The 115,343-nt window shown below is 71.3% G+C and carries 95 protein-coding genes, 2 tRNA genes and 1 riboswitch (2 of these 98 cut by a window edge); of the genes, 27 read left to right on the top strand and 70 right to left on the bottom strand.

From position 1 onward, the window contains the following. Positions 1-988, bottom strand: the 5' portion of a protein-coding gene (locus O5O46_RS14450) for an acyl-CoA dehydrogenase (protein WP_269855791.1). Its footprint begins 170 nt before the window's first position; the window shows 988 of its 1,158 coding nt (coding positions 1-988); it begins with the start codon at positions 986-988; its stop codon lies beyond the left edge, outside the window. A gap of 200 nt (positions 989-1,188) precedes the next feature. On the opposite strand from O5O46_RS14450, the gene O5O46_RS14445 reads away from it, so the two are divergent. Beyond that, entirely contained in the window at positions 1,189-2,529 is a 1,341-nt protein-coding gene (locus tag O5O46_RS14445; RefSeq protein WP_269855790.1) for a UDP-glucose dehydrogenase family protein, read from the top strand. Between the two features lie 220 nt (positions 2,530-2,749). Here the strand turns inward: O5O46_RS14445 and kdpB are convergent, their stop codons facing one another. The 4 genes from kdpB to O5O46_RS14425 all read right to left on the bottom strand — a co-directional run bounded on the left by kdpB (position 2,750) and on the right by O5O46_RS14425 (position 7,955). Then, positions 2,750-4,879 carry a potassium-transporting ATPase subunit KdpB gene (gene kdpB, locus O5O46_RS14440; protein ID WP_269855789.1) on the bottom strand — a complete coding sequence of 710 codons (2,130 nt, stop codon included), beginning with the start codon at positions 4,877-4,879 and terminating at the stop codon, positions 2,750-2,752. Positions 4,880-5,068: 189 nt separating this feature from the next. Beyond that, entirely contained in the window at positions 5,069-6,259 is a 1,191-nt protein-coding gene (locus tag O5O46_RS14435; protein WP_269855848.1) for a dipeptidase, read from the bottom strand. Between the two features lie 8 nt (positions 6,260-6,267). Then, positions 6,268-6,792 carry a 5-(carboxyamino)imidazole ribonucleotide mutase gene (purE, locus tag O5O46_RS14430; protein ID WP_269855788.1) on the bottom strand — a complete coding sequence of 175 codons (525 nt, stop codon included), beginning with the start codon at positions 6,790-6,792 and terminating at the stop codon, positions 6,268-6,270. After that, complete coding sequence (locus O5O46_RS14425; RefSeq protein WP_333482377.1) at positions 6,789-7,955, bottom strand: 5-(carboxyamino)imidazole ribonucleotide synthase; 1,167 nt, start codon at positions 7,953-7,955, stop codon at positions 6,789-6,791. Before O5O46_RS14425 ends, purE begins: the two co-directional genes overlap by 4 nt. Before the next feature lie 448 nt (positions 7,956-8,403). On the opposite strand from O5O46_RS14425, the gene O5O46_RS14420 reads away from it, so the two are divergent. Beyond that, positions 8,404-8,910, top strand: a complete 507-nt coding sequence (locus tag O5O46_RS14420) for a GtrA family protein (RefSeq protein ID WP_269855786.1) — start codon at positions 8,404-8,406, stop codon at positions 8,908-8,910. Between the two features lie 16 nt (positions 8,911-8,926). On the opposite strand, the gene O5O46_RS14415 is transcribed toward O5O46_RS14420, so the two are convergent. Further along, positions 8,927-10,228, bottom strand: coding sequence for an ATP-binding protein (locus tag O5O46_RS14415; protein ID WP_269855785.1), 1,302 nt, complete (start codon positions 10,226-10,228; stop codon positions 8,927-8,929). Positions 10,229-10,253: 25 nt separating this feature from the next. After that, complete coding sequence (locus O5O46_RS14410) at positions 10,254-10,925, bottom strand: response regulator transcription factor (RefSeq protein WP_269855784.1); 672 nt, start codon at positions 10,923-10,925, stop codon at positions 10,254-10,256. 456 nt (positions 10,926-11,381) lie between these two features. Here O5O46_RS14410 and O5O46_RS14405 point away from each other — a divergent pair, with 456 nt between their 5' ends. Then, on the top strand, positions 11,382-12,887 hold the full coding sequence (locus tag O5O46_RS14405) for a peptide MFS transporter (RefSeq protein WP_269855783.1): 1,506 nt from the start codon (positions 11,382-11,384) through the stop codon (positions 12,885-12,887). A gap of 62 nt (positions 12,888-12,949) precedes the next feature. Here the strand turns inward: O5O46_RS14405 and O5O46_RS14400 are convergent, their stop codons facing one another. The 5 genes from O5O46_RS14400 to O5O46_RS14380 all read right to left on the bottom strand — a co-directional run bounded on the left by O5O46_RS14400 (position 12,950) and on the right by O5O46_RS14380 (position 17,851). Next, positions 12,950-14,368 carry a hypothetical protein gene (locus tag O5O46_RS14400; protein ID WP_269855782.1) on the bottom strand — a complete coding sequence of 473 codons (1,419 nt, stop codon included), beginning with the start codon at positions 14,366-14,368 and terminating at the stop codon, positions 12,950-12,952. Further along, positions 14,365-15,402, bottom strand: a complete 1,038-nt coding sequence (locus tag O5O46_RS14395) for a neocarzinostatin apoprotein domain-containing protein (RefSeq protein ID WP_269855781.1) — start codon at positions 15,400-15,402, stop codon at positions 14,365-14,367. Before O5O46_RS14395 ends, O5O46_RS14400 begins: the two co-directional genes overlap by 4 nt. Next, entirely contained in the window at positions 15,399-16,322 is a 924-nt protein-coding gene (locus O5O46_RS14390) for a hypothetical protein (protein WP_269855780.1), read from the bottom strand. Before O5O46_RS14390 ends, O5O46_RS14395 begins: the two co-directional genes overlap by 4 nt. 28 nt (positions 16,323-16,350) lie before the next feature. Continuing rightward, a complete protein-coding gene (locus tag O5O46_RS14385) occupies positions 16,351-17,064 on the bottom strand; it encodes an LPXTG cell wall anchor domain-containing protein (protein ID WP_269855779.1) in 714 nt (237 codons plus the stop codon). A 133-nt stretch (positions 17,065-17,197) separates the two neighbouring features. Next, the gene (locus tag O5O46_RS14380; protein WP_269855778.1) at positions 17,198-17,851 is read right to left on the bottom strand and encodes a TetR/AcrR family transcriptional regulator; all 654 of its coding nucleotides are present in this window, start codon (positions 17,849-17,851) and stop codon (positions 17,198-17,200) included. Positions 17,852-17,927: 76 nt separating this feature from the next. Here O5O46_RS14380 and O5O46_RS14375 point away from each other — a divergent pair, with 76 nt between their 5' ends. Next, entirely contained in the window at positions 17,928-18,539 is a 612-nt protein-coding gene (locus tag O5O46_RS14375; protein ID WP_269855777.1) for a DUF6230 family protein, read from the top strand. After that, complete coding sequence (locus O5O46_RS14370) at positions 18,536-19,522, top strand: DUF6114 domain-containing protein (protein ID WP_443072536.1); 987 nt, start codon at positions 18,536-18,538, stop codon at positions 19,520-19,522. The genes O5O46_RS14375 and O5O46_RS14370 overlap by 4 nt, the downstream gene beginning before the upstream one ends. On the opposite strand, the gene O5O46_RS14365 is transcribed toward O5O46_RS14370, so the two are convergent. Next, positions 19,519-20,019: an ATP-binding protein gene (locus tag O5O46_RS14365; RefSeq protein WP_269855776.1), complete on the bottom strand. Its 501-nt coding sequence runs from the start codon at positions 20,017-20,019 to the stop codon at positions 19,519-19,521. The genes O5O46_RS14370 and O5O46_RS14365 overlap by 4 nt on opposite strands. A 138-nt stretch (positions 20,020-20,157) precedes the next feature. Next, positions 20,158-20,526 (bottom strand): STAS domain-containing protein, encoded by a 369-nt coding sequence (locus O5O46_RS14360; RefSeq protein ID WP_269855775.1) that lies wholly within the window; start codon positions 20,524-20,526, stop codon positions 20,158-20,160. A gap of 265 nt (positions 20,527-20,791) precedes the next feature. On the opposite strand from O5O46_RS14360, the gene O5O46_RS14355 reads away from it, so the two are divergent. Next, positions 20,792-21,715 (top strand): RNA polymerase sigma factor SigF, encoded by a 924-nt coding sequence (locus tag O5O46_RS14355; protein ID WP_269855846.1) that lies wholly within the window; start codon positions 20,792-20,794, stop codon positions 21,713-21,715. A 107-nt stretch (positions 21,716-21,822) separates the two neighbouring features. Here O5O46_RS14355 and hutI read toward each other — a convergent pair whose 3' ends face one another. From hutI to hutU, 4 genes are all read right to left on the bottom strand, one after another. Then, positions 21,823-23,022, bottom strand: coding sequence for an imidazolonepropionase (hutI, locus tag O5O46_RS14350; protein ID WP_443072529.1), 1,200 nt, complete (start codon positions 23,020-23,022; stop codon positions 21,823-21,825). Then, entirely contained in the window at positions 23,019-24,428 is a 1,410-nt protein-coding gene (locus O5O46_RS14345; RefSeq protein ID WP_443072527.1) for a formimidoylglutamate deiminase, read from the bottom strand. The genes hutI and O5O46_RS14345 overlap by 4 nt, the downstream gene beginning before the upstream one ends. Then, positions 24,419-25,618 carry an allantoate amidohydrolase gene (locus O5O46_RS14340; RefSeq protein WP_269855774.1) on the bottom strand — a complete coding sequence of 400 codons (1,200 nt, stop codon included), beginning with the start codon at positions 25,616-25,618 and terminating at the stop codon, positions 24,419-24,421. Before O5O46_RS14340 ends, O5O46_RS14345 begins: the two co-directional genes overlap by 10 nt. Before the next feature lie 125 nt (positions 25,619-25,743). Beyond that, the gene (gene hutU / locus O5O46_RS14335; protein WP_269855773.1) at positions 25,744-27,423 is read right to left on the bottom strand and encodes a urocanate hydratase; all 1,680 of its coding nucleotides are present in this window, start codon (positions 27,421-27,423) and stop codon (positions 25,744-25,746) included. A gap of 149 nt (positions 27,424-27,572) precedes the next feature. On the opposite strand from hutU, the gene O5O46_RS14330 reads away from it, so the two are divergent. Beyond that, positions 27,573-28,925 (top strand): diaminopimelate decarboxylase, encoded by a 1,353-nt coding sequence (locus O5O46_RS14330; protein ID WP_269855772.1) that lies wholly within the window; start codon positions 27,573-27,575, stop codon positions 28,923-28,925. Here O5O46_RS14330 and O5O46_RS14325 read toward each other — a convergent pair. Together O5O46_RS14325 and O5O46_RS14320 are read right to left on the bottom strand one after the other, a co-directional pair. Continuing rightward, entirely contained in the window at positions 28,909-29,487 is a 579-nt protein-coding gene (locus tag O5O46_RS14325) for a hypothetical protein (RefSeq protein ID WP_269855771.1), read from the bottom strand. The two genes, O5O46_RS14330 and O5O46_RS14325, sit on opposite strands and share 17 nt — an antisense overlap. Before the next feature lie 87 nt (positions 29,488-29,574). Then, a complete protein-coding gene (locus tag O5O46_RS14320) occupies positions 29,575-30,417 on the bottom strand; it encodes a MurR/RpiR family transcriptional regulator (RefSeq protein ID WP_269855770.1) in 843 nt (280 codons plus the stop codon). Positions 30,418-30,507: 90 nt separating this feature from the next. On the opposite strand from O5O46_RS14320, the gene O5O46_RS14315 reads away from it, so the two are divergent. Beyond that, positions 30,508-31,953, top strand: coding sequence for a purine-cytosine permease family protein (locus O5O46_RS14315; protein WP_269855769.1), 1,446 nt, complete (start codon positions 30,508-30,510; stop codon positions 31,951-31,953). A gap of 6 nt (positions 31,954-31,959) precedes the next feature. Here O5O46_RS14315 and O5O46_RS14310 read toward each other — a convergent pair whose 3' ends face one another. After that, entirely contained in the window at positions 31,960-32,574 is a 615-nt protein-coding gene (locus tag O5O46_RS14310) for a 50S ribosomal protein L25/general stress protein Ctc (protein WP_269855768.1), read from the bottom strand. Positions 32,575-32,794: 220 nt separating this feature from the next. On the opposite strand from O5O46_RS14310, the gene O5O46_RS14305 reads away from it, so the two are divergent. Then, positions 32,795-33,202 carry a DUF6299 family protein gene (locus O5O46_RS14305; RefSeq protein WP_269855767.1) on the top strand — a complete coding sequence of 136 codons (408 nt, stop codon included), beginning with the start codon at positions 32,795-32,797 and terminating at the stop codon, positions 33,200-33,202. Positions 33,203-33,256: 54 nt separating this feature from the next. On the opposite strand, the gene O5O46_RS14300 is transcribed toward O5O46_RS14305, so the two are convergent. Then, complete coding sequence (locus O5O46_RS14300) at positions 33,257-35,395, bottom strand: MMPL family transporter (RefSeq protein ID WP_269855766.1); 2,139 nt, start codon at positions 35,393-35,395, stop codon at positions 33,257-33,259. A 172-nt stretch (positions 35,396-35,567) separates the two neighbouring features. Then, positions 35,568-36,965, bottom strand: a complete 1,398-nt coding sequence (locus O5O46_RS14295; RefSeq protein WP_269855765.1) for an acyl-CoA synthetase — start codon at positions 36,963-36,965, stop codon at positions 35,568-35,570. 124 nt (positions 36,966-37,089) lie between these two features. On the opposite strand from O5O46_RS14295, the gene O5O46_RS14290 reads away from it, so the two are divergent. Further along, positions 37,090-37,512 carry a hypothetical protein gene (locus O5O46_RS14290; protein WP_269855764.1) on the top strand — a complete coding sequence of 141 codons (423 nt, stop codon included), beginning with the start codon at positions 37,090-37,092 and terminating at the stop codon, positions 37,510-37,512. A gap of 441 nt (positions 37,513-37,953) precedes the next feature. Here O5O46_RS14290 and O5O46_RS14285 read toward each other — a convergent pair whose 3' ends face one another. Further along, positions 37,954-39,339, bottom strand: a complete 1,386-nt coding sequence (locus tag O5O46_RS14285; protein WP_269855763.1) for a cystathionine beta-synthase — start codon at positions 39,337-39,339, stop codon at positions 37,954-37,956. Between the two features lie 120 nt (positions 39,340-39,459). On the opposite strand from O5O46_RS14285, the gene O5O46_RS14280 reads away from it, so the two are divergent. The 3 genes from O5O46_RS14280 to O5O46_RS14270 all read left to right on the top strand — a co-directional run bounded on the left by O5O46_RS14280 (position 39,460) and on the right by O5O46_RS14270 (position 42,867). Further along, entirely contained in the window at positions 39,460-40,473 is a 1,014-nt protein-coding gene (locus O5O46_RS14280) for an SGNH/GDSL hydrolase family protein (RefSeq protein ID WP_269855762.1), read from the top strand. A gap of 156 nt (positions 40,474-40,629) precedes the next feature. Further along, a complete protein-coding gene (locus tag O5O46_RS14275) occupies positions 40,630-41,850 on the top strand; it encodes an acetyl-CoA C-acetyltransferase (RefSeq protein WP_269855761.1) in 1,221 nt (406 codons plus the stop codon). Between the two features lie 273 nt (positions 41,851-42,123). After that, positions 42,124-42,867 (top strand): hypothetical protein, encoded by a 744-nt coding sequence (locus O5O46_RS14270; RefSeq protein WP_269855843.1) that lies wholly within the window; start codon positions 42,124-42,126, stop codon positions 42,865-42,867. Between the two features lie 13 nt (positions 42,868-42,880). Here O5O46_RS14270 and O5O46_RS14265 read toward each other — a convergent pair whose 3' ends face one another. Beyond that, positions 42,881-43,195 (bottom strand): hypothetical protein, encoded by a 315-nt coding sequence (locus O5O46_RS14265; RefSeq protein ID WP_269855760.1) that lies wholly within the window; start codon positions 43,193-43,195, stop codon positions 42,881-42,883. 107 nt (positions 43,196-43,302) lie between these two features. Here O5O46_RS14265 and O5O46_RS14260 point away from each other — a divergent pair, with 107 nt between their 5' ends. Further along, on the top strand, positions 43,303-43,536 hold the full coding sequence (locus tag O5O46_RS14260; protein WP_269855759.1) for a DUF4287 domain-containing protein: 234 nt from the start codon (positions 43,303-43,305) through the stop codon (positions 43,534-43,536). 109 nt (positions 43,537-43,645) lie between these two features. On the opposite strand, the gene O5O46_RS14255 is transcribed toward O5O46_RS14260, so the two are convergent. Continuing rightward, positions 43,646-44,488, bottom strand: a complete 843-nt coding sequence (locus O5O46_RS14255; RefSeq protein WP_269855758.1) for a Bax inhibitor-1/YccA family protein — start codon at positions 44,486-44,488, stop codon at positions 43,646-43,648. Positions 44,489-44,669: 181 nt separating this feature from the next. After that, positions 44,670-44,751: transfer RNA gene (locus O5O46_RS14250), tRNA-Leu, on the bottom strand. A gap of 440 nt (positions 44,752-45,191) precedes the next feature. Between O5O46_RS14250 and O5O46_RS14245 the strand changes: the two genes are divergently transcribed. Both O5O46_RS14245 and O5O46_RS14240 read left to right on the top strand, forming a co-directional pair. Next, positions 45,192-46,007, top strand: a complete 816-nt coding sequence (locus O5O46_RS14245; RefSeq protein ID WP_269855757.1) for an ABC transporter ATP-binding protein — start codon at positions 45,192-45,194, stop codon at positions 46,005-46,007. 59 nt (positions 46,008-46,066) lie between these two features. Then, positions 46,067-48,613, top strand: a complete 2,547-nt coding sequence (locus tag O5O46_RS14240) for an ABC transporter permease (RefSeq protein WP_269855756.1) — start codon at positions 46,067-46,069, stop codon at positions 48,611-48,613. A gap of 239 nt (positions 48,614-48,852) precedes the next feature. Here the strand turns inward: O5O46_RS14240 and O5O46_RS14235 are convergent, their stop codons facing one another. From O5O46_RS14235 to O5O46_RS14145, 19 genes are all read right to left on the bottom strand, one after another. Further along, positions 48,853-50,169 carry an SAM-dependent methyltransferase gene (locus tag O5O46_RS14235; protein ID WP_269855755.1) on the bottom strand — a complete coding sequence of 439 codons (1,317 nt, stop codon included), beginning with the start codon at positions 50,167-50,169 and terminating at the stop codon, positions 48,853-48,855. Between the two features lie 202 nt (positions 50,170-50,371). Then, positions 50,372-51,745 carry an NAD(P)/FAD-dependent oxidoreductase gene (locus O5O46_RS14230; RefSeq protein WP_269855754.1) on the bottom strand — a complete coding sequence of 458 codons (1,374 nt, stop codon included), beginning with the start codon at positions 51,743-51,745 and terminating at the stop codon, positions 50,372-50,374. Positions 51,746-52,119: 374 nt separating this feature from the next. Then, positions 52,120-53,061, bottom strand: coding sequence for a Ppx/GppA phosphatase family protein (locus O5O46_RS14225; RefSeq protein ID WP_269855753.1), 942 nt, complete (start codon positions 53,059-53,061; stop codon positions 52,120-52,122). Then, positions 53,058-53,606: a DUF501 domain-containing protein gene (locus tag O5O46_RS14220; protein WP_269855752.1), complete on the bottom strand. Its 549-nt coding sequence runs from the start codon at positions 53,604-53,606 to the stop codon at positions 53,058-53,060. The genes O5O46_RS14225 and O5O46_RS14220 overlap by 4 nt, the downstream gene beginning before the upstream one ends. A 64-nt stretch (positions 53,607-53,670) precedes the next feature. Then, positions 53,671-54,141 carry an FtsB family cell division protein gene (locus tag O5O46_RS14215; protein ID WP_269855842.1) on the bottom strand — a complete coding sequence of 157 codons (471 nt, stop codon included), beginning with the start codon at positions 54,139-54,141 and terminating at the stop codon, positions 53,671-53,673. A 173-nt stretch (positions 54,142-54,314) separates the two neighbouring features. Beyond that, complete coding sequence (eno, locus tag O5O46_RS14210) at positions 54,315-55,595, bottom strand: phosphopyruvate hydratase (protein WP_269855751.1); 1,281 nt, start codon at positions 55,593-55,595, stop codon at positions 54,315-54,317. A 226-nt stretch (positions 55,596-55,821) separates the two neighbouring features. Continuing rightward, on the bottom strand, positions 55,822-56,517 hold the full coding sequence (locus tag O5O46_RS14205; RefSeq protein ID WP_269855750.1) for a LysM peptidoglycan-binding domain-containing protein: 696 nt from the start codon (positions 56,515-56,517) through the stop codon (positions 55,822-55,824). Positions 56,518-56,519: 2 nt separating this feature from the next. Then, positions 56,520-56,684: riboswitch (cyclic di-AMP (ydaO/yuaA leader) on the bottom strand. 231 nt (positions 56,685-56,915) lie between these two features. Then, positions 56,916-57,983, bottom strand: a complete 1,068-nt coding sequence (locus O5O46_RS14200; protein ID WP_269855749.1) for a LysM peptidoglycan-binding domain-containing protein — start codon at positions 57,981-57,983, stop codon at positions 56,916-56,918. Between the two features lie 137 nt (positions 57,984-58,120). Further along, positions 58,121-59,377: a cytochrome P450 family protein gene (locus tag O5O46_RS14195; protein ID WP_269855748.1), complete on the bottom strand. Its 1,257-nt coding sequence runs from the start codon at positions 59,375-59,377 to the stop codon at positions 58,121-58,123. Positions 59,378-59,400: 23 nt separating this feature from the next. Beyond that, positions 59,401-60,087: an endonuclease V gene (locus O5O46_RS14190; RefSeq protein WP_269855747.1), complete on the bottom strand. Its 687-nt coding sequence runs from the start codon at positions 60,085-60,087 to the stop codon at positions 59,401-59,403. Between the two features lie 42 nt (positions 60,088-60,129). Beyond that, the gene (locus tag O5O46_RS14185; RefSeq protein ID WP_269855746.1) at positions 60,130-60,492 is read right to left on the bottom strand and encodes a DUF6479 family protein; all 363 of its coding nucleotides are present in this window, start codon (positions 60,490-60,492) and stop codon (positions 60,130-60,132) included. A 29-nt stretch (positions 60,493-60,521) separates the two neighbouring features. After that, positions 60,522-61,505, bottom strand: a complete 984-nt coding sequence (locus O5O46_RS14180; RefSeq protein WP_269855745.1) for a nucleoside triphosphate pyrophosphohydrolase — start codon at positions 61,503-61,505, stop codon at positions 60,522-60,524. Positions 61,506-61,620: 115 nt separating this feature from the next. Beyond that, positions 61,621-62,262 carry a SurA N-terminal domain-containing protein gene (locus O5O46_RS14175; RefSeq protein WP_269855744.1) on the bottom strand — a complete coding sequence of 214 codons (642 nt, stop codon included), beginning with the start codon at positions 62,260-62,262 and terminating at the stop codon, positions 61,621-61,623. A 130-nt stretch (positions 62,263-62,392) separates the two neighbouring features. Beyond that, positions 62,393-65,929: a transcription-repair coupling factor gene (mfd, locus tag O5O46_RS14170; protein ID WP_269855743.1), complete on the bottom strand. Its 3,537-nt coding sequence runs from the start codon at positions 65,927-65,929 to the stop codon at positions 62,393-62,395. 572 nt (positions 65,930-66,501) lie between these two features. Beyond that, a complete protein-coding gene (locus O5O46_RS14165) occupies positions 66,502-69,078 on the bottom strand; it encodes an ABC transporter permease (RefSeq protein ID WP_269855742.1) in 2,577 nt (858 codons plus the stop codon). Further along, the gene (locus O5O46_RS14160) at positions 69,075-69,899 is read right to left on the bottom strand and encodes an ABC transporter ATP-binding protein (protein WP_269855741.1); all 825 of its coding nucleotides are present in this window, start codon (positions 69,897-69,899) and stop codon (positions 69,075-69,077) included. The genes O5O46_RS14165 and O5O46_RS14160 overlap by 4 nt, the downstream gene beginning before the upstream one ends. Before the next feature lie 301 nt (positions 69,900-70,200). After that, positions 70,201-71,106 carry a hypothetical protein gene (locus O5O46_RS14155; protein ID WP_269855740.1) on the bottom strand — a complete coding sequence of 302 codons (906 nt, stop codon included), beginning with the start codon at positions 71,104-71,106 and terminating at the stop codon, positions 70,201-70,203. Between the two features lie 260 nt (positions 71,107-71,366). Beyond that, positions 71,367-73,841 (bottom strand): SUKH-4 family immunity protein, encoded by a 2,475-nt coding sequence (locus O5O46_RS14150; protein WP_269855739.1) that lies wholly within the window; start codon positions 73,839-73,841, stop codon positions 71,367-71,369. A 9-nt stretch (positions 73,842-73,850) separates the two neighbouring features. Further along, positions 73,851-74,921 carry an SMI1/KNR4 family protein gene (locus O5O46_RS14145; RefSeq protein WP_269855738.1) on the bottom strand — a complete coding sequence of 357 codons (1,071 nt, stop codon included), beginning with the start codon at positions 74,919-74,921 and terminating at the stop codon, positions 73,851-73,853. 350 nt (positions 74,922-75,271) lie between these two features. Between O5O46_RS14145 and O5O46_RS14140 the strand changes: the two genes are divergently transcribed. Continuing rightward, positions 75,272-75,769 carry a YwqJ-related putative deaminase gene (locus O5O46_RS14140; RefSeq protein WP_269855737.1) on the top strand — a complete coding sequence of 166 codons (498 nt, stop codon included), beginning with the start codon at positions 75,272-75,274 and terminating at the stop codon, positions 75,767-75,769. 8 nt (positions 75,770-75,777) lie between these two features. Beyond that, positions 75,778-76,278: an SUKH-3 domain-containing protein gene (locus O5O46_RS14135; RefSeq protein ID WP_269855736.1), complete on the top strand. Its 501-nt coding sequence runs from the start codon at positions 75,778-75,780 to the stop codon at positions 76,276-76,278. Between the two features lie 257 nt (positions 76,279-76,535). Here the strand turns inward: O5O46_RS14135 and O5O46_RS14130 are convergent, their stop codons facing one another. After that, complete coding sequence (locus O5O46_RS14130) at positions 76,536-77,837, bottom strand: sensor histidine kinase (protein ID WP_269855735.1); 1,302 nt, start codon at positions 77,835-77,837, stop codon at positions 76,536-76,538. A 252-nt stretch (positions 77,838-78,089) separates the two neighbouring features. Here O5O46_RS14130 and ppc point away from each other — a divergent pair, with 252 nt between their 5' ends. Further along, positions 78,090-80,834, top strand: a complete 2,745-nt coding sequence (gene ppc, locus O5O46_RS14125) for a phosphoenolpyruvate carboxylase (RefSeq protein ID WP_269855734.1) — start codon at positions 78,090-78,092, stop codon at positions 80,832-80,834. A 44-nt stretch (positions 80,835-80,878) separates the two neighbouring features. Here ppc and pth read toward each other — a convergent pair whose 3' ends face one another. The 6 genes from pth to O5O46_RS14095 form a co-directional block, all read right to left on the bottom strand. After that, positions 80,879-81,466, bottom strand: a complete 588-nt coding sequence (gene pth / locus O5O46_RS14120; protein ID WP_269855733.1) for an aminoacyl-tRNA hydrolase — start codon at positions 81,464-81,466, stop codon at positions 80,879-80,881. A gap of 85 nt (positions 81,467-81,551) precedes the next feature. Continuing rightward, a complete protein-coding gene (locus O5O46_RS14115) occupies positions 81,552-82,136 on the bottom strand; it encodes a 50S ribosomal protein L25/general stress protein Ctc (RefSeq protein WP_269855732.1) in 585 nt (194 codons plus the stop codon). Between the two features lie 187 nt (positions 82,137-82,323). Further along, positions 82,324-83,301, bottom strand: a complete 978-nt coding sequence (locus O5O46_RS14110; protein WP_269855841.1) for a ribose-phosphate diphosphokinase — start codon at positions 83,299-83,301, stop codon at positions 82,324-82,326. Between the two features lie 131 nt (positions 83,302-83,432). Next, positions 83,433-84,887, bottom strand: a complete 1,455-nt coding sequence (gene glmU, locus O5O46_RS14105; protein WP_269855731.1) for a bifunctional UDP-N-acetylglucosamine diphosphorylase/glucosamine-1-phosphate N-acetyltransferase GlmU — start codon at positions 84,885-84,887, stop codon at positions 83,433-83,435. Between the two features lie 114 nt (positions 84,888-85,001). Beyond that, a tRNA-Gln gene (locus tag O5O46_RS14100) sits at positions 85,002-85,073 on the bottom strand. A gap of 29 nt (positions 85,074-85,102) precedes the next feature. Beyond that, a complete protein-coding gene (locus O5O46_RS14095; RefSeq protein ID WP_269855730.1) occupies positions 85,103-85,783 on the bottom strand; it encodes a hypothetical protein in 681 nt (226 codons plus the stop codon). A 273-nt stretch (positions 85,784-86,056) separates the two neighbouring features. On the opposite strand from O5O46_RS14095, the gene O5O46_RS14090 reads away from it, so the two are divergent. Together O5O46_RS14090 and O5O46_RS14085 are read left to right on the top strand one after the other, a co-directional pair. After that, complete coding sequence (locus O5O46_RS14090) at positions 86,057-87,040, top strand: acyl-CoA desaturase (RefSeq protein ID WP_269855729.1); 984 nt, start codon at positions 86,057-86,059, stop codon at positions 87,038-87,040. A 95-nt stretch (positions 87,041-87,135) separates the two neighbouring features. Further along, positions 87,136-87,738 carry a TetR family transcriptional regulator gene (locus O5O46_RS14085; protein ID WP_391858394.1) on the top strand — a complete coding sequence of 201 codons (603 nt, stop codon included), beginning with the start codon at positions 87,136-87,138 and terminating at the stop codon, positions 87,736-87,738. 39 nt (positions 87,739-87,777) lie between these two features. On the opposite strand, the gene O5O46_RS14080 is transcribed toward O5O46_RS14085, so the two are convergent. Then, positions 87,778-88,587, bottom strand: a complete 810-nt coding sequence (locus O5O46_RS14080) for a trans-aconitate 2-methyltransferase (RefSeq protein WP_269855728.1) — start codon at positions 88,585-88,587, stop codon at positions 87,778-87,780. 141 nt (positions 88,588-88,728) lie between these two features. On the opposite strand from O5O46_RS14080, the gene O5O46_RS14075 reads away from it, so the two are divergent. Further along, complete coding sequence (locus O5O46_RS14075) at positions 88,729-89,226, top strand: MarR family winged helix-turn-helix transcriptional regulator (protein ID WP_269855727.1); 498 nt, start codon at positions 88,729-88,731, stop codon at positions 89,224-89,226. A gap of 56 nt (positions 89,227-89,282) precedes the next feature. Here the strand turns inward: O5O46_RS14075 and O5O46_RS14070 are convergent, their stop codons facing one another. From O5O46_RS14070 to galT, 4 genes are all read right to left on the bottom strand, one after another. After that, positions 89,283-90,155, bottom strand: coding sequence for a response regulator transcription factor (locus O5O46_RS14070; RefSeq protein WP_269855726.1), 873 nt, complete (start codon positions 90,153-90,155; stop codon positions 89,283-89,285). A 525-nt stretch (positions 90,156-90,680) separates the two neighbouring features. Continuing rightward, positions 90,681-91,823, bottom strand: a complete 1,143-nt coding sequence (galK, locus tag O5O46_RS14065; RefSeq protein ID WP_269855725.1) for a galactokinase — start codon at positions 91,821-91,823, stop codon at positions 90,681-90,683. Continuing rightward, positions 91,820-92,806 (bottom strand): UDP-glucose 4-epimerase GalE, encoded by a 987-nt coding sequence (gene galE, locus O5O46_RS14060; RefSeq protein ID WP_269855724.1) that lies wholly within the window; start codon positions 92,804-92,806, stop codon positions 91,820-91,822. Before galE ends, galK begins: the two co-directional genes overlap by 4 nt. Then, complete coding sequence (galT, locus tag O5O46_RS14055) at positions 92,803-93,939, bottom strand: galactose-1-phosphate uridylyltransferase (RefSeq protein ID WP_269855723.1); 1,137 nt, start codon at positions 93,937-93,939, stop codon at positions 92,803-92,805. The genes galE and galT overlap by 4 nt, the downstream gene beginning before the upstream one ends. A gap of 235 nt (positions 93,940-94,174) precedes the next feature. Between galT and O5O46_RS14050 the strand changes: the two genes are divergently transcribed. Together O5O46_RS14050 and O5O46_RS14045 are read left to right on the top strand one after the other, a co-directional pair. Next, positions 94,175-95,863, top strand: coding sequence for a sodium:solute symporter family protein (locus O5O46_RS14050; RefSeq protein ID WP_269855722.1), 1,689 nt, complete (start codon positions 94,175-94,177; stop codon positions 95,861-95,863). An 18-nt stretch (positions 95,864-95,881) separates the two neighbouring features. Further along, positions 95,882-96,166: a hypothetical protein gene (locus tag O5O46_RS14045; protein WP_269855721.1), complete on the top strand. Its 285-nt coding sequence runs from the start codon at positions 95,882-95,884 to the stop codon at positions 96,164-96,166. Between the two features lie 144 nt (positions 96,167-96,310). On the opposite strand, the gene O5O46_RS14040 is transcribed toward O5O46_RS14045, so the two are convergent. The 9 genes from O5O46_RS14040 to rsmI form a co-directional block, all read right to left on the bottom strand. Beyond that, on the bottom strand, positions 96,311-96,979 hold the full coding sequence (locus tag O5O46_RS14040) for a response regulator transcription factor (RefSeq protein ID WP_269855720.1): 669 nt from the start codon (positions 96,977-96,979) through the stop codon (positions 96,311-96,313). Positions 96,980-97,311: 332 nt separating this feature from the next. Continuing rightward, positions 97,312-99,141, bottom strand: a complete 1,830-nt coding sequence (locus tag O5O46_RS14035) for an outer membrane protein assembly factor BamB family protein (RefSeq protein WP_269855719.1) — start codon at positions 99,139-99,141, stop codon at positions 97,312-97,314. Positions 99,142-99,312: 171 nt separating this feature from the next. Next, on the bottom strand, positions 99,313-101,115 hold the full coding sequence (locus O5O46_RS14030) for an ABC-F family ATP-binding cassette domain-containing protein (RefSeq protein WP_269855718.1): 1,803 nt from the start codon (positions 101,113-101,115) through the stop codon (positions 99,313-99,315). Positions 101,116-101,217: 102 nt separating this feature from the next. Further along, positions 101,218-102,141, bottom strand: a complete 924-nt coding sequence (locus O5O46_RS14025; RefSeq protein WP_269855717.1) for a 4-(cytidine 5'-diphospho)-2-C-methyl-D-erythritol kinase — start codon at positions 102,139-102,141, stop codon at positions 101,218-101,220. Then, on the bottom strand, positions 102,138-103,034 hold the full coding sequence (gene rsmA, locus O5O46_RS14020; RefSeq protein ID WP_269855716.1) for a 16S rRNA (adenine(1518)-N(6)/adenine(1519)-N(6))-dimethyltransferase RsmA: 897 nt from the start codon (positions 103,032-103,034) through the stop codon (positions 102,138-102,140). Before rsmA ends, O5O46_RS14025 begins: the two co-directional genes overlap by 4 nt. Positions 103,035-103,063: 29 nt before the next feature. Then, entirely contained in the window at positions 103,064-104,407 is a 1,344-nt protein-coding gene (locus O5O46_RS14015) for a resuscitation-promoting factor (protein WP_269855715.1), read from the bottom strand. A 118-nt stretch (positions 104,408-104,525) separates the two neighbouring features. Further along, on the bottom strand, positions 104,526-105,422 hold the full coding sequence (locus O5O46_RS14010) for a TatD family hydrolase (RefSeq protein WP_269855714.1): 897 nt from the start codon (positions 105,420-105,422) through the stop codon (positions 104,526-104,528). Between the two features lie 57 nt (positions 105,423-105,479). Then, positions 105,480-105,956: a hypothetical protein gene (locus O5O46_RS14005; protein ID WP_269855713.1), complete on the bottom strand. Its 477-nt coding sequence runs from the start codon at positions 105,954-105,956 to the stop codon at positions 105,480-105,482. A gap of 211 nt (positions 105,957-106,167) precedes the next feature. After that, positions 106,168-107,013 (bottom strand): 16S rRNA (cytidine(1402)-2'-O)-methyltransferase, encoded by an 846-nt coding sequence (gene rsmI, locus O5O46_RS14000; RefSeq protein WP_269855712.1) that lies wholly within the window; start codon positions 107,011-107,013, stop codon positions 106,168-106,170. 82 nt (positions 107,014-107,095) lie between these two features. Here rsmI and O5O46_RS13995 point away from each other — a divergent pair, with 82 nt between their 5' ends. Together O5O46_RS13995 and O5O46_RS13990 are read left to right on the top strand one after the other, a co-directional pair. Then, on the top strand, positions 107,096-108,805 hold the full coding sequence (locus O5O46_RS13995) for a dolichyl-phosphate-mannose--protein mannosyltransferase (protein ID WP_269855711.1): 1,710 nt from the start codon (positions 107,096-107,098) through the stop codon (positions 108,803-108,805). 175 nt (positions 108,806-108,980) lie between these two features. Beyond that, positions 108,981-110,603 carry a penicillin-binding transpeptidase domain-containing protein gene (locus O5O46_RS13990; protein ID WP_269855710.1) on the top strand — a complete coding sequence of 541 codons (1,623 nt, stop codon included), beginning with the start codon at positions 108,981-108,983 and terminating at the stop codon, positions 110,601-110,603. A 114-nt stretch (positions 110,604-110,717) separates the two neighbouring features. Here the strand turns inward: O5O46_RS13990 and O5O46_RS35330 are convergent, their stop codons facing one another. The 3 genes from O5O46_RS35330 to O5O46_RS13980 are packed head-to-tail and all read right to left on the bottom strand — an operon-like array spanning position 110,718 to position 112,266. Then, positions 110,718-110,885: a hypothetical protein gene (locus tag O5O46_RS35330; RefSeq protein ID WP_333482372.1), complete on the bottom strand. Its 168-nt coding sequence runs from the start codon at positions 110,883-110,885 to the stop codon at positions 110,718-110,720. A 26-nt stretch (positions 110,886-110,911) separates the two neighbouring features. Continuing rightward, a complete protein-coding gene (locus O5O46_RS35325; protein WP_333482371.1) occupies positions 110,912-111,064 on the bottom strand; it encodes an SDR family NAD(P)-dependent oxidoreductase in 153 nt (50 codons plus the stop codon). Positions 111,065-111,090: 26 nt separating this feature from the next. Next, positions 111,091-112,266: a serine hydrolase domain-containing protein gene (locus O5O46_RS13980; RefSeq protein WP_269855709.1), complete on the bottom strand. Its 1,176-nt coding sequence runs from the start codon at positions 112,264-112,266 to the stop codon at positions 111,091-111,093. Positions 112,267-112,395: 129 nt separating this feature from the next. Between O5O46_RS13980 and O5O46_RS13975 the strand changes: the two genes are divergently transcribed. Further along, positions 112,396-115,343, top strand: partial view of a S41 family peptidase gene (locus O5O46_RS13975; RefSeq protein ID WP_269855839.1) — the 5' portion only. The gene runs 604 nt beyond the window's last position; 2,948 of the gene's 3,552 nt are visible here — the first part of the coding sequence; the start codon lies at positions 112,396-112,398; the stop codon falls past the right edge of the window.

The raw sequence follows: 115,343 nt of genomic DNA, 5'->3' as shown, positions 1-115,343 counted from the left end.
CGTAGCACTTGGCGGCGGCACCGAAGAACGTCAGGTCGGCGTCGACTCGTTCGGACTTGGCTGCGGCCGCGTAGGTGAGCTGACGGGCGGCCTCCAGCTTCATCGCCATGTCGGCGAGCATGAACTGGATGCCCTGGAAGTCGGCGATCGCCTTGCCGAACTGCTTGCGCTCCTTGACGTAGCCCTTGGCGTAGTCCAGCGCGCCCTGGGCGATGCCGAGGGCCTGGGCGGCGATGGTGATGCGGGTGTGGTCGAGGGTCTTCATCGCGGTGGCGAAGCCGGTGCCCTCCGCGCCGATCATGCGGTCGGCGGGGATGCGCACGTTGTCGAGGTAGACCTCGCGGGTCGGCGAGCCCTTGATGCCGAGCTTCTTCTCGGGGGCGCCGAAGGAGACGCCCTCGTCGGACTTCTCGACCACGAAGGCACTGATGCCCTTGGAGCGCTGCTCCGGGTCGGTGACGGCCATCACCGTGTAGTACTCGGACACGCCCGCGTTGGTGATCCAGCGCTTGACACCGTTGAGTACGTAGTGGTCGCCGTCGCGCACCGCCTTGGTCTTCATGCCCGCGGCGTCGGAACCGGCGTCCGGCTCGGACAGGCAGTACGAGAACATCGCGTCGCCCTTGGCGAGCGGGCCCAGGTACTTCTTCTTCAGGTCCTCGGAGCCGGAGAGTATGACCGGCAGCGAGCCGAGCTTGTTGACCGCGGGGATCAGCGAGGAGGAGGCGCAGACCCGGGCGACCTCCTCGATGACCAGGACGGTGGCCAGTGCGTCGGCCCCGGCGCCGCCGTACTCCTCGGGCACGTGGACCGCGTGCAGGTCGGCGCCCGCCAACGCGTCGAGCGCCTCCTGCGGGAAGCGCGCCTGCTCGTCCACCTCGGCCGCGAACGGGGCGATCTTCGCCTCGGCGAGCGAGCGCACCGTGTCCCGGAGCATCTGGTGCTCCTCGGACAGCTGGTAGAGATCGAAATCGGTCGAACCCGCCAAGGTGTCTCACTCCCAAGATCCGCTGAGCGCCTGCTAACTACCGTTAAGTAACCTAATTCTAGAGCGGTAGGGCGTACCACGGATACGTGAGGTTGCCGACAGCGGCGGATATGCCCAGCGCAATGCCCGACTATGCTCGGCTGACGCACCCAGCGGCGCCCCAGGCGCGGCACCCAGGCGGACCCCGAAAGGCAGACCCCGTGACGCTGAAGCTCACCGTGATCGGCACCGGCTACCTGGGCGCCACCCACGCCGCCGCCATGGCGGAGCTGGGCTTCGAGGTGCTGGGGCTGGACATCGATCCGGCGAAGATCGAGGCGCTGTCGGCGGGCCGGGTGCCGATGTACGAGCCGGGTCTTGACGAGCTGCTGGCCCGGCACGTCGCGGGGATCGAGGGCGCCACCGGGCGGCTGCGGTTCACCACCTCCTGGCAGGAGGTCGCCGAGTTCGGCGATGTGCACTTCGTCTGTGTCAACACCCCGCAGAAGCACGGCGAGTACGCCTGCGACATGTCCTATGTGGACGCCGCGATCGAGTCCCTCGCCCCCCATCTGACCCGGCCCGCCCTGGTGGTCGGCAAGTCCACCGTGCCGGTGGGCAGCGCGGCCCGGCTGGCGGACCGGATCGCCGAGCTGGCCCCGGCCGGGCAGGCCGCTGAGCTGGCCTGGAACCCGGAGTTCCTGCGCGAGGGGTTCGCGGTCGAGGACACCCTGCACCCGGACCGGATCGTGGTCGGCGTGCGCTCCGAGCGGGCGGAGAAGCTGCTGCGCGAGGTCTACGCGACGCCCGTCACAGCAGGCACGCCGTTCGTCGTCACCGACTACGCGACCGCGGAGCTGGTGAAGAACGCGGCGAACTCGTTCCTGTCCACCAAGATCTCGTTCATCAACGCGATGGCCGAGGTCTGCGAGGCGGCGGGCGGCGACGTGGTCAAGCTCGCCGAGGCGATCGGCCATGACGAGCGGATCGGCCACAAGTTCCTGCGCGCCGGAATCGGCTTCGGCGGCGGCTGCCTGCCCAAGGACATCCGCGCCTTCATGGCCAGGGCCGGAGAACTCGGCGCCGACCAGGCGCTGACCTTCCTGCGCGAGGTCGACTCGATCAACATGCGGCGCCGCGGCCACATGGTGGAGCTGGCCCGCGAGGCGTGCGGCGGCGGCTTCCTGGGCAAGCGGATCGCGGTGCTGGGCGCCTCGTTCAAGCCCGACTCCGACGACGTGCGCGACTCGCCCGCGCTCAATGTGGCGGGCCAGATACACCTGCAGGGCGGCCAGGTCACCGTCTACGACCCCAAGGGCATGGACAACGCCGCCAAGCTGTTCCCGACCCTGGGCTACGCCCCCACCGCCCTGGACGCGGTCCGCGGCGCCCACGTCGTGCTGCACCTCACCGAGTGGCGCGAGTTCCGCGACCTGGACCCGGCCGCCCTCGGCGAGGCCGCCGCCGAACGCCGCATCCTGGACGGCCGCAACGCGCTGGACCCGGCGCTGTGGCGCAGCGCCGGGTGGGCCTTCCGCGCTATGGGGCGCCCGCTGGCGTGAGGGTTGCCTTTCTGGCTGGCCGACTCGGCGAGCCCGCGCCGGCATCGCCTCCACGTCATCGCCGCCCCCCGCGCGGCCATCGTCGTGCACCGTCAGCCGATCGACAGCCGGTACGGATACCGCCGCATCACCCCGTACGCCGAGAGGGCGGAGTTCCCTGGGGGCGCGCCCTTCGCGTTCGCCCCCCGATGCTCCCGGCGGACACGTAGTCCCCGCTGACTCACCCCAGACCCGGCACGAACCGGATGGCCATGTCGATCGCCTTGATGCCGAGGAACGGGAGGATCAGGCCGCCGAGGCCGTAGACGGCCAGGTTGCGGCGGAGGAGGTCGTGGGCCGAGGCGGGGGTGTAGCGGACGCCGCGCAGGGCCAGCGGGATCAGGGCGACGATGATCAGGGCGTTGAAGATGATCGCCGAGGTGATCGCGGACTGCGGGCTGTGCAGACCCATGATGTTGAGCTTGTCCAGGCCCGGATAGACGCCCGCGAACATCGCGGGGATGATCGCGAAGTACTTCGCCACGTCGTTGGTGATCGAGAAGGTCGTCAACGCGCCGCGGGTGATGAGGAGTTGCTTGCCGACCTGGACGATGTCGATCAGTTTGGTCGGGTTGGAGTCCAGGTCCACCATGTTCCCGGCCTCCTTGGCGGCCGAGGTGCCGGTGTTCATCGCCACACCGACGTCCGCCTGGGCCAGCGCGGGCGCGTCGTTGGTGCCGTCGCCGGTCATCGCGACCAGGTTGCCGCCCGCCTGCTCCCGTTTGATCAGCGCCAGCTTCTGCTCGGGTGTCGCCTCGGCCAGGAACTCGTCCACGCCCGCCTCCTGCGCGATGGCGCGGGCGGTCAGCGGGTTGTCGCCGGTGACCATGACGGTCTTGATGCCCATCCTGCGCAGTTGCGCGAACCGCTCCCGGATGCCGTCCTTGACCACGTCCTTGAGGTGGATGACGCCCAACGCCCTTGCCCCGTAGGCGTCCTCGACCGCGACCAGCAGCGGGGTGCCGCCACAGGAGGAGACGTCCTCCACCATCCGGCCGAGTCCGTCCGGCACCCGGCCGCCGCGCTGCACGACCCAGCCGGCGACGGCCGCCGCCGCCCCCTTGCGGATCATCCGCCCGTCGGCGAGGTCCACCCCGCTCATCCGGGTCTGCGCCGTGAAGGGCACGAACAGCGCCCCCGGCAGCTCCCCCTGCTGCCGCTCCCGCAGCCCGTACCGCTCCTTGGCCAGTACCACCACCGAACGGCCCTCAGGCGTCTCGTCGGCCAGTGAGGACAGTTGGGCGATGTCCGCGAGCTGCCAGTCCTCGATGCCGTCCAGCGGCAGGAACTCCGCCGCGTGCCGGTTGCCCAGCGTGATGGTGCCGGTCTTGTCCAGCAGCAACGTGGACACATCACCCGCGGCCTCGACCGCCCTGCCGGACATGGCCAGGACGTTGCGCTGCACCAGCCGGTCCATGCCCGCGATGCCGATCGCCGACAGCAGCGCGCCGATGGTGGTGGGGATCAGCGTCACCAGTAGCGCGACCAGCACGATCGTGGACTGCTCGGAGCCGGCGTACCGCCCCATCGGCTGCAGGGTGACGACGACCAGGATGAAGACGATGGTCAGCGACGCCAACAGGATGTTCAGGGCTATCTCGTTGGGCGTCTTCTGCCGCTCCGCGCCCTCGACCAGCGCGATCATCCGGTCGATGAACGTTCCGCCGGGCTTGGAGGTGATGCGCATGATGATGCGGTCGGAGAGCACCTTGGTGCCGCCGGTGACCGACGAGCGGTCCCCGCCCGCCTCCCGGATGACCGGCGCGGACTCACCGGTGATGGCGGACTCGTCGACCGAGGCGATGCCGTGGATCACCTCGCCGTCACCGGGGATGACCTCCCCGGCCTCCACCACCACGAAGTCCTGCGGCTTCAACTCCGTTGACGCGACGACCTCTTCGGGGCAGTCGTCCAGACCCACCCGCCAGCGGTGCAGCCGGCGCGCCGTGGTCTGCATGCGCGTCCTGCGCAGCGACTCGGCCTGCGCCTTGCCGCGGCCCTCGGCCACCGCCTCCGCGAGGTTGGCGAAGACCACCGTCAACCACAGCCAGACGGTGATCACACAGGCGAACACGGTGGGCGACAGCACCGCGGACAGCGCGGTGAGCGTGGCCCCCACCTCGACCACGAACAGCACCGGCGTCCTGATCATGCGCCGTGGATGCAGCTTGCGCAGCGCCTCGGGCAGGGCGGCGACCAGCTGCCTGGAATCGATCAGCCCCGCGGAGACCCGCAGCGAGCCGGCCGCGGAGTGCCTGGTGGGCTGGTGGGCATCGGAGACAACGACCTTCTCAGGCGCCAGAAAGGACATGGCGGAATCCATCGCTACGGTGACGAAGGGAAACTCCGCCCCGCGGCTGACCGCCCCGGCGCGGGCACCGGTGGGCACCGGTGCCATCCAGCCAATCGGCTGCGGGCAGCGCGCCCGGATGCTCTTGATGCGCCCTTGGCGGTGTGGCCGCGCGGATTGACACGCCCCTTACGCGACCACACCCGACAACTAGCGCATTCCGTCCAGCTGTTCGATGGTCGCGTTGGACGGGCCGCGCCTGGCCCGCTCGTCGCGGCCGACCGCCTCCGCGTCGCGCAGCACCCGTACCGCGTTGTGCCAGGTCAGCTTGGCCAGGTCGGCGTCCGACCAGCCGCGGCGCAGCAGTTCGGCGATCAGGTTGGGGTAGCCCGCGACGTCGTCCAGGCCCTTCGGCACGAAGGCGGTGCCGTCGAAGTCACCGCCGACGCCGATGTGGTCGACGCCCGCGACCTCGCGCATGTGGTCAAGGTGGTCGGCGACGGTGGCCGCGGTGGCGATCGGGCGCGGGTTGCGCTCCTCGTAGGCCCGCTGCACCTCCATGCCCCTGGGCGTGGAGTCCAGCGGGTGCAGACCGTTGGCGCGCATGTTCTCGTCGGCGCCCAGGGTCCACTCGATGGCCTCGGTGAGGATGAACTTCGGCACGAACGTGGCCATCGCCACTCCGCCGTTGCCGGGCAGCAACTCCAGTACGTCGTCCGGGATGTTGCGGGGATGGTCGCAGACCGCACGGGACGAGGAGTGCGAGAAGACCACCGGCGCCGAGGTCGCCCGCAGCGCGTCGCGCATGGTGTCGGCCGAGACATGGCTGAGGTCGACCAGCATGCCGCAGCGGTTCATCTCCCGTACCACCTCCTCGCCGAAGCGGGTGAGCCCGTTCGCCCGCGGCTCATCGGTGGCGGAGTCCGCCCACGGCACGTTGCTGTTGTGGGTCAGCGTCATGTAGCGCACCCCGAGCGCGTGGAACGCCCGTAGCGTGGCAAGGGAGTTGTTGATGGAGTGGCCGCCCTCGGCGCCCATCAACGAGGCGATCCGCCCTTCGGCCCGAGCCGCCTCCATGTCGTCCGCGGTGGTGGCCAGCCGCAGGTCCGCCGGGTAGCGCTCGGTCAACTGCCGTACGACGTCGATCTGTTCGAGGGTCGCGCTGACCGCGTCGTCGCCGGTGAGGTCGGCGCGTACGTAGACCGACCAGAACTGGGCGCCGACGCCGCCGGCGCGCAGCCGGGGTATGTCCGTGTGCAGCGAGGCGCGCTGGTCGGTGGCGATGTCGAGCCGGTCGAGGTCGTAGCGGACCTGTTCGCGCAGCGCCCACGGCAGGTCGTTGTGGCCGTCAACCACCGGGTGCGCGGCGAGGAGTTCACGCGCGCGGGCGAGGTCGTCCATCGCGCCGCTCACTTACCGAACCCGAAGGAGCCCTGGGTGCCGACCTTGGCGCGCAGCCGCTTGCCCTTCTCGGTGGCCTGGTGGTTGAGGTCCTCCTGGAAGTGCCGCATCCGCTCCAGGAGTTCCTCGTCGTGCGCGGCCAGCATCCGCACCGCGAGCAGCCCCGCGTTGCGCGCCCCGCCGACGGAGACGGTGGCCACCGGCACCCCGGCGGGCATCTGCACGATGGACAGCAGCGAGTCCATGCCGTCCAGGTACTTCAGCGGCACGGGCACGCCGATCACCGGGAGCGGGGTGACCGAGGCGAGCATGCCGGGCAGATGGGCGGCGCCGCCCGCACCCGCGATGATCGCCTTCAGGCCGCGCCCGGCCGCCCGCTCCCCGTACCCGACCATCTCGCGCGGCATGCGGTGCGCCGAGACCACGTCGACCTCGTAGGAGATCTCGAACTCTTCGAGTGCCTTGGCGGCGGCTTCCATTACGGGCCAGTCGGAGTCGGACCCCATGACGATGCCGACGAGGGGGGAGTTCATTCGGTGATCGTTCCTCGCAGGTAGTCGGCGGCGTGGCGGGCGCGCTCACGCACGTCGGCCAGGTCGTCGCCGTAGGTGTTGACGTGGCCGACCTTACGGCCCGGCTTCACGTCCTTGCCATACATGTGGATCTTGAGGCCGGGGTCCCGGGCCATGCAGTGCAGGTACGCGTGGTACATGTCGGGGTAGTCGCCGCCGAGCACGTTGGCCATGACGGTCCACCGGGCGCGCGGGCGCGGGTCGCCCAGCGGCAGGTCGAGCACGGCCCGCAGATGGTTGGCGAACTGCGAGGTGACGGCGCCGTCCTGGGTCCAGTGGCCGCTGTTGTGCGGACGCATCGCCAACTCGTTGACCAGGATCCGGCCGTCCCGGGTCTCGAACAGTTCGACCGCGAGATGGCCGACGACGCCCAGTTCCCCGGCGATGGTCAGCGCGAGCTGCTGGGCCCGCGCGGACAGTTCGGCGGACAGTTCCGGCGCGGGCGCGATCACGGTGTCGCAGACGCCGTCGACCTGGATCGACTCCACCACCGGGTAGGCGACGGCCTGGCCGTGCGGGGAGCGGACGACGTTGGCGGCGAGCTCCCGCACGAAGTCGACCTTCTCCTCGGCGAGCACCGGCACACCGGCCTTGAAGGGCTCACCCGCCTCTTCGGTGTCGTGGACGACCCAAACCCCCTTGCCGTCATATCCACCGCGCACGGTCTTCAACACGACGGGGAAGCCGCCCGCCCGTCGTCCGCCGCCATCCTCCGAGGCGCTATGCGCAGCGGCACCGGTCTCGGCGGCGAAGGCCGCCACGTCCGCCGGGTCGGCGACGATCCGGTGCCGCGGGCACGGCACCCCGATCGCGGTCAGCGCGTCCCGCATCGCCCCCTTGTCCTGGGCGCGCAACAGCGCCTCGGGCCCCGGCCGGATGACGACGCCCTCGGCCTCCAGCGCCCGCAGATGCTCGGTCGGAACGTGTTCGTGGTCGAAAGTGACCACATCACAGCCCTTGGCGAACTCCCGAAGCGTCTCAAGATCGCGATAGTCGCCGATCACCACGTCCTGGACGACCTGTGCCGCGGAGTCCTGCGGACCATCGCAGAGCAGTTTGAAACGAATGCCGAGCGGGATGCCCGCCTCGTGCGTCATACGGGCGAGCTGTCCGCCCCCGACCATGCCGACTACGGGGAATGTCACCAGGCCAGGGTATAGGCGAGGACACTCCGGATGAATCTACGCGCGTTGCGTGACGACGCGGAACGGCGATCAACCGGGCACCCGTACCACCCGACCGCCGATTGGACACCCTCGCGTTGCCGGGTTAAACGCGCCCGGGCATGCGATCATCACAAGAATGTAAGCCGAATTTAAGACGCCCACTCCGAACCCCGGTGAGCAGCGGACCGTCCAACTCATGGGAGGTCCACCTTTTACCGGCACATGGGCACAACTTGGCGGGTCCCTACCCTTGAGCGGGAACGGATACACCTCGACAGGAGGCGATCGTTCACCCTTGGTGGTTAGCATGATGCCTCGGGGGAGCAGCCGAACAGCCCAATGAAACGGCACCGGCACATCAGCACCGGCAACCGACGATCACCGACAGACAGGGTCTAGCGACATCATGAGTCGACTGAGCGCGCTGAACACTCGATTGAGGCTCCTCTACCGCGAGATCGCCAAGTTCGGCGTCGTCGGCATCGCCGGCATCGCCGTCAACCTCGTGGTGTTCAACCTGCTACGCAGCGCGACCCACCTGCAGACCGTGCGGGCCAGTGTGGTGGCGACGATCGTCGCGATCGCCTTCAACTACGTGGGCTTCCGCTACTTCACCTACCGGGACGCGGACAAGAGCGGGCGCGGCAAGGAGCTGGGCCTGTTCGTGTTCTTCAGCGCGATCGGCCTGGTGATCGAGAACGGCGTGCTGTTCGGCGCCACCTACGGCATGGGCTGGGACGGCCCGCTGGCCAACAACTTCTGGAAGTTCACCGGAATCGGTGTCGCCACCCTGTTCCGCTTCTGGTCCTACCGCACCTGGGTGTTCCGCTCGCTGCCCGCGCAGGCGGTCGAGCAGGCGGAGGCGATCCTCAGCGACGCCGAGCGGTCCCGGGTCAACGCGGGCCGCAAGTAGTCACCCCGCGTACACGTCAGCGAACCGGAGGGCCGTCCTGGTCAGGACGGCCCTCCGGCGTTTCCGTGCCGCCCTCGGCGTACTCCCCGCTCTCCCGGGCCAGGAACAGCGCGAAGACCGGCGGACGCTGCTGGAGCAGCTCCAGACGGCCGCCGTCGGCCTCCGCCAGGTCGCGGGCGACGGCGAGGCCGAGGCCGGTCGAGTTGCGGCCGCTGACGGTCCGCTCGAAGACCCGGGAGCCGAGGTCGGGCGGCACGCCCTGGCCCTCGTCGGTGACCTCGGCGACGGCCTGGTTGCCGGTGACCCGGGTGTGGATGACCACCGAGCCGGAGCCGTGCATCAGCGCGTTCTCGATCAGCGTGGCCAGCACCTGGGCGACCGCCCCCGGCGTGCCGACGGCGCGCAGCCCGCGGGTGCCCGTACTGGAGATGCTGCGGCCCTCACCGCGGTACGCCGGGCGCCACTCCTCCAGCTGCTGCTTGATCACCTCGTCCAGGTCGAAGGTGACCGCGGAGCCGGTGCGCGGGTCGCGGGAGTTGGTCAGCAGCCGCTGCACGACGTCGGTGAGCCGCTCGACCTGGCCGAGCGCGATGGTCGCCTCCTCCTTGACCGTGTCGTGGTCGTCGGTGGCGATGATCTCCTCAAGGCGCATCGACAGCGCGGTCAGCGGGGTGCGCAGCTGGTGGGAGGCGTCAGCGGCCAGCCGCCGCTCGGCGGTGAGCATCTTGGCGATCCGCTCCGCGCTGGCGTCCAGCACGTCGGCCACCCGGTCCAGCTCCGGCACCCCGTAGCGGCGGTGCCGGGGGCGCGGATCGCCGGAGCCCAGCCGCTCGGCGGTCTCGGCCAGGTCGATCAGCGGCGAGGTCAGCCGTCTGGCCTGCTGTACGGCGAGCACCACGGCCGCGGCGATGGCCAGCAGCGCCACCGCCAGGATCACCAGCAGGGTCCGGCCGATCTCCTGGCTGATCACCGAGCGGGACTCCTGGACCAGCACCGACTCGCCGTGCACCCCGGTCTGCAGTGACTGGATGACCTTGCCGTGCGGCGGCGTGCCCAGGGTGATCGGCCCCTGACCGGGGATCCTGATCACGGCGTACCGCTGGGAGGTGATCTGCCGGGTGAGCGCGGGTGGCGAGACCTTCTCCCCCGCGGCGATGCGGTTCTCCACGACACCGATCAGCTGGACGGCGTCGGACTGCACGCTCTCCTTGGCGCTGCTCTCGATCGTCCGGCTCTCCACGATCACCAACGAGATCCCGAAGACGGCGATCACGACGAGGACCACTGCGAGCGTGGAGTTGATCAGACGGCGGCGCATCGGAGCTCAGACACTTCTCGTTCTGCTAGTTCTTCTCGAAACGGAAGCCGACGCCCCGGACGGTGGAGATGTAGCGCGGATTGGCGGCATCGTCGCCGAGCTTCTTGCGCAGCCAGGAGATGTGCATGTCGAGCGTCTTGGTCGAGGACCACCACGTGGTGTCCCACACCTCGCGCATCAGCTGGTCGCGGGTGACGACCCGGCCCGCGTCCCGTACCAGTACGCGCAGCAGGTCGAACTCCTTGGCGGTGAGCGACAGTTCCTCATCGCCGATCCAGGCGCGGTGCGACTCGACGTCGATCCGCACGCCCTGGGTGGTGGGCTGGGCCTCGGCGCTGCCGCGCCGCAGCAGCGCCCGCACCCGGGCGAGCAGTTCGGCCAGCCGGAACGGCTTTGTCACGTAGTCGTCGGCACCGGCGTCCAGGCCGACCACCGTGTCCACCTCGTCGGCGCGGGCGGTGAGCACCAGAACCGGAAAGCCATGGCCCTCGGTGCGCAGCCGTCGGCACACCTCCAGGCCGTCCATGCCGGGCAGGCCCAGATCCAGAACGAGCAGGTCCACAGCGCCCTGCAGTCCGGCGTCGAGTGCCGTGGGTCCGTCTTCGCGCACCTCGACCTCGTAGCCCTCGCGGCGCAGCGCGCGCGCGAGCGGTTCCGAGATTGAAGCGTCGTCCTCGGCGAGCAGTACGCGGGTCATGGGCTGATGGTAGTCCGCGTAGCTGGCCACGGGGGCGCGCGGGCGGACGCCACCGGATCATCGATGGGGCTCGGCGCGCCGGAGAGTGGATCACACGACTCCTCGCGCCCCCTTGTGACGTATATCTCAAGACGGTGCAATAGCCGTGACTCTTGACCTACCTTGGGGCGAACGTCCGTTAGCACGACCAAGAGACTCTCGGCCGAACGACGCGCCAAGGGTCTCTTTCTGTGCGGGGGCGGCATACCGCCACCCCCACCAGTGAATGACCTGTCGGCCGGGCCCATGCCGCGAAGGCGGGGCGTGGATCCCGGCGTGCGACCGCTCTGCCGCTCCCGAACAAGGGAGCGAACCCCCCTGGACGTTGAGGGGCGGGCGGTACGCGTGCCGGTGCCGGTCACCCCCACCGGGCGTGCGTTCCCCCCAACACACGCTCTGAGCACCCAAGGAACGACCATGGCGTCCAGCCTGACGAAGGACACCGCAGCACAGGCGACCCCTGTGAACGGCGGCGGCACCTTCTTCGGCCACCCCCGCGGCCTGGCCACCCTCTTCATGACGGAGATGTGGGAGCGGTTCAGCTTCTACGGCATGCGCGCACTGCTCGTGCTCTATCTGGTCGCCCCGGCTTCCAAGGGCGGTCTGGCCTTCGCCGCCGCCACTGGTGCCGCCATCTACTCCGTCTACAACGCGACGGTGTACCTGCTCGCCATGCCAGGCGGCTGGATCGCGGACCGCCTGTGGGGCCCGCGCAAGACCGTCGCCGTGGCCGGCACCATCATCATGATCGGCCACTTCCTGCTGGCGGTGCCGGTCGAGGCCTCGTTCTTCGTGGGCCTGGTCTTCATCGCGGTCGGCTCCGGCCTGCTGAAGGCCAACATCTCCACGATGGTCGGCCACCTCTACCCGGAACGGAACGACCCGCGCCGGGACGGCGCCTTCACGATCTTCTACATGGGCATCAACCTCGGTGCCTTCGCCGCGCCGCTGGTCATCGGCACGGTCGGCCAGAGCGTCAACTGGCACCTGGGCTTCGCCCTCGCCGGTGTCGGCATGGCGCTGGGTCTCGGCCAGTTCCTGCTGGGCACCCGCCACCTGGCGGAGGAGAGCAGCCGCGTCCCGGCCCCGCTGCGGGCCGAGGAGCGCTCCGTACTGCTGAAGAAGGCCGGCATGTGGGCCGGTGCGGCGGTGCTCTTCTACGCCGTCGTGGTCGCCACCGGTTCGTTCACCATCAACTGGGCGCTGTGGCCGCTGTCGCTGGCCGGTCTGGCGCTGCCCGCGTACTACTTCGTGAAGATCCGCCGCGACAAGGAGATCACGGCGGACGAGCGGTCCAAGGTCACCGGGTACATCTGGTTCTTCATCGCCGCCGCGGTGTTCTGGATGATCTACGACCAGTCCGGTTCCACCCTGACGGTCTTCGCCAGCAACAACACGGCGTCGAAGCTGTTCGGCTTCGGCTTCCCGAGCAGCTGGTTCCAGTCGCTGAACCCGCTCTACATCATGGCGCTGGCGCCGTTCGTCGCGATGCTCTGGGTGAAGCTGAAGGACCGCAACCCCAGCACCACCGTGAAGTTCGCCCTCGGCCTGCTGGGCATCGGCATCTCGTTCGGCGTGATGATGATGGCGCAGACCGCCGCCGCGGGCGGGGCGAAGGTCACCCCGCTGTGGCTGGCCATGGTCTACCTGGTGCAGACGGTCGCGGAGCTGTGCCTCTCGCCGGTCGGCCTGTCGGTCACCACCAAGCTGGCTCCGGCCAAGTACGCGGGCCAGATGATGGGTCTGTGGTTCCTTGCCGTGACGGCCGGTGACTGCACCGCCGCGATCATCCAGCTGGTGGCGGGCAACGCGTTCCTGTCCGAGGCGTCGTTCGCGATCCAGGGCGCGGTGGCCGCGCTCGCCGGTGTGGCGGTCTTCGTCTACCGCAAGCGGATCATCGCACTGCTGGGCGACGTGCACTGAGGCACCGCTGAGCACGTGCCGAGAGGCCCCCGGGACCTGTGTCCCGGGGGCCTCTCACATGTTCACCGGCGCAGCCTGCGCCACGGGGTGAAGGCGAAGACCGCGCAGCCCAGCAGGATGACGGTGCCCGCCACCAGCGCCAGGGCGTGCAGCGCGCCGATGTCACCGGCACCGGTCGCCGCGAGGCTGCCGGAGGAACCCGAACCGGAGGCGCTCCCGGCACCGCTGGTGTCACCGGTGCCGCCGGTACCGGCCGAGGTGCCGCCGGTGCCTCCGGTGGTGCCGCCGCCACTGGTGCCGCCCGGCTGGCCGGAGGTGTCCAGGGTCAGCGAGACGCCCGGGTCCTTCGCCGGGGTGCAGGTGGTCGTGGTGCCCAGCGCGTTGACGGTCAGCACGCCCGGGGTGAGCGTGGACTTGCCGGTGGCGCCCGGCTTGTAGGTGCCGGTCAGGTCGGGGATGGCGATGGGGTCACCGGCCTTGATGGGCTGCGGATTGGTCGGTCCCGCGACCGGGACCGCGCCGTGGTCCGCGCCGCCCACCGTCACCTTCATCGACGGCTTGACGGAGTTGGCCGGGATGTCGGCCGGGCTGTTCATCACGCTCTTGCCGAAGTGCACGGTCAGGCCGTAGTCGCCGCCGCTCTTGGTGGCGTTGACCTGTACCGGGGAGACCGCGCTCTTGTTGCCGATCGGGGTCACGCACTGGTAGTCGACGTCAACAGGCTTGCCGGTGAAGGAGGTTCCGCCGCCGGAGCCTCCGGTGGTCCCGCCGCTGCTGGTTCCGCCGGAACCGCTCGTGCCGCCGCTGGTGGTACCCCCGGAACCGCTGGTTCCGCCGGTGCCGCCCGTTCCTCCGGAACCGCTCGTACCGCCACTACTGGTGCCGCCCGAAGTGCCACCGCCCGAAGTGCCGCCGCCCGCCGTGACCTTGATGGTGACGGCGGGCGGCACGGTGGCCGTCGCCTTGCACTTGGTGTCCGTGGAGATCGGCTGGCTGACGTTGATGTCGTAGTCGGCGGGGGTGAGCGTCACGTCCCCGGGCGCGGTGAGCTTGAGCTTGCCGGTCATGTCGGACAGCACCATGGGGCTGTTCTTGGGGATCGGCGGGTTGGAGCGCGGCCCCTGGACCGCCAGGGTGCCGGTCTGCGCGCCACCGACCGTCAGGTTCCCGCTCGGCTGCACGGTGTCCTTGCCGAGGTCGATGATGCCGGGGTTGTTGGACGCCGCCTGGAGCGTCTTCCACACCACGGTGACCTCGTCGCCGACGGCGGCCGTGGCCGGTGCGGTGATGTCGGCCTTGGTGGTGCCGTTGACCGGCGGCAGGCCGGAGATCGCCGGTGGTACGCACTGGGTGGCGAAGTCCGACTCGGCGGCGTGGGCCGGTCCCGCGGCCCAGACCAGGGACGCCCCGCCGAGCAGCAGCGCGGCGCAGACCGCGCCGGCGGTGCGGCTCGCGGGTGGCCGTGTTCGGGTACGTATCACGTGCTTCCCTTCGCAGTGGGGTGGTCATCCGTCGACGGTGCGGAGGGTGCGCCGCGGTCCCCCGGACGGTTGTCGGGGGCGAACCACGGAAGGCCTGCCGGGCGGTACGACGTGGCGGGCACGGGGTCCGGGTCGGTGCCGCGGCGGGTGCGGGGGCGGACCGGAGCAGGTCGCCGGGTGGCCGTCGGAGGGCGCAGACGGTCGACGACCGCCATGCCGATCCGGAACACCCCGGCCGGTACGACGACGAACAGCAGGGTCCAGAACAGCGTCACGCCCCACGGCCGCGAAACCCTCCACGGCTGCTCGACCAGCACCTTGCCGCCGTACTCCAGCGTCACCCGGTACTCGCCGTGCGCCCCGGCGGCCAGCTCCACCGGCAGGCTGACCTGCGCCTTCGCGCCGGGGTTCACGGTGCCCTGCCATCGCTGGTCCTGCCACTGCGGGGCGTAGACGCCGTGTGAGAGGCCGACCTTGAAGACCGGGTCCTTGGCCGGGTCGGAGCCCATGTTGCCCACGGTGAGCACGAGTCGGCGCTGGGCGGGGGCGCCGAACCAGGTGAGCAGGCCGCTGCTGCCGTCCAGCCGGGCGGCGAGCGCGGCCAACCGCCCGCCCCCGGTGTCCGGCGGCAGCGGCGCCACGGGGTGCCCTGCCACACTGAACGCCGCGTCGACGATGACCGGATCGCCCACCACTGTGGCGACATGCACCACACAGGGGCACGGCTTGGGCGGTTCGGCGACCGGGAGCCGCTCGCTGAAGGCGCCGGACGCGTTCGTCGTAACCGCTCTCCCGGTGGCGTTGGCACAGGAGTTGGTGCCGCCGATCGCGTTCTGGCCGCAGATCAGCATCGTCAGCAGGGAGCTGGGCCGCCACCCGGTCCCCGTCACGGTGATCGTGCCGCCCGCGCCCGCCTGTTGGGCGGAGAGCCGTACGGTCGCGCCGTCGGCGGTCGCCGGGCCGGGCGCGGCCAGCACGAGGAGCGGCAGCAGTAGCGCGAGTACGGCCGCCGCGCACCGGTTCCGCCGTGTCATGTCGTCGCTCCCGCCAGTTCCCGTGCGCCGTCGCCCTGTTGACCGCCGCCGTCGCATCCGTGCGCGCCCCGGCGGCGCATCAGGAGTGCCGCGGCGGCGCATCCGCCCGCCCCGCACACGCCGCCGAGCAGCGCCCAGGGCACGGTGGCGTAGCTGGCGGTGCCCACCGCCGTGGTGCCGCCCGCGGTGGCCGTCACCCGGATCCGGTCGCGGTCCAGTGCCGGGGGGTGCGGCCAGGGCTCGGCCAGTTGGACCCGGCGGCCGGGCGGGAGTACGGCCAGTGAGCGCGCCGGGCGGCGCAGTGTCGTGCCCAGCGGCCCGTCGGCGCGTACCGCGACGCTCGGGGTCAGCGGGGTGTTGCCGCGGTTGACCACGACGTAGCGGATCTCGGTGCCGTGCGCGGTGCGGGCCACGGTCACGTCCTCAACGCCGAGCGCGGCCAGGGCGCGGCCGGTGACCCGCAGACGCACCGGCACGATGGTGCGCCTGCCGGTGCCGTCCTCGATGACGATGGCAGCGGGATGGTCACCGGGTGGCGCGGTGCCCGGCACCGTGATGGTGAACGGTATGTCGGCGCGGGTCCTGGCCGGCACCTGGACCGAGGACGAGGCGAACCGCGTCCAGGTGCCGGAGTCGGTGCTGTCGGCGGCGTCGCGCACCGCGAAGCCGCCGTGCGCGGTGAGGCGCGCGTCGACACCGTAGAGCGTGAACCGCCCCGGCCGGTCAGAGGGGTTGGCCACCGACACGGTGTCCCGGGCGACCGTTCCCGGCCCGGTCTCCAGGTAGAAGTACGGGCGGTCGCCCGCGGGCGCCGCGGTCCATCCGCCGAGGGCGGCGCACGCCAGCAGCACGGCGATGACGGCACCGAGGCCCCGCGGCGCCGTGGCCGGGGACTCGGGAGACGGGCTGGGGGACGCCATGGGCCGCACTCCTTCCGCCGTACCAGGCCTAGCGCGGCTGGTTCCTCCGGGTCAGCCACAGCACGCCACCCGCGCCGAGCAGCAGCACGGTGCCGCCGAAGGTGCCCAGTGCGACCGCGGAGTCGTCCGGACCGGTCTGCGGCAACTGCCCGCCGGAACCCGAGCCGGAGGCGGAACCGGACGCGGAGCCCGAGCCGCCGGAACCGCCGGATCCGCCCGCCGCGGTGACATCGAGGGTGAGCGAGGGTCCCGGGTTGTTGCTCGCGGTACACGTCGTGGTGGTCCCGAGCGCCTTGATGGTGAGGGTGCCCGCGGTGAAGGTGACCTTGCCGCCGGCGTGCGGGGTGTACGTACCGGTCAGATCGTTGATCTTTATCGGCGTGTTGGCGGGGATCGGCGCGTCGTTGGGTGGCCCCGAGACGTTGACCGTGCCCGAGTCGGCCCCGCCGAGCTTGATGACGGCACTGGGGTTCATCGCGCCCTTGCCGAGTTCGATGGGGCTGGACGAGACGCCCTTCTCGAAGGACATGGTGAGCTTGTAGTCCGAGCCGCTGCGCGCGGCCTTGATGTCGATGGGCGAGACGGCGCCCTTGTTGCCGATCGGGGTCTGGCACTGGTAGTCCACGGGGACCGTCGTGGCGTACGCGGCCGGGGCGGTGCCCAGCGCGACCGCCACCACCACCGTCGCGGCCAGGGCGAGCGCTCCGCCCCGGACCGCGGTCCCGCTCGCGGCGTACGACATCGCCAACTCCCTTCGGCCGAAAAGTTACTGACGATACATCAGATTCGGGGATCCGACGGTACGCCGGGGCTCCTGCCAAGGGAAGGGGGTTCGCTCATGCCGCCGCGCCGGGATCGGGCGCCACCGCCCGGACTCAGCCGCCCGCCACCGGCGCCGGGCACCCGGGCTCGAAGTCCTCGATGGCGCGCAGCGTGTCCCCCAACATGCGCACCAGCAGCGCGCGCACCGTCTCCCGGGGCAGTTCCTGGTGGGCCAGCCAGTCGAGGGTGACGCCCTCCACCGCCGACATCCAGCCGATCAGCGCCAGCCGGGCCACCAGCGGGATCCGCCCATGTCCCCACGCCCCGTGGGCGATCGCGGTCAGGATCGCCTCCCGCACCCCGTCGCGGATGGCGTGCACCTCGGCGTCGAAGCCGACGCCTCCGGTGACGATGGTGCGGTACGCGGCCTGGTGGTGCTGGGCGTAGCGCAGATAGCCGTCGACGGTGCGGCGCACCCGCTCGGCGGGCGGCAGCCCGGTGTCGCTGTCCGCCCTGACCACCAGTTCGGCCACCGACTCCTCGATGATCGCCAGGTAGTAGCCGCGCTTGTTCTTGAAGTAGTAGTAGATCAGCCCCTTGGCCACATCGGCGTGCCGGGCGATGTCGTCCATGGACAGCGCGTCGTACGAGGTGTCCGCGAACAACCTGCGGCCGATGGCGATGAGTTCGGCGCGCCGGGCCCGGGACCGTTCGGTATCGCGGGCGGTCACGGAAGACCGCCGTCCGCACCGTTGACTATTATTCAAATTCCGCCCTACTCTCCAACTGCCGCGGGTCATCCGCAGTATGGCAGAGGGTCTTCCGACGCGACGGAGGAACCACATGGGCGCACAGCGGCACATGCCGGAAGGCTCAACGGCCTGGAGGAAGGCGGCGGTTGCCGCGTTACCCGCGGTCCTCGCGGTCGGCGCGCTCGCCGCCGGAATGGCCCAGGGGGCGCTGGCCGCCTCCTTCGCGGTCTCCGGCACCAGCTTCCAGGTCTCCTCGGGGAAGCTCACCAGTCAGGGACTGGCCAGCTTCGTGCAGACCGACCACTCCACCGACGGAAAGGGCCATCCGGTGGCCCTACTGGGCCTCGGTGACGCCACGTTGAGCGACATCTGCCAGGCGGTCGGCGTCAGGACCCCCGTCGGCACGGTGGTCTTCAAGCTCACCGCGGGCGGCGACGCGGGCGACGTCACCGCCAGCAGACTGATCATCGACGGTACGGACCTGGTGGGCGACGCCCGGTTCGGTACCGCGCAGATCGGCCGGGACGCCTCGTCGCTCGACCAGGTGCCGGGCGTCCATGGCGAACCGGGCAGGTTCGGGCTCCAGGCCGGTGACATCAGCGTCGCCGGGGTTCGGTCCCACGCCTGGTCGGCGACCGGCGGGAACTTCAGGCTCAGGGGGCTGAGGGTGAACGTCAGCCTGGGCGGCCCGAAGTGCTTCTGAACCGCCTGGCGGTGCGGCGGGCGGCGCTGCGGGAGTTGGTGGTCGGCTCGGCGCCGCCGTGGCTGGCGCGACGGCGGGCGGCGTTGCGGGGATGGCGGCGGACCCGGCCCTTCTGGGCCGGTCTGCTGCTGATCCTCGGCGGCGCGGAGATCATGGCCGTCCCGCTGGCGCCGCTGAGTGTGCTGGTGAGCCTGGGGGTCGGCGGTCTGGCGGCGATCGGGATCGGACTGGCGCTGGCGGTCGCCGGACTCTTCCTGTGGTTCACTCCGCAGGCACGGCACTATGTGAGCGTCAACGCGCTGATCCTGTCGGTGCTGTCGTTCGCGGCCACCAACCTGGGCGGGTTCGTGGTGGGGATGGCGCTCGGCATCGGCGGTAGCGCGATGGGGTTCGCATGGACCCCTCGGCCGCGCGGCCCGCTGCCGCCGGGACGTCCGCCCGGCCGTACGCTCGCGGTCGCGCTGCCGTTCGTACTGCTGGCGGGTCTGGTGACCGCGCCGGTGCCAGGTTCCGGGGAGTCATCCCGTGCGGCGTCCGCTACGCCCCGGTTCGCGGGCGTTCCGGCACCGAGCACGCCGCCGACGGTGACCACGACGCGGTTCGCGCCGGAGGGGTTCACCATCGCCGGGGTCAGCGAGGTGCTCACCGCGGCGGGGCCGCGGAAGGTGATGGTGCTGCGGATGCGCGCGGCCTCGTTGACCGACTATCGGCTCACCACCCGCGACAACGGTCCCGAACTGGCGCTCGGCGCCGACCGGTTGGACCTCACCGGCGATGTGACCCTCTACCTGACCCGGTTCAGCGGCTGCCTCGAAGGCGTGGTGTGCCTGACGTTCACCCCGGACCGGCTGCCGGTCCCGCCGATCGTCCCGCCGTTCGTCTACCTGACCCAGGTGGAGGCCGACCAGGCGCTGGTCACCTCCGACATGATCACGGCCGCGGGGCTGACGCTGCACGCCCGGGCACGGCCGACCGGGCCCTAGCCCGGCCAGGCGACCTCTGCCCAAACGGTTTTCCCGGGGTTGGCCGGATCCCGCACCACGCCCCAGTCCAGGCATAGCCGCTCCACGATGAACATCCCGTGCCCCCCGGGGCGGCCCGCCCGGTGCGGGGTGCGCGGCGCGGGGTGGCCGGAGCTGCCGTCGGACACCTCGAGCCGCAGCATCTTGGGGGCGCCGTGCAGCCGTAGCTCCTGGGGGCCGCCGCCGTGCAGACAGGCGTTGGTGACCAGTTCGGAGACGATCAGCAGGATGTCCTCGGCGCTGGCCCGCCGCTCGTCGTTGGCGGCGGGCAGCCAGCCCCAGTCGTACAGCGCCTGACGGGTGAAGTCGCGGGCGAGCGGAACGACGCCGCTGGCGTCGGCGAGCGCGAGGCTGCGCACCTGGTACCCCGGCGTACCCGTCACGGGCATGCCTGATTCGCGGACGTCGCCGTGATTGCGATCACGGTCGTCCGGCGCAAAGGGCCGGGTGGTGCTCATCAGCGCTTCACCTCACCGATGTCCGACAGTTCGAGGAGTCTCCTGCCCGACGGAACCCGGGCAACACCCCCAGATTCTCGCGAGCCGGTGTGGCGCTGGTCGCCCCTCGACACAAAGGGGCGCCCGCCACGGTTCACGTCACTCGTTCAACGCGTCGGCGAGAGTGTCATGGACAGTGAAAACAGCTTCGGCACCGGTGATCTCGAACACCCGCGCCACCACCGGACGCAGCCCGGCGAGGTGCACCCCGCCGCCCACGGCCTCGGCCTTCAGCCGGGCGCCGAGCAACACGTTCAGGCCGGTGGAGTCGCAGAACTCAAGCCGCGAACAGTCCACGACGAGCTTGCTGCACCCCTCGTCGACGCTGTTCTCCATCGGCTCCCGCAGAAGTTCAGCGGTGTGGTGATCCAGCTCACCGGCCGGGGTGAAGATCGCACAGTGTCCACGCCGCTGCACGGCGACACTGAGACGGTCTCGGCCGGCGGTCCCGACCATCCCGCGGTCCATGCGCGTTCCTCCTGGTTGCCTGTGACTGCGCCCTCGAACCTTACGCCGTCCGAGAAGCGGACGGTAGTCGGTGCCGCGCGTACAGAGGGTGATCGTCGCCGCTCGTAACAGCTGCATCAGGACTTCCCCGGAAACTTGCAAGTCGGACCCGAAAACGGGTAGGCCTGGTAAGGAGATGTCCGTACACGGCCGGTTGGAGGCGCCGCACCAGCAGTACGCCAAGCATGGCAGCGGCAGCTTTCGGCCCGGCCTGAGGGAGGAGATCATGGCACCCCAGCTCGACGCACAGACGCTTCAGGAGACGGACTACGGAGCCGCTGCGGAGCCGGAGACCGGAACCTCGGAGACGCCAGACGCGTCGACGCCACTGCCGGACCTGGAGGGACTCGCCGATCTGCCGGCGATCCCGCCGTTCGACGAGGTGGCGCCGCTGGACGCGAGGGCCCTGTCCAAGACGCTCTTCCAACGCCTGGAGACCCTGGAAGAGGGCACGCACGAGTACGCGTACGTCCGCAACACCCTGGTCGAGCTGAATCTCGCCCTGGTGAAGTTCGCGGCCTCCCGCTTCCGCTCGCGCAGCGAGCCGATGGAGGACATCGTCCAGGTCGGCACGATCGGACTGATCAAGGCGATCGACCGGTTCGAGCTGAGCCGGGGTGTGGAGTTCCCCACCTTCGCGATGCCGACGATCATCGGCGAGATCAAGCGTTTCTTCCGTGACACCAGCTGGTCGGTACGGGTGCCGCGACGGCTCCAGGAACTGCGGCTCGACCTCGCCAAGGCCGGAGACGAACTCGCCCAGCGCCTGGACCGCTCCCCCACCGTGGCGGAGCTGGCCGAACGGCTCGGCCTCAGCGAGGAAGAGGTCGTCGAGGGCATGGCGGCGAGCAACGCGTACACCGCCAGCTCGCTGGACGCCCAGCCGGAGGAGGACGACTCCGAGGCCGCGCTGTCCGACCGCATCGGCTACGAGGACCACGGCCTGGAGGGCATCGAGTACGTCGAGTCACTCAAGCCGCTGATCGCGGAACTGCCCGCCCGGGACCGCAAGATCCTCTCGCTGCGCTTCGTCGGCAATCTGACCCAGTCGGAGATCGGCGAGGAACTGGGCATCTCCCAGATGCACGTCTCGCGCCTGCTGACGCGGACGTTGTCCCGCCTCAGGCGGGGCCTGCTGATCGAGGAGTAACGCCCCCAGGCGCCCTTCCGGCGCCGTCGCGGCTCACGGTGGGTTCGGCATGGCCGGACCCACCGTTTCGCTTGCGCGCCGCCGCGGCCCGCGGGGAGGGCCCCGCCTCAGCGGACCCTGGCGCCCCCGCGCCACACCGCCGCCGCCAGCGGAACCCCCGGCCGGTAGGCCAGGTGCACATGGGAGGGGGCTTCGAGAAGCACCAGGTCCGCTCGCGCGCCGACCGCCACCCGGCCGACGTCCGTACGCCGCAGCGCCCGCGCGCCGCCCGCGGTAGCCGCACGGACCGCCTCGTCGGGTGTCATGCCCATCTCCCGTACCGCCAGCGCGATGCAGAACGGCATGGAGCTGGTGAAGGACGAGCCGGGGTTGCAGTCGGTGGACAGGGCGACGGTGGCTCCGGCGTCCAGCAGCCGCCGGGCGTCCGGGTAGCGGGACCGGGTGGAGAACTCGGCACCGGGCAGCAGCGTGGCCACGGTGTCCCCGCTGGCCAGCGCGTCCACGTCGGCGTCGGTGAGGTGCGTGCAGTGGTCGGCGGACGCCGCACCGAGTTCCACGGCGAGTTGGACGCCGGGACCGTGCCCCAGCTGGTTGGCGTGGACACGGGGGGTGAGCCCGCGCGCGGCTCCCGCGGTGAGGATCGCCCGGGCCTGGTCGCCGTCGAACGCGCCGCGCTCACAGAAGACGTCGATCCAGCGGGCGTGCGGCGCGCACGCCTCCAGCATGGGGCCGGTCACCAACTCCACGTATCCGGCCGGATCTTCGGCGTACTCGGGGGCGACGATGTGCGCCCCCAGGAACGTCACCTCGTCGGTGTGGCGGGCCGCGACGCGTAGGGCGCGGGCCTCGTCCTCGACGGTGAGCCCGTAGCCGGACTTGGTCTCGACGGTGGTCGTGCCCTGGCGCAGCGCCTCGCCCACGAAACGGGCCACGGTGGCGTCGAGTTCGGCGTCGGAGGCGGCGCGGGTGGCCGCGACGGTGGTGCGGATGCCGCCCGCGGAGTACGGGCGGCCCTCCATGCGGGCGTTGAACTCGGCGGTGCGGTCGCCCGCGAACACCAGATGGGAGTGGGAGTCCACGAAGCCCGGGAGCACCGCCCGGCCCTCGGCGTCGAGGTGGCTGTCAGTGGCGGGTGCTTTGCTGTCGGTGCCGACCCAGGCGATGCGGTCGCCGTCGATGACGACGGCCGCGCTTTCGATGATGCCCAGCGGGCCGTGGCCGAGGGAGGGGTCGTTGGTGACGAGGCTGCTGATGTTGGTGATCGCGGTCGCCATCGGTGTGGTGGTGTCCTTCGGCTGCGGGGTCATGGGGTGCGTACGGCGGCGATGGCGTCGGCCAGCGCCCCGGCGACGTCCTGGACCAGCTGGTGGTGTCCGTTGCGGACGATGTGGCGGCCCGCGACCACGGTGTGCCGCACGTCCGCGTTGGAGGCGGCGAATACGGCCATCTCGGCGCCCAGTCGCGCCGGGGTGCCCGCGGTACGGACCGAGTCCAGCGCGATCGTGGTGAGGTCGGCGAGGTAACCGGGCTCGATGCGGCCCGCGTCGGACCAGCCGAGGCAGGCGTGCCCGTCCTCGGTGGCGGCGCGCAGCAGTTCGGCCGCCGTCCAGTGGCCGCGCGCGCCAGTGCGCAGCCGCTCGTCCAGTTCCATCGCGCGGGCCTCTTCCAGCAGGTCGATGACCGCGTGGCTGTCGCTGCCCAGGCTCAACGGGCTTCCGGCGCGCTGGAGTTGGACGGCCGGGCCGATGCCGTCCGCCAGGTCCCGCTCGGTGGTGGGGCACATGCAGACTGTCGCCGAGGCGCCGCCGATCAGCCGGATGTCCTCGTCCGTCAGGTGCGTCGCGTGGACGGCGGTGGTACGCGGCCCCAACGCGCCGTGATCGGCGAGCAGTTGGGTGGGGGTGCGGCCGTGTGTCCGCAGGCACGCCTCGTTCTCCGCGGGCTGCTCGGACAGGTGCACGTGCAGCGGTGCGTGCCGCTCGTCGGCCCAGCGCACCACGGTGGCGAGCTGCTCGGCGGGCACCGCCCGCACCGAGTGGATGGCCGCGCCGACCCTGGCGTGGTCGCCGTCCGTCTTGATCGCGGCGGCGCGGGCCGCCCAGGCGTCCGCGTCGCCGTCGCTGAAACGCAGCTGGCGCGGTTCGGGGGCGGCGCCGAAACCGGAGGAGAGGTAGCAGGTGTCGAGCAGGGTGATGCGGATACCGGCGTCCGCCGCGGCGGCGATCAGCGCGTCGCCCATCGCGTTGGGCTCGCCGTAGGGGGTGCCGCCGGGCTGGTGGTGGACGTAGTGGAACTCGCCGACACAGGTGATCCCGGCCAGCGCCATCTCGGCGTAGACGGCGCGGGCGAGGTCGAAGTACCGCTCGGGGGTGAGGTTCTGGGCGACGGCGTACATCACCTCACGCCAGGTCCAGAAGGAGTCCGGCGCCCGCTCGCCGTCCCCGGCCGTTCCCTGGCCCGGCGGCCGGAGCACGGCGGCGTACTGGGCCTGGACGGTGCCGCGCAGGGCGCGGTGGAAGGCGTGCGAGTGGGCGTTGGCCAGACCGGGCAGGGTGAGCCCGGGCAGCCGTACGGCGCCCGCGGGCGGGGTCTCGACCGAGGTCCGCACGGTGGCGATCCGGCCGTCGGGGGCGGATTCGATCACCACCTCGTCCTCGACACGCCCGTCGATCCAGGCGTACTCCGCCCAGTAGGTCTGCGGCGTCAGCGACACGCCAGGCCCTCCAGTACATCGGCGAGCGCGAGCACTCCGGCGAGGCAGTCGTCCTCGGCGGCGTGCTCGGCCGGGGAGTGCGAAACCCCGGTGGGGTTCCGTACGAACAGCATGGCGGTGGGAACGGAAGCGGACAAAATACCCGCGTCGTGTCCCGCGCCGGTGGGCAGCACCGGGACCGTGCGGCCGTCGGCCGACAGCAGCCCGGCGACCTGGTCGCGCAGCGCGTGCTCGAACTCCACCACCGGGGTGAAGGACTCCCGGGTGACCCGGACCTCGACACCGTCCCGGTCACCGCGTTCGGCGGCCGCGCGCTCGATCTCCTCGACCACGGCGGCCAGCGTGCGCTCGTCGGCGGCGCGGGAGTCCAGCCAGCCACGGACCAGGGAGGGGATGGCGTTGACGCCGTTGGGTTCCACCGCGACCTTGCCGAAGGTGGCCAGGGCACCGGCCAGCCGTGCCTTCTTGCGGGCGGCCAGCACGGTGTTGGCGTATGTCAGCATCGGGTCGCGGCGGTCTTCCAGCCGGGTGGTGCCTGCGTGGTTGGCCTCGCCGCGGAAGTCGAACCGCCAGCGGCCGTGCGGCCAGATCGCGGACGCCACGCCGACCGGATCACCGCTCAGGTCGAGCGCCCGGCCCTGCTCGACGTGGAGTTCCACGAACGCGCCGATCCGGGCGAGCCGTTCGGGGTCCGGACCGATGGCCTCGGGGTCGTACCCGGCGCGCTCCATGGCCTGCGGCAGGCTGATGCCGTCCGCGTCCCGCAGCTCGGCGGCCTGGCCGGCGGTGAGCTGGCCCGCGGTCAGCCGGGAGCCGACGCAGGCGAGGCCGAACCGGGCGCCCTCCTCGTCGCCGAAGTTGACGATCGCCAGCGGGCGGGTGGGGCTGGCGCCCCGGGCCCGCAGTTCGTCGAGGGCGGCGAAGGACGACACCACGCCGAGCGGGCCGTCGAACGCGCCGCCGTCGGGCACTGAGTCCAGGTGCGAGCCGGTGACGACGGCGTCCCCGGCGGCCGGGTCGCCGAGCCAGGCCCACTGGTTGCCGTTGCGGTCCACCTCGTACGCCAGCCCGCGCGTCTCGGCCTGCGCACGGAACCATGCCCGGCAGTCGGCGTCGGCCCCCGTCCACGCGAACCGGCGGTATCCGCCCGATCCGGCGTCAAGCCCGATCGGCCGCAGGTCCCGCCACATCTCGTGGAACCCGGCAGGCGGCGGACAGTCGCTCCGCGGCGCGGAACGGGCGGGCGCGGCCGGCCCACCACCCGCACCGGGCACCGAAGTACCCGCCCCAGCGGGGCGGCCGCCGGCGCTGGAGGTCACTCGCCCTCCCGCATGGGAACGCGCACGCCGCGCTCGGCCGCGACCTCGTCCGCGATGTCGTACCCGGCGTCCACATGCCGGATCACGCCCATCCCGGGGTCGTTGGTCAGCACCCGGCGGATCTTCTCCCCCGCGAGCGCCGTGCCGTCGGCTACGGTCACCTGGCCCGCGTGGATCGAGCGGCCCATGCCGACGCCGCCGCCATGGTGGATGGAGACCCAGGAGGCGCCGGAGGCCACGTTGACCATGGCGTTGAGCAGCGGCCAGTCGGCGATCGCGTCGGAGCCGTCGAGCATCGCCTCGGTCTCCCGGTACGGGGAGGCCACCGAGCCGCAGTCGAGGTGGTCGCGGCCGATGACGATGGGCGCGGTCAGCTCGCCGCTGGCCACCATGTCGTTGAAGCGCTCACCGGCCTTGTCCCGCTCGCCGTAGCCGAGCCAGCAGATGCGGGCGGGCAGGCCCTGGAAGTGGACGCGTTCGCCCGCCATCCGGATCCAGCGGGCGAGGGAGTCGTTCTCCGGGAACAGGTCGAGGATCGCCCGGTCGGTGGCCGCGATGTCCTTGGGGTCGCCGGACAGCGCCGCCCACCGGAAGGGACCCTTGCCCTCGCAGAACAGCGGCCGAATGTACGCGGGCACGAAGCCCGGGAAGGCGAACGCCCGCTCGTACCCGGCGAGTTGGGCCTCGCCGCGGATGGAGTTGCCGTAGTCGAAGACCTCGGCGCCCGCGTCCATGAAGCCGACCATCGCCTCGACGTGCCTGGCCATGGACTCCCGCGCGCGCTGGGTGAAGTCGGCGGGCTTCTCCCGCGCGAGCTCCGCCATGTCCTCGAAGGCGACGCCCAGCGGCAGGTAGCTCAGCGGGTCGTGGGCGCTGGTCTGGTCGGTGACGATGTCGATGGGCGCGCCCATCTGCAGCATCCGCGGCAGCAGTTCGGCCGCGTTGCCGAGCAGGCCGATCGACAGCGGCCTGCGCTGGTCACGGGCCTGTGTCGCCAACTCCAGCGCGTGGTCGAGGGAGTCGGCCCGCACGTCCAGGTAGCGGTGCTCGATGCGCCGCTCGATGGCGCGCGGGTCGCAGTCGACGCAGATGGCCACGCCGCCGTTCATGGTGACGGCGAGCGGCTGGGCGCCGCCCATGCCGCCGAGCCCGGCGGTCAGGGTGATGGTTCCGGCCAGTGAACCGCCGAACCGTTTGGCCGCCACCGCCGCGAAGGTCTCGTAGGTGCCCTGGAGGATGCCCTGGGTGCCGATGTAGATCCACGATCCGGCGGTCATCTGCCCGTACATCGTCAGGCCGAGGGCCTCCAGGCGGCGGAACTCCTCCCAGTTCGCCCAGTCGCCGACCAGGTTGGAGTTGGCGATCAGCACCCGGGGCGCCCATTCGTGGGTGGTCATCACGCCCACCGGACGGCCGGACTGGACGAGCATCGTCTCGTCCTGCTTGAGCCCCTTGAGGGTGCGCACCATGGCGTCGAACGAGCGCCAGTCGCGGGCCGCCTTGCCGGTGCCGCCGTAGACGACCAGCTTGTCGGGGTGCTCCGCGACCTCGGGGTCGAGGTTGTTCTGGAGCATCCGCAGCGCGGCCTCCTGCTGCCAGCCGAGGGCACTGAGCTGGGTGCCACGCGGGGCCCGGACCGGGCGGGGGCCGGGTTCACCTACGGCCGTAGCGGACATGCGGGTCGCCTCCTCACACATCGTCGCCCGACCGGGTCTGGATCGGGTCATTCACATACTTGCCGCGTGAATAGTTCCAGTCAACAGGTGTCATGGCGGGTGTTCGCCGGTTACTGGCGAGTCGGCGCCGCCGGTGGTGGAGTGGGTCCATGGCAACTGCGGACCAGAACGCCGCCACCCCGCCGGATCCGGCCACCCGGCGGGCGCACGCCCTGCGCGCCGCCGTCGAGCAGGGAGTCCTGGGCGCGGACCTGCCGGTCGTGGGGCTGCTGGACGCCGAGGGCATCCGGGAGTCGGCCCGCGAGCTGCGGGCGGCGTTCGCCACGCCCGGGGTGACCGTCAGCCATGCCTTCGCGGTCAAGGCCGCGTCCCTGGTCCCGGTGCTGCGGCTGCTGTACGCCGAGGGCGTCGGCTGCGAGGTGGCCAGCCCCGGCGAGCTGGCGCTGGCCCGGGCGGCCGGGGTGCCAGCGCACCACATCGTGCTGGACTCCCCGGCCAAGACCGCCGCCGAACTGCGCGAGGCGCTGGCGCTGGGGGTTGCCGTCAACGCCGACAACCCGCAGGAGCTGGACCGCCTCGACGCGCTGCTCGCCGGATCCGAGACCGCGTCCCCCATCGGCCTGCGGGTCAACCCGCAGATCGGCGGTGGCCGCATCGCGGCCACCAGCACCGCCACCGACCGGTCCAAGTTCGGCCTGCCGCTGCGCGATCCAGGCGTCATGGAGTGGCTGGTGGACACCTGTGTACGGCGCCCCTGGCTGACCCGGCTGCACGCGCACACCGGCTCGCAGGGCTGCCCGCTGGAGCTGATGGCCGAGGGCGTGCGGGTCACCTACGAACTCGCCGAGCGGATCAACGCGACCGCCGGACGGCGGCAGATCGACACGCTGGACATCGGCGGCGGACTGCCGGTGAACTTCGCCTCCGACGCCACGCGGCCGACGCACCACGAGTACGCCCGGCTGCTGAGGGCCACCGTGCCCGGCCTGTTCGACGGCCGCTACGGCATCGTCACCGAGTTCGGCCGCTCGCTGCTGGCCAAGCACGGCACGATCCTGGCCCGCGTGGAGTACGCGAAGACCGCGGGCGGCCGTCGGATCGCGGTCACCCACGCGGGCGCCCAGCTCGCCACCCGTACCGTCTACGCGCCCGGCGCCTGGCCGATCCGGGTCACCGCGCTGGACGCCAAGGGCCGCCCCAAGGAGGGTGCGCCGGTCAGCCAGGACGTGGCCGGGCCGTGCTGCTTCGCGGGCGACATCGTGGCCGAGGCGCGCGAGCTGCCGCCGCTGGAGGAGGGCGATCTGGTCGCGCTGCTGGACACCGGCGCGTACTACTTCTCCACCCACTACCAGTACAACTCGCTGCCCCGGCCCGGAATCTACGGGTACGCGTGCGACGGCGACGCGGTGCGGTTCGCCACCGTACGGGCGCCGCAGACGCTCGACGAGATCGTCGCCGAGAGCGGCGGCGCCCAGCCGGAGGCGCTCAGCGCGCTGGGCTGACCACCCGTCGGGCCCCGCCTGGCCGGGCGTCTCCGGCGGCCGGGCCGGTGGTCAGGTACGCCCGTACGTCGCCGCCCGCCGGGCCGCGGCGCAGCGCCTCTTCCGGGCACGTCCACAGCAGTGCCTCGTGGGACCGCTCCCAGCGGCCCAGCCAGACCGCCTTCGCCCACAGCCCGGCGCCCACCCCGGCCAGCAGCATGCCGCCCGCCGCGGAGGCCGCCGCCGAGCTGCCGACCGCCAGCACGAACGCGAGCAGCAGCCACCAGCGGCGCGGTCGCAGCCACAGCCGCGCGGTGACCCGACGATCCTGCAGGAACGCCGACTTGGCGGCGTGTGTCGCCGCCTGCGCCAGCGCGGCGTACCGTCGGCGGCGGGCGAGGAACGCGGCGACGGCGGCGAGGAGGAACAGCGCGGCGCCGCCCAGCGCCCCGATCCGGCGCCCGGTGAGGCCCGGCACGAAGGCCCCGGCGAGCGCCGCCAGCGCCCCGAGCCACCAACACCACCGCCCGGCCGTCCGTACCATCACCGCGACCCGAGCCAGCGCATACGCCCCGCGCCCCACGACCGTCCTCCTCCGATCCGGAATCGATACTTTCCGGTCGGAGGTTACTCAGCGAACCTCAAAACAGCGTGAGGACCGAACCGGACATCAGTCGACGAACAGCCCGCGCGCCGCGGCACGCGCGTCGAACTCCTCAAGCCGGGCCTGTGCGTCCGGCAGGTCGTCGCACATCGCCTCCAGCAGCACCCGGCCCAGCATCATCGGCGCGCACGGCGTGTCGAACACCAGCCCGGTGCCGACCGCGGCGGGCAGCAGCAGATCGGTGTCCCTGGCGACCGGTGCGAACGAGCTGTCGGCGACGGTGACGACGGTCAACCCGGCCTGCTTGGCGTACTCCAGGGCGTCCACCACCTCGCGCGGGTGGCGTGGCAGCGCGAAGCACAGCAGCGCGCTCGCGCCCGCCCGCCTGGCCGCGTCGATGCGGTCGGCCAGCGCGCTGCCGCCCTCGTCCAGCACCCTCACGTCCGGGTGCACCTTGGCCGCGAAGTACCCGAAGCCGCGCGCCTGCGCCCCGGCGGCGCGCAGCCCCAGGACGAGCAGCGGCCGGGAGGCGGCCAGCAACCGCCCGGCCCGTGCCACCGGCTCGGGGTCGGCCAGCAGCGCGCGGAGCTGCCGCAGGTTCTCGATCTCGTCTTCCACGGCCTGTTGGTACTCGTTGCGGCTGTCGCTGCGCTCGGCCTGCGGCACGGGGGCGACCTCACGCAGGTGCCGTCGCAACGCCGGGTAGCCGTCGAAGCCCAGCGCCACCGCGAACCGGGTCACCGACGGCTGGCTCACCCCGGCCAGCTCGGCCACCTCCACGGAGGACAGGAACGGCGCGTCGGCGGCCCGGCGCACCAGGCAGTGCGCGATCCGCCGCTGGGTGGGCGTCAGCCGGTGCCCGTCGAACAGCCGCATCAGCCGCGCCGCTCCCCCGTCCTGCGTCGCCATCGCGCCTCCTGGCCTGCTTCCGTCGCCGCCCGACCGTACATCCGTAGCGGCAGACTAGCGCCTGCGTATTGACTCTTCATTCAGCGTGCCATGACCCTGCATGAACCCATGCAGGACGATGAGCGAGGAGCCGCCACCGTGGCCGGACTTGTCGAGCGCAGATCCATCGACGTCATCCCCGACTCCGAACGGCACGGCCGCGCGGCCGGCCAGTTCACCCTCTGGCTGGGCGCCAACCTCCAGATCACCGCGGTGGTCACCGGTGCGCTCGCGGTGGTCTTCGGGGCCGGCGCTCTGTGGGCGGTGCTCGGGCTGCTGGTCGGCAATGTGCTCGGCGGCGCGGTGATGGCCCTGCACGCCGCTCAGGGCCCACGGCTCGGGCTGCCCCAAATGATCTCCTCGCGGGCCCAGTTCGGGGTGCGCGGGGCGGTGGTGCCGCTGCTGCTGGTCGTGGTGATGTACACGGGGTTCTTCGCCAGCGGGACGGTGCTGGCGGGCCAGGCCGTCGGCAGGCTCACCCGCCTCGGCGACACGGCGGGCATCGTGGTCTTCGCCGCGGTCACCGCGGTGACCGCGGTGTGCGGCTACCGGATGGTGCACGCGCTCGGCCGGATAGCCAGCGCCGTCGGCGCGTTGGCCTTCGCCTACCTGGGCGTACGGCTTCTGGAGCGGACCGACGTCGGCGCGCTGCTGGCCCACCACACCTTCTCCGCCCCGCTGTTCCTGCTGTCCGTCTCCCTTTCCGCGTCCTGGCAGTTGGCGTTCGGCCCGTACGTGGCCGACTACTCGCGCTATCTGCCGCGACAGACCTCCGCCCGTGCCGTCTTCTGGTGGACGCTCGGCGGTACGGGGCTCGGCGCGCAGTGGTCGATGACCTTCGGCGCGCTCGCCGCGGCCGGCGCGGGCGGCGCCTTCTCCGGCCACGAGGTCGGCTATGTGGTCGGCCTCGGCGGCGGCGGGACGGTGCTGGCCGGCGCGCTGTACTTCGTGATCGCACTGGGCAAGCTCACCGTCAACGTGCTGAACACGTACGGCGGTTTCATGTCGCTGGCCACCGGCGTCAGCGGCTTCCGGGGCGACCGCACGGTCTCGCCGCGCGCCCGGACCGGGTACGTCGCGCTCGTCATGGTCGCGGGCACGGTGATCGCGCTGCTGGGCAAGGACAGCTTCCTGTCGTCCTTCGCGGACTTCCTGATCTTCCTGCTGACGTTCTTCACACCCTGGTCGGCGATCAACCTGGTCGACTTCTACTGGGTGTCGCGGGAGCGCTACGACCTGCCGGCGCTCTGCGATCCGCACGGCCGGTACGGCGGCTGGCGGTGGCGCACACTGCTGGTCTACGCGGTGGGCGTGGCGGCCCAACTCCCGTTCCTCAGCTCGTCGTTCTACACCGGCCCGCTGGTGGCCCCACTGGGCGGTGCCGACGTCTCGTGGATCGTGGGACTGGTGCTACCGGCGCTGCTGTACGGAGTGTGGACGCCGGCGGCACGGGCGGCGGGGTCGGATCTGCCGCGGGTGTCCGACCCCGCCGTGTGAGCCCGGTCAGCCCTCGGTGGGCGCGCCGCCCTCGGGCGCGGCCTCCTCTTCCTCGGCCTCCTCCTCTTCCGGGAGCTCCTCGGCCTGGGCCGCGACGATCTGCAGCAGGGCGGTGTCCCCGTCGACGGCCAGGGACGTGCCCTTGGGCAGCGGGACGTCCTTGGCGTAGATCGCGTGTCCGGCGTCCAGACCCTCGATGGAGACGGTGACCGCCTCCGGGATCCGGGTGGCCTCCGCCTCGACCGGCAGGCTGTCCAGGAGGTGCTCAAGCAGGTTGCCGCCCGGGGCCAGATCGCCCTCGGTATGGATCGGCACCTCGACGGTGACCTTCTCGCCGCGCTTGACCTCCAGCAGGTCCACGTGGACCAGGAAGCGCCGGACGGCCTCCCGCTGCACGGCCTTGGGGATGACCAGCTGGCCCTTGCCCTCGATGTCCAGGTTGATCAGCACGTTCGGGGTCTTCAACGCCATCATCAGCGCGTGACTGTCGATCAGCACGTGCTTCGGCTCGGCGCCGTGCCCGTAGACGACCGCCGGGACCTTGTTCTCCCGGCGGGCACGGCGGGCCGGGCCCTTGCCGAACTCCTTGCGCAGCTCGGCGCTCAGCCGCACCTCAGCCATGACTGCACTCCTCGCGTTCCGACGATCCGGTGGCGAGGGTATCCACCCGAACTCCCCTATACCTCACCAAACCATCGGGTGTCGCCTGAACCACCCGCTTACGTCAGCGGCACGGCGAGACCGTGCATGACGGATGCTGTTCGGCGGTGGCCAGCGGGGCGTGTGCGGCGTAAGAGTGACAATCGCGGATTCATGGCCTGTTGCCTGGTACGCCTGCTCTATGCGTATTCCTGGGGTTCTCAGTCTTGCCGCGGTTGCCGTGCTGGTGGCGTCGGTCGGGGTGGCCCGGGCCGACGACGGCAGCGGGATCAGCCTTGATCGGGTCGGGGGCGTCTCGCGGGGCGGGATGGTCTCGCTGTCCGGGACGTACCGGTGCGTCGAGGACGGGACCGTGCTGGTCGGCGCCAGCGTGGCACAGGGCGGGCGGCAGTACGGGATCGACGGGGCGGTGGCCGAGTGCGACGGGAATCCGCACCGGTGGCGGAGTGTGGGGCGGGCCGCCGTCCGGCCGGGGCGGGCGCGGGTGCGCGTCACGTTGGTCAAGCTCAGCCCGGCGGGACTGGTGCCGCTGCCGCGGTTCCTCGCCGTCGCGGACGACGACGTGCGGCTTACGCGGCAAGGGAGTTGACGCGAAGGGGCCGGGTGCGCGCGGTGCGCACCCGGCCCCTCGCCGTCGTACCGGTCAGACCAGTTCGCGGGCCTTCTCGCGGCCCGGGGCGGGCGGCTTGACCGCCGCCCGGTCGCCGTGGCCCGGCCACCAGGCCGCGTGGCCGATCAGCGCGGTGAGGCTCGGCGTGAAGAACATCGCCATGACGAAGGCGGCGACGACGATGCCGAAGGAGACCGCGAAGCCCATCTCGGACAGCATCGAGTTGCCCGCGAGCATCATCGTGGCGAAGGTCGCCGCCAGGATGAAGCCCGCCGCGGCCACGGTCGGGCCCGCGTGCCGCAGGGCCTCGCCCGCCGCCTCACGCGGCTCGCGGCCCTCGCGGGCCTCCTCGCGCAGTCGGGCGATCATCAGGATGTTGTAGTCGGTGCCGATGGCGACCACGAAGAGGTACATGATCACCGGCAGCATGAACATCAGGCCGGAGTGCCCCTGGCCCTTCTGGAAGATCAGCACCGTGGCGCCGAGGGTGGCGCCGAAGCCGAGGCCGACCGAGGCCATGAGGTACCAGGGGGCGACCACGCTGCGCAGCAGCAGACCCAGGATCACCATGATCAGCACCGCGGCGACCGGGAAGACCGTCTTGTAGTCGTGGTTGACGGCGGTGTTGATGTCCTTGTAGATCGACGACATGCCGCCGACCAGCGCCTTCGTGCCGGACGGCGCGTCCGCGTGCGCGGTGTCGCGGATGGTTCCGACGGTGCTGATCGCCCTGTCGCTGGCGGCGTCGTACTTGAGGGTGACGGTGACGTTGGCCGTCATGCCGTCCTTGCTGAGCGCGGCCAGCCGGGAGTCGGCCACACCGTCGACACCCTGGAGCTTCTTGGCGAAGCCGGGCAGCGCCGCCTTGTCCAGCGGCTTGCCGTCGGTGCTGGTCAGGAAGACGCTGGTGGGCTCGGCGGCACCGGCCGAGTAGGCGTTCTGCATCTCGGTCTGGACGACCATCGACTCCTTGGTCTTGGGCATCGAGCCCGCGGCCAGGTCGAAGGTGGCCTTGAAGCCGAACGTACCCAGCGCCAGCGCGACCATCAGCACCCCGGACACCGCGGCGACCAGGGCGGGACGTCGGCGCACCATGCCGCCGAGCGCCGCGAACCGGGCGTTCTCCGGCTCCTTCTGCCACGACTTCGACGGCCAGAAGACCTTCGGGCCGATCAGCGAGACCACCGCCGGGATCAGCGTGAGGCCCGCGACCAGCGTGGCACCGACCGCGATGGCCAGCGCCGGACCCATCTGCTTCAGGAAGCCGAGGGTGGACAGCACGAGGGCGAGGAACGCGATGATCACGGCGCCGGCCGCCGAGGCGATGGCCTCGCCGACCCGGCCGACCGCGTTGATCATCGCCTCCTTGGGTTCGTCACCCGCCCGCAGCCGTTCCCGGTAGCGGAACATCAGGAACAGGAAGTAGTCCGTACCGACACCGAACAGCACCACGATCAGGATCGACGAGATCGAGCTGTTGGCCTGGAGGTTGAACAGCTTGGTGGCGTAGGCGATCAGCCCGTTGGCGACGGAGGAGACCAGGCCGATCAGCACCAGCGGCAGCACCGCCAGGATCGGCGCCCGGAAGATGATCAGCAGGGTGACGAGAATGATCACGAAGGTGCCGATCCCGACCAGCGCCTGACCCCGCTGGGAGGAGTCCTGCTGGTCCAGGGCCTGCGCGGCGGAACCGCCGACCTTCACGTCCAGATGGGTACCCGAGGCCAGTTCCTTGGCGTCCGCGCGCAGCGTCTTCGCCGCGTCGGCCTGCTTGGGCTGGCCGGCGTTCTTGCTGTCCATCTGGACCAGCGCCAGGTCGTACTTGCCGTCCTTCGACGGAGGCCCGGGGATGACCTTCTGTACCTGGTCGATGCCCTTGGCGGCCAGCTGGCCGGTGACCCGCTGGGCGTCCTTGAGGTCGGCGGGGGCCAGTTTCTGGCCGTCGGTACGGCTGTAGAGCACGATCGCGGAGGGAGTGAAGGCGCTGGGGAACGCCTTCGACTGGAGGTCCGCGGCCTGGATGGACTCGTAGCTCTTGGGGAGGAAGCTACTTTCGTCGCTGTTGGAGGGAAGACTCGGTGCGGTGGCGACGATCGCGACGGCGGCTATGACCCACGCCACGATCGTCCATATCGGATGGCGGACGACTGCTCGTCCTATGCGGTGGAACATGCGGTGCTGTCTCCCATGGCAGGAAAAATCACCGCCACCCTTTGGAGCGGGACCCGGGTAGGGGCGACCCGGCCGTCACGCACTGACCGGCCGGTAGGTAGTTGGGCTAGTGCATCGTAAGAAGCTTATTTGGCCTCTGCAAATCCGTTTCTCCAACCCCCGCCAACTCCCCTCAGAACGGGGGCAGTAGCTTCTTCTGCGGCTTCCCCATCGCATTACGCGGTAGCGCGTCCAGAAAGCGGATTGCGCGCGGCCGTTTGTGAACGGAGAGATGTCGGGCGACGAAATCGATCAACTCGCGTTCGTCCACCCCTTCGGCGACCACATAGGCCACGATCTGCTGACCGAGGTCGTCGTGCGGTACGCCGACCACCGCCGCCTCCCGTACCGCGGGATGGTCCAGCAGCGCGTTCTCCACCTCGCCCGCGCCGATGCGGTAGCCGCCCGACTTGATCAGGTCGGTGGACGCCCGGCCCACGATCCGGTGCATGCCGTCCGGCTCCACCACCGCCATGTCACCGGTACGGAACCAGCCGTCCGCCGTCAGCGCGGCGGCTGTCGCCTCGGGGCGGCCCAGATAGCCCGCGAACAGCGTCGGCCCGCCGACCTGGAGCTCACCGACCGTGGCTCCGTCGTACGGGACCGGGGCCCCGTCCTCGCCCACCAGCCGGGTGGTCACGCCCGCCACCGGCAGTCCCACCGAGCCCGGCCGCCGCTCGCCGTCCGCCCGGGTGCTGACGGTGATCAGCGTCTCGGTCATCCCGTACCGCTCCACAGGGCGCTGGCCGGTCAGCGCCGCCAGGTCCCGGAACACCGGGGCGGGCAGCGGCGCACTGCCGGAGACCAGCAGCCGGGCCGCCGCCAGTTCCTTCGCGGCCGACGGCTCCCGTACCACCCGCGACCAGACCGTCGGCACACCGAAGTACAGCGTGCCGCCAGCAGCCGCGTAGGCGGCCGGGGTCGGGCGCCCGGTGTGCACCAGGCGGCTGCCGGTGCGCAGCGCGCCGAGCACGCCCAGCACCAGGCCGTGCACATGGAACAGCGGCAGCCCGTGCACCAGCGTGTCCTCGGCCGTCCACGCCCAGGCCGCGGCCAGCGCGTCCAGGTCGGCGGCGATCGCCTGGCGGGAGACCAGCACGCCCTTGGGCGCGCCCGTCGTCCCCGACGTGTAGAGGACCAACGCGGTCGAGTCGGCGGCGGGTTGGGCGCCGGTGAAGTCGGCGCGCTCGGCGGCCCGGACCTCGATCGTCTCCAGGCCCTCGGCCTCCTGCGACGCGGCGGCGAGCAGCAGAGACGCGCCGGAGTCGCGCAGGATGTGCCGGCGTTCGGCGGGTCCGGCGTCCGGCGGTACCGGCACCACCGGCACCCCGGCGAGCAGTCCGGCCACCACCGCGACCACCGTCTCCAGTACGGGTGCGGCGTGCACGGCGACGGCCGGTGCGCCGGCGATCCGGGCGGCGACGGCACCGGCCGCGCCGAGCAGCGCTTCGTGGTCCAACGCGCGGCCGTCGATCGTGACGGCGTCCGGACGGTCCCGGTCCGCCGCTCCCAGCGCGGTCAACAGCTCCATCAACGCCTCCCCTTCGCGGTCCACCCGCGACCGTACACACCTGCCCGAGGAGGAGGGCACCCCTGACAAGATTCGGGGGCTAACCCCACTTACATAGGGGTCGGCCGGTTCTAACGTGAATGCCATGAGTGCCCCTGACCCCGAGCTCAAGAAAGAGCTCGACGCCACACTGCAGACGCGTAAGGACCTCGGTCCCGAATACGAGGCGGAGTTGATCGACTCGTTCCTGGAAAAGGTGGACCAGCGGCTCGACAGCCAGGTGGAGCGCAGGGTTCGCCGGGAACTCGCACAGCAGCGAATGGCGGGCGCGCGAGTCGACCCGGCGGGGTCCCGCCGGGGGCGTCCTGGCGACCACGACAACCGCAACCGCCGCTTCGGCATCGCGGGCATCTCGCTGGTACTCGCGGTACCGCTGTCGGCGATCGGCGTGGTCAACGCGCACCTCCCCGGCCTGCTGATCACCTGGGCCGGAATCGTGGGCGTCAACATCGCCCACTCCCTCGGCAGGGGCGTCTCCCGCGGGGGCAACGACGAGTGGGACGGCTGACCACCGTCCCAGCAGGGCGAGTTGCGACTGGGGGTGGGCAACCGGCGGACCCACCGCCGTGGTTGGGCGCCATCGCGGGCGGCGGGTTCCTCGCCCGGCCGCACACACCAGCCAGCCCCGTCTCCAGCGGGTACCAGCGCCCGGCGACGGGCGAAGACGAAAAAAGGGGGGACCGCCGCACCCCGGCTTGGCCGCCAGGGGCGGGACGACGGCGGTCCCCCACGGGACGCGGGGCCGGGTCAGGGCCGGGCTTCGCGTCCGGGGCAACCCAGGAGGTCCGGGAGCCGCTCCGTCATTCCTGGTTGCCGCATCGGTGGGGTCGGTTTCCCGACACCCACCAATGTGCCGGACCCGTGTTAAGCCCGTGCTGCGCACGCGTGTCACGCGCGTACCGTTTCCGCGAAATCCGGCCAATCACCCAGCGGTGCGGGCCGTTTGCCGCTACTTGCCGACCTTGGCGAGGAAGGTCAGCAGGTCCTGACGGCTCACCACACCCGTCGGCTTGCCCTCGACCAGCACGATCGCCGCGTCCGCGTTCTGCAGCACCTCCATCAGGTCGCCGACCGACTCGCCCGAACCGACCTGCGGCAGCGGCGCGGACATGTGCTTCTCCAGCGGGTCGTCCAGCTGTGCGCGCTTGGTGAACAGCGCGTCCAGCAGCTCGCGTTCCACCACCGAGCCGACCACCTCGGCGGCCATCACGTCCGGGTGCCCGGCGCCCGGCTTGACGATGGGCATCTGCGACACCCCGTACTCGCGCAGTACGTCGATCGCCTCGCCGACGGTCTCCTCCGGGTGCATGTGGACCAGCTCCGGGATCCCGCCGCTGCGGTACGCCAGCACGTCGGCGACCCGGGACTGCTGGCCGCCCTCCTCCAGGAAGCCGTAGTCGGCCATCCACTCGTCGTTGAAGATCTTGCTGAGGTAGCCGCGGCCGCTGTCCGGCAGCAGCACCACCACGACGTCGTCCGGCCCGAGCCGCTCGGCGACCCGCAGCGCCGCGACGACGGCCATGCCGCAGGAACCGCCGACCAGCAGCCCCTCCTCCTTGGCCAGGCGGCGGGTCATCTGGAACGAGTCCTTGTCGGAGACCGCGATGATCTCGTCAGTGATGTCCTGGTCGTACGCGGTCGGCCAGAAGTCCTCACCGACGCCCTCGACCAGGTACGGACGGCCTGAGCCGCCGGAGTAGACCGAGCCCTCCGGGTCGGCGCCGACGACCTTGACCTTGCCGTCGGAGATCTCCTTGAGGTACCGGCCGGTGCCGGAGATCGTGCCGCCGGTGCCGATGCCCGCCACGAAGTGGGTGATCCCGCCCTCGGTCTGCTGCCACAGCTCGGGGCCGGTGGAGTGGTAGTGCGACAGCGGGTTGTTCGGGTTGCTGTACTGGTCGGGCTTCCAGGCACCCGGCGTCTCACGCACCAGCCGGTCGGAGACGTTGTAGTACGAGTCCGGGTGCTCAGGGTCGACGGCGGTCGGGCAGACCACGACCTCGGCGCCGTACGCCCGCAGCACGTTGATCTTGTCCGTCGACACCTTGTCCGGGCAGACGAAGATGCACTTGTAGCCCTTCTGCTGCGCCACGATGGCCAGACCCACGCCGGTGTTGCCCGAGGTGGGCTCGACGATGGTGCCGCCCGGCTTCAGCTCGCCGGACTTCTCCGCGGCTTCGATCATGCGCAGGGCGATGCGGTCCTTGACCGAACCGCCGGGATTGAAGTACTCGACCTTGGCCAGCACCGTGGCCTGTATCCCGGCCGTGACGCTGTTGAGCCTCACCAGCGGGGTGTTGCCGACGAGACTGATCATCGAGTCGTGGAACTGCACGACGTCCTCCGGATGTTTCCCTGTGTGTGCTCAGAGCCTATGCGCAAGCGCCCCCGAACGGTCGCGTTGCGCCGGGCGCCGTAGCGGGCAACAAGCTGTTACGGGACCGAGTGAACGGGGATGCCGATGTCGAGGGCGAGGGTGGCACGGCGGATCGCGACCGCCGCCGCGTACGGCGGCGGCGGGGCGGGTCTGCTCGGCGGGGCGGTGATCGGACTGCTGCTCACCGAGGTACAGCTGGCCAGGAGGACCGTGGGCGGCTCGGAGGCCGCGCCGCCCACCGCTGACGGGCGCTACGGGTCGGCGTTCGCCGCCTACGGTGACGCCGGGGCCCAGCCGGTGCGGCTGGCGTTCCTGGGCGACTCGACGGCGGCCGGGCAGGGTGTGCACCGGGTGGGCGAGACACCGGGGGCGATACTCGCCTCGGGTCTGGCGGCGGTGGCCGAGCGCCCGGTCGACCTGGTGAACGTGGCCCTGCCGGGCGCCTGCTCGGACGACCTGGCTCGGCAGGTGGGCCTGCTGCTGGACGGCCCGGACCCGGTGCCGGAGGTCTGCGTGATCATGATCGGCGCGAACGACGTGACGCACCGCATGCCGCCCGCGGACTCGGTGCGGCACCTCGCGGCGGCGGTGCGCCGACTGCGCGACGCGGGTGCCGAGGTGGTGGTCGGCACCTGCCCCGACCTGGGCACCATCGAGCCGGTCTACCAGCCGCTGCGCTGGGTCGCCCGGCGGCTGAGCCGCCAGCTCGCCGCCGCGCAGACCATCGCGGTGATCGAGCTGGGCGGCCGTACGGTGTCGCTCGGGCAACTGCTGGGGCCGGAGTTCGCGGCCAACCCGCGGGAGATGTTCGGGCCGGACAACTACCACCCGTCGGCCACCGGATACGCGACGGCCGCGATGGCGATACTGCCCACGCTCTGCGCCGCGTTGGGAGTGTGGCCGGACGCCGACTCGGAGGAGAGCGTGCTTCCGGTCGCCGACGCGGCGGCGGCCGCGGCGGGGGCGTCCGGTACCGAGGTGGCCTCGGCGGGGTCCGGGGGCGGGCACCGCGGGCGGTGGGCGCTGCTGCGGCGGCGGATGGCCTCCGGCGGGGAGCGGCGCCCCGAGGCGGGCGTCTCCGCACTCACATAGGCCACCGCGGGTACCGGCCGGGCGGGCCGGAACCTACCCTTGCCTCCAGGGCGTTGGGCGCGAGCGCAACGTCACAGTACGAGCCTGGTGACTCCCGCGCTACCTACCGGTAACTTCCACCTGAGCCCGTCACGCCTCCGGAGGAGAGATCCCGCGATGCCCGAAGCCGTAATCGTCTCTGCCGCCCGCTCGCCCATCGGGCGCGCCTTCAAGGGATCGCTGAAGGAACTGCGCCCGGACGACCTCACGGCCACGATCATCCAGGCCGCGCTGGCGAAGATCCCCGAGCTGGACCCGCGTGAGATCGACGACCTGATGCTCGGCTGCGGTCTCCCCGGCGGCGAGCAGGGGCACAACCTCGGCCGGATCGTCGCGGTGCAGATGGGCATGGACCACCTGCCCGGCTGCACCATCACCCGCTACTGCTCCTCGTCGCTGCAGACCTCCCGGATGGCGCTGCACGCCATCAAGGCGGGCGAGGGCGACGTGTTCGTCTCGGCCGGTGTGGAGATGGTCTCGCGCAGCGTCAAGGGCACCTCGGACGGCCTGCCGGACACCCACAACCCGCTGTTCGCGGACGCGGAGGCGCGTACCGCGGAGCGTGCGCAGAGTGAGGGCTCCGACTGGCACGACCCGCGCGAGGACGGCCTGCTGCCCGACGCGTACATCGCGATGGGCCAGACCGCCGAGAACCTGGCCCGGTTCAAGGGCATCACCCGCCAGGACATGGACGAGTTCGGCGTACGGTCGCAGAACCTCGCCGAGAAGGCGATCGCCGACGGCTTCTGGCAGCGCGAGATCACTCCGGTCACGCTGCCGGACGGCACCGTGGTCAGCAAGGACGACGGTCCGCGCCCGGGCGTGACGCTGGAGGGCGTCACCGGCCTCAAGCCGGTCTTCCGCCCCGACGGCCTGGTGACGGCGGGCAACTGCTGCCCGCTCAACGACGGCGCCGCGGCGCTGGTCATCATGTCCGACACCAAGGCCCGCGAGCTGGGCCTGACCCCGCTGGCCCGGATCGTGTCCACCGGGGTGTCCGCGCTCTCCCCGGAGATCATGGGCTACGGCCCGGTCGAGGCTTCCAAGCAGGCGCTCAAGCGGGCGGGCCTGACCATCGACGACATCGACCTGGTGGAGATCAACGAGGCGTTCGCCGCCCAGGTCATCCCGTCCTACCGGAACCTCGGCATCGACCTGGACAAGCTGAACGTCAACGGTGGCGCCATCGCCGTCGGCCACCCCTTCGGCATGACCGGCGCCCGGATCACCACCACGCTGATCAATTCGCTGCAGTGGCACGACAAGCAGTTCGGCCTGGAGACGATGTGCGTCGGCGGCGGCCAGGGCATGGCGATGGTCATCGAGCGGCTGAGCTGAGAGTGAGGGCGCCGAGCTGAACCTGGCGGCGCTGGGTTGACCGTTTTCGACGTTCCCCCGGGATGTGTCCAACATCCCGGGGGAACGTCGTTGTGCAGCTCAGAGCGGTGCGAAAGGCGGCTACGGGCGACGACATGTCCCTTTCGTGACATTCCGCACTGCGCTGGCCAACGCTTTCAGTGCAGAGTGTCCGTGGGGGAGAAAAAGTTCCGCTGTAAACCGTCGCAAACCGCCGTAGTGCCCCCACCCGCCAGGAGTACGTCAGTGAGCTCCATCAACCTCATCGCCCTCGTCTCGCTGCTCGTCGCGGCCGCCGCCGTGGCCGTGGCGGCCGCCGCCGTGTTCGCCGTGCGCGGGCTGCGCGGTGAGCTGGGGACGCTGCGCCGTGAACTCACCGTGCGGCGCGCCCACGCGGAGACCGCCGCCGGTGCCGTACCGGGCGCCCGCCCGGCTCCGGCCATCGAGGAGATACGCACCGCCGTGGCGGCGGCGCTCGCCGACGAGCGGGACCGGGAGCTGGCCGAGGCGCGGGCGTTCTGGGCCGCCCAGGAGGCGCGGGAGGCCGCCGACGCACCGGCTTTCGACGGGTACACCGAGTTCCCGGAGATCGAGGCGCTGCCCTACGTACCGCGTCAGGCGGACCTGGCGGGCCTCGAACCGCGGCTGCCGCACCGGCGCCACCCCTCCGACCCGGACTTCACGCCCTCCCCGGTGGTCGCCGACCCCGAGGAGACGGTGGCCCGGCTGGCCGCGCTGGCCGACGCGCGCATCCCGCTGGCGGACGTCCGCCCCGGGCCGCTCGGCACGCTGGACCTGTACGTCTTCACGGACGGTACGACGCTGTGCCTGACCCCCGGCCACCGGGAGACGGCGGAGCAGCTGGCCGCCGCGCTGGAGCGCGGTGAGGCTCCGGCGCTGCTCGGCGGGTCCGCGGTCTCCGGCGCGTTCGCGCTGACCTTCACCTACGGCGAGGAGAGCGTCTTCGTGCTGGCCGACCGGGTCGTCGCCTCGCTGTGAGCGCCCGACGGCCCTAGAGGAGTTCCTCCACCTTCGCCACGCTCCGTAGCGCCTCGTCCAGCACGTCGTGGCGGCGGGGGTGCCCGGCGAGGGCCGCGAGGAGGTCATGGCCCGCCACGGCGATCTGGTCACCGAGGGCGTAGACGCCGTCGTCCGGCATCAACAGCGGCTCGCGATCGGGCAGTTCAAGCCGTTGCGCGGCGCACGACAGTTCGCGTGCGAGGTCCAGTCCGGCCTCCGCGACGCCGCGCAAGCGGCTCTGCGGCAGGGCACGGAAGCGGTCGGCGAGCCGCTCCACGGCGGTTACCAGGGGCGCGCAGTCGAGCATGCGGTGACTTTATACGTGCGCCCGCGCCGTCTCGTAGGCCTGGGACGGTTGCCAACGCCCAACGGCTAAGGCACGGTGGGGTAACGGAACGCACACTGGAGGCGCCGATGTCCCAGATGATCTTCTCTGAAGAAACCCACCGGAACCTGCTGTCCCGTATCCCTGAGCGCACCGGCCGCGAAGTCTCCGACTGGCTCCGCGACCTCGACAACGGCCCCGCGCTCCTTCGTTTCGAAGAGAAGGTGGACTGGCTCCGCCGGGAGTCGGACCTGTCCCACGGCTACGCCAAGGCCCTCGTCCACGAGTACGACCTCAGGCGGGCGGCCCGCAAACTCGGGTAGTCCCGCGGCCCCTTGACCCCAGGACCCGCAAAGCCACCGACGGGCTTCCAGGAGCGACATCGCCGCCTCTGGAGGCCCGTCGGTGCGTCCGGGACCGGTGCGGCCCGGCTCAGTCCCGCAGGATGGAGATCAGCCGCAGCATCTCCAGGTAGATCCACACCAGCGAGAGCGTCAGGCCGAACGCGGCCAGCCAGGACTCCCGCTGCGGGGCGCCGTGCCGGATGCCGTCCTCGACCTGCTTGAAGTCCAGCGACAGGAAGAACGCGCCGAGCAGCACGCCGACGATGCCGACGACCACGCCGAGCCCACCGCTGCGCAGGCCGAGCCCGGCACCGCCGCCGAAGGCCGCGAACAGCAGGTTGACGAAGATCAGCAGCACGAAGCCGATGGCGATCGCCATGCCGACCCGCTTGTAGCGGTCGGTGACCTTGACCAGCCCTGCGCGGTACGCGATGAGCATTCCGGCGAACACGGCCATCGTGCCCAGCACCGCCTGCACGGGGGCGCCCGCCCAGGCCGCGTTGAACATCTTGCTCAGGACGCCGAGGAAGACGCCCTCGAAGGCCGCGTAGCCGAGGATCAGCGCAGGGTTCGGGGCCGCCTTGAACGTCTGCACCACGCCCAGCACGAAGGCGACCAGCGCCGCTCCCACGGCGATCCCGTAGCCGGTGCGGCTCACCGGCAGCACGAACCACGCGAGCAGCGCGCCGACGAAGACCGTGCCCAGCGTCATGGCGGTGCGCATGACGACGTCGTCGATGGTCATCCGGCCGCTCTGCGCCGGGCTGGCGGGTGGCGCCTGGTACATCTGCCGCAACTGCTCGGCCGTGAGGTCCTGGGGGGCGGCCTGGCCGTACGGGTAGCCGGCGGAGGGCGTCTGCTGCCCGAAGCCCGCATAACCGTTGTCCCTACTGAAGCCCCGCCGCGAGAAGACCGGGTTGCTGCTCCTCATCTCACTCCTCCATGGCCGCACGGTACGGCTCTGCCCCAACCGTAATGGATTGGCAAAGTACCGCGGCTGCTACCAGAGGAGGATCTTCCCGCGCCGATTGGTAGGCCGATCTGATTAATTGAAGAATTAACGAGGATTCGAGAGGCCCTCTCCCGGGGAAGGGTCACCAGCGGGAGGAGAGTGCCCGGAGCCGGACTCGAACCGGCACGACCCGTAGGTCAGTGAGGTTTAAGCTCACCGTGTCTACATTCCACCACCCGGGCATGGGAACACCGCCGCGGGCACAGCGGGCAGCCCCCATGAAGTAGCAAGAGCCTATCCGGAACTGACCCCCGAACAGGTGAAAATCCGCCCCGCGTTGTCTGATTTTATGGGCAGCCGAAAGGCCGTCAAAACCGGGCGATTGCCCGGGTATATGCCCTCACCGGCGCGCATTCCGCAAGAGCACCTGCTATCCGGTGCATGCGCCACTCGAAGCGATTGACGGGAATTCGCCGAGTCGTGTCACGTCGCAGCACGCACGCCCCCGTGCGCCCCGCTGCCGGGGCAATGCGCCCCCCGCTCATCTCCTACCTGAGGATGACGCCCGCGCCGTCCGTACCTCCCAAGGATCCCCGCAGAACCACGACAGGGGCTGATCCGGCCGTGGCTGGGCACAGGAAGGATGGAGTGAACACCGCCACGTACGACAGGAGCCCCACCCGTGACCACCACCACCCAGACCGGCACCCGGGCCGACGATCGTGCCACCGCGGTGGCCGCCCGCGCGACGGATCTCACCAAGGTCTACGGCCAGGGCGAGACACGCGTGGTCGCGCTCGACAACGTCTCCACGGAGTTCCGCAAGGCGGAGTTCACCGCCATCATGGGCCCGTCCGGCTCCGGCAAGTCGACGCTCATGCACTGCATGGCGGGGCTCGACTCGATCTCCTCCGGGTCCGCTCGAATAGGTGACACCGAGCTGTCGTCGCTCAAGGACAAGCAGCTCACGCGACTGCGCCGGGACAAGGTCGGCTTCATCTTCCAGGCGTTCAACCTGCTGCCCACCCTGACCGCCGCCGAGAACATCACGCTGCCGATGGACATCGCGGGCCGCAAGCCGGACCAGGCGTGGCTGTCCAAGGTCATCGAGACCGTCGGCCTGTCCGGACGGCTGTCGCACCGACCCGCCCAGCTCTCCGGCGGCCAGCAGCAGCGCGTGGCGGTGGCCCGGGCGCTCGCCGCCCGGCCCGAGATCATCTTCGCCGACGAGCCGACCGGAAACCTCGACTCGCGCTCCGGCGCCGAGGTGCTGGGCTTCCTTCGCAACTCCGTACGGGAGTTGGGCCAGACCGTGGTGATGGTCACCCACGACCCGGTGGCCGCCTCGTACGCGGACCGCGTCGTCTTCCTCGCCGACGGCCGGATCGTCGACGAACTGCGCGACCCGACCGCCGACGACGTACTGGAGCGGATGCGGCGCCTTCCCGGGGGGAACCCCCGGACCCCCGGCTTCGACGCCAAGGGCCGTACCAGCTGAGCTCGCGCCCAGCCGCCGCCCGTCCACGCCGATCCGCACCCGTACCCCAGGACTGAACCATGTTCCGAACCGCCCTGCGCAATGTGCTCACGCACAAGGCCAGGCTGCTGATGACCGTGCTCGCCGTACTGCTCGGCGTCGCCTTCGTCTCCGGCACCCTGGTCTTCACCGACACGCTCGGCAACGCCTACAAGAACCAGTCGGCCAAGTCGTACGACAACGTGGCCGTCGCCATCACCAGTTACGGCGGGTCCTCCGGCCCGCACGACAAGAAGCGGGACGAGGGCATCAGCCAGCAGACCCTCGACCGTATCGACAAGCTGCCGGGCGTCGCCTCCGCGACCGGGCGGGTCTCCGGGTTCGCCGGAGTCGCCGACACCAAGGGCAAGCTGATCGGCAACGGCTGGACCAACTCCGGTGCCAACTTCGCCCCCGGAAAGAACGGCAAGGACCCGCGCTACGCGTTCGTCTCCGGCCGCGGCCCGGCGCAGACCGGTGAGGTCGCGCTGGACAAGGACACCGCCGACAAGGGCGGCTTCCACGTCGGCGATCCGGCGCGGATCGCCACCAACGGACCGGTCAAGACGTACACCGTCACCGGCATCTTCACCACCGACGACGGCTCGGTCAGCGCCGGCGGTTCGCTGGTGCTGTTCGACACCGCGAGCGCCCAGTCGCTCTACCTGACCTCCGGTCACTTCTCCGACGTGACGGTCACCGCCGACAAGGGCACCGCGCAGCAGAAGATCCTCGACGAGATCACCCCGCTGCTGCCCAAGGACGGCAGCGTCGACGCGCAGACCGGCAAGCAGCTCGCCGACCGGCAGGCCAAGGACATCGAGCAGCAGTTCAACTCGCTGAACACCATGCTGTTGGTGTTCGCCGCCATCGCTCTGTTCGTCGGGATCTTCCTGATCGCCAACACCTTCACCATGCTGGTCGCGCAGCGCACCAAGGAGCTGGCACTGCTGCGCGCGCTGGGCGCGAGCCGCCGCCAGGTGACGCGCTCGGTGCTCACCGAGGCGCTGATCGTGGGCGCCACCGCCTCGCTGGCCGGGTTCGTGGGCGGCATCGGGATCGCGGTGGGGCTGCGCTCCGCCATGGCCTCCTTCGGCGCCAAGGTGCCGTCCGGGCCGCTGGTGGTCGCGCCGACGACGGTGCTCGCGGCGTTCGCGGTGGGCGTGCTGATCACCATGTTCGCCGCCTGGCTGCCCGCCCGCCGGGCCGCGAAGATCCCGCCGGTCGCCGCGATGAGCAGTGCGGAGCTGCCGGCGCCCACCAAGTCACTGGTGCTGCGCAACACCTTCGGCGGGCTGCTGGCCGCGGTCGGTGCCGCGCTGGTCGTGCTGGGCGGTTCGGCGGGTGGCGCCACCGGGCGCTGGGAGGTCGGCGGCGGGGCGTTCCTGCTGGTGATCGGAGTGATCGTGCTGACGCCGCTGCTGTCGCAGCCGGTCATCGCGGCGGTACGGCCGCTGCTGGCGCGGGCGTTCGGGGTGTCCGGCAACCTGGCGGCGCGCAACGCGCGGCGCAATCCGCGACGTACCGCGGCCACCGCCTCCGCGCTGGCCATCGGGCTGACCCTGATCACCGGGCTGTCGGTGCTGGGTGTCTCCATCGGCCGGACAATCGACAAGGCGACGGTGGACAACCTGTCGGCGGACTACATGGTCCAGATGGCGAACGGCATGCCGCTGGACGACTCCGTCGCGGGCGAGATCTCCAAGGTGCCGGGGGTCACCGCGGCGACCGCGCTGCGCAACTCCTACTTCGACCTGGACGGCAAGTTCTCGTCGGTCACCGCGGCCGATCCGGCCGGGCTGGCCAGGACCGTCAAGATCACGATGGTGCACGGTTCGCAGTCCGCGCTGGCCGACGGCAAGGTCCTGGTCGCCGACAAGACCGCCAAGAGCCGGGGCTGGCGGGTCGGCGACACCGTCCAGGCCAGCTACCCGGACGGCACGAGGGCCGAGGTGACGGTGGGCGGAACGTTCGCCGACAACCTCGTGCTGTCGGACGTCGTCATGCCGGACCGGATGCTGACGCCGCACGTCGACAAGCCCGAGGTACGGCAGGTGCTGGTCTCCGTCTCCGGCGGCGCCACGCCCACCGCGGCGCAGGCCATCACCGACGGGCTGGGGGACAACCCGGCGATCTCGGTGATGGACCGTCAGGGGATCCGGGACACGTTCGGCGGCATGATCAACAACATGCTCTACATCATGTACGGGCTGCTGGGCATGTCGTTGGTCATCGCGGTGCTGGGGGTCATCAACACGCTGGCCATGTCGGTCTTCGAGCGGCGCCGTGAGATCGGCATGCTGCGCGCGGTCGGCCTGGACCGCGGCCGGGTCAAGCGGATGATCCGGCTGGAGGCGGTCGTCATCGCCCTCTTCGGCGCGGTCACCGGCGTGGTCCTGGGCCTGTTCATCGCCTGGGCCACCGGAGACTCCATCAGCGCGGACCTCCAGGGCTACGTGATGGTCCTCCCCTGGACCCGTATCGCCGTCTTCCTCGCCCTGGCCGCCCTGGTCGGCATCCTGGCCGCGGTGTGGCCCGCGAGGCGAGCGGCGAAGCTCGACGTCCTGGAGGCGATCAAGACGGAGTGATCCCACGCCCCTCGGGGCTCCGCCACCCACCCCCGGGGGTGGCGGGCTTCACCCCAGGCCCCGGGTCGGCGCGTGGCTTCGCTCCGAATCCTGCCGGTCTGCGGGCTTCGCCCCCAAGCCCCCTGGTACACAAGGGGCTTGGGGGCGCGTCCTTTCCCCGCGGGTTCAAAGTCGGAGCCACGATGCACGTCGGGGGCGAGAGGGCGGAGCCCCGGGGAAGGGCGGGTGAGGGGTACTCGTCAGTGGGGCTCCAGCCATGCGTGTCTGGTCCGGGGGAAGGACGCGTCACCCGACGTGGTGGTTTTCACCGCCACGACCTGGTTGACGCCGATGCGGTTGTGCTCGAAGGCCAGGGCGGAAGCCGCCATGTAGAGGCGCCAGACGCGGGCACGGCCGGGCGAGGTGAGGCGGACGGCCTCCGGCCAGTGGGTCTCCAGGTTGGCGACCCAGGCGCGCAGGGTGCGCCCGTAGTGCTCGCGGAGCGCCTCCACGTCCCGTACCTCGAAACCGGCCTCCTCCAGAAGCTCGACCGTGGAGCCGAGCGGCGACAACTCCCCGTCGGGGAAGACGTAGCGGTCGATGAACTCGTCCACCCGGTAGGCGTCCTCCCGCTCCAGCGGGCGCCGCGCGATCTGGTGGTTGAGCAGGCGGCCACCGGGCCGCAGCAACCCGTACAGCGCCGAGGCGTACGCCCGGTACTGCGCGGACCCCACGTGCTCCGCCATGCCGATGGACGAGATCGCGTCGTACGGCCCGTCGTCCACCTCCCGGTAGTCCTGCACCCGGATCTCCACCCGGTCGGTCAGCCCCGCGTCGGCCACCCGCTTGCGGGCGTACGCCGCCTGCTCGGCGGAGAGCGTGACGCCGACCGCCCGCACCCCGTAGCGCTGGGCGGCGTGCAGCACCATCGAACCCCAGCCGCAGCCGACGTCCAGCAGCCGCTGGCCCTCGGTCAGCGACAGCTTGCGGCAGATCAGGTCGAGCTTGGCCTCCTGCGCTTCCTCCAGGGTGCCGCCCGGCTGCTGCCAGTACGCGCACGAGTAGACCATCGAAGGCCCGAGCACCCGCTCGTAGAAGGTGTTGCCGACGTCGTAGTGGTGGTGGATCGCCTCGCGGTCCCGGCTGAGCGTGTGCCGCACCCCGCCGCGCCTGGGCGCCTCCTCGGCGGGCGGGGCGGGCGGCAGTCCGGGCCCCGCCAGGAGCAGCGCCTCACGGGCCATCCGGCGCAGCGCGGGATCGCGCAGGGACCGTACGGCGTCCAGCGGGCGCAGTCCGCCCTGCGGCTCGTCCCGCTCCCAGATCAGCCCGGAGAGACGTTCCAGCGCCTCGTACAGGTCGCCCTCGACCTCGATGTCCCCGGCCACCCAGGCCCGGGCGAGCCCCAACTCCCCCGGCTTCCACAGCAGTCGGCGCAGCGCGCGCCGGTGCCGCAGCACCAGCACCGGCGCGTCCGGCGGCCCGGCCTCGGAACCGTCCCAGGCGCGGATCCGCAGCGGAAGCGGGGCGCCCAGGGCGCCTTCGGCGAGTGCGAGGAGCCGTACGGCTGCGTCGGCCATGGTGCAAAACCTCCGTGATGGTGCGTCAACCGACAGACCTGACAAGGTCCTTGCATCACGAAAACAGATTTGCGACCCAATCGTAGTCCCGAATCGGGAACCGAGTACGGGAAAATTCCGTACGCGAAAGCGCCGAGGGCGTCCGCCCCACGGATGGCGGACGCCCTCGGCGTCGATCAGAGCTGTCGAGCAGCGCTGAAGGTCAGGAGGCCTTGGCCTTCTCACCTTCCGGCGCCTTGGCCTTGGCGGTGGCCGCCGCCGTCACCGGTGCCGCGGCCTCGTAGAACTCGTCGCGCGGGTTCTCCAGCGCGCCGAGCGCCACCACGTCGCGCTTGAGGAACATCGCCAGCGTCCAGTCGGCGAGCACCCGGAACTTGCGGTTGAAGGTCGGCACCGCCATGCCGTGGTAGCCGCGGTGGCAGTACCAGGCCAGACGGCCCTTGAGCTTGATCTTGCCGAACAGCAGGGCGACGCCCTTGTGCAGGCCGAGACCGGCGACCGCGCCCATGTTCTTGTGCTTGTACTCGTGCTGCGGGAAGCCGCGCATCCCGGACACCACGTTGTCGCCGAGCACCTTGGCCTGGCGCAGCGCGTGCTGCGCGTTCGGCGGGCACCAGGCGCCCTCGCCGGAGGCGAGGTCCGGCACCTGGGCGTTGTCGCCGGCCGCCCACACGTAGTCCATGCCCTGGACCTGGAGGGTGGGAGCGGTGTCGACGTGGCCGCGCGGGCCGAGCGGCAGGCCGAAGTTGGCCAGCGCCGGGTTCGGCTTGACGCCCGCGGTCCACACGATGGTGGAGGCGTCGACCTCAAGCCCGTTGGCGAGCACCACGTGCTTGTCGACGCAGGACTTCATCGACGTCTCCAGGTAGACCTCGATGCCGCGCTCGCGCAGGTGCTCAAGGCCCCACTTGCCGAGCTCCGGGCCGACCTCGGGCAGGATCCGGTTGGCGGCCTCGACGAGGACGAACCGCATGTCCTCGCGCTTGACGTTCGTGTAGTACTTGCACGCGTCACGGGCCATGTCCTCGACCTCGCCGATGGTCTCCGCGCCCGCGAAGCCACCGCCGACGAAGACGAAGGTCAGCGCCTTGCGGCGGACCTCCTCGTCGGTCGTGGAGTCGGCCAGGTCCAGCTGCTCCAGCACGTGGTTGCGCAGGTCGACGGCTTCCTCGACGCCCTTCATGCCGATGCCGTTCTCGGCGAGGCCGGGGATCGGGAAGGTGCGGGAGACGGCGCCGAGCGCGACGACGAGGTAGTCGAAGGGCAGCTCGTAGGACTCGCCGACGAGCGGCTCGATGACGGCCACCTTGCGGTCCTGGTCGACCGAGGTGACCCGGCCGGTGAGGACCTCCGCCTTGGGCAGCACGCGTCGCAGCGGAACCACGACGTGGCGCGGGGAGATGCTGCCGGCGGCAGTCTCAGGGAGGAAGGGCTGGTACGTCATGTACGACCGGGGGTCGACGACCGTGACGGTCGCCTCGCCGAACCGCATCTTCTTCAGGATGCGGCGCGCCGCGTACAGGCCGACGTAACCGCCGCCTACTACGAGGATCCGTGGACGCTCCGTGGTGCTCATGAAGACGAGTATCCAGCACCCGCTTGGGGGGCCTTCGTGAGCCCCTTCACAAGGTTCTTGCGACCCTCTGCTACACTGCGCGGTTTCGTGATCGATGCCACAGCGGCCAACGGAACCGGACAGGCCCCGAAGACGTTGAGCCACCGCGCTGAGCAGCCACGATCTGCATCAGCGGGGTAGCGGCGGACGGATGGCCGCGCCCCGTGTAACGCCGCCGGAACACTCCCCCGGCGCGCGGCGGGCGCGGAACCTCAACTCCACCCCAACAAAAGCCCCGTTCTTCATGTGAAGAAATTCACGAAGCTCTTTCCGAGGCCCGTGCGCGAGGGCGCCGCAGCCCGCTCAGCTGATGTTCGCCCTGCTCAGTCGACCACTCAGGCCACGCTCCACGCGATGCCGTCGAGGATGTCGTGCTCGCTCACCACGACCTCCCCGGCCCCCACCCGCTCCATGATCATCAGCAGTACGAGGGCGCCCGCGCCGATCACGTCGATCCGCCCGGGGTGCAGCACCGGGATCGCGGCGCGTTCGGCGTGCGTCGAGGACAGCAGCCGGTCGGTGATCTCGCGGACCTGATCGATGCCGATCCGCGAGTGGTGGATCGCCGACGAGTCGTACTCCCGCAGCCCCAGCGCGATCGCGGCCACCGTGGTGACCGAGCCGGCCAGGCCCACCAGGGTCCGGGCCCGCCCCAGCGGCACCGTCTCGGCGGCCAGGTCCAGCGCGGCGGCGATGTCCGCCCGCATCGCGGCGATCTGACCCGGCGTGGGCGGATCGCCGACCTGGCCGTCGCGGACCAGGTGCCGCTCGGTCATCCGGACGCAGCCGATGTCCACCGAGCGGGCCGCCGCGGCGTGCTCCGAGCCGACCACGAACTCGGTCGACCCGCCCCCGATGTCCACCACCAGGTACGGCTTCTCGAAGTGGTCCCGGCCGGCCAGTTCCCTCGTCGCCCCGGTGAACGAGTACTCGGCCTCGTCGTCGCCGGAGATCACCTCGGGCTCCACGCCCAGGATCTCCACCACGCCCCGAACGAAGTCCTCGCGGTTCCGCGCGTCCCGGGAGGCCGACGTGGCCACGAACCGCACCTTCTCCGCACCGAGTTCGCGGATCACCTCGGCGTACTCACGGCACGCGGCGAAGGTGCGCTCCAGGGCCTCGGGCGCCAGCCGGCCGGTGCGGTCCACGTCCTGGCCGAGCCGTACGATCCGCATCCGCCGGTCGAGGTCCTTGATGGCACCGGTGTGCCGGTCGGCCTCGGCGACCAGCAGCCGGATGGAGTTCGTACCGCAGTCGACCGCGGCGACCCGGGTCACTTCGCGTCCTCCTCGGCGCCGCCCTCGTCGGCACCGGCGCACACGCAGGGGCCCTTGCGCCACCACTGCGGCAGCATCGCGATCGCCTCGTCACCCAGCGGGTTCACCCCGGGACCGGCCGCCAGCGAGTGGCCGACCAGCACGTGCAGGCACTTGACCCGGTCCGGCATGCCGCCCGCGCTGGGGAAGTTCTCCAGCACCTCGATGGCGTCCCGGCGGGCGATGTAGTCCTCGTGCGCCGCCCGGTACCCGGCGGCCAGCTCCTCGTCCTCAGCGAGCCGCGCCGTCATCTCCTTCATCACGCCCTCCGCCTCCAGGGTGCCGATGGCGGAGGCGGCGCGCGGGCAGGTCAGGTAGTAGAGCGTGGGGAACGGCGTGCCGTCCTCCAGCCGGGGCGCCGTCTCCACGACGTCCGGCAGCCCGCACGGGCAGCGGTGCGCTACGGCCCGCAGTCCGCGCGGCACGCGGCCGAGCTGCTCGCCGATGGCGGCGATGTCGGCCTCGGTGGGCGGGGCGGGTTCGGTGCGGGGCGGCGGGTTCTTCACGGGCGGCTTTCTGGTTCGGCGGTGGCTCGGTGGTGGTACGGGTCCCGGGCGAGCCGGGCCCCGGTCAGTGGCTGGCGTCGGAGGAGTTCACTCCGTTCCAAAGATTGTCGTACCAGGCGCGGTTGGCCGCCGCCCCCGTGGCGGCGTCGCTCTGGTCGGCGTCCGTACCGCGCTGGCCGGACATGGTGTACCCGGTCTCCCCCGGCATCACGAAGTGCAGCTGCTCGCGGGCCTGCGCCTTGACGTACTCCGGATCGGACCAGCGGGCCTTCTCCTGTTGCAGCCGCTCCACCCGCTGGCGCGCCTGGCGCGCCTGCTCGCGCTGGTCGGCGATCTGCGAGCGCTGGGCCACGTACTGCCGCATCGGGTACGCGAGGGCGACGACCAGCGCGCAGACGGTCAGCGCCAGCAGCGCGGCGCGACCGGTGAGCCTGCTGCGCCGCGGTGTACGGCCGGTGGCCCGGTAGACGCGGGCCTGCGCCTGCGCGCCCAGGGCCTTGAGCCTGGTCGCGGTCGAGAAGCGGTCCGTTGGCACGTCGCTCACCCCTCAGCACGTACGTAGTTGTGTTCTGGGGCTTCGCCCCCAAACCCACCGGGGCCACGCCCCAGGCCCGTTTCCGGGGGCTCTCGCCTCCGGACGCCCCTTGGGGTTGAGCCCTCAACCCCAAGGGCCCGGGGGGCACCGCCCCCCGGGCCCGTCACAGGACCTCAGGCGCGGAAGCGCGGGAAGGCGCTGCGGCCGGCGTACACCGCGGCGTCGTCGAGGATCTCCTCGATGCGCAGCAGCTGGTTGTACTTGGCGACGCGGTCCGAGCGGGCCGGGGCACCGGTCTTGATCTGGCCGCAGTTGGTGGCGACGGCCAGGTCGGCGATGGTGACGTCCTCGGTCTCGCCGGAGCGGTGCGACATCATGCACTTGTAGCCGCTGCGCTGGGCCAGCTCGACGGCGTCCAGGGTCTCGGTCAGCGAACCGATCTGGTTGACCTTGACCAGCAGGGCGTTGGCGGTGTCGCTGTCGATGCCGCGCTGCAGGCGCTCCGGGTTGGTCACGAACAGGTCGTCACCGACCAGCTGGACCTTGTCGCCGAGCTGGTCGGTGATGGTCTTCCAGCCCTCCCAGTCCTCCTCGCCCAGCGGGTCCTCGATGGAGACCAGCGGGTAGGCGGCGACCAGCTCGCCGTAGTAGGCGCTCATCTCGGCGGCGGTACGGGCCTTGCCCTCGAAGACGTACGCGCCGTCCTTGTAGAACTCGGTGGCGGCCACGTCAAGGGCGAGCGCGATGTCCTGGCCGGGCTGGAAGCCGGCCTTCTTGATGGCCTCGACGATCAGGTCGAGGGCGGCGCGGTTGGACTCCAGGTTGGGCGCGAAGCCGCCCTCGTCGCCGAGGCCGGTGGACAGACCGCGCTCCTTGAGGACCGACTTCAGCGCGTGGTACGTCTCCGCGCCCCAGCGCAGGGCCTCGGAGAAGGACTCGGCGCCGATCGGCGCGATCATGAACTCCTGGATGTCGACGTTGGAGTCCGCGTGGGCGCCGCCGTTGAGGATGTTCATCATCGGGACCGGCAGTACGTGGGCGTTCGGGCCGCCGATGTAGCGGAACAGCGGCAGGTCGGAGGCCTCGGAGGCGGCGTGCGCCACGGCCAGCGAGACGCCGAGGATGGCGTTGGCGCCGAGTGAGGACTTGTCCGGGGTGGCGTCCAGGTCGAGCATCGCCTGGTCGATCAGCCGCTGCTCGGTGGCGTCGTACCCCACCAGCTCCGGGCCGATCTGCTCGATGACGGCGAGAACGGCCTTCTCCACGCCCTTTCCGCCGTAACGGGCCTTGTCCCCGTCGCGCAGTTCGAGGGCCTCGAACGCACCGGTGGAGGCACCGGAGGGTACGGCCGCGCGGCCGGTGCTCCCGTCGTCGAGGCCGACCTCGACCTCGACGGTGGGGTTGCCTCGTGAGTCGAGGATTTCCCGGGCTACGACGACGTCGATGGACGGCACGAGCATCTCCTTTGGGATGTGTTGCTTGGTTGGTGCGCTGGTGCTCTGCGGGATGAGCCTAACCGGCTCGCCCGGTCCGGCCAGCCGACGGGACGGCGGCCGAACCCAAAATGCCCCGGCCGGACACGCTCGGGGGGAAGGCGTGTCCGGCCGGGGAGCTTTCATCGGTCGCCGCGCGGTTCGCGAACGCGGGAGACCGTCAGGGCAGTTGTGCCGTTGTCGGGGTTCAGCCGAGCTTCAGGTGCTGACCGGGGAAGATCAGGTTGGCGTCCTTGACGACGTCGTTGTTCAGCTCGAACAGCTTCTGCCAGCCGCCGGCGACACCGTGGGCGGCGGCGATACCGGAGAGGGTGTCACCGGACTTGACGGTGTAGCTGCCGGTGCCCTGCTCGACCGGGGCGGCCGGGCGGGCGTGCTTGCGGACCTTCTTCGGCGCCGGGGCCTCGGCGGGGGCCTCCTTGGCCGGGGCCTCCTTGGCGGTCTGAGTGCTGGCCGCGTTGTCCGAGCCGGCCGAGGCGGAGGCGGAGCCGCTCACGTTGATCTCCGGGGCCGGGCCACCGGAGGTCAGCGGGCCGGCGTAGGCGCACTGCCAGGCACCCGGGCCCTGCATCTTCAGCAGCACCTCGGCGACGGCGATCTGCTGGTCCTTGGTGGCGTAGTCGGCGCGCGAGGCGTACTTCAGACCACCGGCGGCGGCCCAGCTGGACTGCGAGAACTGCAGACCGCCGTAGTGCCCGTTGCCACCGGTGTCGTGGTTGGACCAGTTGCCGCTGGACTCGCACTGGGCGACACGGTCCCAGACGGCCACGGAGGCGGCGGAAGCCGAGGTGGCGGTCAGGAGCGGCGCGGCGACGGCCGCACCGGCGACACCGGTGATGGTGGCGATACGGACAGCCTTCGAGGCACGGCGGTGCTTACCCATGGAGATTTCCTCACCGACGCCTACGAGGTCAGCTGTCGGGTTCGGGCCGAGTGAGTTGCCCGGTCGCGGCGCACGGCGCGCGACTTAACCCCTAGCCGGTCCGTCGAGTTGACCGGACCGGCGGAGAACCTTGGGTCCCCCGCTCCTGCCTACGGCGCTTTCGCGTCGACTGTTCCCGTCGGCCGGCGGCAGGACTCGGCGTACCTGACCGACAGGGCTCGCGGTGGCGAGCGGTCACGACCTTAAACACACCCCCCGGGCGGCTGACAAACACCGCCCGGCACCGGCGGATTTCTGACGCGTCACCAGCGGAACGTCAGATCCGCAGGTCGGAACGGGATAAGCGGACGGCTGACGGTCCGTCGCCCGAAGCGGCCCGGGAGAGGTATGTCACAGGTTTAACGAAGAGTGAGCTGTTGTCCGGGCAGGATCAGGTCCGGGTTGGAGCCCACCACGGACTTGTTGGCGTCGTAGAGCGACGGCCAGCCTCCGGGCACCGAGTGGTCTGTCGCGATTTGCGCAAGGTTGTCGCCCGGCTGAACGGTGTACGAGCCGCTCTCCTGCCCGCCCACCCCCGGATCCTGCTGGCGCGCGTCGACGCCGCCACGTGAGGCGCGGTCACCGCCACGGTCACCGGACGTAGTCGGCGCCGGGTCGGCGGGAGCGCTGGACGGCGCCCCGGAGGGCGTTCCGGAGGGCGTTCCGGAGGCCGTGGGGTCGGCGCTGGCCGAACCGGAAGCGGAGGGAGACGGCTTGGCGTGCCGCCCGCCGCCACCGGCACCGGAGGGCGACGGCGTGCTGCTGGCCGAGGAGGAGGGGGTGGACGAAGCGGAAGAAGAGGGCGAGGGACTGGAGGACGGGGCGGACGATGGCGTACCCGACGCGTCCACCGCACCAGATGAATCGGAGGACCCACTCGAACCGGTCGAAGTGGACGAGCTGGATGAACCGGAAGAACCCGTCACCCCCGAACCATCCCCGAGAACCGGCGAGTTGGACAAACCGGATTCACCGGACGCGCCGGAGTCGTTCCACGACCCGTCCGTCGACGGATCGAGGGTGCCCGGGTCCACCTCCGCCGAGGCGCCGCCCCTGGCCAGGCCCGCGTCCACCGCGCAGCCGCCCCAGGTGTCGGCGCCCTGGGCGGACAGCACCTTCTCGGCGATGGCTATCTGCTGCTGCCGGCTGGCCAGGTCGGGCCGCTCGGCGTAGGCCGTGCCGCCGAACCGCTCCCAGGTGTCCTGGGTCATCTGGAGTCCGCCGTACGAGCCGTTGCCGTTGTCGGCGCTCCACATGCCGCCGCTCTCGCACTGCGCGACCTTGTCCCAGGTGCTGGCGGTGGCGGCGTGCGCACCCGTGGCGCCGAGCAGCGGCAGCGCGATCCCGGCGCCGGTGACCCCGGCGGTGACGACGAACGCGGGCGCTTGACGCGGCTTGCGGTGCTGACCGTTGCCCGACCTGAGCATGTGACGCCTTTCTCCGACGGCGGGGACGAGCGCAGAGCGTAGCCCGTAACGGCGTCGGTCACGGGCGGATGTAGTGGAGATCACGTGGAGGTCACGCCTGACCGACATCCCGTCAGGTGTCTGTATTCTCCATGCTCTTATTGCCCGTTGACGACATCCCGGACAGCGGTGAAGGAGACCGGAAGGGTGCGCAGCCCGCGCATGATCAGTCCGCCGCGCCAGCGCAACTCCTCTGGACCCACGGCGAGTTGCAGGTCGGGGAGCCGGGTGAGCAGGGTGGCCAGCGCGGTCTGGCCCTCCAGCCGGGCGAGCGGGGCGCCCAGGCAGTAGTGGATGCCGTGTCCGAATCCCAGATGCGGGTTGTCGCGCCGGGCCAGGTCGAGGGTGTCGGGACCGGCGAAGCGTTCCGGGTCGCGGTCGGCGGCGGCCAGTACCACCAGCACCGGGTCGCCGGTGCCGATCGACCGGCCGCCGATGGTCAGCGGTTCGGTGGCGAACCGCCAGGTCGCCAACTCCACCGGCCCGTCGTAGCGCAGCAGTTCCTCGACCGCGGTGGCCAGCAGGTCCGTCTCACCACGGCCCACCGAGTCCTGGAGCAGCCGCCGTTGCCCCGGATCGCGCAGCAGCGCGTACGTGCCGTTGCCGATGAGGTTGACCGTGGTCTCGAAACCGGCGAACAGCAGGATGAACGCCATCGCCGCGGCCTCGTTCTCGGTGAGGTGCTCGCCGTGGTCGCTGGCCCTGATCAGGGCGGAGATCAGGTCGTCACCGAGCTGTGCGCGCTTGCGGTGGATGAGCTCCAGCAGGTACGCGCGCATCTTCTTCACCGAGCGGGCGACGCCGCCGCGCGGTCCGCCGCCGTGCCGGATCATCATGCCCGCCCAGTCGCGGAAGTCGTCCTGGTCCTCGGCCGGTACGCCGAGCAGGTCGCAGATGGCGTAGATGGGCAGCGGGAAGGCGAACTCATGGATCAGGTCCGCCTCGCCCCTGGCCGCGAAGGAGTCGATGAGGCGATTGGTCAACTCCGTTACCCGCGGGGCGAACTCGGCCACCCGGCGCGGGGTGAACGCCTTGGAGACCAGGCGGCGCAGCCGGGTGTGGTCCGGCGGGTCGATGTTCAGCAGGTGCGTCATCAGGTCGGCACTGCGCTCACCGGGGATGCCGACCTTGCCCTTGGCGTGGGCGCGCTCGGAGTGGTGGACGGGGTTCTTGCTGAGCCGGGCGTCCGCGAGTGCCTGCCGGGCGTCGGGGTACCGGGTGACCAGCCAGGCCTCCACCCCGCTGGGCAGGGTGGTGCGGTGCACCGGCGCGTGCTCCCGCAGCCAGGCGTACGCCGGGTAGGGATCGGCGGCGAACTCCCAGGTGAACAGGGCGGGGGCGGATGCGTCAGTCACCCCCCGACGTTAACCCGGTGGCGTCAGCGGGCGGCGCGCAGCACGTCCCGGCTGAGCCGGTCGGCGAGCCGGGTGGTCTGCGGCAGCCGGTACTGCGGGGCGAGTGCCAGCACATGGCGGCAGGCGGTGTCCAGGTCGATGCCGTGCCCGGTGGAGACGTACACCGGCTTGACGCCGTCCCTGGTGCGCAGCGCGCGTCCGACGGTCTCACCGCCGTCGACGAGCGGGACGCCCGCACCCCGCCGCGGGCCGAGCGCGGCGGCGTCGTAGTCGCCGACGAACGTGGTCTTGGCGACCCCGGCCGCCGCGATCCCGGTGAGCACCCCCAGATGGCAGGCGAGCCCGAAGCGGCGCGGATGCGCCAGGCCCTGGCCGTCGCACAGCAGAAGTTCCGGAACGCTCTCCAGCCGGGTCAACGCCTCGACGAGCACCGGCAGTTCACGGAACGCGAAGAGGCCCGGCACGTACGGGAAGGTGGCGTCACCGACCGCGGTGGCGCGCTCCACGACCTCCAGGGTCCGGGCGTCCAGCACCACCACGGCGGCGGCCACCCGGTTGGAGTCCTCGGCGTACGCCACGTCGAGCCCGGCCACCAGCCGCGGCTCCCGCGGCCCGGGTCCGACGCGGTCCACCTGGCCGCGCAGCCGGTCCTGGATCGCGATGGCATCGGCCTCGGTGCGCGGCCAGGAATGCGGTATGTCGATGCGCATACCGCCATGATCACCCACTCGGCGGTCGGCGCGGTACCGGGTTCAGGTCCGCGGGCCCGGGTAGCCGCGCAGCTCGTACGGCAAGCGCCGCCTGCCGTCCCGAGGCACCTCGTCCGGCTCCCGGCTGACCTCCTCGGGCTCGGAGACCTGGGAGTCCTGGTGCCCGGGTCCGTGGTTCGCCGGGGCCTCGCCCTCGGCGAACTCTGTGGGCGTCGCCCACGCCCGGGCCCGTGGTGGCGGCTGCTCCGGCGGGGGCTGCGGTGTGCGCTCCGGGCCCGGGCCGCGCCGCAGACGTCCGTAGAACAGCCCGACGAGGGCCAGGGCGACCACAATGCCGATGCCGATCAGCAGCGGGCCGATTATGAAGCCCGCCGCGATGGTTTCCGCGCCGAATGTCCACATCATGTGGATTTATTACCCATACGCCGGGCGGATCACTCAGTTCGCTCGGCCGTTCGGATCGCGTCCCGGTACCGACGGGCGGCGGAGCGCAGCGCTGCCTCCGGATCCACCCCCTGCCGCTCGGCGAGGGCGGCCAGGGCGAGCAGCCGGTCCCCGAGGTCCTCCGAGTCGTGCGCGGGCGCGGGCGCGGCCACCCCGCCGGTGCGCGCCCGGCCCGCCAGCTTCGCGGCGAGCGCCAGCGCGGGCTGGTCCAGCGGGATGCCGTCGGTCACCGAGTCGCGGCGCTTCTCCGCGGCCTTGGTGCGCAACCAGTGCTCCTTGACCTCCTCCGGGGTCTCGGCGCTCTCCGCGCCGAAGACATGCGGATGGCGGCGGATCAGCTTGTCCACGATCGTGCCCGCGACATCGTCGATCGAGAACGGCTCCTCGGAGTCCTCCTGCGCGATCCGGGCGTGGAAGACCACCTGGAGCAGCACGTCCCCCAGCTCCTCGCGGTACGCCGCCCGGTCACCGTCCTCGATCGCCTCGACGAGTTCGTACGCCTCCTCGATCAGGTACTTCACCAGGCCCTCACCGGTCTGCCGGCCGCTCCACGGGCACTCCGCGCGGATCCGGTCCATCACCGCGACCAGGTCGAGCAGCCGCGCGCCCGGCAGGTCGTACGAGGCGGGCAGCAGCTCCAGCTCCGGCATCCGCACCCGGCCGGAACCAGCCAGCCGGGCGAGCTCGTCGGTGAGCGACGAGTCGCCGTCAGCAGACGGGATGACCACCACCGTGCGGCCGCCGACCGCCAGGTCGACCAGCTCACGGCCGGTCGGCGCCGAGCGCTCCACCTCGACGCCCGCCTCCCGCAGATACGGCAGCTGCGGATGCGCGCTGTCCGGACACACCACCAGGTCCGCGTCCCGCAGGACCCGCCAGGCGGGCCAGGACAGCAGACCGGGGGCGACACGGTGACTGGTGGTGAGCAGGACCAGACGACCGGGACGGGCGTCAGCGGCGGCGTTGTCGTTCACACGTAGACGCTACCGCTGAGACGTCAGCAGTGGCCCGGCCTCCCCTGGGAAGGGGCTTTCCCGGGGGAGGCCGTCGACCCCCGGGCGAGGGGTGCCTGGCGGCGCCGGGCCGACCTCAGGCGGCTGGTGTGGGGGCGACGGCGTGCCGCAGCCACGGGGTGCTGGCCGTGCCGATGGTCAGGGTCTGGGAATTCCAGGTGCCGTAGCGTGGATTGACGTCCACCCGCATCTGCTGGGCGGTCTTGACCAGGGACTTCGTCACCGCCGCCTGCCCGTCGGGGGTGGCCAGGTCCACGCCGAGCTTCCGCGCCAGCGCCTGGGCCTCGGCCTGCACCCGGTAGAAGTCGTCGATGCCGTTCGGTGCGACGGCGTACTGCTGGAGCAACTGGTCGCGCAGCGCCGCCGCACCGCCCGCCTGCGCCTCGGCGGCCGACCGGGCCTGCTGCACCTCGGCCCGGGTGACGGTCACCCCGGCCTGCCGCGCGGCGGTGTCCAGCACCCGGTCGAAGACCAGGCCGCCCAGCGTCGTACGGTCCAGATCACTGGTCGACTCGATCAGTTGCGCGGTCTGCGCGGAACCGCCCTGCGCGTCGCGCACCGCCTTGACCTGCGACTGCAACGTGGACATCGAGATCGTCTGCCCCCCGACCACGGCCGCCGTCCCTGGATGCTCCGCGCCGCAGGAGGTGAGCAGCGGCGTCGCGGCGAGCACAGCGGCGGCGGTCAAGGAGAGCGTGGCGGTACGACGGCGGACCATGGTGCCTCCCGGCGGTTGATCGAGCGACAGTGCACGACCTGGCGCTGACCGAGGATAGGGACTGCCGGGGGGCGATATCCACTACGCGGCCACCATTCGGTGATGGCCGCGCCGCCGCGGACCGGAAACGCTAGGCGCCCACCACCGTGGTCAGGAACTCGGCCGTCCACTGCAGGAGTTCACGGCCCACCACCGGCTTGCCGCCGATCGTGCCGGTCGACGGGCGTGGCACCAGCACCTGCTTGACCGCGGGCTTGACGACGCTGCGCGGGTGCAGCCGCTTGAGCCGCAGCTCCTGGGACTCGCGCAACTCCACCGGGCCGAAGCGGATGTTGTTGCCCTGGAGGGTGATGTCGGTGACACCGGCCCGCCGGGCCAGCAGCCGCAGCCCGGCGACCAGCAGCAGGTTCTCCACCGGCTCCGGCAACTTGCCGTACCGGTCGGTGAGTTCCTCGCGCACCGCGGCGATGTCGTCCTCGGAGTTGACCGCGGCGATCGAACGGTACGCCTGGAGCCGCAGCCGCTCCCCCGGCGCGTAGTCATGCGGAACGTGCGCGTCCACCGGAAGTTCGATCTTGACCTCCAGCGGCGCCTCCTCCTGCGCCTCCCCGGACTCCAGGGCCGCCCGGTAGTCGGCGACCGCCTCGCCCACCATCCGTACGTACAGGTCGAAGCCGACGCCCGCGATGTGGCCGGACTGCTCACCGCCGAGCAGGTTGCCCGCGCCGCGGATCTCCAGGTCCTTCATCGCCACGTACATGCCCGCGCCCATCTCGGTGTGCTGGGCGATGGTCGCCAGCCGCTCGTGCGCGGTCTCGGTCAGCGGCTTCTCCGGCGGGTACAGGAAGTACGCGTAGCCGCGCTCACGGCCCCGGCCGACCCGGCCGCGCAGCTGGTGCAGCTGCGACAGGCCGAAGTTGTCGCCGCGCTCCACGATCAGGGTGTTGGCGTTGGAGATGTCGATGCCGGACTCCACGATCGTGGTGGACACCAGCACGTCGAACTTCTTCTCCCAGAAGTCGACCACCACCTGCTCCAGCGTGTGCTCGCCCATCTGCCCGTGGGCGGTGGCGATGCGCGCCTCCGGGACCATCTCGCGCAGCCGCGCGGCGGCTCGGTCGATCGACTCCACACGGTTGTGGATGTAGAAGACCTGTCCCTCACGCAGCAGTTCACGGCGGACCGCCGCCGCGATCTGCTTCTCCTCGTACGGGCCGACGAAGGTCAGCACCGGGTGCCGCTCCTCCGGCGGGGTGGTGATGGTGGACATCTCCCGGATGCCGGTGACCGCCATCTCCAGGGTGCGCGGAATCGGCGTCGCGGACATGGTCAGCACGTCCACGTTGGCCCGCAGCTTCTTCAACTGCTCCTTGTGCTCGACACCGAAGCGCTGCTCCTCGTCCACGATGACCAGGCCCAGGTCCTTGAACCTGGTCTCGGAGGAGAACAGCCGGTGGGTGCCGATGACCACGTCCACCGAGCCCTCCTTCAGCCCCTCCATCACCGCCTTCGCCTCGGTGTCCGTCTGGAACCGGGACAACGCCCGCACGTTGACCGGGAACTGGCCGTACCGCTCGGAGAACGTGCCGAAGTGCTGCTGGACCAGCAAAGTCGTGGGAACCAGCACGGCCACCTGCTTGCCGTCCTGCACCGCCTTGAAGGCCGCTCTCACCGCGATCTCGGTCTTGCCGTACCCGACGTCGCCGCAGATCAGCCGGTCCATCGGGACCGACTTCTCCATGTCCTCCTTGACCTCGGCGATCGTGGTGAGCTGGTCGGGGGTCTCGGCGTACGGGAACGCGTCCTCCAGCTCGCGCTGCCAGGGGGTGTCCGCGCCGAAGGCGTGACCGGGGGCGGCCATCCGCGCCGAGTACAGCTTGATCAGGTCCGCGGCGATCTCCTTGACCGCCTTCTTCGCCCGCGCCTTGGTCTTCGTCCAGTCGGCGCCGCCGAGCCGGTGCAGCGTCGGGGCCTCGCCGCCCACGTACTTGGTGATCTGCTCCAACTGGTCGGTGGGCACGAAGAGACGGTCGCCCGGCTGGCCGCGCTTGGCCGGGGCGTACTCCACCAGCAGGTACTCGCGGGTGGCGCCCTGCACGGTGCGCTGCACCATCTCCACGTAGCGGCCCACGCCGTGCTGCTCGTGCACGATGTAGTCCCCGGCCTGGAGGGTGAGCGGGTCGATGGTCTTGCGGCGCCGGGACGGCATCCGCCCCATGTCCTTGCTGGCGGACTTCTGACCGGACAGATCGGTCTCGGTCAGCACCGCCAGCTTCAACCCGGGGTCCACGAAGCCGTGCTCGATGGATCCGCAGGCGACGTGCACGACGGACGGCTCGGGGGCGCCCGGCAGGTCCGCGTCCAGCCGGGCCGCGATGCCCTCGTTGCCCAGCACCTCGACGGTACGGGCGGCCGGGCCGTGGCCCTCGGTGACGTAGACGGCGCGCCAGCCGTCGGCCAGCCAGCCCTTGGTGTCGGCGAGCGCGCGGGCGCTGTCCCCGCGGTACGTCTCGGGGGCGTGCATGCCCAACTTCACGGTGTCGTCGTCCAGTTCGGCGTCACTGGCGAACTGGCTGACCGACCACCACGCCATGCCGATCTCCCGGGCGTGGTCGCGGACGTCGGCGAGCGACCACAGCGAGGCGGCGCCCAGGTCGATCGGCGCCTGCCCGCCGCCCGCCGTCGCGGCCCAGGACGCCTCCAGGAACTCCCGGCTGGTGGCCACCAGGTCCGCGGCCCGGGTACGCACCCGCTCCGGGTCGCAGGCGACGGTCAGGCTGCCCGCGGGCATCACGTCCAGCAGCAGCTCCATGTCGTCCACCAGCACCGGGGCGAGCGACTCCATGCCCTCCACCGCGATGCCCTCGGCGATCTTGCCGAGCAGTTCGGCGAGTCCCGGCTGCGACTCGGCCAGCTCCGCGGCCCTGCGCCGTACCTCGTCGGTCAGCAGCAGTTCACGGCACGGCGGGGCCCACAGGCCGTGCTCGGCGACTTCGAGGGAGCGCTGGTCGGCGACCTTGAAGTAACGGATCTCCTCGACGTCGTCGCCCCAGAACTCGATCCGCAGCGGATGTTCCTCGGTGGGCGGGAAGACGTCCAGGATGCCGCCGCGGACCGCGAACTCGCCGCGCTTCTCCACGAGTTCGACACGGGCGTACGCGGCGGCTGCCAGGCCGTCCACGACCTCGCCGAGGTCGGCGGTGTCGCCGCTGCGCAGGCTCACCGGCTTCAGGTCACCCAGGCCCTTGACCTGCGGTTGCAGTACGGAACGTACGGGGGCGACCACGACGCTGACCGGGCCGGTGGACGGATCGTCCTTGCTGGGGTGCGCGAGCCTGCGCAGCACCGCGAGACGGCGGCCGACGGTGTCGGAGCGGGGGGAGAGCCGCTCGTGCGGGAGCGTCTCCCACGCGGGGTACTCCACGACCGCGTCCTGCGGCAGCAGCGAGCGCAGCGCGGCGGCCAGGTCCTCGGCCTCCCGGCCGGTGGCGGTCACGGCGAGTACGGGGCGGCCGGAGCGGGCCGCCAGGGCGGCGATCACGAACGGTCGGGCGCCGGGCGGGCCCACCAGGTCCAGGTGTGGACGGTTGCCGTCAGCTGCGGCTTTTACCGCCTCGGCGAGGGGGGGATCCTGGGTGACGACGTCGAGCAGACCGGTCAGGCTCATGGGGGTCAGCGTACGTGAGCGCTCGCGCTGGCGTTTCGGGGTTTCCGCGCCGTTGCGGCGCGCTTTCGGCTGCGGTCGCGGCCTGCGGGCTGGGCTACGCGGGTCGGGGTCATGCCCACCCGCCCACCCGTTCACCCCGGGCGTTTGCCTGCCGTTGCGCACTGATGGTTGTGGGTTGCCCATCGCCGCCGCGCCGCCGGTGCGTGCGTTGGGAGCACGCCCACCCGCCCACCCGTTTACCCTCGGCCTTTGCCTGCCGTTGCGCACTGTTTGTTGTGGGGCGGGGGCGCGCCGGGGTGTCTCCTCACTCCGGCCGCGTGGGTGTCCGCGGGTGCTTCGTGGGGTCGCTGCGGGGACACCCCGGCACACCCCCCTTGCGGGGTGTCCTGCGAAAAAGGCGGGTGGGTGGGTAGAACCCCCGCAGCGCGCCCCCAACCCCATCCGCAGGGAAGATCCCACCCACCCGCAGCGCAGCCGGGAGGCCGCGCCGGCCGTGCGCGACGGCACGCGAAGGGCGACGGCGAACGGGTGGGTGGGCGGGGGAACCCGCCCACCCACCCGCGCTGCGGACGTCAGTCCGTCGCGATCGCCGACAGGACGTTCATGCGCGAAGCGCGGAACGCGGGTGCCAGGGCGGCCAGGAGGCCGACCACCGCGGCGCCGACGAAGACCGTGACGATGGTGGACCACGGGATCGCCAGCGTCCCCAGGCCCCGCAGGGCCAGCAGCTTCTGGGCCGCCGTGCCCCAGCCCATGCCCAGGCCGAGGCCGATCACCGCGCCGAACATGGCGATCACCACGGACTCCAACCGGATCATCCGCCGCAGCTGGCGCCGCGACAGCCCGATCGCCCGCATCAGGCCGATCTCCCGGGTCCGCTCGACCACCGAGAGGGCGAGGGTGTTGACCACACCCAGCACCGCGACGATGATCGCCAGCCCCACCAGCCCGTAGACCAGGTTGAGCAGTTGGCCCAGCTGGTCCCGCAGCAGCTTCTTGTAGTCGGCCTGGTTCCGTACCTGGACCTGCGGGAAGTCCCGCACCGATGCCTTGAGCGCGTCATACGCGGGCTGCGTGTTCTTGTGGTCGGCCGCCGTGGCGAACAGCATCACGTCCTGCGGCACCAGCTCCCGCGGCACGTACCGGCGGACGGTGTCCAGCCCCACGTACATCGCGCCGTTGTCGAACGAGGTGTTCTTCGACGTCACCGCGTCGATCCGCAGCCGGGCGGCGCGCCCACCGGGGAACGTCGCGGTCAGGCTGTCGCCCAGCCTCAGCCCGTGGTCGTGGGCGAAGGTCTCGCCGACCGTCATGCCGCCCCTGGTGTACGCGTCCTTGACCTGGCCGGAGACCACCGGCACCCGCAGGTCGTCGGCGTACGTCGGGTCGGTGGCGTTCAGCGACTTCCTGGCCTTCGTACCGTCCGGCAGCGTCAGCACCACCGGCAGCGCCTTGTACTCGGTGACGTGACCCAGACCCGGCGTGCCCCTGACCGCCTTGACGACGTCGGGCGTGAACGCTCCCGAGTCGGTGGAGACGATGAAGTCGGCGCCAACCGACTTGTCGATCTGGTCGTCCGCCGAGGCCACCATCGAGGAACCCACCACGGAAAGCCCCGATACCAGCGCGAGCCCGATCATCAGCGCGGCGGCGGTGGCACCGGTACGGCGCGGGTTGCGCAGCGCGTTGCGCTGCGCCATGCGGCCGACCGGGCCGAACGGCCGCAACGTGACCGCGCCCAGCACCCGCACCACCCCGGCCGCGAGCAGCGGGCCGATCACGATGAAGCCGATCAGGGTGAGCAGCACGCCGAAAGCCAGGTACACGCTGCCGGTCCCGGCGACCTTGGCGGCCCCCGCGGCCACCAGCGACGCCGCACCGGCACCGGTGAGCAGCAGGCCGATCACCGACCGCAGCACTGTGGACTTGTTGGCGGCCTGGCTGCCGCCCGCGTCGCGCAGCGCGGCCATCGGCGAGATCCTCGCGGCCCGGCGGGCGGGCAGATAGGCCGAGACGAGGGTGACCAGCACACCGAGTACCGCGCCCACCACGGGAGTCGACCACTTGATGGTCAGCTCGCTGGTGTCCAGGTGCATGCCCATACCGTTCATCAGCCGCATCAGGCCCATCGCCAGGCCGACTCCGCCCGCGATGCCGAGCGCGGAGCCGAGCACCCCGAGCAGCACCGCCTCGATCAGCACCGAGCGGTTGACCTGCCTGCGGCTGGCACCGATGGCCCGCATCAGGCCGATCTCCCGGGTGCGTTGGGCGACCAGCATGGAGAAGGTGTTGACGATCAGGAAGATGCCGACCAGCACGGCGATCCCGGCGAAGCCGAGCATGCTGTCCTTCATCACGTTGAGGAAGCTGCCGACGCTCGACTTGTTCTCCGCCGCCGCCTCGGCCTTCGTCTGCACCTGGAAGCCGCCGCCCAGGGCGGTCACGGCCGCCGTCTTCAGCTGGTCGTTGGTCCTGCTGCCGTCGCCGTAGGCCTCGACGGAGGTGAACACCCCGCTCCTGCCCAGGAGTTCGCGCTGTGCGGTGGGGGTGTCCAGGAACGCCATCGCCGCACCGGGGTTGGTGGTCTGGAAGGTGGCGATGCCGGTGATTTTCTGGGTGAAGGTGCCGTACGCGGACATCACCTTGACCTCGTCGCCGATGCCCAGGTGTGCCTTGGCGGCGGTGTCGGCGTCCAGCAGCACCTGCCCGGCCCCCCGCGGCGCCTGTCCCGAGGTGAGCTTGAGCGCGGCGTTGGGTGTGACCGTCCAGTTGGAGGCGATGGTGGGGGCGCCGGAGGTCGGGCCGATGCTCTTGTTGGTCTTCGGGTCGACCAGGGTGACCTGGGTCGACGAGGCGACGCCCAGGGCGTTCCTGACGCCCGGCTCGGCGGCGATCTTGCCGACGGTGGCGGCGGGCAGGGTGGCCGGTGGCGCGCCGTCGGCGTTGTCGCTGCTGCCCGCGTCCTTGGGCTTGACGGTGACGTCGGCGGATGTGGTGGCGAAGAGTTTGTCGAAGGTGGCGTTGACCGTGTCGGTGAACACAAGCGTGCCGCAGACGAACGCCACGGAGAGCAGTACCGCCACGGCGGACAGCGCCATCCGCCCCTTGTGCGCGAGGAAGTTGCGCAGCGAGGTCTTCAGGACGGTCACGAGGTCCTCCCACGGGCCTCGAAGTACTCAGCGGGGGTGCGGGATTCGTCCCCCGAGAACTGCAGCATGCGCTCGAAGACCAGTTCGGCGGTGGGGTCGGCCATGTCGTCCACGATCCGGCCGTCCGCCAGGTACAGCACGCGGTCCGCGTAGGAGGCGGCCACCGGGTCATGGGTGACCATCACGATGGTCTGTCCGAGTTCGTCAACGGAACGGCGCAGGAAGCCCAGGACTTCCGCACCGGCGCGCGAGTCGAGGTTTCCGGTCGGCTCGTCACCGAAGATGATCTCGGGCTGGGCGGCGAGCGCCCGGGCCACCGCGACGCGCTGCTGCTGGCCGCCGGACAGCTGGCTCGGCCGGTGCTTGAGTCGACCGCCCAGGCCCACGGTCTGCACGACCGTGTCCAGCCAGCGCTTGTCGGGCTTACGGCCCGCGATGTCCATCGGCAGCGTGATGTTCTCCAGCGCGTTCAGGGTGGGCAGCAGGTTGAACGCCTGGAAGATGAAGCCGACTTGGTCCCGGCGCAGCCGGGTGAGCTGCTTGTCCTTCAGCTTGGTGATCTCCGTCTCGCCTATCCATATGCGGCCGGAGGTGAGCGAGTCCAGGCCCGCGAGGCAGTGCATCAGCGTCGACTTGCCGGAGCCGGACGGCCCCATGATCGCGGTGAACTGGCCGCGGGCGATGTCGACATCGACGGCGTCGAGCGCGACGACCCTGGTCTCCCCGCCGCCGTACGCCTTGGTCACCTGCCGCGCCCTCGCGGCGACGGCCGTGCGCCCTCCGCTGCCGCCCGCTCGGGGAACTGCTACAGCCGTGGTCACGTTTTCTCCTGAAATGTCGTGGTGGTGTGCGGGTGTGCCCAGCGTCGCCGACGGGGGTGTCCGATGCGATGGGGCAGGTCGCCGGTTCGGGATGGGGGTTTCCCCCACCCCCTGGCCTGCGGTTCGCCATCGGTGCGGCATCAGTGCCATTTCAGGCTAGGGAGCGGTACGGCCCCGCTCCTCCTCCGCCGGGACGAACCGCAGGTATGAGGAACGACAGGGCATCCCCTAGGGGGCGCCGGACACACGACTGCCGCGGTCCCCACGTGACGAGCGGGAACCGCGGCAGTGGACTTCGGCGCTACGGGTGGTCGGGGCTCTGGTCGGGCAACGCGCGGCCGGTGAGGGTGGACAGGCTGGTGCGGACATGGGACAGGTGCGAGCGGATCTCCTCGCAGTGGATCTCGTGCTCGCGCAACTCCCGTTCGCTGTCGCGGGCGACGCGCTCGGCCATGGCGTGCGCCTGGGCGACGATCGTCGTGGCCTCGGACTCCGCGTCGGCCTCGCGGCGGGCGGCCGCCTCCTCCGCCGCGGCGTGCGCGTGCTGCGCGTCGGCGAGCAGCCGTTCCGCCCGGTCGGCGAGATCGGTGAGGTGACTGTCCACCGCCGCCTCGCGCTCGGCGAGCCGGCTCTCCAACTCCGCCAGCCGCTGCCGCTGCTCCTTCTCGTGCTCGGCGACGATACGCGCGATCTCCTGCCGCACGTCCTCCAGGGCGCGCTCGGCGTCCTCGCGGGTGCGGGCGGCCTCCTGCGCGGCGGCGCCGCGCACATCGGCGGCGTACTTCTCGGCGGCGGCCCGTACGCCCTCGGCGGCCTCGTCGGCCGCGGTGCGCCGCTGGAGTGCCTCGGCCTGCGCCTGTTCCCGCACTTCCCGGGCGAGCTGCTCGGCCGTCTCCATCGAGCGTCTGGCCTCGGCCTCCGCCCGTTCCCTTACGTCCGCGGCCTCTTCCTCGACCATCTTCAGCAGCCGCTGCGCGCCCGCGCCCAGCGCCTCGTACGTCACCGGGCCGAGCGCCTCAAGGGCCGCGCGCAGACCACTGGCCTCGGCGTCCATCTCGTTGGCCAGGACCGTCAGGCGCGCGGCGCGCTCCCACGCCGCGTCGCGCTCCGCGGACAGGGCGGCGAGGAAGGCGTCAACCTGTTCGACCCGGTAGCCGCGGCCCCGGGCGGCGGTACTGAAGCCCTGGGGGGTCATCGACATCACCATGCTCAGCCCCTTGTCTCCCATAACCCGCCCTATCTTTCATGATTTGGGCGAAATACTCATGCCGCAACACTCCGCTGACCCTCTACCCAGCTTGCGCCACGACGCGCCCGAACCGCCTCATTACTGGGTCGCGGTATCGCGCCCCAGCGCGCCGGCAACCGTTCCGCGCCGCATCGTGACGGACACCACACCCGAAAAACAGCGGCGCGCCCCGCCGCAACCGGCGGGGCGCGCCCGTACCTCCAGGCTTCTTGGACCGCCTACAGCAGCCCGTCCCACATCTGTTCGAGCAGCACCGACCACCAGTTGTCCGGCGAGGCCAGCGCCGCGGGGTCCAGCGCCGCCAGCCGGGACTGGAAGTCGACCGTCCAACGGCCCGCCTGGTCGGGCGTGAGCCCGAGCCGCAGCCGCCACATGCCGCCCAGCAGCGCCAGGCAGCGGACGAAGTCCGGCAGGCTGGTGTTGACGAACTGGGTGTGGCTGGACTGCGCACCGGGCGCCGCCTCCAGCGGCACCGCCATGATGTGCGCCGTCCCGTACTGCACGCACAGCTGCCGGCCGAAGTCGTTGCCCATCACCAGGTACGACGCCGCGTCCGGAGCCGCCTGGACGCCGCGCTCCACGGCGATCTCGGCGAGCGTCGGCACCGGGCGGCCGGGCTGCGCCTGCGCCCAGAAGAACGGCCCGAACTCGGTCGGCAGCCCGGCCCACACCAGCGTCTGCGCGACGATGTCCGGCACGCCCTGCCGGGCCACCGCCCGCTGGTCGAACCGGAACACCCCCTGCGGGCCGAACGCCTGCGCCAGTTCCTGCCCGATGGCCTGCAGCGGAATCGGCGGAACGCGCTGCACCTGCTGCGGGTTGGGCAGCGGTACGCGCTGCGGGCGGGGGCGTGCCGGGCCGTCCGCGACCTGCGCCAGCTCCCCCTGGTGGGTGAGCAGGTGCTGTACGCCCTGCTGGCGCGAGGCGTGGTCACGGCCGTACGGCGCGGTGTGGCTGATCCGCACCTGCGGCCAGGTCTCGCGGATCATCCGCGCACAGTAGCCGCCGGGCAGCTCGCACGACTCCAACTCGGTGTGCAGCTCCAGCACTTGCTGCGGCGGCACGTTCAACGACCGCAGCTCGTGCAGTATCTGCCACTCCGGGTGCGGCGTGCCGGGCGCGGAGCGGCGGATGATCTGCTGCTCGGAACCGTCGTCCGCGCGGTAGCGCAGTACGGCCATGTAGCCGGGGCCGACCACCGGCACCCCCTGCGGCGGCTGCGGGAAGCCGTAGCCGCCGGGAGCGCCGGGCGGCGGCGTACCGGGGGCGCCGGGTGGCGGGGGCGGAGGCGGGGGCGTCCCGGGGCCGCCCTGGGGCGTGGCGAGCATCGTCGCGGCGGCGTGCGCCGGGGGAGGCGTCCCCGGGACGGGCGGCGGGGGCGGCGGGGGCGCCGCGGCACGGCCGGGGGCGCCGCCGACTCCCGGCGGCGGGGGCGGCGGCGGTGGAGTGCCGCGACCGGCCGGACCGCTTGTCAGGTCCGACGCACTGGCCAGCACCGTGGCGGCGGCATGGCTGCCGCCGCCCGCGCCCGGAGGCGGTGGGGGCGGGGGCGTTCCGGGTGCGCCCGGGGCGGCACTCGGCGGGGGCATGGGCGCACCCGGCGGTGTTCCCGGCACGCCCGGGGCGGGCGGCGGTGTGGGGCTGTCGGCGTCCAGCGACGGCACCAACTGGGTCGGGATGTAGCCGCCCGGCGCCGCGGGCGGCGGCGTGGGCGCACCCGGCACGGCCCGCTGCGGGGTGGGCGGCGACGGGGTGTGGCCGCGCGGCGGCATCCCCTTGGACGTCTCGGCGTCCGCGATGTCGCCCGCGGAGAGCCAGCCGGGCGGGGGCGTGGCGTGCACCGAGGGCCCGGTGGGCGGCGGCAGATGCGCAAGACCCTGGCCGCCCGGGGCGTTCCAGCCCGGTGGCGGGGTGTTCGGCACGGCGGGCGGCGCAGGAGTGGCCGGGCCGCCGCTGGCCGGGGTGTCGATGGCGGGCGCCACCCGGGTGGGCGGCAACGCGCTGCCGCCGGGCAGCAGTTCGGTCCTGGCCTCCGGGCGGGAGCCCGGCGGCGGGGTGTCCGGCGCGTCGGTGCCGCTGACCGGCGGCGCCAGCACGGTCGCGGGCGGTGCGACGGAGACGGCGGCGGCGGAGGCGCCCAAGTCGGCGTTGGCGTCCGCCCAGGGGGTGGCGGGCGGCGGGGTGGGCGTGGAGCCGGTTGCCATCGAGCCGGTGTCCGTCGGTTCCGGGCTGTCCGCCGCCTGCGGGGCCGAACTCGGCCGCTGTGCGGCCGAGTTGCCCTCGGCGGCCTCCTCGGAAGCGCGCCGGTTGTCCGGGATGCCCATCTTGTCGGCCACGTCCTGCAGCCACTCCGGCGGGGTCAGCAGGAACGAAGTCGCCTCCAGGTCAAGCCGCTTGGGCGGCTCAGCCGCCGCCTCCGGCTCGGGCGGCCGCGGGGACCCGTACGCCAACTCGTAACTGCGGATCACCTCGTCCACCGGCAGCGCGGGCCACAGCGTGGTGCGGCCGTCCTCGCGGGCGATGACCAGCCGCGACCGGGCGCCGTCAGACGTCGGCCCGTCCTCGCGGTCCTCGGCCCAGACGACATAGCCCAGGTCGAACTCCCGCACCCGCACCTCCCGGCGCTCGTACACCGGGACGTCACCGTTGACCCAGGCCTCGGCGCGCTCATGCGCCTGCGTGAAAGTAATCACTGGGCCGACTCACTCCTCCACCGCGACGGCCCGCGCGAAGCCGCCGTCCACCATCAGGTTCGCCACCGTCTCCAACTCCGGCGGGTTGCCCGCGAGTCGCAGCAGGAAGGCGTCGAAATCATCGCCGCACGGCAGCAGCAGCGAACCGACCCGCTGCTGCGGCGAGTCCCAGTAGTCGTTCGTGTCCCGCGCGTCGTCGTACGGGCAGAACCACACCGTGCCGATCCGCTCGCCCTTGACCTTCACCGCCAACAACCCGCCCTGCACAAAGCCGACACCCAGGTAGTCCTTGGTGAGGTGGTCACGCAGGCACTTGTTGGCGTACCGCAGGTCGTCGGTGGCCGCCTCGTCGCGCACCGCGAAGAACGGCTGGTCGATCAGCAGGCCGAGTTCCGGGTCGAGCGCCACACCGACCACCGGGCGGCCGCCCGACGCCTTGAGGAAGCCGCGGTAGGCCCCCGGCAGCCGGTAGCCGAGGTCCTCCTCGACCTCCCGCAGCCGCTGTTCGCTGATCGCGGCGAACACCGACTCGCCGCCGACGGCGTTCTCCTCGGCGTCCTCGGAGACCGCGAAGTGCACCGGCCGGGTCTCCTGCAGCGGGCGGGTGCCGCGCTTTTCGTGGTCGGCGGCGGCCGTGGCCAGCCCGCCGTGGTGCCGCAGCAGCGCCTTGACCTCGACGGGGACCAGCTCCATCCGGCGACTGCCGACCACGTGGTGCCAGGTCCAGCCGGTCGGGGTGGCCACCGGAGACACGGGGAGGGTGCCGCGGCCCGCGGGGCCCGCGTCGAGGGAGGCGGTGGGCGACGGGCGGACGAAGAGTTCGTGGCCCGCCTGGAAGAGCGCGGCGTTCGCCGACACGTAGTCGGTGAGCCGCAGTTCGTCGACGCCGAAGCCCTCCGGGGGGTCGGCGATCTCGACGGCGGCCCGGGCGTACGGCGAGAAGTCCGGATAGCCGTGTTCGTCCACCCGGACGCCCTGCGGATAGCGGGCGGCCCGGATCGGGTCCGGGAAGTGCACGACCTGCCCGGCGTAGGCAGCGTTCGGCGGGGCGGCCGTCGCCCCGAGCCGACCAGTCGTCATGGCGGATGCCCCCTGATGGATCTGTCGCTTGGGCACAGCCTATGGGGTGTGGCAACACCCCGATCCGCCGCCTCCGCAGCCGGTTGTGATCCGCTGGCCAACGGCGGGTGCCCGCATGGGGGTTGAGGGGGCGTTGCGACAGGTTGGGTCCGAAAGCCGTCACATTCCGGCCACCGTCCCCACATTCTCGTCACCGTCGCGTGACGAATCTCCCGTATTTACGCCCGCCTTCCGTACCAACAGGCACATTTGGCAGGCTGGCCCTCTCAACGGGGGATGCACGGGAGGGAAGCACGGTCTTGCAAACAACACAACAGACGCGAACAGGCGCGGCGGCGGAGACAACGGCCATGGATCCGCGGCTCACCTGGAGCAACAGCGGCGACGGTACGGGTGCCCGCCCGCTCGGCCCGCCGCCGGTGCTGCGACATCGGCGCGACGGCATCCTCCCCGCCGTCGCCGCCGCCCTGTCCGTCCGCGGCGAAACCCTCACCTGCACCGGCGCCAAGGGCGACACCGCGCCGGAGCTCCATCCGCTGGTCGCCACATTCCTGGCCGGACTCCCCGTCGCGCAGCGCACCCGGTCCGCCGGGCGATGTCCGGAACCGGTGCTGCTCTCCCGGTTCCTGACCGCGCTGGCCGACAAGCGCAGCGGACGCGCCGCCCGCAAGCCGCTCAGCCACGGCGAGGCCCGAAAGGCCCTCAAGCACAGCAAGCTGACCGCCCGCCGGATCCGCGAGGACGGCGACCCCGAGCACGGCGCGTACGCCCCGCCGTGCCGCACCTGCGCACCACTGCTGGTCCACTTCGGGGTACGCGCGGTCGACCCCACCGCGGAAGGGGAGTGAACGGCACCGTGGCATCCGTGAGCAGGACCAGCGCCCGCTTCCCGGACAGCGTGGACACCGCCCTGCGGGCGGCGGGCTGGCAGCCCGGCCGCTGGGACATAAAGCAGGCCGAGATATGGGCCGACGAACTACGGGCGTACGTCTCCCCCGGCGGCCACCGGCACGCCGTCTTCCCGGCCGCCGTCGAGGTGTGGGCGGAGTTCGGCGCCCTGGCGATCCCGCCGCAGAAGGGCAAGGGGCGCCAGATCGCGCCGACCGGGCTTGTCGTCGACCCGATCCGCGGGCTGCACCTCGCGCGTACCTTCGCCGACCTCGGGCGGGCGCTGGACACCGACGTGTGCCCGCTGGGCGCCGAGGCCGACGGCCACGCGCACCTGGCGATCGACGCACACGGGCGGGTGTACGCCATCGACCACACCGGGGACTGGTACCTCGGCGAGACCTTCGACCAGGCTGTGGTCAGCCTGGTCACCGGTGTCCAGCCCATCCGGCTGTCGGTGAACGGATAGCTTCCGGCGCCTGGCGGTGCCCGCCGCCGCAGGCCGCTGATGGACACCGCGACACCGCGGGTCCGGCGCGTGGGGATCGCCCGCCGTCACGGCGGATCACTCCTGACGCGAACACCGGACCCGCCGAGGGCCGGGGGCCTGCCCCGAATGACTCTTCCGCCGCGGCGCGGCGGTTGCGGACCCACCGCGACACCCCCGAGTCGGACGGACGGCCTACTCAGAGAGGGAACCGGGCGGCCCCCAGCGGGAGGCGCCGCTCATCCCCGCGCCGGAATCACCGCCGAGACGCGGAACCCGCCGGAGGGCCGGGGCCCCGCCACGAAACCGCCGCCCAGCGCGGACACCCGCTCCTTCATGCCGACCAGCCCGTTGCCGCCACTGGGCAGCCCGGCCGACGGCTGACCGTCCGGCGGCCCGTTCTCCACCAGGACCGCTATCTCCTGCGCCCGGTACGCCACCCGCACCAGCGTGGTGGCGCCCGCCGCGTGCTTGTGCACATTGGTCAGCGCCTCCTGCACCACTCGGTACGCGGTCTGCTCCACCGGCGGCGACAACGGCCGCCGGTCGCCCTCCTCCGACAGCGACACCGCCATACCGGCCGCCCGCGAGTGCTCCACCAGCACCCCCAGCTGCGCCAGGCACGGACCGTCCCCGTCCGCCTCCACCGCCGCGACCGGCCGCACCACCGGCTCCACCGGGCGCTGCCCGCCGCCCGCCACGGACTCGGTGCGCAGCACACCCAGCATCTGCCGCAGCTCGTTCAACGCCTGGCGGCCCATGTCACCCAGCAGTTCCGCGCTGCCCACCGCCCGATCCGGGTCCTCCCGCACCACCGATCGCAGCGCCGAGGCGTGCACCACCATCAGGCTCACCCGGTGCGCCACGACGTCGTGCATCTCGCGGGCGATCCGGGTGCGCTCCTCGATCCGGGCCCGCTCCGCCCGCTCCCCCGCCTTCTCCGCCAGCAGCGACAGCTCCCGCTCCAGACCGTCGGCCCGCTCCCGCAGCGTCTCCACCAGCCGCCGCCGCGCGCCGACGTAGAGCCCTAGCAGCACCGGCGGCGCGGTCAGGCCGACCGCCACCAGCACGGTGATCGCCACCACGCCCCACTTCGCGGCCGCACTGCTGCCGTGCCGCACCACATCGTGGTGCATCTGCACGAACGCCACGATCAGCGTCCCGGCCGCCGTCATCGTGGCCAGCGCCGAGATGATCCGCCGCGGCACGTCGGAGGCCGCCAGCGTGTACAGGCTGACCACCCCCAGCACCAGGCCCATCTGCGCCGGAGTGACCGCCAGCGCGATCAGCACCACCGCGATCGGCCAGCGCCGCCGCACCAGCAGCGCCGCCCCGACCACGAACCCGAAAAGCACCCCCACCGCCAGCGGAATCCCGCTGCCACGGGCGAACGGCACCCCCTCCGCCGCGCACTCCACCGCGGACACCAAGGCCAGCGACGCGTCCAGGGCCAGGCTGCGCCGCCTGGCCCACCACCACGGTCCACCCCCGGGCGCGCCGTCTGCCGGCGCCTCCTGTTCCGTGACCCCCGTCATAGTCATACCTGTCAGCCTAAAGGCCCGCCGCGACAACCAGCCGGACTCCCGCCCGTCGCCCGCCACCACCCTCACCCCAGGCCCTACCGGCCCGCTGCTCCCCCGTCGTATCCGCACACCACCGGCGCAGCCGGTGCGAACGGCGCAGGTGCCCACCCATCGGACACCACGACCGGCACTCCCGGCGGCGCATATCCTGGTGCCCGTCGGACAGCGCGGTCCGCACCGTCAGCCGTTCCCTGCCAAGGAGCCGCACCTGTGAGCAGCGCCGACACCACGCCCGACCCCACCGGTCCCGCCGACGACAACGCCGCCCTGCGCGCCGACATCCGCCGCCTGGGCGAACTGCTCGGCGAGACCCTGGTCCGCCAGGAAGGCCAGGAACTGCTCGACCTGGTCGAACGCGTCCGGGCCCTGACCCGCAGCGACGGCGAGGCCGCCGCCCGGCTGCTCGGCGAGACCGACCTACCCACCGCCACCAAGCTGGTGCGCGCCTTCTCCACCTACTTCCACCTGGCCAACATCACCGAGCAGGTGCACCGCGGCCGGGAACTGCGCGCGCGCCGCGCCGCCGAAGGCGGCCTGCTGGCCCGCACCGCCGACCAGCTCAAGGACGCCGACCGCGACCACCTCAAGGAAACCGTCCGCCACCTCGGCGTACGCCCCGTCTTCACCGCACACCCCACCGAGGCGGCCCGCCGCAGCGTGCTGAACAAGCTGCGCCGCATCGCCGAACTCCTCGACGTCCGCTCCACCGGCGACCACCGCCGCCACGACCTGCGGCTCGCCGAGAGCATCGACCTGCTGTGGCAGACCGACGAACTGCGGGTCGCCCGCCCCGAACCCGCCGACGAAGCCCGCAACGCCGTCTACTACCTGGACGAACTGTTCCAGGGCGCCGCCAGCGACGTCCTGGAGGACCTCGCCGCCGAACTCGAACGCGTCGGCGCCCCGCTGCCCTCCGACACCCGCCCGCTCACCTTCGGCACCTGGATCGGCGGCGACCGCGACGGCAACCCCAACGTCACCCCCGAGGTCACCTGGGACGTCCTGCTCCTCCAGCACGAACACGGCATCACCGACGCCCTCGCCCTCGTCGACGACCTGCGCGCCGCCCTGTCCAACTCCATCCGCAACTGCGGTGCCAGCGAGGAACTGCTCACCTCACTCGACCAGGACCTCGCCAACCTCCCCGAGATCAGCCCCCGCTACAAGCGGCTCAACGCCGAGGAGCCCTACCGGCTCAAGGCCACCGCCATCCGGCAGAAGCTCATGAACACCCGCGAGCGCCTCGCCGCCGGCACACCGCACACCCCCGGCCGCGACTACCTCGGCACCGGTGAACTCCTCGGCGACCTGGCCCTGCTGCAGGACTCCCTACGCGCCCACCGCGGCGGCCTGATCGCCGACGGCCGCGTCGAACGCGCCCTGCGCACCATCGCCGCCTTCGGCCTCCAGCTCGCCACCATGGACATCCGCGAGCACGCCGACGCCCACCACCACGCCCTCGGCCAACTCTTCGACCGGCTCGGCGAGGAGTCCTGGCGCTACGCCGACATGCCCCGCGACTACCGGCGCAAGCTGCTCGCCAAGGAACTGCGCTCCCGCCGCCCGCTCGCCCCCACCCCCGCCCCCATGGACGCGGCGGGCGCCAAGACCCTCGGCGTCTTCCACACCATCCGCGAAGCCTTCGAACGCTTCGGCCCCGAAGTCGTCGAGTCCTACATCATCTCCATGTGCCAGGGCGCCGACGACGTGTTCGCCGCCGCCGTCCTCGCCCGCGAAGCGGGCCTGGTCGACCTGCACGCCGGCATCGCCCGAATCGGCATCGTGCCGCTGCTGGAAACCACCGAGGAACTCCAGCAGGCCGACCGCATCCTCGACGAGATGCTCGCCGACCCCTCCTACCGCAAGCTCGTCTCACTACGCGGAGACGTCCAGGAGGTCATGCTCGGCTACTCCGACTCCTCCAAGTTCGGCGGCATCACCACCAGCCAGTGGGAGATCCACCGCGCCCAACGCCGACTGCGCGACGTCGCCCACCGCTACGGCGTACGGCTGCGCCTCTTCCACGGCCGAGGCGGCACCGTCGGCCGCGGCGGCGGCCCCACCCACGAGGCGATCCTCGCCCAACCGTGGGGCACCCTCGAAGGCGAGATCAAGGTCACCGAACAGGGCGAGGTCATCTCCGACAAGTACCTGATCCCCTCCCTCGCCCGGGAGAACCTCGAACTCACCGTCGCCGCCACCCTGCAGGCATCCGCCCTGCACACCGCACCCCGCCAGCCCGAAGAAGCCCTGGCCCGCTGGGACGCCGCGATGGACCACATCTCCAACGCCGCCCACGGCGCCTACCGCAGGCTCGTCGAAGACCCCGACCTGCCCGCCTACTTCTTCGCCTCCACCCCCGTCGACCAGCTCGCCGAACTCCACCTCGGCTCCCGCCCCTCCCGCCGCCCCGACTCCGGCGCGGGACTCGACGGACTACGCGCCATCCCCTGGGTGTTCGGCTGGACCCAGTCCCGGCAGATCGTCCCCGGCTGGTTCGGCGTCGGCTCCGGCCTCAAGGCCGCACGCGAAGCAGGCCTCGACGCCACCCTGGACGAAATGCGGCAACACTGGCACTTCTTCCGCAACTTCCTGTCCAACGTCGAAATGACGCTGGCCAAGACCGACCTGCGGATCGCCCGCCACTACGTCGACACCCTCGTCCCCGACCACCTCAAGCACGTCTTCGCCACCATCGAAGCCGAACACGAACTCACCCAACGCGAAGTACTGCGACTCACCGGCGAAGCCGAACTCCTCGACTCCAACCCGGTACTGAAGCAAACCTTCCGCGTCCGCGACGCCTACCTGGACCCCATCTCCTACCTCCAGGTGGCACTACTGCACCGGCAACGCCAAGCCGCCGCACAAGGCCAGGAACCCGACCCCGCCCTGGCCCGCGCCCTGCTGCTCACCGTCAACGGCGTCGCCGCCGGACTGCGCAACACCGGCTGACCCCACCGGCCTTCGCCCCCAACCGGGGGCGAAGGCCACCCGCGTCAACCGTTGTACGTGCTCTGCGCCCGCTCCAACCCCTCGGCCATCAGCGCCTCCACCGCATCGGCCGAACGGTCCACGAACCAGTCCAACTCCTTGCGCTCCGCCGACGAGAAGTCGCGCAACACGAACGTCGCCACCTCCATCCGACCAGGCGGACGACCGATCCCGCACCGCACCCGCAGATAATCCGGACCCAACGACTTCGTGATCGACTTCAGACCGTTGTGGCCGTTGTCACCGCCGCCCCGCTTCAACCGCAACGTCGCATAGTCGATGTCCAACTCGTCGTGCACGACGATGATCCGGTCCAGCGGAATCTTGTAGAAATCACGCAGCGCCGTCACCGGACCACCCGACAGATTCATGAACGACATCGGCTTGGCCAACACCACCCGCTGACCGCCGACCCGCCCCTCCGCCACCTGCGCCCGGGCCTTGTGCGACTTGAACCGGCCCCCCATCCGCTCGGCCAGCAAATCCGCCACCATGAAACCGATGTTGTGGCGATTACCCGCGTACTCCGGCCCCGGATTACCCAGACCCACCACCAGCCACGGCCCCTCAGGGGCACCCTGCGCTGCGCTCATGCTCACCTCTCCTCGAACGTACCGCAAAGCGAACCGCCGCCCGGCAAAAGCCGGACGGCGGTTCACACAAAAGCCCTGCCGAGGCTCAGGCCTCCGCGCCCTCAGCGGCGGCCTCGTCCTCAGCGGCCTCCACCTGGGAAGCCAGCACCTGGAGCACCACGGCGTCCGCGTCAACGGCCAGCACAACGCCCTGCGGCAGCACGACGTCCTTCGCCAGCACCGACGCACCGGCCTCCAGACCCGCCACGGAGACCGACACCGACTCCGGAATGTGCGTGGCCTCGGCCTCGACCGGCAGCGCGTTCAGCACGTGCTCCAGCAGGTTGCCACCCGGCGCCAGCTCACCCTCGACGTGGATCGGCACCTCAACGGAGACCTTCTCGCCCCGCTTGACCTGCAGCAGGTCAACGTGCTCCAGGAAACCCTTGATCGGGTCCTTCTGCACGGCCTTCGGAATCACCAGCTCCGACTTGCCCTCGACATCCAGGCTGATCAGAACGTTCGGGGTCTTCAGCGCCAGCATCAGGTCGTGACCCGGCAGCGTCACGTGCACCGGGGCGGCACCGTGACCGTAGATCACACCCGGCACCCGGCCCTCACGGCGGGCGCGACGCGCGGAACCCTTACCGAACTCCGCCCGCAGCTGCGCGGGGATCTTCACCTCAGACATATCGGCACTCCTCGTGGACGACGGATACGGAAATCTGCCGCTCGGTCCACGACGGACCAGCCTCGAAAAACTCGAAAGCGCGTCGATAACGGAGACCGACAAAACGGCCTCCCTCGCCGAGCAACCCGAGGAGTCTACCCGGCGGGGAGGCCGCCAACGAAATCCGGCGCCACGCGCCCGACTCGGTTCAGTGCGCGTCGTTGAACAGGCTCGTCACCGAACCGTCCTCGAACACCTCACGAATCGCACTCGCGATCATCGGCGCGATCGACAACACCGTGATCTTGTCCAGCTCCAACTCACCCGGCGTGGGCAGGGTGTCGGTGAAGACGAACTCACTCACCTTCGAGTTCTTCAACCGATCAGCGGCCGGACCCGACAGCACACCATGCGTCGCCGTCACGATCACATCCTCCGCGCCGTTCGCGAACAGCGCGTCCGCCGCGGCACAGATCGTGCCACCGGTGTCGATCATGTCGTCGACCAGAACACAGATCCGGCCCTTCACATCACCGACGACCTCGTGCACCGTCACCTGGTTCGCCACATCCGGATCACGCCGCTTGTGGACGATGGCCAGCGGCGCGCCCAACCGGTCACACCAGCGGTCCGCCACCCGCACCCGGCCGGCGTCCGGCGACACCACCGTCAGCTTGCTGCGGTCCACCTTCGTACCCACGTAGTCCGCCAACAGCGGCAACGCGAACAAGTGGTCCACCGGACCATCGAAGAAACCCTGGATCTGGTCGGTGTGCAGATCCACCGTCAAGATCCGGTCAGCGCCCGCCGTCTTCATCAGATCAGCCATCAACCGGGCCGAGATCGGCTCACGACCACGATGCTTCTTGTCCTGACGGGCATACCCGTAGAACGGCACGACCACCGTGATGCGCTTCGCCGACGCCCGCTTCAACGCATCGATCATGATCAACTGCTCCATGATCCACTTGTTGATCGGAGCAGTGTGGCTCTGGATCACGAACGCATCCGACCCACGCGCCGACTCCTCGAAGCGCACGTAGATCTCACCGTTCGCGAAATCGAAGGCCTTGGTCGGCACCAACTGAGCCCCCAGCTGGTGCGCCACCTCCTCCGCCAGCTCGGGGTGGGCGCGGCCGGAGAAGAGCATCAACTTCTTCTCACCGGTCGTCTTGATCCCGGTCACTGCACCGTCTCCTTGATGACTTCGACTGGTGTTCGACGCAGCTTCGCCCACTCGTCGGGAAGCTGGCGGAATTTATGTGCACTCATACGGTACGCCCCCACCGGCACCCCCGTGCACCGGCGAGACCACCGTCACTCACCCTGATCCGACTCCCCAGCCGCCCGCTCGGCCGCCTGCGCGGCCGCACTCCCCGGCCGCTTACGGACCACCCAACCCTCGATATTCCGCTGCTGACCACGGGCAACAGCCAACGCACCCGCCGGAACATCCTTCACGATCACCGACCCCGCCGCGGTGTACACACCATCCCCGACCGTGACCGGCGCCACGAACATATTGTCCGCACCCGTCCGGCAATAACTCCCGACCGTGCTGTGGTGCTTACGCTCGCCGTCATAGTTCACGAACACACTCGCCGCACCGATATTGGTGTACTCACCGATCGTGGCATCCCCCACATACGAAAGATGCGGCACCTTCGTACCCTCACCCACCACGGCGTTCTTCATCTCCACGTACGTGCCCGCCTTGCTCCGCGGACCCAACTTCGTCCCCGGCCGCAGATACGCGTACGGACCCACACTCGCCCCCGGACCGATCTCGGCACCCTCCGACACCGACTTGATCACCCGGGCGTCCTCACCCACCACCGTGTCCGTCAACGTGCACTCAGGCCCCACCTCGGCACCCGCCGCCAACCGCGTCGCACCGTGCAACTGCGTCCCTGGACGCACCACCGTGTCCGGCTCGAACTCCACCGACACATCCACCCACGTCGACGCCGGATCCACCACCGTCACACCGGCCAACATCGCCGCGGTCAGCACCCGGTCGTTCAACAGCCGACGCGCCTCAGCCAACTGCACCCGGTTGTTGATCCCCAGAATCTCCCGGTGGTCCCCGGCCACCGCCGCACCCACCCGATGACCGGCGGCCCGCAGAATCGCCAACGTGTCCGTGAGGTACTCCTCACCCTGCGCGTTGTCCGTCGTCACCTTCGACAGCGCCTCCACGAGCAGCTTCGCGTCGAACGCGAACACCCCCGAATTGATCTCGGAGATCGCCCGCTGCTCCTCGGTGGCGTCCTTCTGCTCCACGATCGCCGCCACAGCGCCGCCACCGTCCCGCACGATCCGCCCGTACCCGGTGGCGTCCGGCACCTCGGCGGTCAGCACGGTCACCGCGTTGCCGTCGCTCTCGTGCACCGCGGCCAGCGCGCGCAGCGTGTCGGCGGTCAGCAGCGGAGTGTCACCACAGGTGATGATCACGGTGCCGTCGAGCACCACACCCTGCTCGGCCAGCGACTCCAGCGCGGTACGCACCGCGTTGCCGGTGCCCTTCTGCTCAAGCTGCACGGCGGTGCGGATGGCCGGATCGATCCCGGCGAGGTGCGCGGTGACCTGCTCACGGGCGTGGCCGACGACCACGACGAGCTGCTCGGGCGCGAGCTCGCGCGCCGCGGCGACGACATGGCCGACCAGGGACCGTCCGCCGATCTCGTGCAGGACCTTTGGCGTGGCCGACTTCATACGGGTGCCCTCACCCGCGGCGAGGACGACGACGGCAGCCGGACGGATGGGGCTCACGGGGTGGCTCCTCGGCGTTTGGGGTGTGGACAACCGCAGGATACCGAGGGGTAAGGGGTGCGACACGCGGACGGGTCCCGACCTGACGGTCGGGACCCGCATGCGAACTTTGAGCTCCGCTGCCAGGACTCGAACCTGGACAAGGGGCACCAAAAACCCCCGTGCTGCCGATTACACCACAGCGGATAGCAAAGATAGCCAAAACGGACAATCGATCACTCTGTCCGGCTGGCTCCCCCTACTATGCCGTACCACCAGCCTTCGACGCGACGGTATAGGTCCGCACTGCGCAACACTCGGATCACGAAGCAGCCGCGATACCCCTCGCCCACGTTCTTCCGGACCGTCTTCGGGTTGTGCTTCTTCAACGTTGTCTTGTCCAGCGACGCAACGCCCACACCCGCCAGATCGGCCCAGTAGCGCTCCGCCGCCGCCACGTCCGCGGACTCATGGATCATCACACGGAACCGCAGCCGCTCGGCCTCGACACCCAACAGCGAGAGCCACGCCAGGTAGACACGGATCACGTCGGGATCACTGTTCACGAACGTGACCCGTTCACGCAGCTGATGAGGCTTGTCCTTCTCCCCCTCGGCCCAGTACAGGCCCACCCCCACCAGGAACAGCTCACGATCGGTCATCGGCCCGACCTCGGCCGTGGCGGCCGCCTTCACCTGTCCCCGCAACAACTCCTGACGCCTGTGGTACGACTCCCACCCGGCCTTCCGCATCCGGCGCGTCCGCTCCGGCGAAGGCTGCGGCTTCGGCAGGTCCCTGACCCACAGCGACACCGAACTCCTCGACACCCCCAGCTCCGCGACGATCCCGTCGTACGTCTTCCCCGCGAGCCGCAACTCCCGTGCCCGCACCCGTAGTTCGTGTTTTGCGGCGACCATGAACCGATCATGCATTCGAACCCAGCGCTCACCCAAGAAGTTCGAGTCTCGATCACCCGATCGAGCGTTTTCACCCATCCAGCCGTGACCTCCACACGTTCGGTTCGCGGGAAGTTTTTTCGATCGGCCCCTTGAAGGACATGCGCGGCGGGCAGATTCCTCCGGTGGCCGGGTGCGCGTTCTGTGCTCCCGCGGCCTGGCCCTGCCATACTTACGATGCCGTAGGTTACGGTCCCGTAGCTCCGTAGCCGTCTCCCACTTCGAGGGACATCCATGACCACACAGCCGGACGTGATCACCGAGTCCCGGGAGCCCGGGCCTGACGAGAAGTTGCCGCTTGCCACGCTCGGCGGCGACAGCAAGGGGTCGATCGAACAGGTCACCTTGGGGCTGTTCATCGGCGTGCCGTTCGTGGCGTTGCTGGTGGCGATCCCGTTCGCCTGGGGCTGGGGGATGAGCTGGCTGGATCTGGGCCTGATGGTGGGGATGTACTTCCTCGGCTGTCATGGGATCACGGTGGGTTTCCACCGGTACTTCACGCATGGTTCGTTCAAGGCGAACCGGCCGTTGCGGATCGCGTTGGCGATCGCGGGGTCGCTGGCGGTGGAGGGGCCGATCGTGCGGTGGGTGGCGGACCACCGTCGGCATCACAAGTTCTCGGACGCCGAGGGTGATCCGCATTCGCCGTGGCGCTACGGCGAGACGGTTCCGGCCCTGTTGAAGGGGCTGTGGTGGGCGCACATGGGGTGGATGTTCGATGAGGAGCAGACCCCGCAGCAAAAGTACGCTCCGGACTTGATCAAGGATCCGGCGATTCGCGCGATCTCCCGGCAGTTCGTTTGGTGGACGACGATTTCGTTGCTGTTGCCGCCGTTGGTCGGCGGTCTGGTGACCATGTCGTGGTGGGGGGCGTTCTCGGCGTTCTTCTGGGGTTCGCTGGTGCGGGTGGCGTTGCTGCACCATGTGACGTGGTCGATCAACTCGATCTGTCATGCGGTGGGGAAGCGGCCGTTCAAGTCGCGGGACCGGTCGGGGAACGTGTGGTGGCTCGCGGTGTTGTCGTGCGGTGAGTCGTGGCACAACCTGCACCACGCGGATCCCACGTGTGCGCGGCATGGTGTGTTGCGGGGGCAGGTCGATTCGAGTGCGCGGATCATCCGGTGGTTCGAGCGGTTGGGTTGGGCTTCTGACGTGCGGTGGCCGGACTCCGCGCGGATCGCTGCCCGGCGTAGGGATGAGGTCGCCAAGGCGGCATGATGAGTGCTGTGGGGAGCGATAGCAGCACTGGTGGCGGGGTCAAGGGCGCGGGTAGGTCGGCGGCCGGGTCGGTTCGGCGTGGCCGCCGGGTGCGGATGACGGGTGCGGAGCGTCGCGAGCAGCTTTTGGACATTGGTCGGGCGTTGTTCGCGGAGCGTGGGTTCGAGGGCACGTCGGTGGAGGAGATCGCGCATCAGGCGGGGGTCTCGAAGCCGGTGGTGTACGAGCATTTCGGTGGCAAGGAAGGCCTGTACGCGGTTGTGGTGGACCGCGAGATGCGGGTTTTGCTCGACATGGTGACGAGTGCCTTGACGGGTGGTCATCCGCGGGAGTTGCTGGAGCAGGCGGCGTTCGCGTTGCTGGATTACATCGAGCAGTCGACTGATGGTTTCCGTATTTTGGTGCGGGATTCTCCGGTGGCGCAGTCGACGGGTACGTTCGCTTCCCTGATCAGTGATATCGCGACGCAGGTCGAGGATATTTTGGGGTTGGAGTTCAAGCAGCGCGGTTTTGATTCGAAGCTGGCGCCGATGTACGCGCAGGCGTTGGTGGGGATGGTGGCGCTGACGGGTCAGTGGTGGCTGGATGTGCGGCGGCCGAAGAAGGCTGATGTGGCGGCGCATCTGGTGAATCTGGCGTGGAACGGGTTGTCCGGCCTGGAGCCCAGGCCGCGGTTGATAGGTCACCGTAAGGCGTAGTCGGCGCCGTTCGGGGTGGGCTCCAGGCGCGGTGTGGGTTCAGCTCTTCTTGGTGGCCAGGGCGAAGATGCGGCGGAAGGGGAAGGCGGTACCGCGGGGTCCCGCGGGGTATGCCTTGCGCAGTAGGTCGCGGTATTGGGCCATGAATTCGTCGCGGGTGGCGGGGTCGTCGGCGAGGGCGGTGAGGATGGGGCGTAGGGCGGTGCCCTTGGTCCATTCGAGTACGGGGTCTTCACCGTGTAGCAGTTGGACGTAGGTGGTTTCCCAGGCGTCGACGACGCAGTCGAGGGTGTCGAGGAGTTCGAGGTATCCGGCGGGTTCCAAGATGTGTACGTAGCCGCGGCCGTGTCCGGCGAGTTTGTCGCGCCATTGGGGGGCGTCGCAGAGTTCTGCGAGGAGGGCGTGGCTGGGCGAGGTGAAGTTGCCGGGTACCTGGAGTGCGAGGGTGCCGCCGGGGGCGAGGGCGTCGATCCAGGTGGGGATCATGTCGGGGTGGTTGGGGACCCACTGGAGTGCGGCGTTGGAGACGATGAGGTCGTAGGTCCTGTCGGGGTTCCAGTTGGCGGCGTCGGCGCGGCGGAAGTGGAGGCTGCCGCCGCCGGGGGTGGGGCCGGCGTATTCCTGGGCGGCTTCGAGCATTTCGGTTGAGCTGTCGAGGCCGGTGATGTGGGCGTTGGGCCAGCGGTCGGCGAGGATGGCGGTCACGTTGCCGGGGCCGCAGCCGAGGTCGGCGATGTGGGCGGGGTTGTGGGGGAGTTCGGGGATGCGGTTCAGGAGGTCGTGGAAGGGCCGGGTGCGGTGTCCGGCGTGGCGCAGGTACTGCTGTGGATCCCAGGTCGCCTGGTGCATTGCGGATCCCCTTTGGAGAGGTGCTTGTCCTGTGCGAGAGACGCAGGGTGTCTCTCGTGGCCGAGATTGCCCAGGCGGTCCGCTTTCTATTCTCTTGACATCAAGAGACTTCATGTCGACACAACCACTACACTGATCGGCATGGAGGACGAGGTCGATCGGCTGGTGGCTGCGTGGCGTCGCGAGCGCCCTGACCTCGACGTGGAACCGCTGGAGGTGCTCAGCCGGGTGAGTCGGCTGGCGCGGCATCTGGACCGGGCGCGGCGGCTGGCGTTCGCCGAGCATGGCCTGGAGCCGTGGGAGTTCGACGTGCTCACCTCGTTGCGCCGGGCCGGGGCGCCGTATCAGCTGTCGCCCGGGCAGTTGCTCACGCAGACCTTGGTGACGTCGGGGACGATGACCAATCGCATCGACCGGCTGGCCAAGAAGGGCCTGGTGGAGCGGTTGCCGGATCCCAGCGACCGGCGCGGGGTGCTGGTACGGCTGACGGTCGAGGGGCAGGACCAGGCGGATGAGGCGCTGGCGGCACTGCTGGCGCAGGAGCGGGCGATCCTGGGCGAGTTGTCGCCGCAGCAGCGCTGCGAACTGGCCGGGCTGCTGCGGCAGTTGACGGCCCCGTTCGACAACTTCCCGAGCTGACAGGGCTTTTCGGTTAAGCGACCGCTTTCAGGTGGTGCTGGTTCGGTCGGCCGGGGCTAGGCGGTTTTGCCGCTGCCGGCGGGTACGGCGAGGTCGGCCGGGCCGACTCCGGCGCGCCGGGCGAGGGCGACGGCGGCCAGGGTGGAGTGGACGCCGAGTTTCCCCAGCACGTTCTGCATGTGGGTGCGGACGGTGTGCGGGGAGAGGTAGAGGCGTTCCGCGACGGCCTTTCGGCCGAGTCCGGCGACCATGCAGCGCAGTACTTCCTGTTCGCGCGGGGTGAGGGACTCCACGAGCCGTTCGCTTTCGGTGCGGTGGCGGCGGGCTGTGGTCAGCTCGCGTAGGACGCCGGTGAGCAGTGCGGGCGGCAGGTGGGTCTCGTCGCGCAGTACACCGCGGACCACGGCCAGCAGGCGGGACAGGGAGCTGTCCTTGGCCACCCAGCCGCAGGCGCCCGCCTGGAGGGCGCGGGCGGCTCGGCGGGCGTCGTCCTGCCCGGCGAGGACCACGGTACGGGTGCCGGGGTGGTGGGCGCGGACCTTCTCGACCAGGGCTATGCCGTCGTATGCGTCGCCGCAGGTGGGCGGTGTGCCGCGGGGTGGCTCGGGCCGCTGGTCGCGGGGTTCCGGGCCGCGCTGTACCGGGACCTGCGGGGCGGGTGGCCGACCGGGCTGGAGGGCCGGGGTGCGGGGTGGGGCGGCGGGGTGACCCACGGTGCCGGCGCCACCGCCGACGCCGCCGAGGTCGGCGTCGACCAGCAGCACGTCGTACCGCCTGCCGTCGGCGGCGGCGCGTTCCAGGCAGCGTTGGGCGGCCGGGGCGCTGCCTGCGGCGGAGACGTCCACGTCGGGTTCGGCCGCGAGCGCGGCGGCGAGCGACTCGGCGAAGATGCGGTGGTCGTCGACGACCAGTACGCGAATGCGGGCCACGCGATCACTCTCCCCCTTGGCAGGTGGCGGACGGGCGCGGGTCGGCACCTTTGCCGCGGGCGCCGTTCCACAGCCGCGCTACCGCCGTGGTGCGGTGCTGCCTACCCCGGCCGCGGGCGCCATACCCGCGGGCCTCGCCCCCTGATCGGCGCCGGCCCCCACCGGCACCACGAAAAGCGTAGGGGGAATCACCGACATTCGGGGCTGGAATGCCGAACTCGGGCGGGTGACGGTTGCTTTTGGCGTGAAGGGGCGTGAAGGACGGAGCGTTTGAGGGCTCGATGGACGGCTCCCGACCGCCCGTACACGTGTGCCCACAGGTGGCATTCGGCCACCCGACGCCCGAGGGGGCGCGCTATCGCGCGACGGTGGAGCGCGTGCGGCGTCCACCAGGGGCGCGTACGGCGGGTGTGCGCTTGCCCGGTGACGCGGTACGCGGCGTGTGGCCGTGGCCGCACGCCCCGTACCGCACGCCCCGTGACCGCATGCCGTCCCCCTGCGGGAGACAGGGGGTCGGGTGTCGCCTCAGGCGAGGCGGCGGGCGCCCGCGCTGGGTACGGCGGTGAACACCCGCGGCGTGGGGTGCCCCGCGGTGGCGAAGGCGGCGGTGACCGCTTCGCCGACCTTGTCGGCGGTGGCTTCTTCGACCAGGGCGATGGCCGAGCCGCCGAAGCCGCCGCCGGTCATCCGGGCGCCCAGCGCGCCGCAGGACAGTGCCGCCTCCACGGCCAGGTCCAACTCGGCGCAGGAGATGCGGAAATCGTCGCGCAGCGAGGCGTGTCCCGCGGTGAGCAGCGGGCCGATGGCGCGGGTCTCGCGCGCTTCCAGGCGGGCGACGACTTGCTCCACGCGGTGGTTCTCGGTGACGATGTGCCGTACCAGCCGCCGCTGCTCCTCGTCGGCCAACCGCCCGAGCGCGGCGTCGAGTTCGTCGTGGGCGATGTCGCGCAGCGCCACCACGCCCAGGTTCGCGGCGGCCTGTTCGCAGCCGCGGCGGCGTTCGCCGTAGGCGCCGTCGCTGTGGGCGTGCTTGACGCGGGTGTCGATGACGAGCAGCCGTAGGCCCTCGGCGGCGAGGTCGAAGGGGATCTGCCGCTGCGACAGGTCGCGGGTGTCCAGGTACAGGGCGTGCCCGGCCTGGCAGCAGGCGGCGGCGGTCTGGTCCATGATGCCGGTGGGGGCGCCGACGAACACGTTCTCGGCGCGCTGGCACAGTCGCGCCAACTGCCAGCTGGGCAACTGGAGTTGGTACAGGTCGGACAGGGCGAGTGCGGTGACGACCTCCAGCGCGGCGGAGGAGGACAGGCCCGCGCCCACCGGGACGGTGCTGTCGTAGTGGATGTCGGCGCCGGTGACGGCGTGGCCCGCGCCGCGCAGCGCCCACACCACGCCCGCCGGGTAGGCCGTCCAGCCCGCCACGGTCGCGGGTTCCAGGTCGGCGACGCGCAGTTCGGCCACCGGCGCGGACGGTTCGTTGGCGGTGTGCAGGCGCAGCAGGCCGTCGGTGCGGCGGGAGACAGCGGCGGAGGTGGTGTGCGGGAGGGCGAAGGGCATCACCAGGCCGTCGTTGTAGTCGGTGTGTTCGCCGATGAGGTTGACGCGTCCGGGGGCGGTCCAGATGCCTTCGGGGTCGGCCTGGTAGACCCTGCGGAACTCGGTGTGCGTCACGGTGCGTGCTCCTTCGCGAACTCCCACGCGTCGCGGACGATCGAGGCGAGGTCGGTGCGGGACGGTTTCCAGCCCAGCCGGGTGCGGGCGCGTTCGGCCGAGGCGACGAGTACCGCCGGGTCGCCCGCCCGGCGGGGGGCGACGACTTCCGGGATGGGGTGCCCGGTGGTCTTGCGCACGGTGTCGATGACGTCGCGGACGGAGAAGCCGTTGCCGTTGCCGAGGTTACAGATGAGGTGCTCGCCGCGCTGGACGTCACCGTTCAACGCCGCGCGCAGGGCGAGCAGGTGGGCTTCGGCGAGGTCGGCGACGTGGATGTAGTCGCGCACGCAGGTGCCGTCGGAGGTGGGGTAGTCGTCCCCGTAGACGGCGATGGACTCGCGCCTGCCCGAGGCGACGCGCAGGACCAGCGGGATCAGGTGGGACTCGGGGTCGTGCCGCTCGCCGTACCGTCCGTGGGCGCCCGCGACGTTGAAGTAGCGCAGGGAGACGGCGGTCAGTCCGTGGGCCGCGCACTCGGCGCCGATCATGTGGTCGACGGCGAGTTTGGAGGCTCCGTAGGGGCTGGTGGGGGCGGTCGGGTCGGTCTCGGTGATGGGGGTGCGCACGGGTTCGCCGTAGGTGGCGGCGGTGGAGGAGAAGACGAGGGCGCGCACGTCCGCCCGGCGCATGGCGTCGAGCAGGTCGAGGCTGCCGCCGACGTTGTTGCGCCAGTACTTCTCGGGGTGCGCGACGGACTCGCCGACCTGGGAGAAGGCAGCGAAGTGCAGTACGGCGCCGTAGGAGGGGTCGAGGATGTCGGCGGCGTCCTGGACGCGGCCCTCGATGAACTCGGCGGCCTCGGGGACGGCTTGGCGGTGCCCGGTGGACAGGTCGTCGAGGACGGTGACCCGGTGTCCGGCCTCGATCAGGTGGGCGGCGACGACGCTGCCGATGTAGCCCGCTCCGCCGGTGACGAGAACCTTGCTCTTGCTGCTGGTCACTGCTGCTGCCCTGCCTTCTCGCCCTGGCTGTGGTGTCCCCGGGTGGCGATCTCGCGCAGCCGCGCGGCGGCGGCCTCCGGGGGGACGTCGTTGATGAACACGTTCATGCCGGACTCGGAACCGGCCAGGAACTTCAGCTTGCCGGAAGTGCGGCGGACGGTGAAAAGCTCGAGGTGGAGCGCGAAGTCCCGGCGGTCGATGCGGTCGACGGGCGCCTGGTGCCAGGCGGAGATGTACGGGGTGGGGGGCTCGCCGGCGCCGAAGATCCGGTCGAAGCGGCGCAGCAGTTCCAGGTAGACGTGCGGGAACTCGGCGCGGGCGGCCTCGTCCAGGCCGAGCAGGTCGGGGACGCGGCGGTTGGGGTAGAGGTGGACCTCGTACGGCCAGTGCGCGGCGTGCGGGACGAACGCGGTCCAGTGGTCGCCGGTGAGCACGAGCCGTCTGCCGTCGGCGCGTTCGGCGGCCAGTACGTCGTCGAACAGGTTGCCGCCGGTGCGTTCCCGGTGGGCGGCGAGGCTGTGCAGCATGCGGGCGGTGCGGGGGGTGGTGAACGGATAGGCGTAGATCTGGCCGTGCGGGTGGCTGAGGGTGACGCCGATCTCCCGGCCGCGGTTCTCGAAGCAGAACACCTGCTGGACGCCGGGGAGTTGGGACAGTTCGGCGGTGCGGTCGGTCCAGGCGTCGAGGACGAGACGGGCCTGGTCGGGGGTGAGGTCGGCGAAGGAGGCGTCGTGGTCGGGGGTGAAGCAGACCACCTCGCAGCGTCCGGCGCCGGGGCGGTGGGCGAGCAGGCCGCCGGGGCCGTCGGCGGTGAGCGGGCCTGGTCCGCCGGTCAGCGAGGGGAAGCGGTTCTCGAAGACGACGACGTCGTAGTCGGCGGCCGGGATCTCGCTGTGCCGTCCGTCCCGGGAGGGGCACAGCGGGCAGGCGTCGGCGGGCGGGTGGTAGGTGCGGGTCTGCCGGTGGGAGGCGACGGCGACCCACTCGTCCAGCAGCGGGTCGTGGCGGATCTCGGACGCGGTGGCGGTGGGCTCGAGCGGGCGCTGGTCGACGGCGTCGCGCGGCACGTCGTCGCGGGCGTCGTAGTGGACCAGTTCGCGACCGTCGGCGAGCAGGGTCGTCGTCTTCTTCACCCGAAGACTCCTCCATCAACAAAATCAAACATTATGAAGCATGACCCAACAGTACCGACCGCGTCAACGCAAGGATCGAAGCATTTGGGGTGAAACCCCCGAACCTCCTCCGCAGCGGAGAGCGTCCGATCACGATCCAACAAAGAACTCCACCAGGCCTGTTCATTTTCCAAACATCCGGCGTTACGTTCAGGCAACTCCGTCCACCCACCCGCCGCCAGAAGCGAGACCACCTATGCCAGCGAGACCACCTCTGCCATACCTGGCCGATGGGCTTCGGCTCCCCACCAACGGACTGGACTACGCGATCCTGGTGATCTACTTCGCCGTGGTCCTCGGCATCGGTTTCGCCGCCAAACGCAGCGTGAGGACCAGCCTCGACTTCTTCCTGTCCGGACGGTCGCTGCCCGCCTGGATCACCGGCCTGGCGTTCGTCGCCGCCAACCTCGGCGCCACCGAGATCCTTGGCATGGCGGCCAACGGCGCGCAGTACGGCGTGTACACCGTGCACTGGTACTGGATAGGCGCGATCCCCGCCATGGTCTTCCTCGGCCTGGTGATGATGCCGTTCTACTACGGCTCGAAGGTGCGCTCGGTGCCGGAGTTCCTGCTGCACCGCTTCGACCCCAAGGCGCATCTGCTCAGCTCGGTGCTGTTCGCCCTGTCCGCGGTGCTGATCGCGGGCGTCAACCTGTACGCCATGGCGATCGTGGTGCAGGCGCTGCTGGGCTGGCCGACCTGGGTGGCGATCCTGGTCGCCGGGCTGTTCGTGCTGGTCTACATCACCGTCGGCGGACTGTCCTCGGCGATCTACAACGAGGTGCTCCAGTTCTTCGTGATCCTCGCCGCGCTGATCCCGCTGGTCGTCGTCGGCCTCAAGCGGGTCGGCGGCTGGCACGGCCTGACCACCACCTTGGACCGCACCCACGGCCATGACTTCATGACCGCCTGGGGCGGCACCGGCATCGGCCACGGCAATCCGCTGGGTGCCAACTGGCTGACCATCGTGCTCGGGCTCGGCTTCGTGCTCAGCTTCGGGTACTGGACCACCAACTTCGCCGAAGTGCAGCGGGCGTTGTCCGCCAAGAACCTCTCCGCCGCCAGGCGCACCCCGCTGATCGCGGCCTTCCCCAAGGTGCTGATCGTGTTCGGCGTGCTGATACCCGGGCTGATCGCGGCGGCCATCGTGCCCAAGATCGGCACACCCGGCTCGTCGCTGACCTACAACGACGCGATCCCGCTGCTGATGCAGGACCTGCTGCCCAACGGTGTGCTGGGCATCGCGGTGACCGGACTGCTGGCCGCGTTCATGGCGGGCATGGCGGCCAACGTCTCCTCGTTCAACACCGTGTTCACCAACGACATCTGGTCGCGGTACGTCAAGCGCGGCGAGTCGGACGCGTACTACCTGCGGTTCGGCCGGGTCATCACCGTCATCGGGGTACTGGCCAGCATCGGCACCGCGTTCCTGGCGTCCAGCTTCAGCAACATCATGGCGTACCTGCAGACGCTGTTCTCGTTCTTCAACGTGCCGCTGTTCGTGGTCTTCATCATCGGCATGTTCTGGAAGCGGACCACCGCGCAGGCCGGGTTCTGGGGGCTGCTGGCGGGCACCGTCGCGGCGATGGTCAACTACTTCTACATCTACAAGCAGCACGTCATCGCCATCCCCAGCGACCAGGGCGCCAACTTCGTCTCGGCGATCGTCGGTTTCGTCGCCGGAGCGGTGGTCATGGTGGCGGTCAGCGTCTTCACCAGGCCGAAGCCCGTCGAGGAGCTCGCCGGGCTGGTGTACGGGACCCGCTCCCCGGGCATGGAGGAGCCGCCCGCGGCCGGTGACGAGGCCTGGTACCGCAGGCCCGCCCTGCTGGGCACCGCCGCGCTGGTCATCGCCGCGGCCCTGTACGTCCCGTTCTCGTTCTAGGTCCAGGAGCGCAGCATCATGAGTGACTACCAGCACGAGGTCGAGGAGCTGGAGCGCCGGTCCGCCACCGCGGCGCGGCTGTTCGACATACGGGGCATCATCGGGGGCCTGTTCGCGGTCTACGGGGTGATCGTGACGATCGCCGGGATCACGGCGTCCGACGCGGACCTGCGCAAGGCGCAGGGGATCAACATCAACCTGTGGACCGGAGTCGGGATGCTGGTGCTCGGCGCGGCCTTCCTGCTCTGGCTGCGGCTCAGTCCCACGCCCGCGCCCGCGCAGGGGGCGGACGACGGTAACTAGCGTGCCGTCCGGCCGAGTTCCGGTTCGGGTGACGGCCGGTTCGGCACCGTCGGGCTCCACTGCGGGTTCGTGGCCGCTCGCCGTCGCGGCGGCGGGTCTCCTTCCGCCGCGACGGCGAGTCGGCGTCTTCGGAGCGACCCCCGCCTAGCCACCGGAGGCGCGGTCCAGCAAGCCCGTGCGGGCGGCCAGGGCCGCCGCCTCCAGGCGGGAGCCCACGCCCAACTTCATCAGGACGCGTTGCACATGGGTGCGGGCCGTACTGGGGGCGATGCCCATCCCGGCGGCGATCAGGCGGGTGTCCTCACCCTCCGCGACCCGCACCAGGACCTCGACCTCACGCGGGGTCAGTATCTGCAGCAGCCTGCTGCCCTCGTCGTCGGGTTCCGCCGCGGGGTGCAGCAGCTCGGCGAACGCCGCCTGGAGCAACTGCGGCGCCACCGCCACCTCCCCGGCCCGCGCCTTGGCCATCGCCCGCTCCACGCCCTCGATCCGCTCGTCGTGGCGCACGTAACCGGAGGCCCCGGCGGCGAACGCGGCGGCGATGCCGCGCGGATTGGGCACCGGCCCCAGCACGATCACCGCGATCGCCGGACGCTCCCGCTTGATCCGCGTCACCGGGTCGAACACCCCCGGCTCGGCGGGCGTCGACGTGCCCATCAGGCACACCTCGGGCGCCCGCCCGATCGCCAGGTCCGCCGCGCTCGAACTCGGCGCACCGGCCGCCAGCACACGGTGCCCGCGCAACTTCAGCGCGGAGGCCAAGGCTTCCGCGAGCAACCGGTGGTCGTCCACCACCACGATCCGTACGCCCATGTGGGCACTCCCCCATTCCCCACGCGCCCCTCCCGGCGTCCCGCCCACGCCACACCCCCCTGCGGCCCCGGTATAGCCCCGGAAGCTACACGCTTGTTCGAGATACCGCGCCCCATACCCGTCAGAAGCATCCCCGCATACCGAAAATCCCTCCCTTCCTGGCCGGTTCATGCCCGAAACCGTCCGGATCGGTTCGGAACATGCGACAGAAAGTTTGGTTTTGTCGGATGTCGACAGAGTGGAACCCGTAGCCGTCAACTCCAACGCCAACGGCCGCCCGTACGCGCGCACTCGGGGTGCGGGCGGCCGGGCGGCCGTCGGGTGGGCCAGGGTCAGTGCAGGGCACCCACCAGGTACTTCTCCAGACCGCCGCTGTAGATCTGCGACATCCCGATCGCCAGGGTGTTGTTGTGCCAGCCGAAGTCGGAGTCGCCCAGGCCCGCCGAGTCCAGGTCGCGCTCCTGCTGCGCAGTGGAGTCGTCGAAGGTGGTGTAGGTGGACAGCGCGCCGCTGGACGTGTCGGCCTTGAGGACCTTGCCCGCGTTCTCGAAGCCGGACATCTGGTACGCGATCACCGAGTTGCCGTCCACGCTCACCAACTGCATCGGCGCGTCAGCGCTCTTGGACAGCCACTTGCCGCTGCCGTTGGACAGGTCGAACGCCGCGATCTCGTTGGTGCTGGAGACCGAGCCGCTGCCGGAGTGCTGACTGGTCGCCATGTAGAGCGTGTTGCCGGAGACGGCCACGTTGTTGCAGGGGGTCATCTTGTCGGCAGGGCACCGGATCGCGTACTTGCCCTGGTCGGAACCGCTCTTGCCCAACGAGATCTTGCCGCCGAGACGGCCGCCGTCGACGTCCCAGATGTCGGTCATCGTCATGTCGCCCGCCCCGATACCGACCACCACCGGGTTGACCGAGATCACGCTGACCACCTCCGTACCCGCCGGGGCGTCCCAGGTCCACTTGGGCTTGCCGGACATCGGGTCGATCAGCGAGACGTGGTTGTTGTTCTCCTGGTTGTCGCCGTTGTAGTACACCTCGACCATCTGCGAGCCACCGGCGAAGCCCTTGTCATGGGCGTCGGAGCCGTTGTCCGAGTGCCACAGCGGCTTACCGGTGCTCACCTGGAACGAGACCGTCTGCTCCTGGGCCTCCACCGCGAGCACATCGCCGCTCATCGCCATGTCGGTGTACATCAGGAGGCTGCTGGTGAACCCCAGCGGCTTGTTCCACGCCAGCTTGCCGGTCGAGGCGTCGACGACCATCACGTTCTCGCAGTGCGTTCCGTACTGCACGGCGATCTTGTCGTTGACGATGTCGGTCGCGGCGTCGCAGGTGTCGCCCTCCGGAGACGGCACCGTCCACTGCTGCTGGCCGGAGCCGAGGTCGTACGCGGTGACACCGGTCGGCGTCTGCTTGATGACGTCACCGCCGCTGAACCACATGCCCGGGGTGGGGGCGATGTTCTGCTGCTTGGTCACGTTCGGCGCGGGCACCGTCCAGGCGACCTTGCCCGCGGAGTTGTGCGGCGCGTTGTCACCGCTGTTCCCCGAACCGCCGCCCCTAGCCGCCGACTTGGGCTTGCTGCCACCCGAGGTCAACAGGTAGGCACCGCCGCCGACCACCAGCACCGCCGCGACGATGCCCGCGATCAGCGCGGCCAGCCTGCCGCCGGACAGCCGACCGCCGGAGCCGCCGCCGGGCTGCGCCGGGAAGGGCGGCTGCTGCGGCTGCCCGTACGGGTTGCCGCCCCAACCCTGGTGCGGCATCGGCTGGGTCGGCGGCTGCTGCGCGTACGGGGACTGCTGGTAGCCGTACGGCGACGGCTGCTGGTACGGGTTCGGGCCGCCCTGGGCCGGGGGCTGCTGCGGGTAGCCGTAGCCGGGCGCGGGATAGCCGTACTGCGGCTGGCCCCCGGCGATCGGCGGAGCCTGCGGGGGCTGCCCCGGAGCCGCGGGAGGTGGCGGCGGGACCTGGCTCTGCACCGGCGGCGGAGGCGGCGGGACCGGCTGGCCCGGGGCCGCGGGTGGGGGCGGCGGGACCTGCGGGGGCTGGCCCGCGGGCGGGGGCGGAACCGCCGCGCCCGCGAGGTGGGTTGGCATCTCGTGCGGTGCGCGCTCCGGCGCGCCGGAGCCTCCGGTACCGTCAGGCGGCTGGGACATGAGCGGTTTTCCCCCGTGATCGTTCACTAGGCCCGCGGCACGGGCCTCGTACTAGGTGACGCTTGGGCTCAAGCGGGCACCTTTTGTATCACCCGGCGCCAAGCGGACGCCGGGCCGGTCCGTGCACGTGACATCGCCGTTATGCCCCCGCCGCCCGCCTCCACGAGCCTTTTACACCTCGTCCGCCAGCTCCAGCCAGCGCATCTCCAACTCCTCACGCTCATCGCGCAGTCCACGCAACTCGGCGTCCAGCTTGGCGACGTTCTCGAAGTCCGTCGGGTTCTCGGCGATCTGGGCGTGCAGCTTGGCCTCCTTCTCGCCGATCCTGTCGAGTTGGCGCTCGATCTTCTGGAGCTCCTTCTTCGCGGCGCGCGCGTCGGCCCCCGACGACCGGGGCTTGGCGGGAGCCGCGGACGCGGCCGGGGCCGCGGCGGCCTCGATCGCGGCGCGCCGCCGCTCCAGGTACTCGTCGATGCCGCGCGGCAGCATCCGCAACGTCGCGTCGCCGAGCAGCGCGAACACCCGGTCGGTGGTGCGCTCTATGAAGTAGCGGTCGTGGCTGATGACGACCATCGAGCCCGGCCAGCCGTCGAGGAGGTCCTCAAGCTGGGTGAGGGTCTCGATGTCCAGGTCGTTGGTCGGCTCGTCCAGGAACAGCACGTTCGGCTCGTCCATCAGCAGCCGCAGCAGCTGGAGTCGGCGCCGCTCACCGCCGGAGAGGTCGCCGACCGGGGTCCACTGCTTCTCCTTCGTGAAGCCGAACCGCTCGCACAGCTGCGAGGCGGTCATCTCACGGCCCTTGCCCAGGTCGACGCGCTGCCGCACCTGCTCCACGGACTCCAACACCCGCCAGGTCGGGTCGAGTTCGGCGACCTCCTGGGAGAGGTAGGCGAGCCGGACCGTCTTGCCGACGACCACCTTGCCGCCCGCGGGCTGCTTGTCGCCCTCCGTGTACGCGGCGTCGGCCAGCGCCCGCAGCAGCGAGGTCTTGCCCGCGCCGTTGACGCCGACCAGGCCGATCCGGTCGCCGGGGCCGAGCTGCCAGGTCAGGTGCTTGAGCAGCACCTTCTCACCGGCAGTGACGGTCACGTCCGCCAGGTCGAAGACCGTCTTGCCGAGCCGGGAGTTGGCGAACTTCATCAGCTCGGCGGAGTCCCGCGGCGGCGGCACGTCGGCGATCAGCTCGTTGGCCGCCTCGATGCGGAACCGCGGCTTGCTGGTACGCGCCGGAGCGCCGCGGCGCAGCCAGGCGAGCTCCTTTCGGGCCAGGTTCTGCCGCTTGGCCTCCTCGGAGGCGGCGCGGCGCTCGCGTTCCGCGCGGGCGAAGACGTAGTCGGAGTAGCCGCCCTCGTACTCGTGGACCTCGGCGCGCTGTACGTCCCACATGCGGGTGCACACCTGGTCGAGGAACCAGCGGTCGTGGGTGACGCACACCAGCGCGGAGCGGCGCGCCTGGAGGTGTTCGGCGAGCCAGGCGATGCCCTCGACGTCGAGGTGGTTGGTGGGCTCGTCCAGCACCAGCAGGTCCTGCTCGGCGATGAGCAGTTGGGCCAGCGCGATGCGGCGGCGCTCGCCGCCGGACAGCGGGCCGATGACGGTGTCCAGGCCCTGGGCGAAACCGGGCAGGTCGAGGCCGCCGAACAGGCCGGTCAGCACGTCGCGGATCTTGGCGTTGCCCGCCCACTCGTGGTCGGCGAGGTCGCCGAGCACCTCGTGCCGGATGGTGGCCGCCGGGTCGAGCGAGTCGTGCTGGGTGAGGACGCCGAGCCGAAGGTCGCCGACGTGGGTGACCCGGCCGCGGTCCGGTTCCTCCAGCTTGGTCAGGATGCGGATGAGGGTGGTCTTGCCGTCACCGTTGCGGCCGACCACACCGATGCGGTCGCCCTCCGAGACGCCGAGGCTGGTGCCGTCGAGCAGGGTGCGGGTTCCGTACACCTTGCCGATGGACTCGACGTTGATGAGGTTGACGGCCATTTCTCTCCAGGTATGGACGACTGGGTCGGCCTTCCAGCGTACTCAGGCGCGCGGTCGTGTTCGTCCCGCGTCCGCCGGGGAGCCCGGGCGGGCCCCAGGCCCCTAGCCCAGCACCGTTGCGCCGGGGGCCGGGCCTGACGTCACCCGGGCGGTGCGGCAGGTGCCGGAAGCCATGAGGGCCTCGGCCACCGCCTTGGCGGAGTTCGCGCCCTCGGCCAGGAAGGCGCAGGTGGGGCCGGAGCCCGAGACCAGGGCGGCGAGGGCGCCCGCTTCGGTGCCGGTGCGCAGGGTGTCGGCCAGGGCCGGGCGCAGCGACAGCGCGGCGGGCTGCAGGTCGTTGGACAGCGCGCCGGCGAGCGCGGGGGTGTCGCCGGTGCGCAGCGCCTCCAGCAGGCGCGGGGACGGCTGCGGGTCGGGCAGGTCCGCCGCGGTGTACCCGTGGCCGGAGCCCTTCCGCAGCCGGTCGCACTCGCGGTAGACCGCCGGGGTGGACAGTCCGCCGTCGGCGACCGCGAAAACCCAGTGGAACGTACCGCCGGTCTCCAGGGGTTCGAGCAGTTCGCCCCGGCCCCGGCCCAGCGCGGCGCCACCGACCAGGCTGAACGGCACGTCGCTGCCCAACTCGGCGCAGATGTCGAGGAGTTCGGCCCGGGAGGCGCCGGTGCCCCACAGCGTGTCGCAGGCCAGCAGTGCCGCCGCGGCGTCCGCGCTGCCGCCCGCCATGCCGCCCGCCACCGGGATGTCCTTGGCGATGTGCAGTCGCACGTCGGCCGGGATGCCGTACCGCCGGGCGAGGGCGAGCGCGGCGCGGGCCGCCAGGTTGCCCTCGTCCAGCGGCACCTGGTCGGCGTCCGGGCCTGCGGCGGTGATCCGCAGCCGGTCCGCCGGGGTGGCCGTCACCTCGTCGTACAGGCCGACGGCGAGGAAGACGTTGGCCAGGTCGTGGAAGCCGTCCGGGCGCAGACCGCCCACGGCCAGCTGGACGTTGACCTTGGCGGGCGCGCGGACGACGACGGGTGCGGTCACTGGGCTGCTGCCCCCTTGTGCTCGGCGATGCTCGCGAACTGCTCGACGGTCAGGGACTCGCCGCGGGCCTGCGGCGAGACCCCGGCGGCGGTCAGCGCCGCCTCGGCCGCGGCGGCCGATCCGGCCCATCCGGCGAGCGCCGCGCGCAGCGTCTTGCGGCGCTGGGCGAAGGCCGCGTCGATCACCGCGAAGACCTCCTCGCGGGTCGCCGTGGTCTTCGGCGGTTGGTCCCGCCGTACCAGGGAGACCAGGCCCGAGTCGACGTTCGGTGCGGGCCAGAAGACGTTGCGGCCGATGGCACCGGCCCGCTTGACCTCCGCGTACCAGTTGGCCTTGACCGACGGCACCCCGTACACCTTGGAGCCGGGGGTGGCGGCGAGCCGGTCGGCGACCTCGGACTGCACCATCACCAGGGTGCGTTCGATGGTCGGGAAGGTCTCCAGCATGTGCAGCAGCACCGGAACGGCCACGTTGTACGGGAGGTTGGCGACCAGCGCGGTCGGCGCCGGTCCGGGTAGTTCGGCGACCCGCATCGCGTCCCGGTGCACCAGCGCGAAGCGGTCGGCGCGGTGCGGCAGCCGGGCGGCGATGGTGCTGGGCAGCGCGGCGGCCAGCACGTCGTCGATCTCCACCGCGGTGACCCGGTCGGCGACCTCCAGCAGCGCCAGGGTCAGCGAGCCGAGCCCCGGCCCGACCTCGACCACCACGTCGTCGGGCCGTACATCGGCGGTGCGCACGATGCGGCGCACCGTGTTGGCGTCGATGACGAAGTTCTGGCCGCGCTGCTTGGTGGGGCGTACGCCCAGCGCGGCGGCCAGTTCTCGGATGTCGGCGGGGCCGAGCAGCGGGCCTGGCTCGTCGGCGGCTGGGGTGGTACGGGGGCTGGAGCTCACCGCAAAAGTTTACGTGCGCCGGGGAGCCGCTAGGACATCAGCTTGTGGCCGCAGACCGGCCAGGGGCTGGCGCCGCGGCGTACGTACAGCTTCTTGGCACGGTACGTCTGCTCGGCGGCGGGGGCGTCCTGCGGCCGTCCGGTGCCGCCGAGGGCGTGCCAGGTGTGGGTGTCGAACTGGTAGAGGCCGCCGTAGGTGCCGGACGGGTCGACGGCGTTGGGCCGTCCGCCCGCCTCGCAGCGGGCCAGGCCCGCCCAGTTGAGGCCGTCGGCTCCGGCGACCGAGGTGGGCTGGGGCCTGGTGCCGACGGCGATGACCTCGTCGATGGGTTCCTTCAGCACCCGGGAGCCGGTCTGCCGGGGCTTGTCCTTGACGCCGTTGACGGTGCGCTGTTCGTAGCTGACCTGGCGCACCCCGACCTCGCCGGGGATCACCACCACCTCGGTGCCCTTGAACTGGGCGGGGTCCGGCTGCCGCACGGTGTGGAACGGGATCGGTTCCTCGCGCACCTGGGTGCGGCCGGTGATCCGCATGACGGAGACGGTCTGGCCGTCGCGCGGGAAACTGCGGGGGTCGACGGAGGTGGTGTCCTTCGGCCCGAAGGCGATCCCCGCCTCGGCCGCCGCCTGCCGCACGGTGGCCGCGTTGGTGCGCACGGTGTGCTCCCGGCCGTCGGCCAGGAACGTCACGGTCCGCTCGGTGCGCACGTCGAGCCGCAGGCCCGACCGGCCGATCGGGGCGTCGGGGGCGGTGGACAGGTGCGCCCCCTCGGCGCGCACCCCGAGTTGCCGCAGCGCCTCGTCGACGGTGCGGGCGGTGGTCCACACCTGGTGCCGCTGGCCGTCGAGGGTGAGGCTGAGCGGGCGGCCGTGGCGCACCGCGATGTCCTCGCCGTCGTGCAGTCCGGCGTACGGGCCGGGGGCGACGGTGTCGTGGTCGCCGACCGGGATGTGCTGCTGGCGCAGCAGTTCGGGCACGTCGTCGGCGAAGGTGCGCAGGGTGTGCGGGGTTCCGTCGACGGTCAGCTCGATGTCCTTCTCACCGCTGAGGTAGGCGTAGGTGCCGCCGGTGAGGAAGGCGACCACCAGCATCCGGGGCAGCAGCTGGCGCAGCGGGTCGGGTCGTGCCGCGCGTCTGCGTCGCCCGGTGCCGCGGGTGGCGGCGCGGGCGGCGGCCTTGCGGTTGTGCCGGGCCGCGGCGCGGGTCCCCTCGTACGGGCCGGTCTCGTAGGGCTCGTACGGCGTCGGGTAGGGGGTCTGGCGAGGCAGCACGGTGGTGGCGGTGCCGCCCGCCAGGTCGGTGGGCGGCGGGGCGGGCCGGGGTGCGACGCGGGTGCCTCGGCCCCCTCGATGACTGCCCTGCGAACTGCTCACGAAGACTCCACAGGTCCGGCTCCCCTTGCTCGGGAGGAGGACCCTAGCGAACCCCGCGGCCACTCTCCAAAGCCGTCATGTCACCCTGTGTAGTGAAAATCGGCGAGGCCGGGGCGAATTACGGCGCATAGCCGAACGCCCGGGCGGTGTTGGCGGCGACGGCCGCGGCCAGTTCGTCCTCCTCGACGCCCTTGACGGCCGCCATCGCCCGCAGCGTGATCGGGATCAGGTAGGGCGCGTTGGGCCGCCCCCGGTACGGCGCGGGGGTGAGGAACGGCGCGTCGGTCTCCACCAGCAGCAGGTCGAGCGGAGCCACGGTGAGCGCGTCGCGCAGCGGCTGGGCCGACTTGAAGGTGATGTTGCCCGCGAAGGACATGTAGTACCCGGCCTCGGCGCAGATCTTGGCCATCCGCTCGTCGCCGGAGTAGCAGTGGAAGACCACGGTGCGCGGCGCGCCCTCCTCCTCCAGCACCCGCAGCACGTCCGCGTGCGCCTCGCGGTCGTGGATGACCAGCGCCTTGTCGTGGCGCTTGGCGATCTCGATGTGGCGGCGGAAGGAGTAGGTCTGCGCCTCGACGCCCTCCGGGCCGGTACGGAAATAGTCCAGGCCCGTCTCTCCGACGCCGCGCACCTGCGGTAGCGCGGCGAGGCCGGCGATCTCCTCCAGCGCGGCGTCGAGGGCGGCCAGGCCGCCCGGCTGCCTGGCGCCCTGCCGGGACCAGCCGTCGGGGTCGCCGTGCACGATGCGGGGGGCCTCGTTGGGGTGCAGCGCCACGGTGGCGTGCACGTTCTCATGGGCGGCCGCGGTTTCGGCCGCCCAGCGCGATCCGGCGAGGTCGCAGCCGACCTGTACGACGGTGTCGACGCCGACCGAGGCGGCCTTGGCCAGCGCCTCCTCGACGGTGCCGTCCTGCATGTCCAGGTGGGTGTGCGAGTCGGCGACCGGAACCCGCAACGGCTCCGGAAGCGGCGGAGCCGCCGCCGTGTCTTGCCTGGGGGTTGCCTGTGCCGCCATGCCCCGGAGTCTACGGACGCGGCGTCCGGAGGCGGTACGCGGGAGGGGGCGGCCGGGTCAGGCCGCGCGGTCCCGGCCTCGGCCGTGGCCGCGGTGGAAGAGGTGGAGCAGGTCGGCGAGGCGCCAGTGGTGGCGCGGCCTGGCCGTCGAATCGCCGGGGGCGGTGGAGTGCGGCCCGCCGGGTTCGTAGGCGGCGTCGTGCCGTTCGTGCTGCTCGTGCTGCTCGGGGAAGGGCAGGATCATCGGATCCCAGCGGCGGGCGCCGGAAACCCGCCCGGACCGCATGATGCGGACCGTGTGGCCGCCGCAGTTCTGGCAGGCCGGATGGGTCAGCGGCGAGGGCACCCGCCTGCTGCCCGCGTAGTAGGTGACGGTGGTGCGACCGGTCTCGTCGGTGTTGTGCACTATCTCGTACGACTGCTCCCAGCCGTGCCCGCAGCGCAGGCACGCGAACGAATAGGCCTCGTGAACCGTCTCGGCCGACGCCGGTCCGGTGGCGGGTCCTCCGTACGGGGTGCCTATGGCCTCGCTCATGGCAGCTCCTGATGCCCTCCGGACAAGGTGCCCGGAGCGGGACTTTCCCACTACCAGCGAACGCCTCCTGCTGGCGGGGCGCAGTAGTGGTTCCCGTCTCTTGAGCCAGATTTGGGGTGATTGTGGGCTGTGCCGCCGATAGGGCTCAGCCCCTTTACCCGTCCACGTTAGACCTTTACCGCGACTTGTGACGCGCTGACGTGAGTGCTGGTCAGCGGGCGGTTTTCGCGGCCACCACGGCGTCGAACACCTGTCGCTTCGGCACTGAGGCCTCGGTGGCGACGGCGGCGATGGCGGCCTTGCGGGCCTCGCCGGCGGACTCGCGTACGGCGACCCGGCGAGCCAGTTCCGCGGGGTCGAGTTCCTGCGGGGACGGGGCCGGGGCGCCCGCGACGACGACGGTGATCTCGCCGCGTACGCCGTCGGCGGCCCAGGCGGCCAGATCCTTCAGCGGGCCGCGCCTGACCTCCTCGTAGGTCTTGGTCAGCTCGCGGCAGACGGCGGCGCGGCGGTCCGCCCCGAACGCCTCGGCCATCGCGGTGAGGGTGTCGGCCAGCCGGTGCGGGGCCTCGAAGTACACCAGCGTGCGGCGCTCGTCCGCGACCTCGCGCAGCCGGGACAGCCGCTCACCGGACTTGCGCGGCAGGAAGCCCTCGAAGCAGAACCGGTCCACCGGCAGACCGGACAGCGCCAGCGCGGTCAGTACGGCCGACGGTCCGGGTACCGCGGTGACCCGGATGTCGCGCTCCACGGCGGCGGCCACCAGGCGGTAGCCAGGGTCGGAGACGGACGGCATTCCGGCGTCGGTGACCAGCAGCACGCGGCTGCCCTCGGCGAGGGCGTCGACGAGTTCCGGGGTGCGGGCGGTCTCGTTGCCCTCGAAGTACGAGACGATCCGCCCGGCCGGGGTGACCCCCAGCGCGGCGGTCAGCCGGCGCAGCCGCCGGGTGTCCTCGGCGGCGATCACATCGGCCGACGCCAGTTCCGCGGCGAGCCGCGGCGGCGCGTCCTCCGGGTCGCCGATGGGGGTTCCGGCCAGTACGAGTGTTCCGCTCACGCGCCCCAGTCTCCCCTACCCGCACGGCCACACGGGTGGGCGGGAGGGCGATTTCCCCAGGGGGCTTCCCTACGATGGCTCGGTGAGCAGTGACACCGCGACAGACGCCGCACCGCCCCCGGGCGCGAGTCCCGCGCCCGAGGCGCCGAGTCCGTGGGCGCGACGCCTGCGGCGGTTCGGGTACGCCGGGAGCGGGCAGCGGTCCGCCCGGGAGCGGCTGATCGACCCGTTCCCCGCCCCCGGGACCAGGCTCTGGCAGGCCATCGGACTCACCCCGGCGCTGGCCGACCGGCTGGCCCGCTGGTCCGGCTGGGCCGGGCCACTGCTCGTCGCACTGCTGGCGGGCGCCCTGCGCTTCTGGCACCTGGGCAGCCCGCGCGCGGTGATATTCGACGAGACGTACTACGCCAAGGACGCGTGGGCGCTGCTGCAGCACGGCTACGAGGGCGCCTGGCCGGACAACGCCAACCAGTTGATCCTCGGCCATCCGCAGCGCATCCCGCTGGGCCTGGACCCGTCGTACGTGGTGCATCCGCCGATGGGCAAGTGGGTGATCGCGCTCGGCGAGTGGCTCTTCGGGCTGACACCGTTCGGCTGGCGCTTCTCGGTCGCGGTGCTCGGCACGGTGTCGGTGTTCATGCTGTGCCGGATCGGTCGGCGGCTGCTGCGCTCCACCGCGCTCGGCTGCCTGGCCGGTGGGCTGATGGCGGTGGACGGACTGCAGTTCGTGATGAGCCGCACCTCGCTGCTCGACCTGATCGCGATGTTCTGGGTGCTGGCCGCGTTCGGCGCGCTGCTGATCGACCGGGACGCCGCCCGCGCGCGGCTGGCGGCCGCGCTGCCCGCGGACGGCCGCCCGAACGGCGCGGTCGCCTTGGGCACCCGGCTCGGCTGGCGGCCGTGGCGGATCGCCGCGGGCGTACTGCTCGGCCTGGCCTGCGCGACGAAGTGGAACGGCGCGCCGTACCTGGTGGCGTTCGGGATCATGGCGGTGCTGTGGGACACGGGTGCGCGCCGGGTGGCGGGCGCCCGGCACCCGTACCGGGCGATGCTGCGCCGCGACGCCGTCCCGGCGTTCTGCTCGTTGGTGCCGGTGGCGCTGGCCACCTATCTCGCCTCGTGGACCGGCTGGTTCGCCACCGGCAACGGCTACTTCAGGCACTGGGCGGACGGCCGCGGCGGCACCTGGTCGTGGATCCCGGCGCCGCTGCGCTCGCTGTGGCACTACCAGCACCAGGTGTACGACTTCAACATCCATCTGACGCAGCCGCACACCTACCAGTCCAACCCGTGGAGCTGGTTGGTGCTGGGCCGCCCGGTGTCGTACTTCTACGAGTCGCCCAAGCTCGGCCAGAACGGCTGTACGGCGCCCGGTGGTTGTGCCCGTGAGGTGCTGGCGCTGGGCACCCCGCTGCTGTGGTGGGCGGCCTGTTTCGCGCTGCTCTTCCTGCTGTTCCGCTGGGCGCTGCGGCGCGACTGGCGGGCGGGCGCGGTCCTGTGCGGGGTGGCGGCCGGGTACCTGCCGTGGTTCAACTACCAGGAGCGGACCATCTTCCTGTTCTACGCGGTGGTGTTCGTGCCGTTCCTGTGCCTGGCGGTGGCCATGATGGTGGGCGCGCTGCTGGGTCCGGCAGGGGCGACCGAACGGCGCCGCATGTGGGGCGCGGTGGGCGCGGGCACACTGGTGCTGCTGATCATCTGGAACTTCATCTACTTCTTCCCGCTCTACACCGGCATGACGATCCCGATGGACGCGTGGCGGGCGAGGATGTGGTTGGACACCTGGATCTGAGGGTTTCAAGCGGTCTGCCGGACATGGGCGATTCGAGAGGTTACGGCCCAAGCGTGACTGAGTGATTGCGTCCGGTTGTGGAATCTTGACCCCATGGACACATCTGTGTCATAGAGTGCCCCCGCGTCACGCTCCTCGACGGTTGGTGCGGAGGCGACGAGTTGGGGAGGGTCAGGTGCAGGGAGCGACGAAGGGCGTCGTGATCGGTGGTGCGATCGCGGTGGTGCTCGCGGCGGTCGGGTTCGGCGGGTACGACCTGTTTCACAGCGTGTCCAGCAAGCCGACGGCCGACGCCTCGCCGGTACCGAAGGTGACCGCTCCCCCGTCGGCGGCCGAAGTGCGGAGCACCGCGCACGACTTCCTGGCCGCCTGGGCCTCCGGCGACGTCGCCAAGGCCGCCGCGCTGACCGACGACAGCACGCAGGCGACCGCCCAGCTGACCTCCTATCGAAGTGATCTGCACGTCAGCAGGTTGACGCTGGCGGACAAGCCGGCCACCGGCACCCGCGTCCCGTTCTCGGTGCGCGCCGGAGTCTCCTACGACGGGCAGGACTCCGCGTGGGACTACGACTCGGCACTGACCGTGGTGCGGGACGCCTCCGGAAAGCCGGTCGTCAAGTGGGCGCCCGCGGTGCTCAACCCCAAGCTGACCTCGGGCCAGGGCCTGGAGGCCGCCCCGTCCAGCACTCCGCCGCCGCTCACCGCCGTCGACCGCAACGGCACGGCGCTGACCGCCGCCAAGTACCCGTCGCTGGCCGGAATCCTCAGCGAACTGCAGACCCGCTACGGCAGCACGATGCAGGGCACCCCGGGGATGGACATCCGGATCAAGGGCGCCGACGGCAAGCCGGGCGCCTCGCTGCACCCGCTCTCCCAGGGCAAGCCGGGCAAGCCGCTGAGGACCACCATCGACGCCACCCTCCAGGCGCAGGCGGAGAAGTCGGTCACCACCCAGGGCCCGGACGCCGCGGTGGTGGCGATCCAGCCGAGCACCGGCGACATACTCGCCGTCGCCAACAACCCGGCGGGCGGCTACGACAAGGCGCTGCTGGGCACCTACGCGCCCGGCTCCACCTTCAAGGTGATCACCGCGTCCACCCTGCTGACCACCGGCAAGGTCACCCCCGGTACGCCGCTGGACTGCCCGAAGACCATCTCGTACGGCGGCCGCAGCTTCCACAACGTGGAGGGCATGCAGATCGACAAGGCCACCTTCGCCCAGGACTTCGCGGCCTCCTGCAACACCGCCTTCATCTCCACGGCGAACGTGCTGCCGGACGGCGCGGTGGAGAACGAGGCGCACGACGTGTTCGGTCTCGGCCTCAACTGGTCGACGGGCGTGCCCTCCTGGGACGGCAAGGTGCCGGTGGGCACCGGCTCGGAGAAGGCGATGACCATGATCGGCCAGGGCCAGGTCCAGGTGAGCCCGCTGGACATGGCGTCGGTGGCGGCCACCGCCAAGTCCGGGGCGTTCCACCAGCCGGTCATCGTTCCCACCTCGGTGGACAACCGGCAGATCGCGCAGGCGCCGCAGCAGTTGCCCGCGTCGGTCGACGCCGCGCTGCGTTCGATGATGGTGCTCACCGCCCGGCAGGGCACCGCCGCGCCGACCGTGGGCCAGCTCGGCGGTGACGTGGGCGCCAAGACCGGCACCGCGGAGGTGGACGGCCAGACCAAGCCCAACAGCTGGTTCCTGGCCTACCGCGACGATGTCGCCGCGGCGGCGGTGGTGCCGAACACCGGCGAGGGCTACAAGTTCGCGGGGAAGATCGTGGCGGCACTGCTGTCCGCGAGCTGATCCACTCCGCCGGGGGCACCTCCGCGTTTCCGGGAGACTCGGCCCCCGGACCCTCGCGGAACGAGCGGTTCATGCCGAGGGTGCCCACCAGCGGCCCGCCTTCGACCGGCAGCGTCACCCGGTGACCCAGGAGGCGTCCGCCGAGGCGGGGTAGGCGACGGCCGCGGCGATGCCCTCCGGGGTGCCGACCCGGCCCAGCGGGCACCCTGCTCCGCCGCCCGGCGCAGCGCCTCGGCGGCGCAGGACGTCGAGTGAGCCGAAGCGTTCAACCGCCAACGCCACGGCGGCCGTTACCGCCTACTCGTCCCTCACGTCGCAGCCGTACGCCACACCGCCGACGTGGCGGCGGTCCGCTCCGCCCGGTCCGGGTTGCGGCCGGCCACCGGGACCGCGGCGCCCTCGGCCGCGCCATGGCGGGCGAGGGCCGCGCCGATGCCCTGGCCCGCGCCGGGGACCAGCACCCCGTACCCGGCGCATCGCCGTGGACTCAGCGCAGGCAGGAGCGCAACGCCCGTACCAGGGCCTGCGCCCGCGGGTCCGCGGTCACCGACTTCTGCAGGCCGCCTGTGACGTAGCCGAAGGCGATGCCCGACTCGGGGTCGGCGAAGCCCAGCGAACCGCCGCGCCCGGGGTGGCCGAAGGAGCCGGGGGCCAGCAGCGGGCAGGACGGGCCGTGCAGCATGAAGCCGTGACCGAACCGGGTGTTGACCACCAGCACCCGGTCCGGGCCGTCGGACTCCGGGGACCGGGCGGCGGTCAGCGTCGCCGGGGTGAACAGCGGTCGTCCGCCGTCCACGCCGGTGGCCAGCGCCGCGTAGCAGCGGGAGAGCGAGCGGGCGGTGGCGATCGCGTTGGAGGCCGCCAACTCGCCTGCCTGGTACGCCGGTTCGTTCTCGTCCACAGGGGCGGATATCGCCTCGAAGGCGCGCCGGGTCAGCGACTCGGGGTCGGCGTACGCCTCGGCGACGGATCGTTTCGGCCGGGTGCGCAGACCCGCCGCGGCCGGTGCGGACGGGGCCGGTACGGCGGCGATCCGGCCGACCCGTGCCGCCTGCCGCGGCGGCAGGCCGAACCACAGGTCGAGGCCGAGCGGGCGGCCGATCTCCTGGGCGAACCACTGGCCGAGGGTGCGGCCGGTGGCCCGTAGCACCAGTTCGCCCAGCAGCCAGCTGAACGTCTGCGCGTGGTAGCCGTGCTCGCTGCCCGGCTCCCACTGCGGGCGCTGGGCGGCGACCGCGCGCGGCCCGCTGATCCCGTCCAGGGCCTGGGCGACGGTGAGCGGGGTGTCCAGCGCGGGCACCCCGACGCGGTGGGTGAGCAGATGGCGCACCAGGGCGCGCTCCTTGCCCGCCGCCTTGAACTCCGGCCAGTAGCTGCCCACCGGCGCGTCGAGGTCCAGTTGGCCGCGCTGGTGCAGCAGAAGCAGGCAGGCGGCGGCCGGGCCCTTGCCCGCGGAGCGGATGATCTGCGCGGTGTCGCCCTCCCACCGCGGCCCCTCGGGCTCGTCGGCCCGCGCGGCACCGGCCCACAGATCGACCACCAGACGGCCGCCCAGGTGGACGGCCACCGCCGCCCCCCGCTCCCCGCGCCGCTCGAACCCCTCTCGGAACGCCTCCCGGACCGGCTCGAAGCCGTCCGCCACCGTCCCGTGGACCTCCACCACTGCCCGCTCCCGCTCCTGCCCCGACCGTGCTCCTTCAGACCGTCTCCCCCATGGTGCACGGCCCATGACCGGCGCCAAAAGTTGCCCTCCGCAATCCCTCCCAGAACCATGGAAAACGTGACAGTCGTGATGGACGACGCATATATCAGGTTCCCCCACCTGCACGGCGACCTGCTGTGCTTCGTCGCCGAGGACGACCTGTGGGTGGCGCCGTTGCCCGCCGCCGGGGACGTCCCGGAACGGGCCTGGCGGATCACCGCGGACCGCACCCGGCTGGGGCACCCCCGGTTCTCCCCGGACGGCTCCACCATCGCGTTCACCACCTGGCGCAGCCTGGACCCCGAGGTGCACCTGGTGCCGGTGGACGGCGGACCGGCGCGCCGGCTGACGTACTGGGGCAGCCCGGACGCCCGGGTGTGCTCCTGGACACCGGACGGGCGGATCCTGGCCGTCTCCTCGCACGGGCAGCCGTTCTCGCACTTCTCCTGGGCCTACGCGATCACCACGGACGGCTCGCCCGGCAGACGGCTCCCATGGGGGCAGGTCTCCGACATCGCGGTCGCCGACCTGGACGGCGAGCACCTCACCCTGATCCTGAACGGCACTCCCCCGCACGAACCGGCGTCCTGGAAGCGGTACCGGGGCGGCGCGACGGGGCGGCTGTGGCTCCAGGGCGCCCGGCTGCTGCCGGAACTGCACGGACACCTGGACTGCCCCATGTTCGTGGCCGGGCGGATCGCCTTCCTCTCCGACCACGAGGGCGTGGGCAACCTGTACTCGTGCCTGCCGGACGGCTCCGACCTGCGGCGGCACACCGACCACGCGCGGTTCTACGCCCGCAACGCGTCGACCGACGGCCGGCGGGTGGTCTACCAGTGCGCGGGCAGGCTGTGGCTGGCCGAGGACCTCGCCGATCCCGCGGGGACGCCGCGCCGCCTGGACGTACGGCTGGGCGGCGCGCGCAACGGCCGCCGCCCGTACCAGGTCCCGGCCGCCGCCCACCTCACCGGGCTGGCGTGCGACACCACCGGGCGGGCCAGCGCGGTGTGCGTACGCGGCAGCCTGTACTGGCTCACCCACCGGGACGGCCCGGCACGCACCATCGTCGACCGGCCCGGCTCCCGGGTGCGGCTGCCGGTGATGCTGGGCGGCACCGGGCGGGTGGCGTTCGTCTCGGACACGGGCGGCGAGGACGCCATCGGGATCGCCGACCTGCCCGGCCGCGCGGTCCGCTTCGCCGCCGTCTCCGGGATCACCGGCGCGGTCCCGACCAGCCCGGAGGCGTTCGACGAGCCCCTCGGCACGGGCAGCCGCGAGCGCGCCGCCCCCTCACGCACCGCGCCCGGCGCGAACGACACCGCGAAAGCGGACGACATCGCCCGCCACGCCGCGGAGCGCGCCGCCCCCGCGGACCCCCCGGACCCGTCCGCCGACGGCACCGCGGCCGACGCCGAGGAACCGGCCCGGCCGCCGGTGGACACCCAGGAACGGCGGCTGGCGCAGGGCGAGTTGGGGAGGGTGCACGAGCTGGTGGCCTCTCCGGACGGCGCCGTCCTCGCCGTCGCCTCGCACGACGGACGGCTGCTGCTGGTGGCGACCGGCGCCGCCGAGCCCCGTGGCACCAGCACGGACGTGGACGACACGCTGCCGCCCGAGGAGCCGCCGCGCACCGTGCCAGCGGGGACCGTGGTGGAGCTGGTGCGCTCCGACAACGGGCCGGTGCGCGACCTGGCGTTCTCGCCCGACTCGGCCTGGCTGGCCTGGTCGCACCCGGGCATCGGCCGTACGCTGCGGCAGATCAGGATCGCCAACCTGACGAGCGGCACCATCATCGACGTCACCAACGGCCGCTTCGAGGACGAGGGTCCGGTCTTCACCCGGGACGGCCGCTATCTGGCGTTCCTGTCCTGGCGCGGCTTCGACCCGGTATACGACGTGCACACCGGCGACCTGTCCTTCCCGCTGGGCTGCCGCCCCTACCTGGTCCCGCTCAACTCCGCGACGCCGTCGCCGTTCGCGCTGCCGGTCGAGGGGCGGCCGATCACCGGCGGCCTGGACGCGGTCGACGGCACCGAGGGGCCGGTCGTGGTGGAGGCGGAGGGGCTGCCGAACCGGGTGACGCCGTTCCCGGTCGCGGCGTCGAAGTACTCCTCGCTCTCCCCGGTGCGCGGCGGACTGGTCTGGCTGCGCTGGCCGATCTCCGGTGCGCTGGGCGAGACCTTCGCCAACCCCGCCGACCCGTCGCCGCGGCCGACGTTGGAGTACTTCGACCTGTTCCGGACCCGGCGCACCGAGTTGCTGCGGCACATGGACTGGTACGCGGTCAGCGGCGACGGCCGCCGTCTCGTGGTCTACGACGACGGTGACCTCGCCGTCGTCCCGGCGTACGAGCGGGGTGACGACGACTCGACGGTCCTGCTCGACATGCGCCGCATCCTGCACGAGGTGAACCCGGCCGCCGAGTGGCGGCAGGCGTACCAGGAGGCCGGGCGGATCATCCGGGACTACTTCTGGGCGCCCGACATGTGCGGCATCGACTGGCCCGCGGTGCTCGACCAGTACCGCCCGCTGGTCGAACGGGTCGCGTCCCCCGAGGAGTTCGCCGATCTGCTGCGGGAGATCCTCGGTGAGCTCGGCACCTCGCACGCGTACTGCACCGCCGCCCGGCGCAACGAGGGACCGCCGCACTACCAGCGGCCGATGGGGCTGCTGGGCGCCAACTTCCAGCACGACAAGGACGGTTCGTGGTCGGTCCGGCGGATCCTGCCGGGTGAGTCCTCGGACTCCAAGGCGCGGTCACCGCTGGCCGGTACCGGGGTGCGCGAGGGCGCGGTGCTCACCCATGTCGACGGTCGCCCGGTGGACCCGCTGACCGGCCCCTATCCGCTGCTGGCGGGGGCGGGCGGAACCACCGTGGAGCTGACGTTCGCCCCGCCGCGGGGATCCGACGGGCCGTCCCGCCGGGTCGCGGTGGCGCCGCTGATCGACGAGCGTCCCCTGCGCTACCAGGACTGGGTGGCCAAACGCCGTGCGGTGGTACGGGAGTTGAGCGGCGGCCGGTGCGGCTATCTGCACAT

It is taken from the genome of Streptomyces sp. RPT161 (genome assembly GCF_027533845.1).
GTDB classification, from domain to species: Bacteria; Actinomycetota; Actinomycetes; order Streptomycetales; family Streptomycetaceae; genus Streptantibioticus_A; species Streptantibioticus_A silvisoli_A.
Note: the sequence above shows the minus strand (reverse complement) of the source record. Positions and strands in the feature narration are given on the sequence as shown.

Coding starts and splice junctions, on each gene's coding strand:
- kdpB (WP_269855789.1), bottom strand. CDS start 4,879: ATGTCCTTTCTGGCGCCTGAGAAGGTCGTTGTCTCCGATGCCCACCAG.
- O5O46_RS14435 (WP_269855848.1), bottom strand. CDS start 6,259: ATGGACGACCTCGCCCGCGCGCGTGAACTCCTCGCCGCGCACCCGGTG.
- purE (WP_269855788.1), bottom strand. CDS start 6,792: ATGAACTCCCCCCTCGTCGGCATCGTCATGGGGTCCGACTCCGACTGG.
- O5O46_RS14425 (WP_333482377.1), bottom strand. CDS start 7,955: ATGGTCGGGGGCGGACAGCTCGCCCGTATGACGCACGAGGCGGGCATC.
- O5O46_RS14420 (WP_269855786.1), top strand. CDS start 8,404: ATGAGTCGACTGAGCGCGCTGAACACTCGATTGAGGCTCCTCTACCGC.
- O5O46_RS14415 (WP_269855785.1), bottom strand. CDS start 10,228: ATGCGCCGCCGTCTGATCAACTCCACGCTCGCAGTGGTCCTCGTCGTG.
- O5O46_RS14410 (WP_269855784.1), bottom strand. CDS start 10,925: ATGACCCGCGTACTGCTCGCCGAGGACGACGCTTCAATCTCGGAACCG.
- O5O46_RS14405 (WP_269855783.1), top strand. CDS start 11,382: ATGGCGTCCAGCCTGACGAAGGACACCGCAGCACAGGCGACCCCTGTG.
- O5O46_RS14395 (WP_269855781.1), bottom strand. CDS start 15,402: ATGACACGGCGGAACCGGTGCGCGGCGGCCGTACTCGCGCTACTGCTG.
- O5O46_RS14390 (WP_269855780.1), bottom strand. CDS start 16,322: ATGGCGTCCCCCAGCCCGTCTCCCGAGTCCCCGGCCACGGCGCCGCGG.
- O5O46_RS14385 (WP_269855779.1), bottom strand. CDS start 17,064: ATGTCGTACGCCGCGAGCGGGACCGCGGTCCGGGGCGGAGCGCTCGCC.
- O5O46_RS14375 (WP_269855777.1), top strand. CDS start 17,928: ATGGGCGCACAGCGGCACATGCCGGAAGGCTCAACGGCCTGGAGGAAG.
- O5O46_RS14365 (WP_269855776.1), bottom strand. CDS start 20,019: ATGAGCACCACCCGGCCCTTTGCGCCGGACGACCGTGATCGCAATCAC.
- O5O46_RS14360 (WP_269855775.1), bottom strand. CDS start 20,526: ATGGACCGCGGGATGGTCGGGACCGCCGGCCGAGACCGTCTCAGTGTC.
- O5O46_RS14355 (WP_269855846.1), top strand. CDS start 20,792: ATGGCACCCCAGCTCGACGCACAGACGCTTCAGGAGACGGACTACGGA.
- hutI (WP_443072529.1), bottom strand. CDS start 23,022: ATGACCCCGCAGCCGAAGGACACCACCACACCGATGGCGACCGCGATC.
- O5O46_RS14340 (WP_269855774.1), bottom strand. CDS start 25,618: ATGTGGCGGGACCTGCGGCCGATCGGGCTTGACGCCGGATCGGGCGGA.
- hutU (WP_269855773.1), bottom strand. CDS start 27,423: ATGTCCGCTACGGCCGTAGGTGAACCCGGCCCCCGCCCGGTCCGGGCC.
- O5O46_RS14330 (WP_269855772.1), top strand. CDS start 27,573: ATGGCAACTGCGGACCAGAACGCCGCCACCCCGCCGGATCCGGCCACC.
- O5O46_RS14320 (WP_269855770.1), bottom strand. CDS start 30,417: ATGGCGACGCAGGACGGGGGAGCGGCGCGGCTGATGCGGCTGTTCGAC.
- O5O46_RS14315 (WP_269855769.1), top strand. CDS start 30,508: ATGACCCTGCATGAACCCATGCAGGACGATGAGCGAGGAGCCGCCACC.
- O5O46_RS14310 (WP_269855768.1), bottom strand. CDS start 32,574: ATGGCTGAGGTGCGGCTGAGCGCCGAGCTGCGCAAGGAGTTCGGCAAG.
- O5O46_RS14305 (WP_269855767.1), top strand. CDS start 32,795: ATGCGTATTCCTGGGGTTCTCAGTCTTGCCGCGGTTGCCGTGCTGGTG.
- O5O46_RS14300 (WP_269855766.1), bottom strand. CDS start 35,395: ATGTTCCACCGCATAGGACGAGCAGTCGTCCGCCATCCGATATGGACG.
- O5O46_RS14295 (WP_269855765.1), bottom strand. CDS start 36,965: ATGGAGCTGTTGACCGCGCTGGGAGCGGCGGACCGGGACCGTCCGGAC.
- O5O46_RS14290 (WP_269855764.1), top strand. CDS start 37,090: ATGAGTGCCCCTGACCCCGAGCTCAAGAAAGAGCTCGACGCCACACTG.
- O5O46_RS14280 (WP_269855762.1), top strand. CDS start 39,460: ATGCCGATGTCGAGGGCGAGGGTGGCACGGCGGATCGCGACCGCCGCC.
- O5O46_RS14275 (WP_269855761.1), top strand. CDS start 40,630: ATGCCCGAAGCCGTAATCGTCTCTGCCGCCCGCTCGCCCATCGGGCGC.
- O5O46_RS14265 (WP_269855760.1), bottom strand. CDS start 43,195: ATGCTCGACTGCGCGCCCCTGGTAACCGCCGTGGAGCGGCTCGCCGAC.
- O5O46_RS14260 (WP_269855759.1), top strand. CDS start 43,303: ATGTCCCAGATGATCTTCTCTGAAGAAACCCACCGGAACCTGCTGTCC.
- O5O46_RS14255 (WP_269855758.1), bottom strand. CDS start 44,488: ATGAGGAGCAGCAACCCGGTCTTCTCGCGGCGGGGCTTCAGTAGGGAC.
- O5O46_RS14240 (WP_269855756.1), top strand. CDS start 46,067: ATGTTCCGAACCGCCCTGCGCAATGTGCTCACGCACAAGGCCAGGCTG.
- O5O46_RS14235 (WP_269855755.1), bottom strand. CDS start 50,169: ATGGCCGACGCAGCCGTACGGCTCCTCGCACTCGCCGAAGGCGCCCTG.
- O5O46_RS14230 (WP_269855754.1), bottom strand. CDS start 51,745: ATGAGCACCACGGAGCGTCCACGGATCCTCGTAGTAGGCGGCGGTTAC.
- O5O46_RS14205 (WP_269855750.1), bottom strand. CDS start 56,517: ATGGGTAAGCACCGCCGTGCCTCGAAGGCTGTCCGTATCGCCACCATC.
- O5O46_RS14200 (WP_269855749.1), bottom strand. CDS start 57,983: ATGCTCAGGTCGGGCAACGGTCAGCACCGCAAGCCGCGTCAAGCGCCC.
- O5O46_RS14190 (WP_269855747.1), bottom strand. CDS start 60,087: ATGCGCATCGACATACCGCATTCCTGGCCGCGCACCGAGGCCGATGCC.
- O5O46_RS14185 (WP_269855746.1), bottom strand. CDS start 60,492: ATGATGTGGACATTCGGCGCGGAAACCATCGCGGCGGGCTTCATAATC.
- O5O46_RS14175 (WP_269855744.1), bottom strand. CDS start 62,262: ATGGTCCGCCGTCGTACCGCCACGCTCTCCTTGACCGCCGCCGCTGTG.
- mfd (WP_269855743.1), bottom strand. CDS start 65,929: ATGAGCCTGACCGGTCTGCTCGACGTCGTCACCCAGGATCCCCCCCTC.
- O5O46_RS14155 (WP_269855740.1), bottom strand. CDS start 71,106: ATGGTGATGTCGATGACCCCCCAGGGCTTCAGTACCGCCGCCCGGGGC.
- O5O46_RS14145 (WP_269855738.1), bottom strand. CDS start 74,921: ATGACGACTGGTCGGCTCGGGGCGACGGCCGCCCCGCCGAACGCTGCC.
- O5O46_RS14140 (WP_269855737.1), top strand. CDS start 75,272: ATGGATCCGCGGCTCACCTGGAGCAACAGCGGCGACGGTACGGGTGCC.
- O5O46_RS14130 (WP_269855735.1), bottom strand. CDS start 77,837: ATGACTATGACGGGGGTCACGGAACAGGAGGCGCCGGCAGACGGCGCG.
- pth (WP_269855733.1), bottom strand. CDS start 81,466: ATGAGCGCAGCGCAGGGTGCCCCTGAGGGGCCGTGGCTGGTGGTGGGT.
- O5O46_RS14115 (WP_269855732.1), bottom strand. CDS start 82,136: ATGTCTGAGGTGAAGATCCCCGCGCAGCTGCGGGCGGAGTTCGGTAAG.
- O5O46_RS14095 (WP_269855730.1), bottom strand. CDS start 85,783: ATGGTCGCCGCAAAACACGAACTACGGGTGCGGGCACGGGAGTTGCGG.
- O5O46_RS14090 (WP_269855729.1), top strand. CDS start 86,057: ATGACCACACAGCCGGACGTGATCACCGAGTCCCGGGAGCCCGGGCCT.
- O5O46_RS14085 (WP_391858394.1), top strand. CDS start 87,136: ATGACGGGTGCGGAGCGTCGCGAGCAGCTTTTGGACATTGGTCGGGCG.
- O5O46_RS14080 (WP_269855728.1), bottom strand. CDS start 88,587: ATGCACCAGGCGACCTGGGATCCACAGCAGTACCTGCGCCACGCCGGA.
- O5O46_RS14075 (WP_269855727.1), top strand. CDS start 88,729: ATGGAGGACGAGGTCGATCGGCTGGTGGCTGCGTGGCGTCGCGAGCGC.
- O5O46_RS14050 (WP_269855722.1), top strand. CDS start 94,175: ATGCCAGCGAGACCACCTCTGCCATACCTGGCCGATGGGCTTCGGCTC.
- O5O46_RS14045 (WP_269855721.1), top strand. CDS start 95,882: ATGAGTGACTACCAGCACGAGGTCGAGGAGCTGGAGCGCCGGTCCGCC.
- O5O46_RS14040 (WP_269855720.1), bottom strand. CDS start 96,979: ATGGGCGTACGGATCGTGGTGGTGGACGACCACCGGTTGCTCGCGGAA.
- O5O46_RS14035 (WP_269855719.1), bottom strand. CDS start 99,141: ATGTCCCAGCCGCCTGACGGTACCGGAGGCTCCGGCGCGCCGGAGCGC.
- O5O46_RS14030 (WP_269855718.1), bottom strand. CDS start 101,115: ATGGCCGTCAACCTCATCAACGTCGAGTCCATCGGCAAGGTGTACGGA.
- O5O46_RS14010 (WP_269855714.1), bottom strand. CDS start 105,422: ATGGCGGCACAGGCAACCCCCAGGCAAGACACGGCGGCGGCTCCGCCG.
- O5O46_RS14005 (WP_269855713.1), bottom strand. CDS start 105,956: ATGAGCGAGGCCATAGGCACCCCGTACGGAGGACCCGCCACCGGACCG.